Here is a 115,343-nt window from a genome sequence, read left to right on the forward strand (position 1 = left end):
CTGGCGATCTTCGCCGCAGCGTTATCTGTTGAATGGTTCGTGCGACGTCGTCGCCAGCTTTTGTAATCCTTCGATGACATCGAGCATCGTCATCCGCGCCGTGCCGGTCGAAGAAACACGGCCATTGCGACGCGCTGTCTTGCGGCCGCAGCAGCATGTCAGCGAGCTTGTGTACCCCGGCGATGACGATCCCCAGACACGCCACTTTGCGGCATTTGCCGGCGATGAGATGGTCGGGATCGCTTCGGTCTATCACCAACCACAGCCGGGAAACGATGATCAATCGGCATGGCGTTTACGCGCGATGGCGACAGTCGATCATGTGCGCGGCGAGGGCATCGGCGGGCGATTGCTCAATGCCTGCATCGAATACGCGATACGCAACGGGGCGAATCTGGTCTGGTGCAATGCGCGCACGTCGGCTATGTGGTTCTATGAGCACTATGGATTCGCCCAGAACGGTGACGAATTCGACATCCCGGGGATCGGGCCGCATTACGTGATGATCAAGTCCCTGTAATTCTCCATCCGAGCCGGACACTTGCAAAAGTCATTGACGCAAGACCACCCGGACCGCTACTTGGCTACCCACCTGCGTCAGACAGTTGGGGGGCGACCAGCAGTCTCACGTTGAAACGGAGCAATCCATTGCCGTCCATAGAGTTATGCCATGCCCGTGAGATCCTCGACTCACGCGGCAATCCCACAGTCGAAGTCGAGATCGGCTTGGATGATGGGTCGTTCGGCCGGGCCGCCGTGCCGTCGGGCGCATCGACCGGCGCCCACGAGGCGCTGGAATTGCGCGATGGCGACAAGAAACGCTACAACGGGCGCGGAGTGCTCAAAGCAGTGTCGGCAGTCAACGATACAATATCACCGGAGTTGCTCGATGGTGAGTTTGAGGCGACTAATCAGGCCGACATCGATTCGTTTCTGATCGAACTGGACGGGACTCCCGACAAATCCAAGCTCGGAGCCAATGCATTACTCGGTGTCTCCCTGGCCGTCGCCAAAGCGGCGGCCGCTGCATCCGGACTGCCGTTGTACGCCTATCTCGGCGGTCCCAACGCGAAAATTCTCCCCGTGCCGTTGATGAATGTGCTCAACGGCGGCAAACACGCCGATAACAATGTCGACTTCCAGGAGTTCATGGTCGTCCCGGTCGGTTTCAGCCGATTCAGCGACGCCTTGCGCGCCGGTGTCGAAGTATTCACGGCCCTCAAAAGCGTGCTCAACAAGCGCGGCCACTCCACTGCGGTCGGCGATGAAGGCGGCTTTGCGCCCGATCTGAAATCGAACGAAGAAGCACTGGCTGTCTTGACCGAAGCGGTCGAACAAACCGGTTACCGACTCGGTGATGAGATCGCATTCGGGCTCGATCCCGCAGCCACCGAGGTCTACGATGACGGTCCCGGCGAGTACAACCTTCAGAGTGAGAATCGCCGTTTGTCGACCGGGACGATGGTGTCGTTCTGGGATGATTGGACCAGGCGTTACCCGATCATTTCACTGGAAGACGGCATGGCCGAGGACGACTGGGATGGCTGGAGGCAATTGACCGACGCGATCGGCGACCGCGTGCAGCTTGTCGGCGATGATTTGTTCGTGACCAATCCGCGACGGCTGCGCCAGGGAGTCGAGTCCGGATGCGCCAACGCGATCCTTATCAAGCTCAACCAGATCGGCACACTCACCGAAACGCTCGACACCATCGACATGGCGCGTCGCGCCGGGTACCGCTGCATGATTTCGCACCGTTCCGGCGAAACCGAAGACACCACCATTGCCGATCTGGCCGTTGCCACCGGCGTGGGACAGATCAAGACCGGATCGCTGTGCCGTTCCGAGCGCGTGGCCAAGTACAACCAATTGCTGCGTATAGAAGAATCGCTGGGCAGCCGCGCATTGTACGCGGGCTGGGGCGCGTTCGCTCAGCGCAGGGGGCAGGAATAATGTGGGGCAAAAGGTCACGCAAGCCGTTGGGGGGTTGGGAGGCAATTCCGCATTTTCGATCCGGTTCGGCCGCCAAGCATAAGAGCGCATCGGATTGGGTACCGAAGATTCCCGCCATGCTCATGGCGATTGTAATAATCTACCTGATCGTATCCGGACAGCTCGGACTGTGGCGATTGGTGTCATTGTGGCACCTGCGCGGTGATTTGCAGGATGAACAGCTCGCGCTGTCATCGCAGGTGGTCGATCTGGACACACGGCGCCGCTTGTTGGAAACGGACACGCTCTATATCGAACAGATCGCCCGCACCGAGTATCATCTGTCCCATCCCGACGAGATCATTTATGATTTGCGTCCGTCCGAGCCGTACCGCTGAACTCCGATGCCCCCTGTCGTCACCGAGGCGATCTGCCTGACGGTGCAGAAGTATTCTGAGACCTCCAAGATCGCCGTCTTGTACACCCAGCGCTGGGGGCGGCTCTCTGTGATTGCCAAGGGCGTCAACCGTCCCAAGTCACAGTTCCTCGGCCATCTCGAAGCGCTGTCCATCGCCGAGTGCGTCATCTATCACAAACCGCGTGAACGGCTGCAACTGCTCGCATCATGCCGTGCCGTTGTCCCATGGCTCGGGCTGACCGCATCGCTGTCGCGCGCCGGACATGCATTCGCGGTCGGCGAGTTTCTCTATCGGCACACGCATGAAGAACCCGACAACCAGGTCTACGGACTCTCCCGCGAGGCACTGATCGCGATGGCATCGTTGCCTGAGTCGCAGTTGGCGCGGCAGTTTTGGGGATTTTTGATTGCCGTGCTCGATGCGATGGGATTTCGTCCCGAACTTGATGGGTGTGAGCGCTGCGGACGGCGCCCCTCGGCCGACCGGCGTGTCGTGTTCGATGCTGTCGCCGGGAAGATCATCTGCCGCGATTGCCGCAAAGAGCGCAACGAGCAGGGGCACGCGCATGTTCTTTCGGCGGCGGCCTGGGCCGAGTTGCGGCAACGCCAGGCACAGCCGATATTGACCGGCGATGAGCCGCCGCTGAGCAACGGCACACTCGATGAAGCGGCAACGGCATTGGAGGATTTTGCCCGTTATCATCTGGGCGGCGGACCATTGCGCTCGCTGGAATTGGCGCGGCGGGGGAGTTCGTAGGAGTGTGGACGATCACAAGGATCGCCCCTACACCAACAATCCGACACAGTCGTAGGGGCGAAGCTTGTCTTCGCCCGATCGGACGAGGTCCGAAAAGTATCCTGACACCTCACGGAGGCAGCGTGGCCAAGGCAGCAACCGATCAGACCATGGACAAGCTCGTGTCGCTCTGCAAACGGCGCGGGTTTGTGTTCCAATCATCCGAAATCTACGGCGGGCTCAACTCGTGCTGGGACTTCGGGCCGTTGGGTGTCGAGCTCAAACGCAACATCAAGGATCACTGGTGGCAGACCATGACACACCGTCGCGACGACATCGACGGCATCGATGCCGCCATTCTCATGCACCCGCGTGTCTGGGAGGCGTCGGGGCATGTCGCCGGATTCACCGATCCGTTGGTCGATTGCAAGGAGTGCAAAGCGCGCTTTCGCATGGACCAGCTCGAGGAGTCCGATTGCGGCAGCCCGGCATACAAGGGACGCAAAGCGGTCAAGTGCCACGCCGAGGGCAAGTTCACCGAGCCGAGGCAGTTCAATTTGATGTTCAAGACGTTCATGGGACCGGTCGAGGATGAAGCCGCGATTGTCTACATGCGTCCGGAGACCGCGCAGGGGATTTATGTCAACTATCTGAACGTCGCCGGGCCGATGCGTCGCAAGCTCCCGTTCGGCATCGCGCAGATCGGCAAGGCATTCCGCAACGAAATCTCACCGGGCAACTTCATCTTCCGTTCGCGGGAGTTCGAGCAGATGGAGATGCAATACTTTGTCGACCCCAAGGAAGATCAGAAGTGGTTCGAATACTGGAAAGAGCTGCGGCATGCATGGTACCTCGACCTGGGCATCCGCAAAGAGAAAATGCGGTTCCACCAGCATGGTCCCGGCGAATTGGCGCACTATGCCAAGGACGCCTACGACATCGAATATGAATTCCCCTTCGGCTGGAAGGAATTCGAGGGCATTCACAACCGCACCGACTTCGACCTGACCCGCCACAAGGAGTACTCCGGCGTCGATCTGTCGTTCTTCGATGAAGAGACCAAGGCGCGCTTTGTTCCCTACATCATCGAGACCTCGGCAGGCGCCGACCGTTCGACACTGGTCTGCTTGGTCGATGGCTATCGCGAGGAAGAAGTGAAGGGCGAGATGCGTACCGTCATCCGTCTTGATCCACGCATTGCGCCGTTCAAGGTGGCAATCTTCCCCTTGGTCAACCGCGAGGGAATGCCGGAAATCGCGCACAATATCGAAGCCGATCTGCGCAAGCACTTCAAAGTCTTCTATGACGACAAAGGCGCGGTCGGCCGCCGTTACCGCCGTCAGGATGAAATCGGCACGCCCTTCTGCGTCACGGTCGACTCGCAAACCCTCGCAGACCAGACCGTCACCATCCGCCACCGCGACTCGATGGAACAGGAGCGGATCGGAATGGGCCGGCTGGGGGAGTGGGTGGGGGAGCGGGTTGTGAAGATATGCTGGATGTCCTGAATCGATGCGCGAGGGGGTTGAGCATAACAATGGCGTTGCCGTTGCATGATCCCAATGGCTACTTGAAGTCATGATGCCGCCACACGAGCAATGGCTCGTCCAGGCCCGCTACGATCTCGAGACGGCGCACGCAATGCTGGATAGCGGCCGATATCTCTATGTGTTGTTCTGTTGCCAGCAGGCGGTCGAGAAATCGCTGAAGGCGGCCATTGCGAAACGTACGAGCGAATTTCCCCCGCGACTGCACAGCCTGCTCCGTCTTGCCGAGGTCAGCGGGCTGGTCATGGCAGAGGCGCAATTGGAGTTTCTCGGCATGCTCTCCAGCTACTATACCCAGACCCGTTACCCGGAAGAGGCGGAGACCGATCTCGTGACGCAGGAGTTGTCCCGCGAGGTGCTCCGCAAGACAAGGGAGACCGTCCTGTGGCTCGAATCAGTGATGTGACGCTCGATCGCGCGCGGCAGACCGTGTCACTGGTAGCTCGCCACACGCCCGTCCGGGCGGCCTACCTCTTCGGCTCGCACGCGGATGGCACAGCCAACGAGCACAGCGACATCGACATTGCCGCATTCGTTGATGGCTTGAATCGTTTGGACATGCGCAGCCGGGCTCGCATGACGGTCGATGCTCAAATGCAGGTCGGAAGCGATGTCGAGCTACACTTGTTCCCCGCCGACTCCCTGATCGATCCGCCACAGGCCAGCTTCGCCGCCTACATCAAAAAGCATGGAGTTCGCGTCGACGTGTAGACCGCCACCGCGACTCGATGGAACAGGAACGGATTGGAATGGATCGGTTGGGGGAGTGGGTGGACGTCGCTCTCACGGGCACGTGACATTTTGTCCAGTCGAGTCTGTCAGCCCTCGCGTATGGGCTCTTGCTCGACAGTCTTGCCTTTACCGCATCGCCCCAACGTGAGGCGTAATTGTTCACTCTCATGCAGCAGGTACATTCTCTTTATGTAGACGGGGTTATCCGGACGTTCATTCGTTACGGATACATGCTCGATTGCGTGGAGAACATCATATCCATCCTTGAGGTGCCCGAAAACCGTGTACCTGCCGTCCAATGCTGGCAAGCGACTCAGGCAAATGAAGAACTGGGAACCAGCTGAATTCGGGTCTTGCGCACGAGCCATTGATAGTGTGCCCTCGATGTGCGGTCGATTTGAGGTCTCGAGTGGAAGTGTGTAACTCGGACCTCCAGTTCCATTACCGTTGGGATCGCCGCCCTGAATCACAAATCCTGGTACGACGCGGTGAATCGTCAGCGAATCATAAAAACCAGATTCGGTGAGGTAGATGAAGCTCTGGCAGTGTATGTAGGCGACATCGGGCCATAGTTCAAACACCATAGTACCGAAGTCAGTTTCGATCGCCACATATGGAGTATCCGAAGCATCAATTGCGACGCATTCGTAGGGAGATTCTTCTGGTGCAGTGCATTTGGCGGTCGGAATGTCACGAGAGACCACGCACGATGCGAGGATGGGGCACGCGAGCATCAGGATTGTGGAGATCCGAAACAATACGCATCCGCCCCCGCGTGGCTTGTACCTTGGTCCGAGTTTCATAGGATCACTGTCACCTCCACAACCCTCGCCCTGCCCTCTCCCTTAGAACGAGAGAGCGTCACAGACTACTCACACTGCCTGCGGGATTGGTTTTCACTCCGCGTTCAACTGCCACGACACGCCGAATCGGTCTGCGAGCCAGCCGAACTTCTTGCTGAATGGGTATTTGTCCAGCGGCATGAACACCTGCCCGCCATCGGCGAGCGCATTGAAATAGCGATCAATCTTCTCCTCATCCGCGCACGACACGTAAAGGGAGATTGCCGGAGTAAATGTGAAGTCGTGCTTCGCTGGGCTGTCGATGCACATGAAGTCCCGGCCATTAAGCGAGAACACCGCCTGATAGACTGTGCCTTCTCTCCCCATCTCTCCGGGGCCGTAGCGCTTGATACTGACGATCTTCGAGTTCTCGAACAGGCCGACATAGAAGTCTATGGCTTCTTCAGCTTGTCCGCTGAACATGAGAAAGGTTGTGATCGTCGGTCCGCTGTCCACTGTCGGTTCTCCATTCGGGATCAGATCGCTGAATACTCGAATCTTCTTCCGAACACTTTTTGATAGATCTCCTGCATGCCACGGATCATCTCCGCCCGGACCACGGAGATGACTGCCATTCGCTGTTCGAACTCGCCCTCGTCTGTCGGGGGCATGTTGTCGCTGAATGAAACCTTGATAGCGTTCAGATTGAGCAGTGTCATGTCATACAAGCTCGGGAACGGCTGGAAACTGTCCACGCGCGCGGCCAAACCCGCGCTGGGCGCGAATTCCGGCAGGCCGTCGCCAGCCGCTTGCTCCATGTGATAGGCAGCAACTTCATCGACCATTGCGATCAGAATGGCGCAATACTCTGTCGTCAGAATCTCAATCTCCGCAACCTGTTCAGCGGGGTATCCTTTCAGGCGATCGGCCAGAAACGTGATCGCCTCGCGATTGAGCCGTTGCATGGCGGTATCGGGATCGACCGATGAGTTCATGACCGTGGCAATCAGCGTGACATCTTCGTCGAATCGTGCGTTCCAGTCATCCACGGCGGGGTCGGCGTGCCACCAGAACTCCAATGCCCTGTACCACGCGACCGGTGGAATGATCACCGCGTACATCCTGTCACCTTCGTTGTGAGCGCCGAACGAGTGAACGAGTCCCACGATCTCCAGATAGGCAAATAGCACAAGCCAGAGGATCCTGACGGGCCGTACCGGGTTTCCGAATTTCATATCGATTCCGCGCGCCGCTGCAATCACTATACCGTCGGCCCACGTGCAGCACAAGCACCGAGGCGAGCTTGGCAGAGGATCGATCGCCTCAAAACCGCTTGCGTCACTCTGTCTGTTCTCGCTCCGTTGAGGAAACAGGGAGACTCTGCGATGACGCTGCGATCTGTCTTTTCACCGGAGGGGCTCAAGCCGGTCGGACCGTATAGCCCGGTATTGGTCGATGACGAGCGCCGGCTCGCTTTTGCCTCAGGATTCGTCGGGATCGATCCCCAGACCGGCAAGATGGTCACCGGGGAGATTGCCGAGCAGACTGTGCAAACGCTCAAGAATATGAAGGCCACCCTCGATGAAGCGGGATCGGGCATGGACCGTGTGGTCAAGACGACAGTCTTCCTGATCGACTTGTCCGATTTTGCCGCCATGAACGAGGCCTACGCGAAGTTCTTTCCCGGCATCAAGCCCGCTCGCTCGACGATTCAGGTTTCGCGATTGCCGCTGGATGCCCTTGTCGAGATCGAGGCGATTGCCGTGTTATGACACCCGAACCACTGCTCTGACCGGGCACGGGTGTTCGGGCCACTCCGCCATTTGTCGTAGCGCATCTGGTGCACAGCCCTTGAGGCGTGTTGTAAAACCCATTGGAACCCGCTCAATCGAGTTTCATGGAAATAATCATTCGGGTCTTTCCGAGCCCTTCGGGCGAGGAATCTCCAACGCGTAGTCGGCGGCCACTCGCGCATCGAGACCCCTCGCCCGAAGGGCTCGGGGTGACATCAAATTGGGCTTTTTCAACACGCCCCTTGAGGGCTGCCCACGGGCCTGAGGGGCCGTGGCACCAAGCCACCGGACATTCGCCTTGAATGGGTCAATCGACCCCGGTTAATTCGCACCATCGCTCACCGGGAAGCCAGATGATCGACCTCTCACTCACTGAAAACCATAAGGCCGTTCAGTCGCTGGTACGCGAGTTCTGTGCGCGCGAAATCGCGCCGGTGATCGGTGATCACGACCGTACGGCAACTGCCATCCCCGATTTAATTCCGAAAATGGCGAAAGCCGACATTCTCGGAGCGTGTATCCCGACAGAATACGGTGGCTCCGGGATGGACTATGTCGCCTTCGGTTTGGCGTGCGAGGAGGCGGAGTATGTCGATACGTCGGCGCGGGTCATCTTATCGGTTCACATCGGGCTGGTGTCATTGCCGATTCTGACTTGGGGTACCAATGAACAAAAGAAGCGCCTTCTGCCCGAACTGGTCGCAGCCAGGCGCATCGGAGCGTTCGGGCTGACCGAGCCGAATGCCGGCTCGGACGTTGTCGGCATCCGAGCCACTGCCGATCGCGAGGGCGGCGGGTACCGTCTGAACGGCGAGAAGATGTGGATTTCGTTGGCCGACCTGGCCGATACGTTTCTCGTCTTTGCCTGGACCGACCGCATCAGAATGGAAAAGCGAGATCACTCCGGAATATCGGCGTTCATCGTCGAGCGGTCGATGCCCGGCGTCTCGACCGGGACGATCAAGGGAAAGCTCGGGATCCGCGCCGGCAACACCGGTTCGATTGTGCTGCAGAATGTCTTCGTTCCGAATGAAAATATTCTCGGTGACGTCGGTGAAGGATTCAAGATCGCGATGTTCTGCCTCGATCAGGGACGGTTCACCGTCGCCGCCGGATGCGCCGGGCTGACGCGCGCCTGTCTCGATGCCTGCCTGAAGTATTGCGGGTCGCGCAGGACGTTCGGACGCGCCATCGGCGAGCACCAGTTGGTCAAGGAGATGTTGGCGCGGATGGTCGCCGGTTGGGAAGTGTCGCGTCTGCTGTGGCTGCGCGCGGCATGGCTGAAGAACGCCGGCCAGCCGAACACGCGCGAGACTTCACTGGCGAAGTGGATCGCCGCCGAGATAGCCGAACGGGCGGCCGCCGATGCCGTGCAGGTGCACGGCGCCTATGGGTACTCCGATGAATACCCCGTCGAACGATTCTTCCGCAACGCCAGGGGATCGTCGATCTACGAAGGCACGCGCGAGATGCACATTCTGATCCAGGCCGACTATGTGCTCGGGCTGCGTCGCGACCACCCGTTGCGCGCCCGATTGCCGGAGGTGGCATCGTGAATCTCGGCGCCCTCCTTCGCGCGATGCGCGTCAGTCAGTGGGTGAAAAACGTTGTCGTGTTTGCCGGGCTGGTGTTTTCGCAGAGCTACGGCAACGCACATGAGATTATGATTTCGCTCGCCGCATTCGCCGTGTTTTGCGCGCTGTCATCGGCGGTCTATCTCTTCAATGACATACGCGACCGCGAAAGTGACCGACATCATCCCCATAAGAAGACGCGCCCCATCGCCTCCGGCACGCTCTCAGTCGGTGCGGCGCTGACGGCGGCGCTTGTCCTCGGAGCAGGTGGGCTGGTCGGAGCGTGGGCGATCCGTCCCCCGTTCTTCGTCGTGACGCTCTTCTATGTCGGGCTGAATGCGGCGTATTCGGTCGTGCTCAAGCGCGTCGCAATCATCGATGTGATGATCGTCGCGATGGGTTTCGTGCTGCGGGCCATCGGCGGCGCGGAGGCCATCGATGTCGCCATCTCGGCATGGCTGATCGTCTGCACGACCTTCCTGGCGCTTTTTCTGGGACTGGGCAAGCGACGCTGGGAGTTGGTGGCGTTGGGTGATCAAGCGGCGGGTCATCGTGCCGTATTGGCTCGTTATTCACCGCACCTGCTCGATCAGTTTATAGGTGTAACGACAGCGTCGACGATCGTCTCATACGCACTGTACACGCTGGCGCCGGAGACACAGGCGAAGTTCGGGACGATTGGCCTGATCTGGACTTTGCCGTTCGTGCTCTTCGGAGTGTTCCGTTACTTGTATCTGATCCACAGCGAGGAGGTCGGCGGCAATCCGACGGCGGCTCTGCTGAATGATCCGCCGCTACTGGTCAATTCGGTCCTGTGGCTGGCCGCGGTCGTGTGGATCATCAGTTGATCCGCGAGTCAGACGCCGATGTCGGACAGACTGAACAGAGATTCAAATCGCCAGCCGCGTGCTGCAAACAGTTCCGATGCTCCCGCATGGCGATCTAACACCGCGTAGACGCCGATCACGGTGCCACCGCATGCGATGATGGCATCGGCGGCCGTCTGTGCCGAGCCGCCGGTGGTGGCAACATCCTCGACCACTGCGACCCGCATCCCCGACACCATCGGTCCTTCGACCCGACGGCCGGTGCCATGTTCCTTGCTCGATTTGCGCACAATCAGCGCGGGACAATCGACACCCTGATCGGCGGCGGCAATGGTCACGGCCGCGACGATCGGGTCTGCTCCGAGCGTTAATCCCCCGACCGCCTGTGCACCCGCCGGACGAATCCGTTCCCACAGGAGTTCCCCGATCAAGCGCAGGTACGCGCCACGGAGTGAAATCGCGCGCACATCGACGTAGATGTTTGATTTCTGTCCGGAGGCGAGGACAAAATCGCCGTGTTTGACTGCAAACTGAATCAGCCCGGAGCGGAGTCGCTCACGGGCTGATGGCTGTGTCTCCGGTGTGTTCACTGAGATAGCGCGCTACGGCGCCGATTCGACCGTCAATTGTCCGGGCTCGAAGATCGGCTCGGCTTCCGTGCTGGCGCTGTCGATGTAGACCAGATAGTTCGCCGGCGGAATGAAGCCCTCCTCAATCGGTCCGGAGGCGGCATCCCCGCTCAGCGTGAAGTGGAATGTCGCCAACAACCCTTCCCCGGCGGGAATCAAGGGTTCGGTCATGGGGATGGCTGAGATTAGAGCCCGAAGCGAATCGTTGTCGATCCGTACCGGGCGCGTTGCGACATACTCGATCATCGAGCCGGCGAATGACACCGAATCGATCTTCATGCCATGCGGATAGCTGATCGGCACGACGATGGCCTTGAGCGGCTCGATCCCGTAATAGCGAACGTCGAACGACCCGGATTGTCCGCGTGCGGCGCTTGCCGACCCGATCATCACGCGGGCATCGGTCTGGCGAATCGGCGGGCGCGGCGGCGGCGCATCCGAACGTGTCGCGGCGGTCTGCTCATCCGCCCGCATCTGCTGTTGCCCCTCCTTTTGACACGATGCCAGGATTACCAGCGACAGAACAGCCACACTGATCGACTTTAGCATCTGAATCCTCCACCAGGGGTTTGGACCCCTGCCCGTAAGTAAGAAACTCAGGATCGGCCCCGAGTCAATGCCGAAGCCCGGCCGCTATTCCATCTCTCGAAAGGCGCGTATGAACGCGAATTCATCTTCGACCTCCAGCAATCGTTCACGGAAGTAGTCAAACTGCAGGACTTCGCCGAGTGCTTTGAAGACGCGCAGATAGAGCGTGTCGTCATACGACGGCGCCGCCATCGCAAAGAACAGCCGCACGGGACTGTCATCGGGCGCGTCGAATTCCAGGCCCTCCTCCGATCGCCCCACGGCTATGACTAATTCACGCGTCTGGTAGGTCCTCACATGAGGGATGGCAATTCCATCGCCGATGGCGGTCGTCGCCTTGCGCTCGCGATGGACAAACTCCGTCAGCAGCTTGCTGGGGTTGGCGATTTTCTCGGATGTGCTCAACAGGCCGACCAACTCCGCCAGCACCGATTCCTTCTCATCGCGTTTCTGCCGCTCGGATAGCTCACCGCCGTCCCTGTCGGAATTCCGACGGGTCTCCATCGACAGGCGGATCAATGAAGGTTCGAGGTGGCGGGAGATGTTCATTGTCCGATCCCAGAGCGTCCCTGGCGCAAAGGACGGATGATAGCGCCCACCGTCGACAACGCAATTGGTTTCAGGTCGCGACGCAGTTAAAATCCCCCCAGCGCAGGGTTGCGCGCCCGGGCCGTCAGGCCACCTCGAACCATGGCCACCGAATTCTCCCAGTGCTGCGTCGTCTGTCTCGGCAATCCGGGATCACGTTACGAAGCAACCCGTCACAACCTCGGGTGGTGGGTGGGAGACTGCCTCGCCCTTCAGATGCGGATGGGGTTTAGGCCGGGACGGGGAAACTTCACCGTAGCTTTAGGTCACATGCGCGGCAACAGCGTCTGTTTAGTCAAGCCAATGACTTACATGAATGCAAGCGGTGAGGTTTGGCCCGATCTTGTGCGGGGCTACGGTGCCGTGCCGGAAAAAACTCTGGTCGTCTGCGACGACATCGATCTGCCGCTCGGCCGCATCCGTGTGCGCGACACAGGATCATCAGGTGGTCACAATGGTTTGTCGTCGATCATCGAATGTATTGGCACAGAGCAGATTGCGCGGGTGCGATGCGGGGTTGGCCCGGTCCCGGCAGGGATCGACCCGGCGGCCTTTGTCCTTGACCCTTTTGCTCCGGCAGAGCTACCTTTGGCCCGCCAAATGGCCGAGCGGGCCGCTGCTGCCGTGGAGATGGCGGTCACCAGTGGCATGACGGCATCGGCCAATGAGTATAACCGCAGAGCTCCCGCGCCGGAGGATTCGGTCGAACCTCCAGCCGGCGCCGACAGACCAGGGGAGAACACATGAGAGATTACGAAACAACGCTCATCCTCGATCCGCAATTGGCGGAAGAGGGTTGGGAACAGGCGATCACGAAGTACTCGACGATCATCTCCGCAAAGGGAACGATCAAACGGACCGACCGTTGGGGACTGCGGCGGCTGGCGTATACGATCCGCAAACATGGACAAGGGTACTATGTCCACTTTATTCACTACTCCTCGACCGACGTTCCCCGCGAGATTGAGCGCCAGTGCGAGCTCGACGAGCAGTGCCTGCGGTATCTGACCGTCGCATCCGACAATCCGAAGTATGTTGAAGAAATGGACAAACGCGCCTCGGGCGAGGGAACTTCCGTATCCGAAGAGGGTGACCGCAGCGCCTCGCGTGAGACCACGGGCCGGCCCGTCCGATCCGGCGCAGACGATGCCGGCGACGAGGCGTGACACAGCGGGCCCGGAGACGACTTTAACGGGGAAATGAGGGATAGACGCAGATGAGATCCGAGGGCAGGTCCCACGATCGGCATTACGAGCGCGGACATGACCGTTCACACGATCGCGACCGGTCGCACGGGCGCGACGAAGAACGGGGCTATGGGCCGGCGTCGCGGGGACGCGGCGGACGCCGCCCCAAACGATTTGTCGAGTTGCGATACCACGAAATCGACTACCGCAACGAACGACTTTTGCGCAAGTTCATTACTGAGCGCGGCAAGATCGTGCCGCGCCGGACATCGGGGATTCCGGCCAGCTTCCAGCGACGCCTGACCCGCGAGATCAAGCGCGCGCGGCATCTGGCGATGCTGCCATTTGTCGGCGAGAGCTTCCGTTAAGCCTTGGGCCGGGGCACGTCTCAATTGGAGAGCAGGACATAATCATGAAGATCATTTTACGCGACGATGTCGAATCGCTGGGACAGTGCGGCCAGGTCGTCACCGTGCGCGACGGTTTTGCTCGAAACTACTTGATCCCCCGAAATCTGGCGATCCCCGCCAACAAGGGGACGCTGCGTTCGATCGATCAGATCGGCAAGCAGAGGGACCAGCGCGACCGCAAACGGTTGCGTGAGTCGGAACGGATCAAACTGGCGCTGGAGAAAGTCTCCTGCACGGCCGAAGTACAAGTCGGAGAGGAAGACCGCGTATTCGGATCGGTCACATCGGCTCACATCGCCGAACTGCTCTCCGTCCAGGGTTTTGAGATCGACCGCCGCGACATCCTGCTGGATGAACCTCTCAAGGCTCTGGGCGTATACACTGTGGATGTCAAGCTCGGCCATGATGTTGTCGCCAAGCTGAAAGTGTGGGTCGTCAAGAAGAAAGACTGACGCCGGAGCGGCACGACAGAATGCTGGTCAAGTCCAAAATCAACGGTTTGGCGCTGGATGTCACGTCCAATTCGCCCGTTGTCGTCCTGGCGCCGGAGGACGAGGACTTGGTATTACCGATCTGGATCGGTCACTTTGAAGCGTGGGCCATCGCCATGGAACTGTCGGGCATGAGTTCCAAGCGTCCGTTGACGCATGATCTGCTCAATGGGACGATCCAGGAGTTGGGCGCGCGCGTCAACAAAGTCGAAGTGACCGAATTGAGAGATCAGACGTTTTTCGCGCGGATTATCATTACCCGCAATGGCGATGAGCTGGCCATCGATGCGCGCCCGTCCGATTCGATTGCACTGGCACTGAAGGCCAAGGCGCCGATCTATGTCGAGCACGACTTGTTCCAGAAGAAGTCAGAAAGCAGCAGAGACGATGCCCCAAAGTATGATCCCGAGGCGCTCAAGGAACGGCTGCGCCAGATCAGCCCAGAGGATTTCGGCAAGTATCAGTTGTAAACCCTGCCTTCGAGTCGACGGTGGTTCGACCGCGACCTGACACCTCCCACGCATTCTCTGTCAGCACGGGTTCGACTACGTCCGTGCGCCGTAAGACATCCGCGTACGCTCTCCGGTTGTTGTTTCTGCTGAGCCTTGCAAGTACCGCCGCACCCGTCGCTGCCGCGCTGCCGATGGGAAGCGATCTGGCGACGCGTGACAAGTCCGTTCGCGGACAATTCGATCGTGCCGTCGGCTCGTTTGTCGATGCTGAGTTTGTCGCTGCCGAACGCGCCTTTCGCGAGATCGAATCGTCCGATCGGCTCGACCGACGCGACCGTCCGTTTGTGCACTATCTGATCGGACGCTGCCTCTATGGACAGGGCGAATACGGGTTTGCGATCACCGTGCTCCATGAGGCCATCGATTCGGATGAAGAAGGCGTCGTCCGGTGCGCAGCGTCACTCTACCTGGGGCACACCCACTTTCGTCTCAATGACCGTTTGGCTGCGGCGCGCGCCTACGTCAGCGCACTGCAGAACGACGACTCAGAATGCACCCGTGTCGCCGAGGCCAATCTGGAGCCGTTGCTCCGGAGTGGACTGACGCCGTTTGAACTGGATCGACTGATCGGCGACCTTGACGACGATCCGGACTTGTTGCGCGTTCGATTCACAGTTGCCCAGCGATGGGAATCGCTCGGACGGCGACTCGATGCCATCGAAGAATACGCCCTTGTCGGTGCATCGATGCCGGATGGTCCCATCGCGGACTCCGCGCGGGTGATGACCGAGCGACTGAGGCAATCACTCGAAGAAGAGATTGTCATCGGCCTTCTGGTTCCCGCATCAGGAGAGTACGCCAACTATGGCGGCAGCGTCGCCGACGGCGCCCGTATGGCTGCCGCTCAATCGCGCGCGTCGGTGCGGCTGATGATCAAAGACACGCGCGGCGATCCGGTCACGGCCGTCTGGGCCGCCGACTCATTGGTCAATGCCGGCTGTGATGCAGTGGTCGGCCCGCTATTGCCAGGCACCATCGCGGCAACCGTGCCGATCCTGCGCGCCCACGAGATTCCTCAGATACTTCCGATCCTCCGGCGCGCCACCGGCGACGTCAGCGCACTGTCGGCGGGAGTTGTGGTCCTGTCGGTTCCTCCCGACATCCAGGTCCGCCGATTGGTATCCCACGCCCTCGGGCGTGAGCAATTGCGACAGTTTGCCGGGCTATTTCCCGACACACCGGAAGGACGTCAGATCGGCTCGGCATACGCCGAAGCGATCTTGTCCTCGGGGGGCACTGTTTACCCGTTACAATACTTGCCGCCAAACGCCACAGACTACACGCCCTGGCTGCGGCGGATCAAATCGGTGGTACGCGACGACCGGGATGAGCTGCTCCCGCCCGCCGACTCCGATGAGGAAGAGGAGATAACGGTCTATGACCGCTGGCGGGTGCGCATCGACGGATTTCTCATTTGGGGGGACCCGGAGACCATCGGACGCGCCGTCGCGCAAGTTCGCGCCTTCGGAATCGAAGGGCGACTGCTCGGCAATGGCTCCTGGGCGGACTCGTCATTGCGAGAATCGCTGACCGGCGAGCTCGACTCAGCGCTGTTTGTCTCGGATGAATGGATCGATCCGACCGGGTCGGTCTGGCGTGAGTGGAGTTCCGATTTTCGCTTGCGGTATGGTCGCGTGCCCGACTGGCTGGCGGCCCGTTCCTATGACGCCGTCACCTGGCTTCTGCGGCACACCGGCTCACGCCGTGCCGGGTCGTTCGGTGGCAGCATAGCGGCAATCGTGTCCGACACATTGTCCGGGGTCAGCGGGACCTATCATTGGTCCGCCAGCCGAGAATCCGATGCCGCCGTTATTTATCGATTTCGGTTCGGCCGACCGGCGCCGGTTCGGGAGTAATCCTCATGTTGAGAATCCACGTCCGGGGCCGCCGTCAATCTCAAAAAGTCAGGAGTCATCATGAGCCATGAAGAAGACGCACGACGTTACGCTCTGCGGATGGTCATCGACGGAAAGGAGCGCCACATCACGTACGAGGAACTGGCGCTCTCCAACAACCTGGCGCAGGAGGCGCTCGTGCGGCTGCTTGTCAAAAAGAAGCTGATCGATGCCGGAGAATTGCTGGAAGAGATCAACACGGTTAAGACCGAACGATACCGCGCGGAGCCGTCGGACCAGGACAAATCTTGATGCAGGAATCGACCAGAGACACGTCGATTGGTGTAACGCCACTCGCCGGTCCGCGGGCAGCCGACGATCCCGCGACTGAACTGATGCGCTGGCGATCGCACCCGGTCCGTCAGAGCGGCAAACGCCTGGGGGCTGTCTTGCTCGTCCTGATCGGTCTTCCGGCGGGCCTTTGGGCACTTTATGGCCCGTTCTATGGGCTCCTGGGCGTTCTGATCCTGTCGGGAGCGCTCTCGCCGTACTTTCTTCCGACCGACTACGCACTGTACGCCGGCGGCGGCGAATCGCGATTCATCGGGGTCACCCGGCGGTTCACATGGTCGCAATACCGCACGTTCTATCCTGATTCCCATGGCGTGCTGTTGTCACCATTTGCGAAGCCGTCGCGGCTGGAGAACTTCCGCGGCATTTACCTGCGGTTTGATGGCCGGCGCGAACAGATACTCAACATTGTATCCGAGTGTCTGAGAGAGTCCGGGGGGCAAACCCTCACTTCCGGGACGGCAACGAGAGTATGAAGAACTTCCGAGAATGGTTTGAGTCGCGCAATCCGCGCCCGACCGAAACGCCGCTCTCCGCCGAGGAAGACCAACTGATGACGCGGCTGGCGGACAAGGTCGTGCAATGGAAGATGACCGTACCGGCGATCCTCTTTTTGGAATCGGTCAAGCCATTGAACTACGTCGGCGCCCAGGCATTGGTATTCTTCGAGCCGTTCGTGCAGACCATCTTCAATTTCAAAGAGTACGATACGTTTCGGATCATGATGGAGCGGCGGGAAAACATGGAACGGCTTTTGCAGCGCATCGAGCAGGTCGACGCGGAGGCGCTCGAACGTGAGCGCGCCGCGCGCCGCGTGCGCCGCCGGTCGGGTCGGTCATGGTGGAAGCCATTCGGAAAGGGCAGTCGCGACACCACAGGATCCGGCGAAGCGCCTTAGCCGGGGCTGATTGTGCCGGCCGCGCTGTTGATTTCGCGAGAACAGTCACTATATTGCCGCGTTTCGGGAACCAACCCAGACAAACAGACGGGAGATGGCAGACGATGATCATTGGCAGGGAGTTGTTTCTCACCAAGGGTGTCGGACGCCACCGCGAACGGCTCTCCAGCTTCGAACTGGCATTGCGCGATGCCGGCATTGCACACTACAACCTTGTGACGGTGTCGTCCATTTTCCCGCCGCACTGCCGGATCATCACGCGCGCCGCCGGACTGAAAAAGATGACCCCCGGACAGATCGCGTTCGTCGTGATGAGCCGCAATGACACCAATGAACCCTCGCGGCTGATCTCCTGCGCCGTCGGGCTGGCGCTGCCCAAAGACCCCGACCAGGTGGGCTACCTGACCGAACATCACGACTATGGCATGACCGAGCGTCGTGCAGGTGACTATTCCGAAGATCTGGCGGCCACGATGTTGGCCACATCGTTGGGTGTCGAGATCGACCTGGACAAAAGCTGGGACGAACGAAAAGAACAGTGGCGCATTTCCGGCCAGATTTACAAGACGCGCAACGTCACCCAGTCGGCCAACGGAGACAAGAACGGTCAGTGGACATCGGTCGTCAGCGCGGCCGTATTCATCACCGACTGATCAGCCGATAGAGCCATGAACAGCCGTCCCAATCGGGTGGGGCGGCTGTTATCATAAAGTGAGCGCAGCAGGGATCGCATGAGCGTTCCGACACCGATCGATCGCGACAGGCATCAACGCGGCTGCAATTTCCTCGGATTGACCGAGGACGAGGCCGACTACCAGTCGGCGCGCCTCGTGATCGTCCCGGTCGCCTACGATGCGACCACGTCCTACAAATCCGGCGCCAGGTACGGACCGGGCGCGATCATCGCCGCCTCGCGTGAAGTCGAGACGTTTAATCCCGAGTCGCAGCGCGAACTGGCAACGGCCGGCATCGCCACCTGGCCGGTGGTCGAAGCCGAGGCGGATGGGCCCGCGCAAATGGTCGCCACGGTTGAACACGTGATCGCCGAACAGATTGCCGCCGGGAAATACTGTGCCATGCTCGGCGGCGAACATTCGATCACCGAAGGGGCCGTCAGGGCGCATCAGCGCAAGTGGCGCGACCTGACGGTCTTGCAAATCGATGCCCACGCCGATATGCGTGATGCTTATCAGGGCTCGAAGCATTCCCATGCCAGCGTTATGCGCCGCGTGCGTGAGATTTGCCCCGCGGTCTCGGTGGGCGTCCGCAGCACCTCGGAAGAATGCCGTGACTGGACCGAACGTGGTTCGGCTTGGCTTACCACAAGCGGCTCGCTGCCCGTGTACTGGGCCATTGACATCGTCGGTCGCAACGATTGGCACGATGCCGCCATCGCCGATCTCTCGGAGCATGTATACATCACCTTCGATCTCGACGGCCTCGATCCCGCCATCATGCCCGCGGTCGGAACGCCGGAACCGGGCGGCCTGGGCTGGTATGAGACGATCGACTTTCTGCGAAAAGTCTTTGCGCAACGGCACGTTGTCGGCTTTGACGTGGTCGAGTTGTGCCCGATTCCCGGCTTGCACCATGCCGATTTCACCGCCGCGCGACTGACCGCGGCCATGGTGGGGATGGCGGTGCCGAAACTCTGAGAATTGCTCGGATTAATCAGAATCGGCGTCCCACGCTTGACCTGTGGCGCCCGGAGGACTATGCTGGCACTACTTTGGTCGTCTCACAAGGGAGAGGTTGGACAGATGAAAATCTACGTAGGCGGTCTGTCGCCGGAAGTCACAGACGAACAATTGCAGCAGGCGTTCGCCGCCTTCGGCAAAGTTGAGACAGCGAACGTCATCATGGACCGCTTCAGCGGTTCGCCCCGCGGGTTCGGATTTGTCGAGATGCCTGCCAAAAGCGAGGCGATCGCAGCCATCAGCGGGCTGAACGGCCAGGATTTGATGGGCAGCACGCTGGTTGTCAACGAAGCGCGTCCCCAGGAGTCGCGCCCGCGCGGCGGCGGAGGACGTGGCGGTCCGCAGGGGCGTCGCGGAGGTGATCGCGACCGCGACCGTCGTCCCCGGGGCGGATCGAGGTATTAGCCAAAGGAAATCCCCCGGCGGGATCGAATCTCACCGGGGGATGTCTTGCCTGAGTGGTCGAAGTTAGATCTTCTGCACGTTGGCGGCCTGTGGTCCTTTGGGACCTTGTGTGACATCATACTTCACACGGTCTGACTCCTGCAGGCTGCGGAATCCCTCCGCCTGAATCGCCTCGTGATGCACGAAGACATCCTTGCTGCCGTCCGCCGGAGTGATAAAACCGTACCCCTTGGCGTCGTTGAACCACTTCACTGTTCCTTCTGGCATCTTACACTTCCTTTGCGTCTTGGGAACGAAACGGCGTTCCCGTCCGTTGGCCAACGTGGCCGTTGAAACCTGTGAGTCTTTTCTGAGATTGCCGTGCGATACAGCACTGTGCGGTCACTCTAAGAGAAGTCAAAGGCTTCGCCTTACAACACGGCCAATATACGCTCGTCGACGCCGTTGCGGAAGAATAATTTATTTCGAAAAGGGGGGCAGCGGGTTGGGCAGGCGGGAGTGCTCCCACAGCAAGCCGGGACTCAGTCCTTTCCGATCTTGTGCACTCACCCGCGAACTCACCCCCCACCGCCTGGGCGGGCCACCAGCGCCCATAACAAGCGGCCGAATCCACAGATAGAACCCGCCTGCCATCCCGCCGATTGCCGAATCGGCGCTGCCTTGTATATTAGTCGGGTACCCACCCCCTGTTTTCAGGGGTGGGATTTTCGCGTTTGCGGCCATTTGCGGGCCGAGCAGTCCTATGCCCACACTCACCAAGGCCACGTCGCAGTCAGCGGCCAAGGCGCGTTTTAGCCGGGGGCGCGGGCCGTTCGATGACTTGATGGCGGCGGTGCGTCGATTGCCCGGATACACTCGTCTGGTCGAGTCACTCGGAGGCGATCAACCGGCCCCGGTCGACATCACCGGGACAGTCGGGTCGTTGGCGGCGACCCTGGCGGCACTGGCATATCAAGAGCAGACTCGCCCGACGCTGATCTTAGTCGATGACCCCGAACGCGCGGGGCAATGGCACGACGACCTGACATCGCTCTTAGGCGAGGAGCTTGTCGCCCGTTTCCCGTCGTGGGAGACGCTCCCTTACGAATTCCGTACACCCGGCCCCGAATCGACCGGACGCCGTTTGCAGACTCTTTGGCGCTGCCTCGAATCGCCGCCGCCGGTGGTGGTGGCGCATCTGCGCGCCGCGCTGGAACCGACCCTGTCGCCCGGTGATTTGAAGTCGCGCATTGTCCGCGTGCGCGTCGGCGAAGAGCCGGGGATGGAGTCGATTCTCTCGCGGCTGGTCGCGCTGGGGTATCGCCGCTGCGATGTCGTCGAGGAGGCCGGAGCATTCGCTGCGCGCGGCGGCATCATCGATTTCTTCACCTTCTCAGAATCCGAACCGGTGCGCATTGAGTTTTTCGGAGATGCCATCGAGTCGATCCGCACGTTTTCGGTCTCGACACAGCGCACGACCGAGCGTCGCAACGAATGCACGGTGCTGCCCGGACGCGAAGCGCTCGGCTCCGGCCCGATCTGGGATGAAGGACGCGAGTTGACCGATCTGGATGCGCGACTCTTGGAACGGTTGGAATCTGATCCTGAACGTCCCGGGCTCGAATGGCTTGCGGGCGCATTGGGGCAGGAGCGCGGACGGCTCTTTGATTACTTCGGCGATGGTGCTGTCCTATGGGCGGATGACCCGTCACGCCTACAGGATACTTATGACAAGCTCATCGAGGAAGCGGGGCGATTCCACGAACGACTGAGCGCGACATTCCCGGAGGTTCCGACCCCGACACAACTTTATGGCTCCGACGACATTCTGAAACCGGCGGGCCGATTCCGCTTCACGGTCACGATGCGCGATTTCCGACGCGGCCCCGACGGCGCCATCGAGTTCGATGCGGTCGGGCCGCCGTCGGTCAATGGCCGGATCGAATTGCTCAGCCGCGAACTCGATCAGTTCGCCGCGCAGGCAAGCGACGTCGTCATCGGCTGCGACAATCGTGGGCAGGCCGACCGCCTGACGGAACTGCTCGAAGATCGGCACACTCATGTGTCGTGCGTCTATCCCGCGCTGCACCGGGGATTCGTGTTGCCGTCGGCACCGTTTGCGTACCTGACCGAGCACGAAATCTTCAATCGTCACAAGAGCCGTTCGCGCCTTCGGCGCTTTCAGGAGGGGTTGGCGCTCTCCAGCTACACGCAGTTGAAGAAGGGCGACTATGTGGTCCACGTCGACCACGGCATCGGACGGTTTCGCGGTCTGGAGTCGATCACCGTCTCGGGGCAGCGCCACGACTGTCTGTTGCTTCACTACCAGGGTGCGGACAAGCTCTTCGTCCCGGTCGAAGAGTTTGACCGTGTCCAGAAGTATTCAGGCAAAGACAGCCGTCCGTCGGTCGCCCGTCTGGGTGGGACTGCCTGGGAACGGACCAAGAACCGTGCCAAGAAGGCGCTATTGGAGATGGCTGAAGAGCTGGTCGCGCTGTATGCCGCGCGCAAGGCACTTCCCGCAATCGCGTACTCGGCGCCCGGAGAGTGGATGCAGCAGTTGGAAGATTCTTTCCCTTACGATGAGACCCCGGACCAGGCGGCCGCCATTCGCGAAGTGGGCAAGGATATGGGGGATTCGGCGCCGATGGATCGTCTCGTCTGCGGCGATGTCGGTTACGGCAAGACCGAAGTCGCGATCCGCGCCGCCTTCCGTGCGATTTGCGATCACAAGCAGGTGTGCGTGCTGGTCCCGACGACGATTCTCGCGCAGCAGCACCTGACGACCTTTCGTGACCGATTGGCCGAATTCCCGGCACGGATCGAAACGCTCTCGCGGTTTCGTTCGCGCAGGGAGCAGCTCGAAGTCGTCGATTCACTGGCGCGCGGCAAAGTCGACATCGTCATCGGCACGCATCGCTTATTGCAAAAGGACATCCGCTTTGCCGATCTGGGGCTGCTCATCATCGATGAAGAGCATCGCTTCGGTGTTCGGCACAAGGAACGCATGCGCCAGATGAAGCAGACGGTCGACACGCTGGCGCTGTCGGCGACGCCGATTCCGCGCACGCTGCAGATGTCGCTTCTGGGCGCGCGAGACCTGTCGATGATCAACACCTCGCCGCGCGACCGCCTGCCGGTGCGGACCGAGGTCCGTCCGTTCGGACCCGATGTCGTGACCGAGGCGGTGCTGCGGGAATTGGACCGTGGCGGGCAGGTCTACTTCGTCCACAACCGCATCCAGTCCATCGCCGCGATGGCCGACTACTTGCAGCGGCTGATGCCGTCCGTACGCATCGGAGTCGCTCATGGGCAGATGCCGGAACGGCAGTTGGAATCGGTGATGGTCCGATTCTATCATCAGGAGTTCGACATGCTGCTGTCGACCGCGATCATCGAATCCGGCCTGGACCTGCCGTCGGTCAACACGATCGTCATCCATCGGGCCGATCACTTCGGCCTGGCGCAGTTGTACCAATTGCGCGGACGGGTCGGTCGGGCCGCCCGGCAGGCGTATGCCTATCTTCTTATTCCTCCAACCTCACCGCTCACTTCGACGGCAAAGTCTCGTCTGCAGGCGATCGAAGAGCACACGGCCCTGGGATCGGGATTCCATTTGGCGATGCGCGACCTGGAAATTCGCGGCGCGGGCAATCTCCTCGGCCCGCAACAGCACGGGTTCATCGAGGAAGTGGGGTTCGATCTGTACTGCCGACTGCTCGATGAAGCCGTCGCCGAAGTCCGGGGAAGCCCGTCGCCGGTTCTGTCCGGATCGCCGATCCAGATCGAGGTGGCGGGCGAGCGGTTTTTGCCGGACGATTATGTTCCCGACAACCAGCAGCGCTTTGAGATGTACAAACGAATGGCCGAGTTGGCCGATCCCGATGCCGTGGATGAGTTGTTGCTGGAGATGACCGATCGCTTCGGAGCCCCGCCGCCGCCGGCGCGCCGTCTGGCGGAGTTGGCGCGCGCACGGGTCTGGGCACGGCGAGCGGGGTTGGCCCGCGCATTGGCCTCCCGCAATGAATGGAAGCTGGTGTTTCCGCCGGAGCGTGTGGTCAAGCGGCGCGATGTCGAACGCTGGCGCGCGGCGATTCAAGGCCACGTCTCGTTTGATGCCGGCCCCCCATTCTGCCTCAGCGTCAGGGCCCCCTTGGGGGCGTCGGCCGATCTGGAGGGGCTGGTCGAACTGCTGCGGCGTTTGGATGGTATCGATTCGCCCTGAGCGCGCGTTGACGGCGGGCTTTGCGAGGGCATCATGATTGCATAAATTGGAAGTCTTGGCCCACTGGTGCACGGGACGTATGACAGCATGAACAATGGGGATTCGATGACCAACTGTACGCGATTTGTCCTCACCATCTTGTCAATGGCGGTTTCGTTGTCGGTCGGCGGATGCAGTCGGACCGAACGCACCGGCGACCTGATCGTCGCGCAAGTTGGCGAACACACAATCCCGCTGCGCGACATCACCGACTACATTGCCAGCATGCGTGTCGACTATCCCTCCGCAGAGGCAGAGTTGGCGGCGCGTGAGAAATACCTCGACCGGCTGATCGAAAAGCGCCTGCTGATCATCGGCGGCTACGGACGGGCGCTGGATGCCGACATCGGATTGCTGGAAAAGGTGGAGGCCGAGAAAGACAAGCTGTTGTTCGATGAACTGTACCGCACTCAAGTCCTTGATCAGTTGAGCGTGACCGAAGCAGAGGTGAAGGACGCCTACGAGCACTATTTCGACCGCGTTCAGTTTCGTCACATTCTGATCGAATCCGCAGCGCTGGGCGATTCGGTCATGGAGCAATTGCGAAACGGCGCCGATTTCGGGGACATGGCGGAGCGTTTCTCGTTCGATGAACAGACGCGATTTCGCGGCGGCGAGATGGGGCGCGACTTCGAGTGGGGTGAGTTTCCCGAACCCCTGAATGCCGCGTTATTCGAATCTTCCGTCGGAGAAAACGTCGGACCGATCGAAACCGATTTCGGATGGCACATCTTTCAGGTCACCGGCAAACGGGAGCTCGAAAGGCAGGAGTTCGCGACGCTGCGGCCGTTTCTGGAAACACGGCTCAAGCGTCGCAAGGAGAACGCCCGGCGCAAGGAGCACTTAGTCGAAATACAGCTTCGCAACAGTATCGAGTATGCCCCGTCCACGTTGGCCGATTGGCGTGGTCGGCTGCAGGCCATTGCCGACACGGCGGATTTGCTGCCGGGCACGCGGCCGACCGTCAATCCCAGTGCGCTCTCGCCCGATGATGCCGCGCGTGTCATGTACCGGTTCGGTGCCGGGTTGGAGGTCCACTTCGGAGAATTCTGCGCCGCCTTGTCGCAACGTTCCCCCTATGAGCAACCCGATCCCGCCGACACGCTCGAACTGCAACTCTTCGCGTTCAATCACTCGCTCTATGACATCCTGCGTGACGAGGCCATGCGGCTCAAACTCGACGAATCGGACATCTATAAGGAGCGGGTCCGCGAATATCACGAAACGCTGATGGCCGACATCATGCGCGGAGAAATCCTTCCACGGGGTATTGCCGTCACCGAAGAGGATTTGCGCCGGATATACGAGGCACAGCCCGATTCCTTCGTCCAGGGCCCGCAGTTTCATGTGCGCGAGCTGCTGGTCTTCGATTCGGTCGAAGCGCGACAATTGATGGAACAAGTGCGCACAGGGAGTTCGTTGGAGGAGTTGGCCCGACGATACACTCAGCGTACCGGCATGCAGTCAAAAGGCGGCGACTTGGGCTGGCTCAGCGAGGGCATGTACGACGACATCTATGCGAGCGCCGCCCAAATGGAAATCGGTGAAGTGCGACGGTCCGACGGGACCGGTCAGTATTCGATCATTCAACTACTCGCTCGGCGCCCGGGACGGCAACTGGCCTACGAAGAAATCGAGGCGGAACTCTTCAATGTCGTTCAGCGTCAGCGGACCGATTCGGTCATCTCAACATACCTTGATTCGATACGCACAATGAACACCGTGGTCATTCATGACGATGTGCTCCGAGTCGGTCTGGGAGAACGGCCACTCAGCACGGAGCAGCCCGGATCATAACCCCAAGCGCAGGCGAGTGAACTCACGCATGAGACGAAAACTCAGCCGTTTCCGGAATTGGTTGTGTCTGCTCGTGATCGCGCAGATTGCGATCGCCAATGGACAGGACGTTGTCGAAGAACCGATCGCGATCGTGGCCGATCGGGTGATCCTGCGCTCCGAATGGGAAACCCAGTTGTCGTTGCACAGCATGCAGGCGAACGTCGATGCCAACGACCCGCTCGTGCGCGACACCCTGGGACAGGTCATTCTGGATCAGATGATCAACGATCAGCTCATCTTGTTGGTGGCTGAACAGGACTCCACTCTGATGGTGTCGCCCAAGGAACTCGATGAGGCGGTCGAAGAGCACATTCTGTCGCTGCGCCGGCGCTATCCAACCGACGATCAGTTCCATCGTGACTTGGCTCAAGAGGGGCTGACCGAACGTGACCTGCGTGTGCGCTTTCGGCAGGATATCAATAACCAACTGCTCAAACAAAAACTGATGCAGCGCAAGCTTTCCGACGTGGCGGTCTCGCACGGTGAAGTCCGCGAGTTTTACAGCCACTACAGCGACTCGCTCCCGGTCCGCCCGGCCGGAATCAAGCTGGCACACATTCTCTTGCCGGTCGACGTGTCCGAATCGGTCGTCGACGCCACGCGCGAGCGGCTCACGCGCATTCTTGGGGAGATCCGCGATGGGTTGGACTTCGGCGAGGCCGCGCGCAAGTACTCCGCCGATGCCAGCGCGCCCAACGGCGGCGATCTCGGGTGGTTTGGCAAAGGGGAGATGGTCGCCGAGTTCGAACAGGCCGCGTTTGCCTTGACGCCCGGACAAACGTCCGGTGTGCTTCGCACTCCGTTCGGGTGGCACCTGATCCAATGCATTGAACGCACGGCCGAACGGGTCCATGCGCGGCACGTCATCCTGACCCTGGAGCCGACCGGCGCCGACTCGGCGGCTGTGAGGGCGCGCGCCGATTCCGCCGCCGCGCTCTCTCTCTCCGGCGAGGACTTCTGCCTGCTCGCACAGGAGTATTCCAAAGACGAGGAGACGCGAAAGAATTGCGGTGAGCTGGGCTGGTATCCGATCGAAGAGATGTTTGAGGAATTCAAGACCGTACTGGCGGATGCGGGCAACGGTGCGATCGCCGGGCCGGTGATGACCAAGTATGGATGGCATGTCCTGCGCGTGCTGGATCGACGCCCCGCGCACCGTCTGAATCTGACCGACGACTGGGACGCGATCAAACAGATCGCGCGCCAGGACAAGACCAATCGCGTCCTGACCGATTGGATTGCCGAAGTTCGCGAAGACACCTATGTCGACATCCGACCGCTGTCGGCACGACGTACGCTGACCCCATCATCACCCTGAATTGTGCGTCGCAATGAGCGCCTTGATGAACGGCCCCGAGCATTTCTCCACAGAATGTCCGATCGGCGTGCGAATCTGCGCCCGTTTGACGCGGCCATAATCTGACATGAGCGGATTCGATACATCGCGACCGATTGAGCGGGCGATCATCGTCGGGTTTGGCCGCAACGGTTCATCGCGACATGCGATGGAGCAGTCGATGGCCGAGTTGGAGCGCCTGGTGGAATCGGCCGGCGGACGGACCGTGGGGAGCGTAAGCCAAGTGGGACGGCCGCACCCGGCGCACCTGGTCGGCACGGGCAAGCTCGCGGAAATCGGGCAATTGGCCAATTCCGCCAATGCCGACCTCGTTGTATTCGATGAGGAGCTCTCGCCGTCGCAGGTTGTCAATGTCGAGCAGCGCCTCCGACGAAAGATCGTCGATCGCTCGATGCTGATTCTGGCGATCTTCGCGCGCCACGCCCACACGAAAGAAGCCAAGACGCAGGTCGAATTGGCACAGTACGAGTATCTTTATCCGCGCCTGGCCGGGCAGTGGACTCACATGACCCGACATTGGGGAGGCATCGGCACACGGGGACCGGGCGAGACTCAGTTGGAGACAGATCGCCGGCTGGTCGGGCGACGCATTCTGCGTCTCAAACGGGAACTGTCCGCGATCGACCGCGAACGGGCGGTTCAACGACGTGGGCGCAACGATTTGTTTCGTGCCGTCATGGTCGGATATACCAACGCCGGGAAGTCCACACTCTTCAATCGGCTGACACGATCTCAGGTCTGGGCGGCCGACCGGCTCTTTTGCACGCTGGACCCGACCTCCCGGACATTAGCTCATGCCGAGGGCCGCCGGATCGCACTGACCGACACGATCGGTTTTATCCGTAAGTTGCCGGCTTCGATCTTTGCCGCATTCCGAGCGACGCTCGGTGAAGTCGCATCGGCCGATCTCCTTTTGGTGATCATCGATGTCGCTGATCCGGAATGGGAAGTGACCTTGGCCTCCGTCGAGGACTCTCTCGCTGAGATAAAGGCAAGCGAGATTCCGCGACTGCTGGTACTTAACAAAATCGACCTGCTTAATGGGCAACATCTGGCCCCATTAGGGCTTACGCGAAACGACAGCCCGGCCGTGGCAGTCTCGGCGACGACGGGAATTGGATTTGAACCGTTGCTTGAGGCGATCCTGCGGGAGGCAATCAAGATCGGGCTGCCGACACGACGTCGACAGGCCCGAACAGCCAAGGCGAGTGTGCATTACGAGAGCAATTCCTCGCCGCAATAGCACAATGTCTCTGACTGCCCGTACCGACTTTCAATATCTGCACAATTCAGACTTTGGGACTCATCGTTTGGCGTTCAGACGCCGACAACTCGAATACGGGGCCCGTTTTGCGCCACTGGGCCGCGGTGTGCCCGACGGGTGGACATCGGGGACTAAATCATCATGCCCACGACAGGCCGCAAGATATTAGTCGTCGAAGACAATCCGAATATGTCCAGCCTGCTGGCGGACATGCTGGAGGTGTTTGCCATACAGAGTGTGCGCGCGGTTGACGGTCGGGACGCGCTCTCAAAAGTGGACCAGCACGATTTTGCGATGGTGATCACCGACATGCGCATGCCGAAGATGACGGGGACCGAGTTGCTGGTTCGCCTCAAGGAAAAGCGCCCGGACATGCCGGTGGTTTTGATCAGCGGGTTCTCCCTGGCCGACGCCGATGATCAGGCGGCGGTGCAACTGGCGGATGGGTTTCTTTCGAAGCCGTTTCGCATGAACGACATCCGTCGCATCCTCGAACAACACTTCACTGCATAGCCCTCACGATTGACGAGTTCGACGGAACTGTCGAAGCGTGCGATCGGCGGCGCTGCGCGCATGCCCTTTAGCAGCGCTACCGCAGAAACAGGAAACCGCCCAGCAGTAAGATGACAAACAGGAGCGACAGCCATCCCAGATGTCGGTCGATGAAACTCTGAATGGGAACACCGTAGGAGCGCAGCAGCAGTGCGATGAGAAAAAAACGCGCCGAGCGGCTCAATACCGAGGCCAGCACAAAGATTGGAAAGCTGATCCTGAATACACCGCCGGCAATGGTGAACAGCTTGTATGGTATGGGGGAGAAGCCGGCGGCAAACACCGCCCAGAAATCATAGGTCTGATACAAGCGGGCGACGCGGTCGAACCCCGACTGCGTCACGCCCGGCACATTGGCCATGAACCAGCCGCCCCACACGTCCCAAAAGAACATCCCGATACCATATCCGATCATTCCGCCGGCCACCGAGGCCACCGACAACACGGTCGCGAAGAAATAGCTTCTTTGCGGTTTCCCCAGACAGAGTGCCATCAACAGCGGATCGGGCGGCAGCGGGAAGACCGACGATTCAGCGACGCCGAGAGCAGCCAGGGCGGCAGTTCCGCCGGGACGCTGTGCCCAGGATAGGACCCAATGGTACAGGCGGCGCAGCGGGTTTCCTCCGTGGGACGATGGAGTTTCCATTGGCTGCCGGATACCGATCAACGGTTGTCCTTACGTATTTCGAGCGATTGTACAGTCCCTCCAATTCGGCGCTCAGAGAGTCTCCGAATGTATGGGCGCGGGGTTAGTCAGTCAAAGCGGATCGGAACAACATCTCATCCCGCTGGGGCGCCGAATTCTAACTTTGTGTGATACGACAGTTCTCCCTACCTTCGCGCCATGGCCAAAATCGATCGGAAGCGTCAAAGAGCCAAAGACTCCGGCGGCTCGTTTCAGGCGCGGCCACAGCGGCCACCGTCGCGCGGGTTCGGTGCCCAGGTCGCCGCGCACCCGGTACGTTGGGCGGTCATCGGCTATGCGCTCCTGACGGTCATCGTGTTCGCCGGCCCCATTTTCACGCCGGGGGAGATGGTCTACGGTACTGACACGATGTCGGCAGGGGTGTTCTTCCGTTCTTTTCATGCGGAGTTCTGGCGTGACCACATGCGGATGCCGATGTGGAACCCATACATCCACGCCGGGCTGCCGTTTGTCGATGCCATGCACGGCGACATCTTCTATCCTGCGGCGATCCTGCAGATACTTCTGCCCGTACCTTATGCGCTCGGCATCAAGCTGATCTTGCATGTCTTCCTGGCCGGTGTCTTTATGTTTCTGTTTCTCCGTGTCATCGGACGCAGCGATCCGGCCGCATTTGTCGGCGGCTTGTTGTACATGTTTGCTCCGTTCATCGTCTCTCTGTTTTTTCCCGGGCACGACGGCAAGATCTATGTCACGGCGCTGACGCCGCTGGCGTTTCTCGCGCTGTACCGGGCCGTCGTGACACGTCGGTTGCCCGTGTTCCTGGGTTTCGGGCTGGTCTATGCCCTGCTGATTCTTACGGCACATGTGCAGATGGCATACTACGCTGCCTGGGGATTGGGACTTTACTTTGTTTTCCTCCTCTGGGAGCGCTATCGCTTCGCTCCCAGGCAGGTCGTCTCGCTGTTGGCGCTCTTCGTGCTCGCCGTGGGATTGTCCCTGGGCGCGACCGCTGTGCAATGGGTGACGCCGTACAAGTACACCGCCAAATATTCGCAGCGGCTCTTGCAACAGGATGAAGAGCGCGGCTACGAGTGGTCCAGCTCGTGGTCGATGAATTCCGAAGAGGTGCTCTCGGAGATCAACCCCGAGTTCCCCGGCGCCGATCTGGCAACACGGCGCCAATCGACATACTGGGGGCAGAACCCCTTCAAGCTCAACTCTGAGGCGGTGGGTGTCATGGCGGTCATGCTCGCCCTGGTGGCGCTCATCACGCTGCGCATTCACTCCGTGATATTTTTCGCGGTCCTCTCGCTGCTGGCGCTGCTCTACGCGGTCGGCTCGTCGACGCCTGTGTTCCATCTGTTCTACAGTCTGGTGCCGATGGTTAAGAAGTTCCGTGCGCCGTCGATGATCGTGTTCCTGTTCGGATTCTGTTGGGTGGTGATGGCGGCGTTCGCGCTGGATGCGCTGCGGCGCGACCCTTCGGTGCCAAAACCACGGGGCTCATCGATCGATCCGTTTCGGGTATTGCGGATCATCGCCATCGCCTATTCGGCGATCGCCATCATCGCGCTGCTGATTGGCTCTTCGCTGCTGACCGGGTGGGCGTCGTTGATCGGGCGCGTATTGACGCAACGTCAGGCCGCGTCACTGCAGGACAATGTCTCCGCTGTCAGCAGCGGCTTTATCGTCGGTTCCGTTGTGTTGTGGGCGCTGGTGGGCTTGTTTCACATGCAGCGACGCAGCGCGCTGGGTCCGTCGGCGATGTTGGCGGGGCTGGCGATCCTGGCCGTCATACCGAACTGGATGTTCAATGCCCGTTTTGTCGAAACGATCAACCCCGACCCGATCTATGGCGAGGCGCCGATTCTCGACTTGATCCGGCAACATGCACCCAGCGAACCATTTCGAGTGCTGAATCTGCGCGGAATCGGTGCGGGCGGTGAGCTGGAAGACAACTATTTGGCGCTCCACGGAATCGAGGAGTTGTCTCCGACCGCCATGCACGGCAACCACTTGCTCACCAACGATGTTTTTACCGGCCGTCACGATCCACAGCCCGCATTGATCAACAACGATGCGACACGCAACCTGCTCAACAGCGTGATGATTGTCGCTCCGGGGCGGGTCGGCTATCAGGGCCTGGAACCTTTGGGACAGGCCGGGGGACTGTATCTGTATCGCAATACCGAGGCGATGCCGCGGGCGGCGGTCTTTTATCAGTACGAAGTCATTTCCGATACGAACGCCGCCCTGTCTCGAATTCGCAGCGATGGCTTCCCCTATCGCTCACGCCTCATCCTCGACCAGGAACTGCCCGGCATCCCGCCGGTATCCGAGAGCGACACGCTGGCGGGCGTCACGCCCGCGCGTGTTGTCGAATGGGACGTTGACCGCTTTATAGTCGTCTGCACGACGAGCCAAGCCGGAATTCTTTGGCTCTCGGAAAATCACTATCCGGCCTGGCGCGCCACGGACGAGGCAGGCCAATCGCTGCCGATCTACCGTGCGGATTACGCATTTCGTGCCGTTCCCCTGCGACCCGGCCCGCATCGCGTCACGTTCGAATTTTACTCGGAGTCATATGCCAAAGCGCGGTGGCTCTCGCTGGCTTGTTCTCTGCTTTTGGTGTGCGGCGGGATTGTTTCCCTGCGCAGCGGAAGAAAGCCGACGATGCCCGCGGCTGCCGGATAGGGCCCAAGGATACAATCTGGGATCATGCGCTGCGGGGACTCGAACCCATACGCCGATACAGGGAGTAGGCGTAGGTCCGATGACTCATCGCGTCTCCTGGCCAGTTCGATTCGGATCGCAAATCGGCCGGCCGGCGTCAAATAATGGCAGTGCGGAACCAGTATGATCTTGTAAGGGTTCAAATCTACAGCCCTATGACCGCCATTCGTACCCCCGCTTCAACCGCGATTCGGACCATGCTCCTCTTGGGGGCTCTGCTCGCGGTCATCGGCTGCGGCTCCGACCACGCGGCCGTGCCCGGTACAGGAGGCGATTCCCACGCGCTCACCGTCGAAGCCGTCATCGTGGCGCCGCAGCTCCTCTACGATCGTATCACCACGACCGGCACACTGATCGCCAATGAAGAGGTCCAACTGCGCCCCGAAGTCTCCGGGAGAATCACCGGAGTCCACTTCGATGAGGGTCGCCGTGTCCGCAAAGGCGACCTGCTCCTGCAAATCAACGACAGCGAACTGAAGGCGCAGTCGTCCCGAAAAGAATACGAGACCCGTCTGGCGGCCAACGATGAAAGCCGCAAGCGGTCGCTTTTGGACATTAACGCCATCAGTCGCGAAGAATACGACAAGAGTCTCAACACGTTGCGGATGCTGCAGGCGGAAATGGACGTCATCCGCTCGCAGCTGGCGCAGCGTGAGATTCGTGCGCCCTTCGATGGGGTCATCGGGCTGCGGTATGTCAGTGAGGGAGGGTTCGTCAATTCGAACATGTTGGCGGCCACGATGCAAGATTTGGACCCGATGAAAGTCGAGTTCACGGTGCCGGAGAAATACGCCCGACGGCTGAATGACGGGACGAACGTCATGGTGAGAGTCGGAGACTCCGAAGAAGAATATCGCGGCGTCATCTACGCGGTCGAGTCGAAAATTGACCCAGCCACGCGGACGATCAAGTCGCGCGCGACCATCCCCAACCCGGAATCGCGCCTGATCCCGGGTTCATTCGCCAAGATCGAGATCACACTGGCCGAGTTGTACGACGCGCTGGTCATTCCCGCCGAGGCAATCATCCCCGAGTTGTCCGGGCAGAAGGTGTTTGTCTGTACGGGCGGACAATCGAAGCCTGTTTCGGTGACAACCGGGATCCGCACCGAACGCGGCGTTCAGATTACCGAGGGCCTGGCCCCCGGCGATACCTTGATCACGACCGGCCTGTTGCAGCTCAGCGACGGTCGCGCCGTTCAGATTGCTTCATTCGCGGGACAATAACGCTCCATGAACCTCTCCTCGATCTGCATCCGACGGCCGGTCCTCTCGATCGTGCTGTCCATCGTCATCGTGTTGTTCGGTGCCATCAGCTTCGGTTTTCTGGGCGTCCGGGAGTATCCGAGCGTCGATCCGCCCGTCGTAACGGTTTCGACCAATTACATCGGCGCCAACGCCGATGTGATCGAATCGCAAATCACAGAGCCGCTGGAAGAATCCATCAACGGCATCGCCGGGATTCGGTCCCTGACTTCGACGAGTACCGACGGGCGCAGCACCATCACGGTCGAATTCGATCTGGGAATCGCGATGGACAATGCGGCCAACGATGTTCGCGACCGCGTGTCGCGCGCCGCCCGCAATCTGCCGCCCGACATGGATCCGCCCATCATTACGAAATCCAGCGCCGATGCACGGCCGATTCTCTCGATGACGATTCAGAGCGACAAACGGACGCTCCTGGAGCTCTCCGCGATCGCCAACGATATCTTCAAGGAACGCCTGCAAACGATCCCCGGTGTCAGCGAGATTCGCATCTGGGGTGAGAAGAAATACGCGATGAAGCTGAACGTCGACCCGCCACGACTGGCGGCGTATGGGCTGACGCCCCTGGATGTACGCAATGCGCTGGCGCGCGAAAACGTCGAGTTGCCGTCCGGACGAGTCGAAGGATACAGCACCGAGCTCTCGATCCGCACGTTTGGGCGGCTGTCGACGCCCGATCAGTTCAACGATCTGATCATCCGCGAGCAAGACGGCTCGGTCGTGCGCTTCCGCGACATCGGACGTGCGGTCCTGGCCCCGGAAAACGAGCGCACGCTCCTGCGCGGCAATGGCGGCGTGCCGATGGTCGCGGTCGCGATCACGCCGCAACCCGGCTCCAATCACATCGCCATCGCCGACGAGTTTTACCGACGGATCCGTCAAATCCAGCGCGATCTGCCCGAAGACTTGCGCTTTGAAATCGCCCTCGATACGACGGTCAATATCCGCCGGGCGATCATCGAGGTCGTTGAAACGATCCTGATGGCGTTCGTGCTGGTCTTGATCGTCATCTTCGTGTTCTTGCGGCACTGGCGGACCACGGTCATCCCCATGCTGGCCATCCCGATCTCACTGATCGGCGCATTCTTCATCATGTACGTCGCCGATTTCTCGATCAACATCCTCACGCTGTTGGGAATTGTGCTGGCCACAGGCATCGTCGTCGACGATGCCATCGTCGTCCTGGAAAACATCTACGGGAAGATCGAACGCGGGATGGATCCGATCGAAGCGGGGCACAAAGGGTCCAGGGAGATCTACTTCGCGATTATCTCGACGACGATCACATTGGCGGCTGTTTTCCTCCCGATCATCTTCCTGCAAGGTCTGACCGGACGTTTGTTCCGCGAATTCGGAATCGTCGTGGCGGGGGCCGTGTTGATCTCCGCGTTCGTGTCGCTGACGCTCACGTCGATGATGAGCGCCCGCACGTTGCACAAGACGGAACACGAATCGCGATTCTTCACCTGGAGCGAGCGTCAGTTCGTCCGACTGTCGGAAGGATACCGTCGCTCGCTTGCGGAATTCGTGGGTCGACGGTGGCTGGCGCCCTCCATCATGGCCGCATCCGTGACGATCATCATTGGGCTGGGCGCTGTCATCCCCTCTGAACTGGCGCCGATGGAGGACAAGAGCCGCTTGTCGATCAACTCGACCGCTCCCGAAGGAACCTCGTATGAGGCCATGGCAGAGTACATGGAGCGGATCATTGCCATTGTGGATACGCTGCCGGAACGCAGCGTCATCATATCGGTCACGGCCCCCGGATTCGGCTCAAACCCCGCCGTCAACAATGGATTCGTGCGCCTCAATCTGGTTCCGCCCGACCAGCGCGATCGGTCGCAGCAGGACATCGCGGCCGCGATTTCATCGGCGATCAAGACCGAGACGTTTGCGCGCACGTATGTCACGCAGGAGCAAACCATCGGCTCCGGACGCAGCCGCGACTTGCCGGTCCAGTTTGTCATCCAGGCGCCGGATTTCGAACGGCTGCGCGAGACCATACCGCCGTTTATGGAACGCGTCGAATCCGATCCCGCATTCGATATTTTCGATCTGGACTTGAAGTTCTCCAAGCCGGAGCTGACTATCGACATCGATCGCGATCGCGCCCGCGCACTGGGAATCACCGTCCGCGACATTGCCGAAACACTGCAGTTGTTCTTCAGTGGGCAGCGGTACGGGTTCTTCATCTTCAACGGCAAACAGTACCCGGTCATTGCCCAGGCCGACAGGCCCAACCGTGACGAACCGTTGGATGTCAGCGCAATCTATCTGCGCAACAACCGGGACGAATTGATCCAGCTCGACAATGTCGTCACACTGTCGTACCGCAGCACGCCGCCGCAATTGTACCGATACAACCGGTATGTCGCGGCCACCGTCGCGGCCTCCCCGGCCGAAGGGGTCACGCTCGGCGCCGCCATCGGCGCGATGGAGAAGATCGCCGCCGACGTTCTGGATGAGTCGTTCTCGACCAGTCTTGCCGGCGCATCCAAGGAGTTCGGCGAGAGTTCCAACACGTTGATGTTCGCGTTTCTGCTGGCGCTGACGCTGGTCTACCTGATTCTCTCGGCCCAGTTCGAGAGCTTCAAGGAGCCGCTCATCATCATGTTCACGGTACCGTTGGCGCTGGCCGGCGCCGTCATGTCGCTGTGGCTGTTCGGTCAGACGTTCAACATCTTCAGCCAGATTGGGATCATAGCGCTCGTCGGTATCGTGACAAAGAACGGTATTCTCATCGTCGAGTTCGCCAATCAGCGACGTGACGACGGCCTGTCGGTCACCGATGCAGTCATCGATGCCGCCGCACAGCGGTTCCGTCCCATTCTGATGACCAGTCTGGCCACGGTGTTCGGTGTTGTGCCGATCGCGCTGGCGCTGGGCGCTGCGGCGCAGAGCCGCCGTTCAATGGGCATCGTGATTATCGGCGGGCTGCTGTTTTCTCTTGGACTCACCCTCTATGTGATCCCTTCGTTGTACACTCTGATGTCCGGACGGAAACGGCTTCCATCGGGCCGGCAACTTGTGGCGGACTCTCGCGCGATCTCAACGTCGATCGGTTCGGCGACTCCAACATCCTGATTCCTCCGACCTGCACCTCCGGATGGCTCACCGCATCACGCCCCGACGCCATGACACGTATGGGCCCTCCCCCATAGTCCGACCGGGCACGATGCCGGACCGGGCGCCGCTCTAAAGTAGCTTACCACCATACCGAAATACTCAAAAGAGGGCACCGTGCCGCGGATTGCGCGATGCCGGCGACCGTACCGCAACGTTGACGACACGCCCTTCGGGCGGAATGACCCAGTTGCACGCACTGTCTGTTGTCGTCTGCGAGCGCTGGACCGAGCACGAAGCACACTGGCCCAAAGGTCCCGGACTGTCGACACGTGATGCTGACGCAGCCCAACAACGAAGACACGATTCGAGAGCCCTGGCTCCTCCGTTCGAAGCGGCGGTTGTTCGTAACGCTGTTACTAGCGATCGCGATACCGCCGGTCGTCCTCGGTGCCGTCGGCGTGGCAAGAATTTCAAACCAGATGCAGGACCTGACGGTCTACCGCAATGAGTTGGCTGCGCACCTGTTTGCCCATGGCATGGAGACGGAGTGTTTTGGATTGATGCGGTATGTGCAGAGCTATGCCAACCGTAGCCTGCTGGCCAAGGCCGTCATGCATCGGGGGGAAGCGCGCGCACACGCCGTACTCGAAGAATTGGTGACACAGCATCTGCGCATCTCGCGCGCCTTCATTGCGGACACTGCGGGCGTATTGCAATACGATTATCCCCAGGACTCAACAGTGCGGGGAGTCAGCTTTGCGCACCGGGATTGGTTTCTCGGTGTGCGTGGCAGCGGTCAGCCGTACATCTCAGAAGTCTATCGTCGCGCGGCGCTGGGCCAGCCGCTGGTACTCGGCATCGCTTGTCCGATCCGCGATGCCGCGGGGCTCCGAGTCGGCTACCTCATGGCACAGGTGTCTCTCAGCGACATAATCAAAGAATTTTCCGGCACACCGACTCCCGGTTCCCTGTACTACGCCGTGATCGATCACCGCGATCATTGGTTCGATTCGCGTTCGGTTGACGGCGGGCTCACCGATCTGCGTGGTATGCCATTTCTCGACACGATCAGGCAGCTCGCCGGTCGAACAATGCAGGCACAGAATCCGGTCAGCGGACGCCGGGAAGTGATCAGCGCCCGGGTGATTCCCTCGTTCGGTTGGACGGTATTGACCTGCCAGCTCGAGAGTGACGCGTTTGTTTCCGCAATGGGTTTTGCGGCCGGGGGCGCGGCGTTTCTGTTTGCGATGCTGCTGGCGATGTCCTTCCTCAGCTACAGCAGCTTCAGGGCGCTGCGACGCCACGATGCGGCGCGACATCTGGTTCTGGATCAACTCCAAAGTGCACGGGCGGATTTGGAGCGGCAGGTCAGACTGCGTACGCGCGAACTGAGCGCCAAGACAGAGGCGCTTGAGCGCAGCAATGTCGAATTGCAGCAGTTCGCGTCGGTCGCGTCTCACGACCTCCAGGAGCCATTGCGCAAGATACAGGCCTTCGGCGATCGGCTGGCGGCGCTCTGCGCAGGGGGCCTCCCCGATGGCGCCACGGACTATCTGACGCGGATGCAGAACGCAGCGGCGCGGATGCGCTCGCTCATCGATGAACTCCTGGCGTATTCCCGAGTGACTTCACACGGCCGGCACTTTGAACCCACCGACTTGTCCCGCGTGGCGTCCGAAGTCCTTTCGGATTTGGAGGCACGGCTTGAACAGACGGGAGGTGAGGTCGTCGTCGACCATCTGCCGACGATCGACGCCGACCCGCGGCAGATGCGTCAACTGTTCCAAAACCTCATCGGCAACGCACTGAAGTTCCATCGCCCGGACACGGTCCCGCGCGTGTGCGTTTCCGGCCGAATGATCGGCGGGGCGGCCTCCAGCGGCAACCCGCCGTCGATGAGTCCGAGTTTGTGCCGAATTACGGTTGCTGATGACGGAATTGGGTTCGACACCAAGTACCTCGATAAAGTCTTTGCGCCGTTCCAGCGATTGCATGGGCGGTCGCAATACGAAGGCAGCGGCATGGGTCTGGCGATTTGCCGCCGGATTGCCGAGCACCATGGCGGATCGATTACCGCCGAGAGCACTCCGGGCGCGGGCGCGCAGTTTATCGTCACGCTGCCTGTCACACACGAAAATGAAGGGAGCATGCCGTGGGAGCACGCGGAGAGCCGATCGCCATCGTCCTGGCCGACGATGATGCCGATGACCGTGAACTGACACGGGCGGCGCTGGCCGAAAGCCGCCTGGCCAATGAATTGTACACGGTGGAGGACGGTGAGCAGCTCCTCGACCTGCTGGCTCATCGTGGCTCGTATGCGGGGGAGGCGGCAGTACCGCGCCCGGGACTGATCTTGCTGGATTTGAATATGCCGAGGATGGATGGACAGGAGGCGCTGCGGATCATCAAGGCCGATCCGAAGCTGAAAAGTATTCCTGTCGTCATCCTGACGACATCGCGCGCGGAGGAGGAAATATACCGCGCTTACCAGCTCGGTGCGAATTCCTACGTCACCAAGCCGGTTACCTTCGATGGACTGGTCAGCGTGCTGAAGGCGTTGGGGCTGTACTGGTTTGAAATCGTTGAATTGCCATTCATGAAAGGATTGCCCCGCAATGAGCCGGTTGCCCATTCGAGTGCTGATGGTCGATGACGACGAGGATGATTTCATCGTCGCCCGCGATCTGATTGCCTCAGTACGTGACTGTGAGATTCAGTTGGAGTGGGTCTCGGCCTTTGAAGATGCCACGGCGGACATGGACCGTCTCGACCATGATGTCTATCTGATCGACTATCGCCTCGGGGCACACAGCGGCCTGGAACTGCTGCGTGATAACCCCAAAGCGACACAGAGCAAAGCCGTCATTCTGCTGACCGGAGCCGGACAGAGCGAATTGGACTCCGAAGCGCTCCGACATGGAGCCGCGGATTATCTTGAGAAGAGCCACCTGACCGCACCGCTTCTGGTCAAATCGATTCGTTACGTGGCCGAGCGCGTCCGCATCATGGAGTACCTGCGAGCCACCAACGAGACCTTGCGGTCACTGATCGACGTGTCGCCGCTGGGCGTCTGTGTGATCGACAATCGCCACACCGTCACCCTATGGAATCCCGCAGCGGAGAGAGTCTTCGGGTGGTCAGCGGCGGAGGTTCTGGGCAAACCGCTGCCCGGCGCGCACGACGGCGACGACGATGACTTCGCGCGGCTGGTGACCAGCGGGTTTCAGGGCCATGCGCTGGCGGGATTTGAGATTCGCGCCGCGCGCAAGGATGGCTCCGAGGTGGACGTGAATCTCTGGACCGCTCCTCTCAACGATCAGCGCGGCCGGACATCGTCGGTGATGGCCATGGCGGTCGATGTAACCGAGCAGCGCCAGGCGCAGCACGCCCTCCGCTCCAGCGAAGAGTTCCATCGCGCCTTGTCGGAACGTTCCGCTGACATCATTCTGGTCTCGAATGTCGAGGGCATCATTCGTTACGCCAGCCCCTCCTGCCAGCGGGTCCTGGGGTACACCCCGGACCAACTCGTTGACCGCGTCGCGTTCGATTTTGTCCATCCCGAAGATATTCCGGCTGTGCAGTCGGTTATGGAAAGCATTTGGGCGCATACCCGCGAACCGATGACGTTGCGTGTCAGGTTTCGCAACCGTATCGGCGACTACCGCGTGATTGAGGGCATCGGGGCGCGCATCTCGATCGAGTCGATCCCGGAGGGAATCGTCTTGAATGCGCGTGATGTCACCGACCGTGTGACGGCGGAAGAACTGGCGCACCGCCTCGCGGCGGCCGTAGAACAGGTCTCCGAATCCATCATGATCACCGACACCGAAGGGCGGATTCTGTACGCCAATCCCGCATTCGCACATCTGACAGGAATGGACTGTGCCGATATTGTCGGCCAGAGCACGGCGGTTCTCTGCAGTGTACTCACACCCGCCCCGGACACGCGCGGTCTCGTCGACGCCGTGGCGTCCGGTGTCGTCTGGTCGGGAACTTTCGGGGGACGTCATCGGCTCGGGCGCGCCTGCCATGTGGAATGTACCGTCGCACCGATCCGCGACAGCAACGGGCGCGTGATCAACTATGTGAGCGTCGCGCGCGATGTCACCGAAGAACGTGTTCGCGAGGCGCACCTGCGCCAGTCGCAGCGCCTCGAAGCCATCGGTTCGCTGGCGTCGGGGATCGCCCATGAAATCAACACGCCGATCCAATTCATCGGCGACAATGTCCATTTCCTGGCATCGACCCTCTCCGAGCTGCTGCCCGCGCTTCAGGAACTCTCGAAAGTGCGAGCCACGACCGGATCGGAGGGCAACATTGGTGGTTCGCGCCGATTACCACGCGACACGGACACGCTGGATCTGGATTATGTCATCGAAGAGATACCGCGCGCCCTCAACCAGACCCGCGAGGGCATCGACCGCGTGATCTCCATCGTCAAGGCGATGCGCGAATTCGCCCATCCCGGCGGCCACGGTGAGCACCGGACGGAGATCGACCTGAACCGGGCGCTGGAGGGTGCATTGACCGTCTGCCGCAACCAGATCAAGAATGTCGCCGACGTGCGCACCGATTTTGATGTGAAACTGCCGCCGATTCCCTGCTACGCAAACGAGCTGAATCAGGTGTTCCTCAACCTGCTGATCAATGCGGCACAGGCGATTCAGGAGGTCTACGATAAAACGGGCGACCGCGGCTGGATTGCGGTACGAACAGTCCATGAAAACGGTAGTGCGCTGGTGGCGATCGGCGATACCGGGAGCGGGATCTCTGAGTCGGCGCGTGAGCACATCTTCGAGCCGTTCTTCACGACCAAACCGGTCGGCCGCGGAACCGGACAGGGATTGGCCATCGCCCGATCCGTGATCGTCGACAAACACAAGGGCTCGATCACCTTCGACACCGTCGAAGGAAGCGGAACCACGTTTTACGTTCGCTTGCCGTTCATCCCGAAAGAGAAGGAGACCGAGCATGAGCCGGCTGTTATTCGTAGATGACGAACCCAATGTGTTGGAGGGTCTGATGCGCATGGCGCGCGCTACGCGTTTGCCATGCGAAGTGGAGGCGGTCGGGAGCGCTGCGGCGGCGCTGGCACGCATCCAATTGGGGGGAATCGATCTGGTCGTCACCGATGTCCACATGCCGGCGATGGACGGGTTCGAGCTTTTGTCCCGCATCCGTCAGGAGCCGGGTACCGAACATCTCCCGGTGATCATGCTCACCGGATCGCTGGATTCCGATGCGCGGCGGCGGTCACTGGAGTTGGGGGCAACGGATTTTGTGACCAAACCGGCGGTTCCCGCGGAGTTTTCGGCCCGTGTGCGCAACATCCTCAAACTCAAGCTGTATCGCGACCGACTCGCCGAACAGAATGAACTGCTGGAAACGCAAATCCTGAGTCTTCAGAAACTGGAAAATGTCGGGACGCTGGCGGCGGGCCTCGTGCATGATCTGAACAATGTACTGACCGCAGTCGGAGGGCACGTTCAGTTGGCGCTTAACAAGTGCGGCGATCCGGCAGCAGTCTCCCGCCATGCGAAATCCGCCCTCGACTCTGCCGCCCAGGCGGGACAGTTGGTGGAGCAATTGTTGCGGGTATCAAAACCCCACGTGGGCGATTGGGAGATGTGCGACATCGTGTCGGTCGTCGACAGCGGTTTGCACCTCCTGGAAGCGTCGAAATCCGAAAACGTCGCAATCTATTGGATCCCACCGCGTGAGGAGCTTTCATTGTCCGCCGATTCGGTTCAGATCGGGCAGGTCATCATGAATCTCTGCATCAATGCCATGCAGGCGATGAGCGACCACGGAGAAATTCGCATCAGCGTGCAACCGGTTCGGCTGAGTGAAGAGATGCACTGCACCTGCGGCGCCACGCTGCTTCCGAACGACTATATCTGTCTGCAGGTCAACGATACGGGCGGCGGCATCCCTCCGGAAGCCTTCCCGCACCTGTTCGATCCATTCTTCACTACGAAACCGGCCGGGCAGGGGACGGGTTTGGGGCTGTTCGTCGTCGGACGGGTTGCCCACAATCACAATGGCGGCGTCATGGTAGAGTCGGCGCCCGGCCGGGGGACAACCTTCTCCGTCTATTTCAAGTCCGGCGCGATCGACCGCGTCTCGGTCGGTGAGGAAGCGGGTGTCTCAGGCAGGGCCGAGTAAAAATCCGCATCCGGTCGGTTTCGCAGCTCACCTTTGCGCGACGGTGATTCCATGGGGCTTCGGTTCGGTCCCGCGTCAGACGCCACCCAAATCAATGCGAGATTCGCATACGGTTTGACGATCGGCGCCTTCCGGCCGCATCTATTCGCCGGTGGCGACGCGGGAACCTTCATCATCTGCCCGTGTCTTAACGGTGGCGGCAGTCGCCGAGACGTAGCGGAGCCCGAAACGATTCGGAGGTCGATGTCCGATGGAAGACATTTCCCGTAGTCCCTGGCGCGCCGGTATCTTACTTTTTCTGGCCGCAATCGGCACGCTCGCGTGGGCTCAGACCAGGATGAAATCGGAGGAGAGTGTTGTGACCGTCAAGGCGTTGACTCCCGAAGAAGAACGGGTGATCGTCCACAAAGGGACTGAGCCGCCCTTTACCGGAAAGTATTGGAACCACAAGGAAGAAGGCGCCTACGTGTGCCGGAATTGCGGCGCGGAGTTGTACCGTTCGGCCGACAAGTTCGAGTCGGGCTGTGGGTGGCCGAGTTTCGACGATGAGGTGCCTGGGGCAGTCAAACGGACCCCCGACGCCGACGGATTTCGGACGGAAATCACCTGTATGAGGTGCGGGGGCCATCTCGGGCATGTTTTCGAGGGAGAGAAGCTGACGCCGAAGGATGTTCGGCATTGCGTCAATTCCCTCTCCCTGGAATTCATCCCTGCCGGACGGCAGGCAGAGGTCGCAACTCAGACTGCCTACTTTGCCGGGGGGTGTTTTTGGGGAACTGAGCACTTGCTGAACAAGACCGAGGGCGTCATTTCAACCCGAGTGGGATACATGGGGGGCCATACATCCAAACCGACCTACAAGGATGTCTGCAACGGCAACACCGGACACGCCGAAGCAGTCGAAGTCGTATTCGATTCGGCCAGGATCGACTACGAAACGCTGGCGCGGCTGTTTTTTGAAATTCACGATCCGACTCAGGTCGATCGGCAAGGCCCGGACATCGGCGATCAGTATCGTTCGGAAATTTTCTATGTCGATGATGCCCAGAAGCGGGTGATCGAGAAGCTGATCGGGCTGCTGGAGGGTAAGGGGTACGAGGTTGCCACACGGCTTTCAAAAGCCGGTACCTTTTGGGAGGCCGAACAGTACCACCAGGACTACTACGAGTACACCGGTAAGCAGCCCTACTGCCACGCATACCAGAAACGATTCTGATCCCCTTTGCCGTTTGGCCCAACAGCCGTCCATGATGGTCACATGCCGACGGCGGGTCCCGATTTGTCTTGCAGACGATCGGCCACATCGGGACATTTCGTCTGCGCACTTGATTGCCGATCGGGCGATTCGATAGATTCCTCCCGGCCGGCGGTCATACGGTGTCAGCGTGATCAACACAGCCCTGCCAAGAGGCATCCGAAAACGCCCGTCGGGTTTGTGCCGACTCCGGGGGCGTCCCTTGTCGGTGGCGGCCATTGTCGCCGTCGGGACGGTCCTCCTCCTTTTTTTCGACGCTGGGTACATTCGTTCGGCGAGCGATCGCGGCAGTTCGCAAGGGAACGATCGCCCTCGGCCGCGCCGGGAGGTTCGGGGGGCAGGAGCGACAGGGCTCCAGACCATTGACATCTCAGGCGATCAGACGGTCGAAGACGTGGTCGACGCACTGCTCGGCAAGACGGCGCTCACTGTGAGTAATATCCGGTACAGCGGTGCCGCGATTGCGCTGGGGACTTTCACCGGCGGCGAGGGGATTGTCGGATTTGAGTCGGGGATTGTATTGTCGACCGGTGACATCTCGTTTGTTGTCGGTCCCAACAATAGCAGCGGGGCCGGGTGGCAGAACGATCAGCCCGGTGATCCGGAACTCGACGCGCTGATTCCCGGATTCGAAACCCTGGACGCTGCCGTCCTGGAGTTCGATTTTGTCTGCGAGAATGTCCAGCGAGTCGGTTTTGAGTATGTCTTCTCCTCCGAAGAGTACAATGAGTATGTGAATGCGAGCTACAACGATGTTTTTGGCTTCTTCGTAAATGGCAAGAACGTGGCGCTGCTGCCCGACGGCATCACGGTCGTCTCGATCAACAATGTCAATGGCGGCAATCCCCTCGGCGAGAACGCCTCCAACCCGCAATTCTATCGGAATAACGTCGACGACACGTGTCAGTTCAACGAGACCTGTCCGATCAATACGCAGATGGACGGAATGACGGTCGTCTTGATTGCCGAAACGGCGATCAATCCCGGACTCAACCACATCAAGATTGCGATTGCCGACGCCGGAGATGCTTCGCTGGATTCCGACGTCTTCATCAAGGGGCAGAGTTTCATCTGCGGCAGCGTGAACAATAGCCCTCCGGTCTGTGAACTCGATCCGGCGGGACCCTTTACCATTTCATCCGGCGCAAAGCTCAGCTTCCTTGTCCATGGTTCCGACCCCGATACGGGACAGACAATCACCATGACCGACGTCGGCAGCTTTCCGCCGACCGCGACTATGTCGCCGATTCTGCCGCTGGCCGGCCCGGCCACCGGGATTTCATCTCAATTTTCATGGCAGCCGGTTCAGACCGGGACATTCATCATTCGGTTTCAGCTCAGCGACAGTTTGGGCGGTTTTGATACCTGCACGGCATCGATCAATGTGGTCGAAAGCATATTGCCGTTTGTCGTCGCCACGACGCCCGTAGAGGGCGGGCTGGATCACTTGTGGGATGATAAAGTGACGGTCCGGTTTTCCGAGCCGGTAACAGGGAACCTGGATGCGTCGATTTCGGCCGCCAATCAGGACGGCGTCGCGATCACGGTCAGTGCTGTACTCAACGATGTCTTTCTCAGCGTATCGCCCAAGTTCGAATGGCCCGACGACGACGTCGTCACGCTGCGCATCAGCGCCTCGATGACCGACCTGACCGGGAATGCGCTCGACGGCAACTTGAATGGTATTCCCGAGGGTTCGCCGATCGATGACTTTCTGCTCACGTTCGGAACCGCGCCCGGCGTCTACCCCGGCGACGCCGACGATAATGGTCGAGTGGATGAACGCGACGTCCTGCCGCTGGGACGATTCTGGGAGCTCTCCGGCCCGGCCCGGCCGCGTCGAACGGACGGCTGGAATCGTGAATTATCGGAGGCCTGGGTGCCGCGAGGGGCCACTCACGCGGATTGCGACGGCAACGGCGTCATCGATTCTATCGACATCTGCACGATTGCCGAGCATTTCGGGCGGTCCATTCCGGCGATGCCATCGCTCGGGCGACCGACAGAATGGACCGAGCCGCTCCACGACGATATTCTCGGTGCGCTCGCGCGCGCCTTGCTGACCTGCGAGAATATCGGCGATGTCGCACGTCTGGCACTGACGTCGGTTCTTGAATCCGAGAATCGTCCTGTCGCCTCCGCTCCCAAGTCAGCCGCATTGCTTGAGAATTTCCCGAACCCGTTTAATGCGGGAACGGTCATTCGATGGGAACTGAGCACCGCCGCGCATGTGGACATCGCAATCTATGACGTCCTTGGTCGCCCCGTTGTCTCACTCTTTTCGGCCGATCTGCCGGCCGGGCAACACAGCGTCTCCTGGAGCGGCACCGGCGATCAGGGGCAGCGGCTGCCCTCCGGTGTCTATATTACCCGTCTGCGGACCGGGTCTTCCGTGCTGAGCCGCGCCATGGTCTTGCTGCGTTAAGCACATCTGCCTCCACAGGAATCCTCATTCCTTATTGGCTGATCCGATCTCCAGGCCACACGGCGACAACTCATACGGATTGATTTTGTCGGACTGATCGGTGATCTTCGCACTCCGATGCGGAGTGTCCGGCCCGGCCTGCCCTATCCCCTCGGCGTACATTGGGACGGTCACGGCGTCAACATGGCTGTCTTTTCCGAACACGCCACCGCAGTCCACCTGTGCCTCTTCGATTCAGTCGCGTCAGATCATGAATCACAGCGCATCCCGCTTCCTGAAAAGACGAATCACGTTTGGCATGGCTACATTCCCGGACTGGGCCCGGGACAGCTCTATGGTCTGCGTGTCCACGGACCCTACGAACTGTCGCAGGGACACCGATTCAATCCGCACAAGTTGCTGCTGGACCCGTACGCGCGCTGCGTCGCCCGTCCGCCGCAGTGGCGCCCTGAGTTGTACGGCGACGGACACGCCACTGACGACATGTCGCGCACGCTCGACAAGTCCGACAGCGCGGGATGCGCGCCATTGGCGATGGTCATCGATCCGTCATTCGACTGGGGCGGGGATCAGTTGCCATCCGTCCCGTGGCACGAGACCGTCATCTATGAGCTTCATGTCAAGGGATTCACGCGACGCCACCTTGATGTTCCGCAGAATCTCAGGGGCACTTATCTCGGACTGGCGACGGACCCTGTCATCCGTCACCTGAAGGATTTGGGCGTCACGGCGGTGGAGTTGTTGCCGGTGCATCAGCACATGAGCGAGCATGAGTTGATCGGACGCGGTCTCACCAACTACTGGGGATACAGCACGCTGTCATTCTTCGCTCCCGACGTCCGCTATGCCGTTTCACGGGCGCCCGGCGATGTCATTAACGAGTTCAGGCAGATGGTACGCGCATACCATGCAGCCGGATTGGAAGTCATTCTCGATGTCGTCTTTAATCACACGGCGGAGCGCGATCAGGATGGTCCAACCGTGATGTTTCGCGGCCTGGATAATCGCGCGTATTACCGTCTGGACCCGCACGATCCCGGCACCTATGTCGATGTCACCGGCACGGGCAATACCCTGAATGTGACCCACCCGCGCGTACTCCAATTGGTCATGGACAGTTTGCGATACTGGGTGAGCGAGATGCACGTCGATGGCTTTCGCTTTGACGAAGCGGTGGCATTGGGACGCGATCCTCAGGATTTCGACTCTGAGGCGGGTCTGTTTCGTGCCATCGCGCAGGATCCCATTCTGTCGCGCGTCAAGCTCATCGCCGAACCGTGGGATCTGGGTCCCGGTGGATTGCGGGCCGGTGGATTTCCACCGGGATGGTCGGAGTGGAACGGACGGTTTCGCGACACGGTCCGTTCCTTCTGGCGCGGCGAATCAGGATGCGCATCCGCACTGGCGACGCGACTGACCGGCTCAAGCGACCTGTTTGCGTCGTCGGGACGGGGCCCGTCGGCCGGCATCAACTTCGTGACGTGCCACGACGGATTCACGCTGCGCGATCTGGTCTGTTACGACAGAAAGCACAATGAATCCAACGGCGAGAACAATCGCGACGGTTCCGACGACAACCGCAGTTGGAACGGCGGCATTGAGGGACCGACCGACGATCGGGCGGTCGATGCCCTGCGATGGCAGCGGCAGCGAAATTTTCTGGCGACACTGATGCTCGCCCAGGGCGTGCCGATGCTCAGTCACGGAGACGAACTCGGCCGCTCCCAACAGGGAAACAACAACGCCTATTGCCACGACAGCGAATTAACGTGGGTCGATTGGAATCCCGGCCTGCAGGGAGAGTCCCTCCGCGCGTTTACCGGCCGCCTTGCCCGTATCCGCCGTGAACAACCGGTCCTCAGACGCCGAAGATTCTTATGTGGGGAGGTCGCACCCGGCTCCGAGTTCAAGGACGCTGCGTGGTATGGTCCCGACGGACGGGAACTGACGGCCGAGGCATGGCATGAGCCGAGTCTGGGATGCCTGGGCGTGCGGCTCGACGGCGATGCCATCACTGAGACTGATACGGAGGGCAATCGCATCGTCGGTACGACGCTGTTTCTGGTAATGAATCATTCGGCGGCGGACGTACAATTCGAAATGCCTCCTGAGTCGGGCATGTACGCCTGGGAACTGTTGCTGGACACATCAGAACCTGATGCTCAGGGCGTTCGATTCGCGCAGGGAGTCGCTTATGAGATCACTGCACGCAGTCTTGGTTTGTTTCGCCTGCTGAAGGATCGGTAAACGGCCGTGAATATACACTCAGCCGAATTCAGGTCTCCGCACAGCCAAGCGTCGTCGTCGCCGTCGCTCTTGAAAGCTGTACCCCCGCCGCCGCGTGTCGTCGTCGAGAGTGTCTCTCCGGAGATCGACGGCGGGAAATTTCCGATCAAGCGTACGGTCGGCGAATTCGTCGATGTCTGCGCGCACGTGTTCGCCGATGGTCACGACGAACTGGGCGTAGTGCTGCGATTCGTCGCCGGAGACGGCGACTGGCAGGAAGTCACGATGCTGTCAGCGCGCAACGATGAATGGCATGCGCGCTTCACCATCGAGCGTTTGGTTGCGTATCGATACACCGTGGTTGGCTGGGTTGACCATTTCGCCACCTGGCGGCGTGATCTCAAGCGGAAATCCGAAGCAGCCGTCGATGTCGCAGAGCATTTCGCCTCCGGCTGCGAACTCATCAAGTCGCGTCGGCAACACGCGTCTCCGGACGATCGGGACGCGATCAACACAGCACTCCGTCGTCTGCAGTCGGATGAGTCAATAGACCGACGTCTCTCCGCGGCGTTAGACGATGGTTTCTGTGCCCTGATGCAACGCTGCGATCCGCGCGACGGGATGGCAAGCTACACGCGCGAACTGGTTGTCCAGGTCGATCCCCGGCTGGCCGTGTGCGGCGCGTGGTATGAAATGTTCCCACGGTCGGCAGCAGGCAAACCCGGGCTGCACGGCACGTTCGACGACTGTATCCGGCGGCTGCCGTATGTGGCCGGAATGGAATTCGACATACTTTATCTCCCGCCGATCCATCCGATTGGCACGACCCACCGCAAAGGAAAGAACAACGCGGTCGAATGCGGTCCGGGCGAGCCGGGCAGCCCGTGGGCGATCGGGTCGGATGAGGGCGGGCACAAGGCGATCCATCCGGCGTTGGGGACGATCGCCGAGTTCCGCAAACTTGTGACGGCCGCTCAACAGCATGGTCTGGCCATCGCTCTGGACATTGCGTTCCAATGCAGCCCGGATCATCCGTACGTCAAAGAGCATCCCGACTGGTTCCAGCATCGCAGTGATGGATCGATCCGATATGCGGAGAATCCGCCGAAAGAGTACCAGGACATCTATCCCTTCGACTTTGAATCCAAAGACTGGCGGGCGTTGTGGGCAGAGCTCAAAAGCGTGTTTGAGTACTGGATCGGGCAGGGCGTCACGCTCTTTCGAGTAGATAATCCGCACACCAAGCCATTTGCGTTTTGGGAATGGTTGATGGCCGAACTGCATCGCGATTATCCCGAAGTCATTCTGTTGGCAGAGGCATTCACACGCCCAAAGATCATGGATCATCTGGCCAGGATCGGATTCAGCCAGTCGTACACGTACTTCACCTGGCGCAACAGCAAGCGTGAACTGACCGAGTACATGACGGAACTGACTAAAACCGAAGTGGCCGAATACTTCCGCCCCAACCTCTGGCCGAACACGCCCGATATCCTGCATGCGTATCTGCAACAGGGCGGACGCCCGGCATTCGCGGCCCGGTTGGTCCTGGCGGCGACGCTGGCGGCCAACTACGGCATCTACGGCCCCGCGTACGAGTTGGCGGACAACAAACCGTTGACCCCCGGCTCGGAGGAGTACCTCAATTCGGAAAAGTATGAGATTCGACAGTGGGATATCGAGCGATCCGACAGTCTGCGCGAGCTGATCAAGCGGGTCAACATGTCCCGGCGTGCGAATCCGGCTCTGCAATCCAACCGCGGGCTGGTCTTCCATGACATCGAGAACGATCGATTGTTGTGCTACAGCAAGGCGACCGACGACAAGGACAATGTCGTGCTGATCATCGTCAATCTCGATCCGTTCAACGCGCAATCGGGATGGACGGCGCTGAACCTGAATGCATTGGGACTGTCGCCCGGCCAAACCTACGTTGCCCATGATCTCCTGACCGGCACGCAACACGTGTGGAAGGACGAACGCAACTTCGTCGAGATCAGTCCGCGACGTCAGCCCGCACATCTGTTTGTCATCGACTGCAAGGGCGCGTCCTGAGCACCAATCCATGACGCACTGTCACGCAAAAGACATTCCACCGGGCGATGACCGGCTCTGGTACAAGGACGCGGTCATCTATGAGCTGCATGTGCGCGCGTTTGCCGATAGCACCGACGACGGCATCGGCGATTTCCGAGGCCTGACCGGCAAGCTCGACTATCTGCGCGACTTGGGAGTCACAGCGCTTTGGCTCTTGCCTTTCTATCCGTCGCCGTTGCGGGATGACGGATACGACATCTCCGACTACGGCGACATTCATCCCGACTACGGCACGGTGCGCGATTTCAAAGTCTTCCTCAACGAGGCGCACAATCGCGATCTGCGCGTCATCACCGAGTTGGTCATCAATCACACCTCCGACCGGCACCCGTGGTTTCAACGCGCGCGCCGCGCGGAGCCCGGATCGCCATTGCGAGATTTCTACGTCTGGAGCGAGACGCCGGATCGCTACAAGGATGCGCGCGTCATTTTCAAGGATTTTGAATCAGCCAACTGGACATGGGACGCGGTCGCCAAGGCATACTACTGGCACCGCTTCTATTCACACCAACCCGACTTAAACTTCGAGAATCCGAGGGTCGTGCGCGCTGTGCGTCAGGTGTTGGACTACTGGCTCGACATGGGCGTCGACGGCTTGCGGCTGGACGCGGTTCCCTATCTCTTCGAGGAGGAGAACACCAATTGCGAGAATCTCCCGCGCACCCATGACCTGCTCAAAGACTTGCGTCGACATGTCGATGAGCACTATCCCGGCCGCATGCTGCTGTCGGAAGCCAACCAATGGCCGGAGGACGCCATCGCCTATTTCGGAAGCGGCGATGAATCGCACATGGCGTTCCACTTTCCGGTCATGCCTCGGCTCTTCATGGCCGTGCGGATGGAAAGCGCCTTTCCGATCATCGATATTCTCGAACAAACACCGACGATTCCGGAGTCATGCCAGTGGGCGATCTTTCTGCGTAATCACGACGAGTTGACGTTGGAAATGGTCACCGACGAGGAACGCGACTACATGTACCGTTCCTATGCCTACGAGCCACAGATGCGGATCAATCTGGGCATCCGCCGCCGCCTCGCCCCGCTGATGGAAGGGGATCGGCGACGAATCGAACTGCTCAACGGGCTGCTGTTTTCTCTGCCGGGAACACCGGTGCTGTACTACGGCGACGAAATCGGAATGGGCGACAACATCTACCTGGGTGACCGCAACGGAGTCCGGACGCCGATGCAATGGAACGCCGACCGTAACGGCGGCTTCTCTCGCGCGAACCCGCAGAAGCTCTATCTGCCGGTCATCATCGACCCGGAGTATCACTACGAGGCCGTCAACGTCGAATCGCAGTCCGGCAACCCCCATTCGCTCTTATGGTGGATGCGTCGGCTGATCAACGTGCGCCGCAGTGTCCCGGCGTTCGGGCGGGGCGATCTGAAGTTTGTAGCGTCAGACAATCCCAAGGTATTGGCCTTCTTGCGCCGCCACGACGACCAGCACGTTCTGGTCGTGTGCAACCTTTCGCGTTTTCCTCAGAGCGTCACGCTGCTGTTGGGGGATTACTCCGGACAGCATCCCGTCGAAGTGTTCGGCGGTGTGCGTTTTCCGGCCGTCGACCGCTCGCCGTATATTCTGACATTGGGACCGCACACCTTCTACTGGCTGCTGCTTCAAGGAGAGCGCCCGTCGCTCCCCGCTCCCGTGTCGGGATCAGTCGCCGGTCGGCCGTTGCGTGTGGGGCGTCGTTGGGAATCGGTGTTGAGCGGTCGTGCGCGGACCGCGCTGACACATGATCTGGCATCGTATGTCTCGCGCCAACGGTGGTTCGGCGGCAAGGGCAAATCGCTGCACGGCGCAGAGTTGACGCAGACGCTGCTGATTGCGCCGTCCTACGCCATTGCACTGGTACAGATTCGCTATACGGAGGGCGAACCGGAAGTCTATCAGGTTCCGCTGGGATTCGCGTCCGGCCCCGATGCCGAGCGCGTTTTGTCGGAATCTCCGAATGCCGTTATTGCGATGTTGGCGACTCCGAGCGGCGATGGCATCATCTACGATGCCGTTGTCGATGGTGGTTTCCGCACGCTGATCCGCGAATCAATTTTCCGACGCCGACGCTTTCGCAGCGGCGAGGCGTCGATACTCTGCCGCGCCGATTCGGGCGGCCGTACGCCGGCGGGCGCCGAATGGCAGCCGGTCGAATCGCGTATCCTGTCCTCAGAACAGAGCAATACATCGTTCATATACGGGCAGCGGCATGTCTTCAAGCTTTTTCGCAAGGTCGACCCGGGCGATAATCCCGAGCTCGAGATCATGCGATTCCTGACGCAGCGGGGTCGCTTCGGGCACATCGCTCCCCTCCTCGGTGACATCGGGCTGCAGTCCGCTGAACGGGCGCCGATCCAAACGCTCGGCATACTTCAGCAGTTTGTCCCGAACCAGGGCGATGCCTGGACACATACTTTAGAAATTCTCGCCCGATTCTATGAGCAGGCGATGACTCACGCCGATCCGCCGGTCGGCGACGAGGCCGGGCGGACTCTCGTGGCCCTCGTCGGGACGGAGATACCCGACGCTGCAATCGAGTCCGTCGGCGGCTACCTTGAAACGGCGCGTGCGTTGGGTCTGCGGACGGCCGAGATGCATCTGGCCCTTTGCTCCGATCCATCCGATCCGAACTTTGCCACGGAACCGTTCTCCGTTCTGTATCAGCGGAGTTTGTATCAGGCCTTCCGCGCACAAGCGCACCAGGCGCTGGCATTGCTGCGCCGTAATCTCGCCGGTCTCCCCGATGGAGATCGGGCCGCCGCCGCAGCGGTCCTGAGCGCGGAGGATCAGATCGTCACGTGTTACTCCCGACTCCTCGATCACAAAATTGCGGCTGCGCGCGCGCGCTGCCATGGCGATTTTCATTTGGGGCAGGTGCTGTTCACCGGCAAGGACTACGTAATCATCGATTTCGAAGGAGAACCGGCACGACCGCTGTCGGAGCGCCGCCTGAAGCGGTCGCCGTTGCGGGACGTGGCGGGGATGTTGCGATCGTTCGACTACGCCGGAGTGGTCGCGCTGCGCGATCGTCTCGATTCGGCGACGTCATCTTTTCACCTCGAACGATGGCGGCAACACTGGACCACATGGGTCAGTGTCGCCTACCTCAACACCTACCTGACCACTGTCCAATCAGGACCGATTGCGCCGTCGAATAACGCCGATCTGAATGTACTGCTGAATGTGTTCCTGCTGCAGAAGGCGATCTACGAACTCGAATACGAATTGAACAGCCGGCCCGCATGGGTCACGGTCCCGCTGCAAGGCATCCTCAGTCTGCTCAATCACCGGGAGCCGTGACCGGGATGTCCAACGGCACACCGACAGCGCTCGAACGTCTCGCCGCACTGTACAGCATCGAGACTCAGTACACAGACGTCGACGGGCGCCGCCATCGCGCCGCGCGTGACCCTTTAACCGCCACACTATTGGCCATGGGCTGCGACCTCACATCGTTTCGCACCGTCAACGAGGCGATCGCGAAGCGTCGGAAGCAACTCAATGCTCGGATCGTCGAGCCGGTTCTCGTTGCCTGGGATGGACGTCTGCGGGGCGTTCGACTCACCTTGCCCCGACACAATATGCCGGATGTGGCAACTGGCCGGATTCAGCACGAAGATGGAACTGTACACGAGTACCGGGCGCGCGTCGTTCGTTCGCGCTCAGGCACAGATGGCGAAGCATCCATCGCCGAATACTTCCGATGTCGTCTGACGCTGAATCTCCGATTGCCCTTCGGATACCATGCGCTCTTCATCACGGTCGGCGCACACGCTTGCGAAACGCGGATCGTCAGCGCACCGCGACAAGCCGCGCCCAAAGGCAACGCCCGCGCATGGGGCGTTTTCCTGCCGCTCTACGCGGTCCGTTCCGATACAAACTGGGGATGCGGCGAATTCGGAGAGCTGGCCTCGCTGGGAGAGACAATGAACTCAGTGGGAGCCGGCGTCGTCGCCTCGTTGCCTCTCCTGCCCGTCAAGCTGCGAGGACGCATCGATCCGAGCCCGTACGCCCCGGTCTCGCGGCTATTCTGGAATGAGTTTCACCTCGACATCGAGTCGATTCCCGAGCTCACAAGATGCCGCAAGGCGCAGGACACTCTATCGTCCGCTGCCGCTCAAACGATAATCATGCGCGCCCGCCGATCGGATTTTGTCGCGTATGAAAGTCTGGCTAAACTGAAGCGGTCGCTCCTGGGACAACTGGCTGAATGGTTCCATCGGCATGGTCCCTCCCGACGACGGGCCGCGTACGAGTCGTACAAACGGGCACACCCGCTGTCGGCGCGCTACGCCGCATTCATGGCCACGGCCGCGCGACGTCGATCGCCGTGGAGTCGTTGGCCTGCCCGTCTTCGAGACGGCGATTTGCGTGCCTCGGACTACGATCCCGCGATGGCGCAGTCGTATCTGTACGCGCAGTGGCTCGCCCGTGAGCAGTTGTCGCAGTGCGCGAAACGTCTCGACCGCGCAGGAGTGCGGCTGTACCTCGATTTGCCGATCGGTGTCCGGCGCGATGGATTCGATCCCTGGCACGAGCGCGATCTCTTCGTACACGATGCGTCATCGGGCGCGCCGCCGGATGCTGTCTTCACCAGCGGCCAGAATTGGGGCATGCCGCCTCTGCATCCCGACACGCTGCGCCAACAGGGATATCGCTATCTGCGCGCCTGCGTGCGCCATCAACTGCAGTATGCCCGCATGCTTCGTATCGATCATGTCATGCAGTGCCGACGGCTCTATTGGATTGCCGATGGATTGAACGCGCGCGATGGAATCTATGTGCGCTACGATGCCGAGGAGCAATTCGCCGTTTTGTGCCTCGAGTCGCATCGCTCCGGCGCTGCAATTGTCGGCGAGAATCTGGGGATCGTGCCCCCTGAGATCAACCGCGCCCTCCAACGGCATGGTATCCGTCGCATGCACATCCTTCAATACGAACTGCAGTCTCACGGCGCCCAGGGATTCGATCGCGCGCCCCGCCGGTCGGTCGCCGCATTGAATACGCACGACATGCCCCCCCTCGCATCCTTTCTCAATGGCGATGATATCCCGGACCGCGTTGCGCGGAATCTGCTTTCCCGACAACGCGCCAGACGCGAGGTTCAGCGCAGAGCCGAATGCCGTTTGGCGATGAGCACCCTGTTGCGGCCGTTGCCGGGAACAACAACTCACGATCTCAACCTGCGGGGGATTCTCAGGGCCGTTCTGGATCGTCTCGCCGCATCCCCGGCCGAAACCGCCCTGATCAATCTTGAGGACCTGTGGCTGGAGACCCAGCCCCAAAATATTCCCGGGACAAGCGGACGGCACAATTGGCGGCGCAAGGCGCGATTCTCGCTTGGCGATATTCTGAGCGATGCCGAGGTGGTCTGTCTCCTGCGGCGGTTTGATGCCATTCGAAGACGACTCAAGGAAGGACATACGCAGTGATGCCCACCGATGTGCCCAACAGCCGCAACGTCCTCTCGGACCGACCGTCGTCGCCTGCGATTGATTCCGTTGGGCTGACGCCCGATGATCTGCATCTGTTCAACGAAGGGACACATGCGCGGCTCTATCTCAAACTCGGCGCGCATGCGACGGCGATCAACCACCAATCCGGCGTCCACTTCTGTGTGTGGGCTCCGAACGCGGCCTATGTGTCGGTGATCGGCGATTTTAACGGCTGGACCCGGAACGCGCACCCCTTGTCCCAACAGGGAGTGTCGGGACTGTGGGAAGGATTCGTTCCGGCTGCCAGGACCGGCCAGTGCTACAAGTATCACATTCGCTCTCACGTCAACGACTACACCGTCGAGAAGGCCGATCCATTCGCTGTTCGGGCGGAAGTCTCACCGAAGACCGCTTCGGTCGTCTGGAATCTCGGGTACGATTGGCATGACGGCGATTGGATGTCGTCACGGGCGCAGCGCAATGCGCTGAATGCGCCGATTTCGGTCTACGAGGTTCATCTCGGGTCATGGAGGCGTGTACCCGAGGAAGGATTTCGCCCGCTGTCCTATCGTGAGCTCGCGGATCAACTGACGGAGTACGTGCTGCGCATGAGATTCACGCACGTAGAATTGCTCCCGATTATGGAGCACCCCTTTACCGGATCGTGGGGCTATCAAACCACCGGATATTTCGCGCCCACCAGCCGCCAGGGATCGCCGCAGGATTTCATGCATCTGATCGATGCGTTGCACCAGCAGGGCATCGGCGTCATTCTCGATTGGGTGCCGTCGCACTTCCCCAACGACGAGCACGGCCTCTCGTTCTTTGACGGCACGCACCTATATGAGCATGCCGATCCGCGACTCGGTTTCCACCCCGACTGGAAAAGTTGCATTTTCAATTACGGACGCCACGAAGTGCGCAGCTTCCTGATTTCCTCGGCCATGTTTTGGCTGGACCGCTATCATGCCGACGGGATACGTGTCGATGCCGTCGCCTCGATGCTCTATCGCGACTACTCGCGAAAGGACGGGGAATGGCTGCCGAACGAACACGGCGGCCGTGAAAACACCGATGCCATCGCGTTCCTGCGGCGTCTGAACGAAGCTGTCTACTTGAGTTATCCGGATGTCCAGACCATCGCCGAAGAATCGACCGCGTGGCCGATGGTGTCCCGTCCCACCCATGCAGGGGGGCTTGGATTCGGACTGAAGTGGGACATGGGATGGATGCACGACACGCTCCGGTACTTTGAGCGCGACCCCATTCATCGCCGGCATCATCAGAACGACCTGACATTTCGCATGGTGTATGCCTTCAACGAAAACTTCATGCTGCCGCTCTCCCATGATGAAGTCGTCCACGGCAAGAGCTCGCTGCTCTCGAAGATGCCGGGGGACGACTGGCAGAAGTTCGCGAACCTGCGTCTCTTGTACAGCTACATGTTCGCACTGCCCGGCAAGAAGCTGCTCTTCATGGGGAACGAGATCGCCTCCTGGGACGAGTGGAATCATGATGGCAGCGTGGACTGGCATTTGGAGCAGTATGATCGCCACGCCGGCATCCAGCGGCTCATCACGGATTTGAACCGATTGTATCGACTCCTCCCCGCCCTGCACCGCGCAGACTGCGAGCCGTCGGGGTTCGAGTGGATCGACATTCAGGATTCGACGAACACCGTCATCAGCTTCTTGCGGCTATCCGCCACTCAGGGAAAACCTGATCTCGCCATCGTGTTTAACCTGACCCCGATTCCCCGCAAGAATTACCGCATCGGTGTTCCCGCAGCAGGCCGCTGGGTTGAAGTCTTCAATAGCGATGCTGAGTGCTACGGCGGCACCGGGATGGGCAACATGGGAACGGTTCACACAGCGCCGATCGCCCTGCACGGCCACCCGCAATCCCTCGAGCCGATTCTCCCGCCGCTTGGGGCTATTTACCTGCAATCCGCTCAAACAGCAGCGCGCTGATCCTGCGGCGTCGTCTGATTTCAGCGATCGAGCGTGTGCCGGCGATATCGGTGGAGCAACGCAGGAGTTGCGTACTGAGAAGCTTCGTTCTGGCGGCAAAGAGGCGGTGATCAGACCTGAATGAATACAATGCCGAAGGCGGGATTCGAACCCGCACAGGCGAAGCCCACCACCCCCTCAAGATGGCGTGTCTACCAATTCCACCACTTCGGCAGTCATTGCGGGTGCATGCACAGTTTCACTACGGCTGCGTCTCGTCGTCTCCGGACTGCTGCTCGGGCTGCTGCGCTGGTTGCTCTTCGGGCTGCGGGGGCGGGGTCTGACCCTCGGTCTGAGCGGGCTGGCCCTCGGCCGGCTCTCCGGATTCGAAGAGCTGCTCGATCGGCACATTCTGTTGTCCATCGGCGCCCGGTTGCTGCCCGGCCGGCGGCTGCGCCTGCTGCACCGGCGGCGCTAGGGGCACTTCGCCCTTCTGTACGGCTTCCTCGACGGCGCTGGAGCCCGCCTGCGAACTCGTCCCAGTGGCCGGATGCAGAAACGCCAGCGCGATTGCCAGCACCATGAATGAGGCGCCCAGGATCGAAGTCGCCTTTGACAGGAACGTAGCTGCGCCGCGTCCGCCGAAGACCGTGCCGGTCATCGACGATCCGCCGAATGCCCCTGCCAGTCCGTCTCCCTTCGACGACTGCAACAGGATGGAGATGACCATCGCAATGCACACGATCAGATACAGGACAATCACTAACGAATACACACGACCTCCTCAGATCAGCAATCGATCCAATACCTTGTCTCTTACGGCTTCGCCGCACGTATGATGGCGTTGAATTGATCGGCATCCAGCGATGCTCCGCCGACCAACGCGCCATCGATGTCCGAATCGGACAACAGACCGGCGGCATTGTCCGGCTTCACCGAGCCGCCGTAGAGTATGCGTACCCGGGACGCCAAGTCTTTCGAGTGCTTCTGCCCGATCCAGCCGCGGATAAAGCCATGTATCTCGGCGGCCTGCCGGACCGTTGCGACTTTTCCGGTACCGATCGCCCAGACCGGCTCGTATGCGATCGTTACGTTCTCCAGTGTCTGTGGTGTCATATCGGCTAAACTCTCTGCCAATTGTCGTTCAATCACCTCGTGCGTTTGTCCGGACTCACGCTCCGCCGATCGCTCGCCGACGCACACGATCGGTTTGAGTCCCGCCGACAGGGCCTTGTGCGTCTTGCGGTTGATGCCTTCGTCGGTCTCCCCAAAGAGCTGGCGCCGTTCGGAGTGACCCAAAATAACCATCCGGCACCCGGCGGTCAACAGCATGCGGGCCGACACCTCGCCGGTAAACGCCCCGGAATCGGCTTCGTGCATATTCTGGCCGCCCAGCAGGATGGCACTGCCCTTCAGCGCCTTGGCAGCAGCGCTCAGTGAGACGAATGGCGGAAAGACGGCAACGTCTATGTGCGGCCAGTCTGTTGACCGTGCCACCAATGCCGAACACAGCTCCCGCGTCCACGGGATATCACCATTCATCTTCCAATTGCCGGCAATGAGGGGGGTGCGCGTCATGTGTCAGTCGGCATCATCCAGTGCGGCCACACCGGGCAGGATCTTGCCCTCGATGAACTCTAATGAGGCCCCGCCGCCGGTGGAAACATGCGTAAAGGTGGGGGCGATTCCAAGCTGATGAATCGCGGCAACAGAGTCACCGCCGCCGACAACCGTCGTCGCCCCGGCGCGCGATGCTCGGGCGATGGCCTCGCCGACGACTTTCGTCCCTGTTGCAAAGGCGACGGTCTCGAAGACCCCCATTGGTCCGTTCCAAAAAACGGTGCCACGTTCGTTCCCGAGCTTCTCAATGGATGCTTCAAACTGGTTCGCGGTTTTGGGACCGATGTCGAAACAGGCGAGGTCTCGCGGTATAGTGCGCACATCCACCGTAGTGATGGGCGGCGTCCCAGCCCTGTCGGCTCCGGCCATGCCGTCCACCGGCAATTGAAAATCGCATCCGAGCTCACGAGCGCGTCGCAGAATACCGGCTGCCTGTTCGATCAAGTCCGATTCAACCAGCGACTGACCGACCTCGTGTCCTTCTGCCCTCAAGAACGTAAACGCCATCCCGCCGCCGATCAGTAGTCCATCGGCCTTGTCGAGCAGATGACTGATGACTTCGAGTTTGCCGGATACTTTGGCGCCGCCCAGGACGGAGTAAAACGGCCGACGAGGATTCGACAGCAGACCTCCCAGATACTCCAGCTCCTTTTGCATCAGCAGCCCTGCGACACACGGTTTGAGATGGCGCGTCACTCCGACCGTCGATGCATGGGCGCGATGAGCCGCACCGAAGGCATCGTTGACGTATATGTCACCCAAACGCGCCAAATCGCGCGAAAAAGCATCGTCGTTCTGTTCCTCTTCAGGGTGAAATCGCAGATTCTCCAGAAGGAGAATGTCCCCGTCGCTTAAGGACGCGGCGGCACGCTCGGCCTGACCGCCTGCACAATCCCGCGCGAATGACACCTTTGTTCCGAGCAGTTCTCCCAGTTTGGCTGCGACGGGCCACAGAGACATCTCCGCGAGGCGTTTCCCTTTCGGACGGCCGAGATGTGACATCAGAACCAGGTGCGCCCCCGCTTTGCTCAGTGCGCGAATGGTGGGAATCGCGGAGCGCACTCGCGCATCATCGGTGACGCGCCCGTCATCGATGGGGACATTGAAATCCACTCGCGCAAGAACGCGACGGCCCTTCACAGACGGCAGATCGGCAATCGTCTTTTTGGGCATGAACGAATCGGATCTTCGGCGCGTCAATCCGCGCCGTGAGACTGACCGGATGAAAAGTCTGACTCAACTTTTCATGCGCGGCAGAAATTGGACGACGCGGTTGGAGAATCCCCACTCGTTGTCGTACCACGACAGCACTTTGACGAGGTTTCCCTGCACGCGAGTCTCCGCCGCATCCAGGATGGACGAGTGCGGGTCGCCGACGACATCAATCGAGACAATCGGGTCTTCGCAGTAGGCGAGAATACCCTTCATCGGTCCGTCTGCGGCCCTCTTCATGGCGGCGTTGACCGAATTCTTCGATGCACTTTTGCCGACAATGCAGGTCAGATCGACCAGCGAGCCATCGGGAACCGGTGCCCGTACGGCCAGACCGTCCATCTTGCCAACCAGTTGCGGAATCACCAATCCAATGGCGCGCGCAGCGCCCGTCGACGTCGGAATGAGCGACATCGCTGCTGCGCGCGCGCGCCGCAGGTCCTTGTGCGGCAGATCGAGAATCTGCTGGTCGTTGGTGTACGCGTGCACGGTCGTCATAAACCCCGACTCGATGCCAAACTCGTCGTCGATCACTTTGGCGATCGGCGCCAGGCAATTCGTCGTGCACGATCCGATCGAGATGACTTTCTGGTTGGCGGGATTGTAGGTGTGATCGTTGACACCGATCACAAACGTTCCATCGGCATCTCCGGACGGAGCCGAAATCAGCACGCTCGCGGCACCGGCGGTCAGGTGTGCGGCGGCTTTCTCCCGCTGAGTGAACAGCCCCGTCGATTCGACCACGACGTCGACCTTTTTTTCTCGCCACGGCAATTTCGATGGGTCACGCTCGGCGGTGACAGTGAATCGCTTGTCTCCAACGGCAATACCATCGCTCTCAACATGCACGTCGACCGAAAGCCGTCCGTGGACCGAGTCATACTTGAGCAGGTGTGCCAACGTCCGTGCATCGGTGATATCGTTGACCGCGACGACATCGATGCCCGGATGTGATATTGCCGCCCGGTAGACCAGTCGCCCGATCCGTCCAAACCCGTTGATGCCGACCCTGATGCTCATGAATACCCTCCGATGCTCGATCAGCGGTAGATATAGGCGGCGCCGAAGAGAACCTGTACGCCGGAATAGTCGCGCGCACCCAGCACGTCCTTGTCGAACCGGGCGTGCTGGTATTTGACCGTGCCCAGCAGCATCACGCTGGGCCCGAGCACGATATCGACTCCGCCGCCCGCGTAGTAACCGAATTCGAAGTGCGTTTTCGAGGCGTCCACTCCGACAACGAAGTCATTGACGCGCGTAAATTCAAGCCGCTCCGTCAAGATCAGGCCGGATCCGCCGGCGCGCAGGGTCGGCTGGACTCGTAGTGTCTTCTTCGATGCCAATGGTGTCGCGACGATCCCCAGCCCAAGCGGGTAGAGCGTGGCGTTGCCGAAGTCGGAAAGTTGTGTCTCCGGATCGGTAATTTGAAACTCGCCACGGCTGATTGCCCCGGCGTTGATATCGAGATTGAACGCTCCGAACAAATGGGGGAGATAGAAGAGTTCCAGATGAAAGCCGGTTTTGTTGCCTCGCAACCGGGCATTGCCCGTCGTGATATCGGTGCCCAGTTCATTGGCAAACCACGGCCCGAGTTGGCCGCCCGCCGCGCTCTTGTGCCATAGGCCGGGCTCCGGCGGTGCGTGCGCGGCCTCCGGAGGGTGTCGCAGGGGCTGAGCGTCAGCCGTCGTGCACAATCTGGGCATCCCCGGCACGATGCCGGCCGTAACAAGCAACAGTCCTATGGCCGCTCGCATGCTCATCCGGCAGTGTCCGTCATCGGGAGTTCCAGAGCAGACCGACCGAAACCCAGACCGCACTCAAATCGACCTCGGCGTCCTGGGCGTAGTTGAACTTGCTGTACCGTGCCGATGCATCGACGGTCACGGCGTATTTGGGCCTGAAGTAAAACTCGCCGCCGACGGCAAGAAGTGCTCCGGGTGCTCCCTTAGAGCCCGGGCCATAAAACCCCGAGACATCAGGGTGAATATCCTCGCTGACTGATTCGTTGGCGAAGATCAGGGACAAGGCTGCTCGGGCGTAGATATTGTGGGGCTTTTGCCGTGGGCCGATGTCTTTCACCGCTCGTACGCCGATGGAGATCGGAATGAATACGACCTGTCCTTGTCCCAACAATGGTCTGAGCGTGTCGCTCTCTGTCTTGCCGTACACCTGGACATCCTGACGATTCGCCCATCCGAGAGCCGCTTCCGCCCACCACATTCCGCCCAAATGCATGTACCCGTAGAGCTCGACGAACGGTCGAATCTCTGCGGGCTCGGAGAACTCGGCATCAACTTCGACCTCCAGCGTGTCGCGGAATGGGTCTCCGGGCTCTCCGCTGACGACGCGCACATCCAGCCCTCGTCCCAGTACGCCGTCGACGCTCGGCTGCGGCCAGATTCCGCCGCGCAAACCGAAACGGTCTCCGCGTCGCGGCTGACCTTGCGCCCCGGCTTGTGTCGGACCCATTGCCATCAAGACGGCCAGCGCGCTCAGCCCCATACGGACAAACTGCCATCGACGCATGCGCGCTGGTCGCGTCAGTGAGGAGATGTCAACCAAAGAAGACCGCCGCTTCGTCGAAGAGCTCGCGTGGAACCGTCTTCGTTCCTTTCGCGACCTCGGCGAGTGAGACTTCGGTAATTCGATTGCCCTGGTAGCTGACCATGTACCCGAATCGTCCTTCTTCGATCAATCGAACGGCGTGAAGCCCGAAACGCGTGCACAGGTACCGGTCGAAGGCCGTCGGCGAGCCGCCGCGCTGGACATGGCCCAGCATCACCTCGCGCGACTCGATTCCGGTCCGCTCTTCGATTTCCTGTGCCAATGCCCGCCCGATTCCGCCCAACTTGACGTGTCCGAACGCGTCCTTGCCCTCATCCCGCGTGACGACATCTTCGTTGGCACGCGGCTCCTTCGATGTGATCTGCGCGCCTTCGGCGACAACGACGATCGAGAAGTCCTTGCCGCCGGCGTGGCGCTTCTTCAACAGCGAACAGATGTCGTCCATGTCAAAGGGGACCTCCGGCAACAGAATGATATCGGCGCCCCCGGCAATGCCGCCCTCCAGGGCAATCCACCCGGAGTGTCGTCCCATCACTTCGACGACCATCACGCGTTTGTGCGACTCGCCGGTAGTGCGGACACGGTCGATGGCCTCGACAACTGTGTTCAATGCCGTATCAAACCCAAAGCAATAGTCGGTGCCCAACAGATCGTTATCGATAGTCTTGGGAACGCCGACCAGGTTGATCCCCCGTCCAGCGAAATTGTAAGCGACCCCCATGGTATCCTCGCCGCCGATGGCGACGATTGCATCCAGTCCCAAACTCTTGATCCGCTGCATGGCGGCATTCATCTGTTGATCGTCGTTGGTCGGATTCGTGCGGGATGTCTTGAGAATCGTCCCGCCCAAGCCGATAATGCCGGACACCTCCGGGAGATTGACCGGTCGCGTCGAACCCTCCGGCAGTAAACCCTTCCATCCTTCGAGGATTCCGGTCACACGCCACCCGTTGTGCTTGATCGCCTTGACCACGACCGCGCGGATGACCGCATTGAGTCCCGGGCAGTCACCCCCGCCGGTCAGAATCCCGATGTGATGAGCCAATTTCGTCGCCCTCCGTTGATTAAAGCCCGTCCATCAGGGCTGTGAAGTATAGCCGATCCCTCGACTAAGTCAAGTCGGCCCATCGTTGCAACGACTTTGGGCCGTTACGGTTCCGCCTCCGCAGGCATACGCGTGGCATTCCCGCCGACAGCCGTTCCTTCGGCCAAAAACCCCTTTATTGGTCGATCAGCAATCGGTAATATGCTCGACCCACGCTATGGATGGGCAGGCAGCCCGTCGGGCGGACTGCATTACGGTACACGATTAACCATGATCAGCGTCATTATTCCCGCCGCAGGCGTCGGCACTCGGCTGCGGCCACACACTCATGCGATGCCGAAGGCGTTGCTGCCGGTCGCGGGGCAGCCCATTCTGGGCCATATCCTCGATCGTCTCGCTGATTTGCCCGAACTCGGCGCTGTGCGTGTGGTGATTGGGTTCAGGGGCGACCAGGTCGAACAATACTGCCGAACAAACTTTGACTATGAATTTCGGTTTGTCTGGCAGCAGCAACAACGAGGGCTGGGCCATGCGATCCACCTGGCGTTGGCCGATATTCCCGACCGCGACCAGGTCATCGTGATTCTGGGAGATACAATACTTGAAGTCGATCTGGCGGCATTTCTGAAATCCGGCGCGAACGTACTCGGTGTCAAGGCAGTCGATGATCCGCGACGATTTGGCGTGGTTGAGCTCAACAGCGATGGCACATCAGTCAAGCGCGTCGTCGAAAAGCCGACTGTCCCGCCCTCCCGCCTTGCCGTCGTTGGACTCTATGCCATTGCCGACACGGCCCGTTTGCGTTCGGCCCTCGACCGAGTCGTCGCCGAGAATGAGACGACCGCGGGCGAAATTCAAATGACCGATGCCCTGCAATACCTGATCGAGAGCGGCGGTAGTCTGCGCGCCGCAACGGTTGACGGCTGGTTTGATTGCGGCAAATTCGAGACTCTGCTTCAGACCAACAGGTACCTGCTGGACAAACTGGCGACGCGATACGATATCAACGGGTCCGTGGTCGTATCGCCCTGCTATATTGCGCCGACGGCCGTCATCGAGCGCTGCGTGATCGGCCCGCATGTCGCCATTGGGCGGGGAGCTACGATCACAGACAGCGTGATCGCAGACTCGATCGTCGACGAGAATGCCCAAGTCTTCCGATCGGTATTGCGCGAGTCGATCATCGGCGCCGGGGCGGTCGTCAACGGCCGAGCGCAGCGCTTGAACATCGGCGGAGAATCGGGAGTCGCGCTCACGTAACGGGCATTCTTGACTGCGTTAGAAAAACTGAGGAGTCCATGGTCAAAGACTTTGTGTTTACATCGGAATCGGTCACCGAGGGACATCCCGACAAGGTGTGCGACCAGATTTCGGATGCTGTCCTTGATGAAGTTCTGCGTCAGGATCCCAATGGACGCGTCGCCTGCGAGACGTTCGTGACTGTGGGAATGTTGATCGTCGGCGGGGAAATTACCACCAACGCGTCGATCGATGTTCACAAGCTGGCACGAGACGTTGTCCGCAGCGTCGGCTATGTCGACGGCGGCTTCAATTACAAAAGCTGCGCCGTGCTCAATGCCATCGGCCCGCAGTCGCCCGATATCAGCCAGGGTGTGGATACCGGCGGCGCGGGCGACCAGGGGCTCATGGTCGGTTATGCGTGCCGCGAGACCCCCGAACTGATGCCGCTGCCGATCATGCTGGCGCATCATCTGACTCGGCGATTGGCCACCGCCCGTAAGGAAAAGTTGCTGCCCTACCTGGGACCCGACGGCAAGTCACAGGTCACCGTCGAGTATCGCGACAGCAAACCGGCGCGCGTCGATACGGTCGTGGTCTCCACGCAACACAACGAATCGATCCTCGATTCCACGGGACAGAAAATCACCGATCGGGCGCGCAACGAAATCATTGAGACAATCATCAAACCGGTGATCGACCCCTTCCTTCTCGATGAGAAGACGACCTACTTCGTTAATCCGACCGGCAAGTTTGTCGTCGGCGGCCCGCAATCGGACACCGGTATGACCGGCCGCAAGATCATCGTCGACACCTACGGGGGCATGGCCCCGCACGGCGGCGGCGCATTCTCCGGCAAGGACCCGACCAAGGTCGACCGCTCGGCTTCGTACATGGCACGCTACATTGCCAAAAACATCGTCGCCGCCGGCTTGGCCGACTACTGCACCGTGCAACTGGCATACGCGATCGGTATCGCGCAGCCGGTGTCGGTTATGGTCTATGGTCACGGCACCGAAAAGTACCCGGGGAGGCGACTCTCCGATCTGGTCCGCAAACATTTTGACTTGACACCGCGCGCCATCATGGATCATCTGAAATTGCGACGGCCGATCTATCGACCGACCGCTGCTTACGGCCATTTCGGACGCACGGAAGAGACATTCACCTGGGAGCGCACCGACAAAGCGGACGTGTTGGCCCAGGACGCATAAGAGCGAGGACGAACAATGGACCACGATATCAAAGACATCACGTTGGCGGATGCGGGCCGGTTGCGCATCGAATGGGCCGAAAAGAACATGCCGGTGCTGCGCCTCATCCGCGAGCGCTTCGCCAGAGAGAAGCCGTTGCGCGGCGTCAAAGTCGCCTGCTGCCTGCACGTGACGACCGAAACCGCCAATCTGATGGAAACCCTCAAGGCCGGGGGCGCGGAACTGCGTCTGTGTGGCTCCAATCCGCTTTCGACGCAGGACGATGTCGCCGCGTCGCTGGTCAAACACACCAGGATCGGTGTCTTTGCCGTGCGCGGTGAGGACAACAAGAGGTATTACGCGCACATCGCCGCGGTCCTCGCGAACAAACCCAATGTGACCATCGACGACGGCGCCGACCTGGTCAGTGAGCTGCATCGCAGCAAGAACGGCACCGGTGACATCTGGGCCGGATTGGAGGAGACGACCACCGGCGTCGTGCGCCTTCGCGCGATGGAACATGAAGGGGTCCTCAAATACCCGGTTCTGGCAGTCAACGATTCGGAGACGAAGCACTTCTTTGACAACCGCTATGGCACCGGCCAGTCGACCATCGACGGGATCATCCGCGCCACCAATCATCTCATGGCGGGATCGCGTTTCGTCGTCGTCGGTTACGGCTGGTGTGGCCGCGGCGTTACCACTCGGGCACGCGGAATGGGCGCCGAGGTCATCGTCTGCGAGGTGGAACCGGTCAAGGCGCTCGAAGCGGTGATGGACGGACTCCGCGTCATGCCATTGGCACAGGCGGCCAAAGTCGGTGATGTCTTTGTGACATTGACCGGCAATTGCGCGGTGATCCGCAAAGAGCATTTCGTCAAGATGAAAGACGGCGCCGTGGTCGCCAATTCCGGCCATTTCAACGTCGAGATCGACATCGAGGCGCTGGAAAAGCTCTCGGTGAAGAAACGCCACATCCGCCATGAGGTTGTCGAGTATCAACTGAAGGACGGACGGCGCATTCATCTGCTCGGTGAGGGACGGCTGATCAATCTCGCGGCCGCGGAAGGACACCCGGCGATGGTGATGGACATGTCCTTCGCCAACCAGGCCCTGGGTGCCGAATACATCGTGAAGAATCGACGCAAACTGCCGCAGGGCGTGTTCTCCATTCCCAAACGGATCGACAAGGACATCGCGCGCCTTAAACTCAAGTCGATGGGCGTCAAGATCGACCTGCTGACTCCTGCGCAGCGCAAATATCTCTCCGAGTGGCGCGTGGGGACTTAATCCTCACCCGACATGAACTGTTCCCGCTTCAAAGCGCTCATGTTCGACTGCTATGGCACCCTGATCGACTGGGAGACGGGTATTCTCAATGCCTTGCGGCCATGGGTGCGCTGCTTGGGCCGTGATGTTACCGACAGGGAGTTGCTCGACACGTTTGCGCAGGTCGAACCCGAATGTGAACAGGCGACTCCTTTCGCGCTCTATTCCAATGTACTCCGTTCGGTTCACAGACAGATCGCCGATCGTCACGGTGTCCCGCAAGACGATTCGGCGGCGGACGCATTCGCCCGGTCGGTTGGCGACTGGCCGCCCTTTCCCGACACGACCGAGGCGCTGCGACGTCTCCGATCACGGTTCAAGTTGGTCATTGTCTCCAATGTCGACCGCGCCTCCTTCCAGCGAACGCAGGCGCGGCTGGGGGTGGCATTCGACGCCGTAGTGACGGCCGAGGACGTCGGCGCATACAAGCCCGATCACCGCATGTTCGAGCGCGCGTTCGAAGTCCTCGGCACGCTGGGGGTCGCGCGCTCAGAGATTCTGCATGTCGCGCAGAGTCTTTTCCACGACCACATTCCGGCCAAGGCGCTGGGAATGACAACCTGCTGGGTGAAGCGAGAAAAGCCGGGAGCGCAAGGCAGCGCGGTTCAGGTCCCGCCGGAGAATGTCCGTCCGGACTACACGGTCGAAGACATGGCATCTGCCGCCGACCTGCTGTTGTCGGCGTAGTCACCCAGGCATTCGGAACGCAACTTCTTCTTGTCGAAAGCGTCTCTTTAGACGACAATTGCCGCGATGGAATTGAACATCCGCCCCGTACCAACGGGCAGGGGAAGGTTGGCAATATGCTGGGACTGTTGATTATCGTCGGGTTGATCGTCGCGCTCATCCTCTGGGTCGTGTCGATCTACAATGGTCTCGTCAAGCTGCGTGTCGGGTCGGAAAACGCCTGGTCGGACATCGACGTCCAGCTCAAGCGCCGCTACGAACTGATTCCCAACCTTGTCGAGACCGTCAAGGGGTATGCCACGCACGAGCGTAAGACGTTCGAGGATGTCACTGCCGCGCGCACACGGGCGATGGCGGCCCAGGGTCCCGCCGAAAAGGCCCAGGCCGAGGGAATGCTGACCAGCGCGCTGAAGTCTCTGTTTGCCGTTGCGGAGGCGTACCCCGAACTGCGCGCGACCGAAAACTTCCAGCAACTGCAGAAGTCACTCAACGAACTGGAAGATTACATTCAGAGCGCGCGCCGTTACTACAACGCAGTCGTGCGCGACCTCAACACGCGTATCCAGCAGTTCCCGTCGAATCTCGTCGCGCGCCAGTTCGGTTTTACCGAGCGCGAATTCTTCGAACTGGGAGCCGAGGCCGAACGCACGGTGCCCAAGGTCGACTTCGGTGTCGGCGCGGCCTGACCGCGAAACGGGGGGGAATGCGCATCGTGGGTTCGTCGCGGTCTGTGTTGCTGACAGCGATCGTGTTATTGCTGGCAGTGCCGACTGCTGCGCCGGCGCGGTCGCTGGTCATCGAGTCGTTTCATTCCGACATCCGCATCAGCGAAAGCGGCCAGATTCTGGTCACCGAGACGCTGCGGCCGCGATTCGAGGGCTCCTACAACGGCATCTACCGCACCATCCCGGTCGTCTACCGCACGCCGCAGGGATTCAATTATTCGCTGAAGCTCTATGACATCCAGGCGCAGGACGCCGACGGCGACGATTTGCGCATCGAAACCGAGCGCGACGGGCACTACCTGAAGATCAAAATCTGGGTGCCGGGCGCGCGCGACGCGACACGCACGGTCAAGCTCAGCTATATCGCCCGCAACGCCCTGCAGTTCTTCGACGATCACGACGAGTTGTACTGGAACATCACCGGCGACGAGTGGGATGTGCCGATTCTGGGTGCTTCGGCAAAAATCACCCTGCCGCTCGGCGTGACCGGCCTGAAGGCGCTCGCTTACACCGGCGCGTATGGCTCGCGCGCATCGGATGCCGCAGTCGACGTCTCCGGATACTCGGTGCAGATGGCAACGACAAAGAGCTTGTCGTTCCGCGAAGGGCTGACCGCCGTCGTCGGCTGGGACAAGGGCTTGGTGAGCGAACCGACGATCCTCGACAAGACTCAAGACCTTTTGGCCGCGAATTGGCCCCTGTTCATCCAACTTTTGGTTTTCCCTTTCATGTACTGGGTCTGGTCGGTGCGCGGACGCGACCCTTCGCTGTTGCCGATCACGACCCAATACGAGCCCCCCGACGGTCTCACAGTCGCCGAAGTCGGCACGCTCATCGACAATTCCCCCGACATGCGCGACATCACTGCGACGCTCATCGACCTGGCGGTCAAGGGTTACATCGTGATCGGCGAGACCAAAGAATCGAAGCTGCTGGGGCTGGTCTCCGACGACAGTTACAAGTTTCGCATGGGAGAGAAGAAAACCGACGAGTGGGTCAAGCTCGAAGGACACGAGTGGTCGCTGATGACCGCACTATTTTCGCAGGGCGGACGCGACGGTGTCGATCTCTTCGAGCTCAAGAACGAGTTCTACCGCAACATTCCCGAAATCAAAGAGCGCGTCTTCGGCGGGCTGATGCGACGCGGCTACTACACCGGCCGTCCCGATCGTGTGCGCACCAAGTGGCTGGGTACCGCCGGTGTCACCGGTTTCATCCTGGCGTTCGGGGGAGTCGCGCTGGAGCACAGTCTGGGTGTCGCCCCGGCGGCGGCGATGGCGGCGGGAATCCTGACCGGACTGATCATCGCCGGATTCGGCTGGTTCATGCCCGCACGGACCATCCGCGGCACGCGCGCGCTGGAAAAGATCATGGGCTTTCAGGAGTTCCTGGAACGCGTCGAGAAGGACCGTCTCGAACGCATGGGCCGCACGCCCGATCTGTTCGAACGCTACCTGCCGTATGCCGTCGCGCTCGGTGTCGAAAACAAATGGACCGATGCTTTCGGCGATGTCTACACGCAGCCGCCCAAGTGGTATCAGGGCACCTGGACCCCCGGCGCAGGCCGCTTCGCCTTCCATCCCGCGCTGCTGACCGCCAATCTCGGTCGCATGTGCGACCGCGCCGGAAGCGTCATGTCATCGGCCCCGCGTGGCCGCGGCGGCTCGGGCTTCAGCGGCGGCGGCGGTTTCTCCGGAGGTGGCGGAGGCGGCGGCGGCGGCGGAGGGTTTTGAGATTTTGCCTTTGGGAGGGCGAGGCTTCCGCCGAGCCTGCTCTCCAGCGCCGTTCAGGCTCAGCAAAGCTTCGCCTTCCCAAAGCTACTTCCTCACCAACGCCAGAATCACAACGCCGAAGACCAGCGCTATCACGTTCGGCCCCCACGCGGCGAGCCACGGTTCGAGTTCGCCATTGTGGCCAAGTGAGCGGAAGACTTCGTAGAGCACGCGCACCACAAACGTAATCATCATGGCGATGCCGAAGTTCAGCGCCATGCCGGTCTGCCTGGTGCGTGAGGCGATGGGAAACCCGATCAGGATGACGATGAGGTTGATGAAGGGAAATGCCAATCGCAACGCCAGCTCGGTTTCTTCGGTGGAGGTTTCATTTCCTGCGCGCCGCAAGCTGACGATGGCGGCCTGCAACTGCCCGTAACGCAGTTGATTCGCCACGACGCGTTTGCGCACCATATCCTCGGGCGTCTCGGTCCATTCCGGAAACGGCATCACCTCGACCATCGCATATTGCACCGCCGAATCGGCGCGCTCCGAAAAGATGCGATGTTCGACCGCGGTGCCGACCCAGCCGTCGCCGGTGTACTTGACTTCCTTCGCTTCGATCGATTCGACGAGGCGCCCATCACGCATGGTCTGCACGGAGACATGAACGCCGGTATTGGATCGAGTGTTGAATGTCTTGAAGAAGTACACCCGTCCGCCGCCGCCGCTGACGAAGAGATCTTTGAGAAGCATCTCCGGCTGTTGGGAGCGGCCCCGGATGTACAGCCCGCGCATCTCGCCGCGCCGGGTCTCGAATTCCGGATACACGGTCTCACCGACAACAAACACTCCGGCCACGACGAGCAATCCCATCGACAGAAACGGAATCGCCAGCCGCCACAGTGACAACCCGGCGGCGCGCATCGCGAGCAGCTCATTGCGCTTGGCGAGAAACCCGACGGCAAACAACGTGGCCAGCAGCACTCCGATGGGCATGATCAGGATGACGATGTACGGCGAGTAGAAGTAGTAGTACAGCGCAATCGATGCGGCCGGAACATCCTTATCGATAAACTTGTCGAGGTTCTCCACCAGATCGACGATCAGGAAAACGGCCCAGAACGCGGTGATCGCCCACGCGAGATTGAAGAAGAACTTTCCGATCAGGTAGCGATCGATGCGTTTCATGGAGAACTCACACGCTCCGACAAGGGCATCATGCCGTTGACCGGGCCCGCACCCGATCTGCTGTCCGTGGCTGTGCGGCGCCGCGGCCAGGACGGCAGCAGATTCGCTTCATTGGTGACCGACCACAACAGCCAGACGCCGACCAGCGCGATGAAGATATCGGCGGTCCACATCGCCACGAATGGCGTTATGATACCGCGGTCGGCCAGGTCCTCGCCGCCGATGAGAAACGCCCAGTACAACAGAAACAGCCCCAGCGAGATCCCCAGCCCGCTGCCGATGCCGCCCCGACGGGTCCGCACACCGAGCGGCACGCCGATCAGCGCGAAGGCAACGCACGCGGCCGGGATTGAGTACTTCTTGTAGATTTCGATGCAATACTGATCGATCAGCCGCTGCTGGTTGCGGATCGCCGACGCCTCACGTTCGATGATGCCGCGGATGCGCTTGACGCGATCCGAAGCACGGACGAGGGCCTCCTGCTGGGTCTCCGCGCGATCGAAATCGGCACGGTCCTCCGGCAGCGTATAATCGGTGACCGGTTCCTGCGGCGGACCGATCATGATCCCGCTGACCATGGTGGAGCAGGCGTTGTTGATGATCGCATACCGAGCGCCGATCGCCTCGCGCCACACGGCGATGTCCTGCTGCATTTGCTGAGCCGACTTCTCGCGGTCGGTCCGGTAGCGCGATTCGGTGCGCGACCATTCATCACTCGCGCCCGAAAGGTAAAAAGTCTGCGATTGAAACACGGTCCGCCGATACTTGCGAATATCGCCGGGGTCGCGTTCGTGGATTTCACCGTCGCGCAGACTGAGAATCAACGTGTTGCCGTCGGCGGAAAACTCCATCGACCCGTCCCTGGCGACCACCGTGCGTGGGTCATTGCGATTCTTCAAGTCGAAGATCGTCACCCCGGCGATATCCGACGAGCGTTGGTCGATGGTTTCGATCAGCAGGTGGTATCCGGGAATCCGATCTTCGATCACACCCGCCTTCAGGTCAAGGGTCGGGCGTTTGCGGCGAATGTCCGACATCAGCATGCGCGCCTGGTGATTGGCATCGGGAAGAACCTCGTTGTTGAAAACAATCAGGCCCCCGGCCAGCACGGCGGCGACGATCAGAACCGGTGCGATCAAGCGGTAGACCGAGAGGCCCGCCGCCTTCAACGCCAGCGCCTCCGAATCGGCCGCCAATCGCCCAAAACCCATCAGCGCGCACGACAAAACCGCCATCGGAATCGCCAACGCCGCCATCCACGCGAGATTCAGGACAAACACCTGAGCGATGATCGAAATCGGCAGTCCCTTGGACACGACCATCTTGACCACGTCCGGCACAAAGTCGGTCACCAACACCAGCATGATGACCACCAGCGCCAGCCAGAAGGGTCCATGCAACTCGCGCAAAACGTATCGGTCGATGCGTTGCATGCTCGGCGCAGAATATAGAGACGACCCCAGATGCCCAACAGGTGATATGCCGCAGCGAGTGGCAGGTTTATGCACTTCCCGTTCTGGGTTTTGGGTTGCAATGACGATTCGATTGGGTTTTCTCTTGACATTGCGGATGGTGCGGGGGAACGTTCAGAGGGTGCCGAACCCGTTGGGACAAACAGAGTTTGGCGGTTTGACTTTACTCACGACCAGCGGTTCGGCAGCGCACAATTCGAGCCGATATCATGACGGCGATACGCGACCTTGTCTCTGGCGACTCCGTCGATGGTTTTTTTGCATTGCGCAAGCTCGAGCGACGTGAGCACTCAGGCGGCGAACGTCTCACGCTTGAGCTGGGCGATGCGACCGGCCGCATCGACGCAGTGATGTGGGATGGCTACGAAACCGTCGTCGACGGTCTGACCGTGGGGGGAGTGGTCAAGATCCGTGGAACGGTCGGGACATTCCGCGAACGTCCGCAGATTCGAGTCGACCGTATGCGGCTCGCCAGGGACGGTGAAGTCAATCCCGCGGAGTTCCTGCCCGTCTCATCGATCAATGCCGAGGATCTTGCACGCGGTCTCGACACGGCCATCGCGGGGCTGACCGACACGCACTTGCGCGCGCTGATGACCGCAATCTTCGGCGATGATTCCGTGAGACGCGCGTATCTTGCCGCCCCGGCGGGCAAGCTCTGGCACCACAACACCGTCGGCGGCTTGGCGGAACATTCGCTCAATCTCGTGCGTCTGTGCCACTACGCCTGCGAGATGTATCCGGAATTGAATCGCGATCTCTTGACATGCGGAGCGTTGTTGCACGATATCGGCAAGATTGAACAGTACGCCGTCAGTTCGTACATCGACTACAGTGACGAGGGACGGTTGGTCGGCCACATCAATTCCGGCGATTTCCGCGTCGCGCAGGCGATCCGTTCCATCGATGGATTTTCGGCGGACACCGAACGGCTCCTCCGGCATTTGATCGTCTCGCACCAGGGTCTGTTGGAGCAGGGATCGCCGGTGGTGCCGCAGACGATGGAGGCCTTTGTCCTGTATTCCGCCGACGAACTCGACTCGAAGATGGGGGCGCTGCGCCGTGTGCGGGAGAAGACACCCGAGGGCGGCTGGAGTGAGTATATCAATTTGATCGGCCGTTATGTTTATTTCGGCCCGCCCCGACAGGGAAGCGGCGGCGACAAGGATTAGGGACGCGCGTGGGACTCTTCGACCTGTTATCAAGCGACATCGGCATCGATTTGGGGACCGCGAACACGCTGGTGTTTGTGCGCGGGATCGGTATTGTCCTCAACGAGCCCTCGGTTGTCGCAACCGAAGTGTCCTCCGGACGCATCCTCGCGGTCGGCGCGAAAGCCAAGGAGATGATCGGACGCACGCCGGATCAAATACGTGCCGTGCGTCCTCTGAAAGACGGTGTGATCGCCGACTTTGAAATCACCGAGAAACTGCTCTCCGATTTCATCCGACGCGTCATCCGACACCGTTACCTGATGAAGCCGCGCGTGGTCGTGTCGGTGCCGTCGGGGATCACCGAAGTCGAAAAGCGCGCGGTGCGCGATTCGGCCGAAAACGCCGGAGCCCGGGAGGTCTACCTGCTGCAGGAGCCGATGGCGGCCGCGATCGGCGTCGGGTTGCCCGTGGACAGGCCGTCGGGGATCATGATCATCGATGTCGGCGGCGGCACCTCCGAGATCGCAGTCATCGCGTTGTCGGGAATTGTCAACAACATGTCGATCCGCATCGCCGGCGATGAGATGAACGAGGCCATCCTCCTGTTCCTGAAAAAGAACTACAATCTCCTGATCGGCGAATTGACGGCCGAGCAGATCAAGATCGCGATCGGCTCGGCCTACACCATGGACCGCGAGGAGTCGCTGGAGATCAAAGGGCGCGACCTCATCGCCGGAGTTCCCAAGACGATGAAAATCTCTTCGGTGCAGGTCCGCGAGGCCCTCTCCGAGCCGGTCGACGCCATCGTCGAAGCGGTCCGTCAGTCGCTGGAGCGCACGCCGCCCGAGCTCTCATCCGACATTCTCGATCGCGGGATTGTGTTGACCGGCGGCGGCGCGTTGCTGCGCGGGTTGGACAAACGGCTCCGCCAGGAAACGAATCTCCCGGTCAATGTCGCCGATGACCCCTTGACCTGTGTCGTGCGCGGCACCGGACGCGTCCTCGAAAATCTCGCGATGTACAACAAGGTGCTCATCAAGAGCCGTCGCGATTGAGCCGCCGCGGCCCGTCACGGCACACGCACCGCGCGCCGCTTCGACTCTCTCATGCCGTCATTCACTCCTGAGCAGATCGTCCGATTCCTGGTCGACGGTGTCGGCCGCCCGTCCCGTCCGCGCGAATTGGCGCGCGCGATGGCGATCCCCGAACGTGAGTACCGCGCCTTTCGCACAGTTTTGAAGTCATTGCTCGCCGACGGGCGGTTGGTCCGTCTGAAGCGCGGCCGCATCGCGCCGCCTGATCCGCTCAATCTTGCTGTCGGAACGATTGTCGTGCGGCGCGGCGGGCACATGTTTAGCCGCGTCGACCGCGATGACAAATCGGCCGTCACCGCCGCACAGGAGGAAATCTTTATTCGGCCGCGCGATCGTCGCACCGCGCTCGACGGCGACCGCGTGTTGGTGCGCCGTCATGCGTATCGCGACGGCCCTTCCGCAGAGGGCGCAATTGTCCGCATCCTCGAACGCGCCAACAAACCGATACTGGGCATCTATCAACGGTCCCGCCATTTTTCATACGTCGTTCCCGAGCCGTCGCACCCGTTGCGCGAAATCCTCGTCCCGCAGAATGCCACCGGCGGAGCCGAAGTCGGACAACAAGTGATGGTCAGCATCACCGAATGGGGCACCTCCGATGTCACGCCGTGCGGCAAGATCACCGAAGTCCTCGGATTCCCCGATGATCCCGGCGTCGACATCCAGCGCATCATCGCCGGTTACCAACTGCCCCGTGCGTTTTCGCGCGCGGTCACCGCCGAGGCAGCGGCCTTTCCGGCGCGGCTGTCGCCGTCGGCGCTGGAAGGACGCGAGGACTATCGCGACATTCTCACATTCACCATCGATCCCGTTGATGCCAGGGATCACGACGACGCCGTCTCGCTGCAGAGCGTCGATTCGACCTGGCGGCTCGGGGTCCACATTGCCGACGTCAGCCACTATGTCACCGACGGCAGCGAACTGGATCGCGAAGCGTACGAGCGCGGAACGAGTGTCTACCTCGTCGACCGTGTCATTCCGATGCTGCCGGTCCGGCTTTCCAACGATTTGTGCAGCCTGCGCCCCCAGCGGGATCGTCTGACGATGAGCTGCATCATGGACGTGTCCGACGACGGCCGCATCCTAAAGTTCCGTTTTTGCAATTCGGTGATTCGCTCGAGTGCAAAGCTGGCCTACGAGCAAGTCGGCGAGTATTTCTCCTCCGGCAAGCCCGATCGCGCCGTCACGCCGATGGCCGACACGCTCGATCAAATGCGCTCTGTCTCCCGGACTCTGCGTCAAAGGCGCATGAAGGAAGGGAGTCTCGATCTGGAAGTTCCCGAGGCGAAAGTCATACTCGATGAAGAGGGTCACCCGACACAGATCATCTACCGGCGCAGCGATGAATCACATCAGTTGATCGAAGAGTTCATGCTGGCAGCGAATCAATGCGCGGCTGCGGAATTCCTGCGCAAGACGCTGCCGTGCCTCTATCGCGTCCACGCCCCGCCCTCACAGGAGAAGATGGAAGAATTCGCCGGCTTCGTGGAAACCCTGGGGCTGCGCTTCTCCCCCAAGGGCGGTGGTATCTCCAAAAAGCTTTCACGGCTGCTGGAACAGACCAAAGACGACCCGCGCCGCGACATGATTCACAACATTCTCCTGCGCTCCCTGATGAAGGCGGTTTACCAGCCGGACAACATCGGACACTTCGGCCTGGCGTTTCCGCACTACGCACACTTCACCTCGCCGATCCGTCGCTATCCCGACTTGTGGGTGCACCGTCACCTCAAGAAGATCATCGCCCACTCGTGGAAGGTGTCCGAACGGCATGCCGCCGCCGGGGCACTCCCTGTCATCGGCAAGCAGTGCTCCGAACGTGAACGCACGGCCGAGGAGGCCGAACGCGAATCGGTGCGCATTAAGCAACTGGAGTATCTCGAGTCGCGCATCGGCGATGAATTCACAGGACGCATCTCCGGGTTTCTCGAGTTTGGATTTTTCGTAACGATCACGGAGGCGGGCATCGACGGCCTGGTGCGGTTCTCCGGCATCGACGACGATTACTATGTCTGGGACCGCGACCGCTGGTGCGTGCGCGGACGCCGTCGCGGACGGACCTTCACGCTCGGTGATGCGGTGAGCGTGCAACTGATTCGCACCGATCCGGTCAAACGCGAAATCGACCTGGTCCTGGCCGACTCCCAGGGCGCCGCGCCGTCCCGTCCCGGACGCGGGCGATTTCGTCCGCGTCAGAAACACGGACCCGCCTGGTTGACCGGCCGGAAGACATCCGGGTAATGCCGCTTGTTTGGCGCCATATCGTTTGTCCATAATTGCTCCGTTCACAATGCATGGTCCGCTGCGTCGGACCTGATCGATTCATGGCCCGCACCGAACCGCAACTCTTCACCGTCACGCCCGATGACACGCTCGCTGCACAGTGGCGTTCGTCGCTGGAACCGCTGGGCGGGACACACACCGCCGTCGACAGCGCGCTGAGCGCATTGCGTCGCCTGACGCAGGATGCCTTCGATGCCGTGCTGCTGGATGCGGTCGGTGAAAACCTGGCATTGGATCAGCTGCTCGCCAAGGTTCGTCTGCGCGCGCCGCAGGCCGACATCCTCGTGGCGCTGGGTGATCCGCCCTCACGCGACCAGACGCCGCTGGACCGTTGGGGTGTGACCGCGACCATCATGCGTGAATCCGATCCGGCCGAACTGCGCTCCCGCATTCAATCGATATTGACTGAACGCGACCGCGTGCGCCGTTGCAACTGGATCGGCGTCACACCATCGATCCGGGCGGCGTCCGACCTGATTTTGGCCGCTGCCGGATCGGATGCAACTGTCCTGATCGAAGGCGAATCGGGTACCGGAAAAGAGTTGGCGGCGCGCGCGGTCCACCACAACAGCCCGCGCAGCAAAAAGCCGTTCCTGGCGCTCAACTGCTCCGCATTTCCCGAGACACTGCTCGAAAGCGAATTGTTCGGCCATGAGCGAGGCGCGTTCACCGATGCCTTTGCCCGCAAGCAGGGCATCTTCGAGGCGGTCGACGGCGGCACGATCTTTCTTGATGAAATCGGTGAGACTTCGCCGGCGGTGCAGGCGCGGCTGTTGCGCGTGCTCGAAGAACGGCAGGTGCGTCCCATCGGCGCGACCAAGTCGATCGCGGTCGAATTCCGCATCGTCGCCGCGACCAATCGCGATCTGATGTCCGAGAGCGGACGCGGCGCGTTCCGCCGCGATTTGTACTACCGTCTCGCGGTGGTACGGCTGCCGCTATTGCCTTTGCGGCAACGTCGCGGCGATGTCCCCGCGCTGTTGGCGCATCATTTATCCGTTGCCAAAACCGGCGGGGGTCCGCTCATCGGACGGCTCGGTGAATCATCACTCGCGCGGCTGGTCGATTACGACTGGCCGGGAAATGTCCGTGAACTCCGCAACTTCGTCGAACGCGCCGGGGTGCGATTCCCCTCCGGCGTGATCGATCCCGGCGTCATCGGCGAGCTGTTGGAGACCGTGCGCGCCCCGCTGCATCTGCCCGTAGTGACCGAGCGCCGGTCCGACACGGTCGAGCGCGAGATGATCTTCGCCGCGCTCTCCGAACTCAAACACGACCTCGACGACATCCGCCGCCGTCTGGAGCGCATCAGCGCCGGACGACAGGCCGACGGCCGTCCGCTGAGCGCTTCTGAATTCCAAACGATGCGTCAGGCCGAACGCGAACGCATCATGGCGGCGCTGCGCGAATCCCACGGCAACCGCAAGCGCGCCGCCCGTATGCTGGGCATCGGCGAACGCACATTGTATCGAAAGATCAAGCAGTTTGGATTGTGAGTATCACTAAGGTAAATCCGAGCGTAGCGGGAAATCTCCATTGCGACCCATTGTGTGCCGGTCAGCCCTTGGGCTGATGTCATCGCACAGCGATGTTTGCCCGCCCATGACACGAAAAGTGTTGCACTTTGTGCGTAGGAGATTCCTCACTTCGTTCGGAATGACAGCGATGCTGTTATTCGCCGCAAATGTGTTAGCCCAGCAGCCCGATGTCCGCCCCTATCAAACCGAAGAAGACCTCTGGGAAGCGCTCAACGAAGACGAAATCAGTTTCGAGGAGTTTCTCGACCTGCTTGAGCTGCACCGTCTCGGCGCCGACGGAACGCTGGTCCCCTCCGAAGATTGGGAGCAACTGCCCGGATCGGACGCGGGATACCTGACCTCGCCCGATTCTGCTGAATTGATCACTGAAACGGTCCCGCCGCAAACTGTGCACGTAGCCGAAGGAATCCCAATCCGATACTCGCTACGGAGCGGCTACGATGCTGACCTTTCAGGCGATGCCGACGGCGAGGGATACTCGATCGCGCGTCTCGAGTATGGACAATGGCGCGGGCTGTTCGACTGGGAGCATGACGGCGCTGACGGTCGGTGGCGACGACGCACATTGGCGTGGAGCGATCACGGGCTGTCGGCACAAGTCGGCTCGATCGAACCGCGCTGGGGACGTGGCCTGGTCGTCGGGCGTCGCTCACGATTCCTTGGCTCGACCAGTTCACGCGCGCTTGATGGCTCGGTTCTGTGGCCGACACGCAGCCGCTTCAACGGCGTCTGGCTTGCATCCGAGGAGACTCGAATCGTCTCCGGCTCGCTTCTCTACTCCGACATCCGCAACGGCGACTGGGTCGACCGTGTCGTTGCGGCGCAAGTGGCCGGTCGGCACGATATGTGGCGAATCGGATTCAATGCCCTGTCTGGTGTCATCGATGATCGCGCCGGCACGAATGAATTTTCGCGCCAAGTGGCCGGGGGGCATGTTCAATTCGGCGACAACGCGCGCGCGATCTTAGCCGAACTCGCAATGACCAACGACGGCCGATCCGCCAGGGCCGCGGAAATGCTCTGGCCGCTGAGACAGGGAAGAGTCCACGCCCAAGCGTGGGCGTACAATGCCGGCTTCGTCAACCCCTGGGGCGGCGGCCCCGCGCACAGCGACGGGGAAAGCATCATCCTCGATGGCATCAATGAGAGCTACACATCGCGCACGTCAGGCGAGCGCGGATTTTCCATCGACACGCGTGTTCGCCCGGCGATGCGCTGGCTGGTCCGCTGGGAATGGATGACGCACAAAGAATCCCGCGACGGGCCATTGATCCACCACTGGACGGTCCGCGTGCAGCATCGGATCAGCGATGTTTCACTCACGCCGTACGCTCGTGGCAAAAGCATCGATCGCGAGCCGGATTTGTACGCGGTCGGCGCATACTCAACCATCGGCAAGTCCGACAGACGCGGCGACATTCGATTCGAATATGGACGCCACCACGTCGATGCCGATCCCTTCATCCGCGCCGGCGCCGGCATACGCTGGCGGCTTCATCGGCAGATTGTCATGTCCCCGTCGGTGCGCTGGGTCGATCCCGACCTAGACACCCCCGGCGACGCGTATTGGTATCTCTACTTCACCGAGACTGTGTTGCCGGTCGGCTTGGGGCGCATCGAAGCCGCACTCGTCTGGCAGCGTTTCGAGAGCCACCTGCGAGAGGATCGGGTGGAGCTGCGGATGCGGCTGGTCACCGGAGCATAGCGATCACTTTGCCCGATTTGGCTCTTCGCCGTACATTCTGATGACGCAGAGACGAAAACATGCCGCACTCACATCGACGAATGTCATTGAGGCCAATCTCTTGCACGGCGGTTTATCTGGCGCTCATACTGCCGGGCTCCACCAGTTCGGCCGAACTCATCCTCAATGAAGCGCTCGCCAACGAACCGGGGAGCGTGACTTCGTCTGAGTGGATCGAGGTCCTCAATTGGCCCGATTCCGGCGATGGGGCGACCAATTTGCAGGGCTACCGCTACATCGACAGTGGCGACAGCACCGACATCGACACGTCGCTGCTGATCGAGCCCGGCGGTTTCGTGATACTCGCGCGACAGATTCTCGGCGCCAACAGCTTTGAATCCAACTGGGGCGACAACTCCGGTGTCTGGGGCGATCATCCCTCCGAATCATATCCCGTAATCAACGTCTCGATGGCGTTACGCAATTCCAGCGACACGGCCATGCTCATGTTGCCGACAGGACATGTCTCGACGATCTCTTGGACATCGAATCAGGCCGATGGCGTGTCATGGGAACGGAAACGTCCCGACCGTCACGACGAACCGGACAACTTCGCTCAATGCAACGATCCGACCGGATCGACTCCCGGACGACACAACTCCGCGTTGCCGGCACGGGGTGATATGCAGGTCGATTCTGTCTGGATTGCCACGTCCGCGCCACGATGGCATGAGGACATTTTCATCAGCGCAACGGTCACGAATGTGGGATTCGGTCCCGTGTCCGGCCGCCTCACTTTCGAACGGGCGTTAAACCCGGAAACCGTGCCGAGTGAGACCGAGATTCTGACCGAAGTCGATGTACCCACCCTGGCCGAAGGAGAGGCCATGCGTTTCAACTACAACTGGCTGACGGCCCTACCCGGCATCAATCGCATCGTTGCCCGGCTGCATGACGATGCCCTCGATGCGAACAATGAACAGTCAGCGGTAGCCATCGTCGCGCACACTGTCCCTCTGCTGATCGTCTCGGAGTATCTGGCCAATCCGGAATCGGCTGCCGGCCCGGGCGAGTGGGTCGAGATTTCCAACCAGGCGGGATTCCCGATCAACATGTCCGGCGTCAGAATCGGCGACGACAAAGGCCAGACCTCAACGTTGGGGCCGTTCGCAGGATTCATGCCGCCAGCCGCATTCTGGGTACTGGCACGAGACGAGACCGCATTCCGCGCACACTATCCGCCGTTTGATGGTTTGATCATCGAAGTCGGCAACTGGCAGGCCCTCAATGATGATTATGACATGATTCGTGTAATAGGAGCCGCAGGTGAAGTTGTCGACTCGGTACCCTACACAACCCTCTATCCTGACAATCGATCGGTCGAACGTGTCGATCTGGGAACACATATAGCCGGACTCGATGACTGGACCGGCTCAGTCGATGCATCCGGCGCGACACCCGGAAGGACGAATTCAGTGTCCCGCGAGCGGGCCGGTCGGCTGGCCATGATGGCGTCTCCCAATCCGCTCTCGCTGCAATCGGGAGCGCGCATGGTGATCGATTACCGCCTTGATGTCGGAGAATCGCTCACCATGAAGATCTTCGACCGCGACGGCGTGCCCGTGCGGACTCTGATCGACAACCATCCGGCCGCAACGGGACTTTTCGAGTGGGACGGTTCCGATCAATCAGGGCGTCGCGTCAAACCCGGCCCGTATGTTCTCTGGGCGCGTTCGGAACCTTCCGGGCGTGAGCAGAAGATGCTCATCGTCATCGCACCGTGACCGGCGACCTCATGCGTGCAGGGTCCCATGCCTCTTGGCTACTCGGCGTCGCTCTCGTGATTCTCGGAGTCGTTGCCGGCGCGTCTTCCGTCGGCGCGCAGGAAGAATTCGGTTCCGCTACGCTGCAGGCGTTGGGCGGTGTGTACACCATTGTTCCCGGAGAACCGTCGGTCGTCTGGCTCAATTCTGCCACAATGGCGAATGGCGCCGGCGGCGTCGAAGTGTCGTATCGTCGCCTGTTTGATCTGGAACAGATGGACGAAGTTGTTGCCAGCGCCTTTTGGCGGGTCAATCCCTGGCTGGGTCTGGGCGGAGGCGGCGCTCATTTTGGCGAGTCAGGGCTGTATGAGGAGTTTCGCGCCATAGGCGCGGCTTCCGTACGCGCACTCCGCTCGTTGAGATTCGGAGTGGCGCTGGAATACCAGCGCGAAGAGTATGGCTCCGGTAACGCCGTTTTCTCGGGCTTGGGCGCCGATCTCTCGGCGTCCTGGCGTCTCCACGAGAGTTGGATCGCAGCCATCGGGGTCCGCCGACTGGCGCTGGATGAAATCTACGACGGCATATATAATGATGCGAACCCCGGGGTCATATTCGATGCCTCGGTCGCATGGAGTCTGCCGCCGGAATTGACGATCGGCGGTCGGTGGTTTCGCGAAGATGGCGGAGCCGATCGTTTCAGTCTCGGGCAACGATTGCGGCTGGTCGACGGAATCGACCTTTTGACGGGGTTGCGATTCGATCCGATACGATATTCGCTGGGAGGACGAATTTCGCTCCGCGGTGTTCGTATTGACTACGCATACATAAGCCACTCGGAGCTGGGTGGAACGCACGGCATCGGCATTGCATGGTGCCCGTGATCGCCCTGAGTGCCGCGCAGACATGATGCCTGACAGCGACTAATGCCGACCGCGACAACCGATCATCTGCACGAGCGTGAGCAGCGCGCATGGGCGCCGTATGCGGCGACCAGCGCGCAATCGCTGGGGCGTGTCCATCCCGACCCTCCGCATCCGTACCGTACCGCATTCCAGCGCGACCGTGAACGGATTATCCACTCGGCGGCATTTCGTCGGCTCGAATACAAAACGCAGGTCTTCGTCAACCACGAAGGCGACAACTACCGCACGCGCCTGACGCACACGATTGAAGTGGCGCAGATCGCACGCTCGATTGCGCGCGCGCTGGCCTTAAACGAGGACCTGGCGGAGTCGGTCGCGCTCGCGCACGATCTCGGTCACACGCCGTTCGGCCATGCGGGCGAAGAGGCGCTTGATGCCCGCATGAAGCAGGATGGCGGCTTCTCCCACAACCGGCAGTCCCTGCGCGTCGTGGATGTCCTCGAACGGCGCTATCCGCACTTCCGCGGTCTCAATCTGAGTTTTGAAGTTCGCGAAGGGATCGTCAAACACGAGACGATCTATGACCGCCCCGACGCGGCCGGTTTTCACCCCGAATGGAAGCCGACGCTGGAGGCGCAATTGGTCAACTATGCCGACGAAATCGCCTACAACTCACACGACTTGGACGACGGCCTGCGAGGACGCGTCTTCGACCCCGTTGATCTCGAGGGAATCGCGCTTTGGGACGAGCTCCTGGCCGAGGCAACCCGGGCCGAGCCCGATCTGGATGTAAAACTGAGGCGGCATCAGATCATCCGCCTTCTGATCAATCGGCAGGTCACCGACTTAGTCGACTTTACCACCTCGCGGATCAAAGCACTTGAGATCAAATCGCTCGATGACGTGCGCGCCGCCAACGAGATGCCCGCGCGGTTTTCACCGGAATTTGCCAAAAAACTCTCGGGCTTGAAGCAATTCCTTTTCGAAAAGATGTATCGTCACTATCGAATTGTGCGCATGGCCAGGAAAGCCGACCGCATCATCGGCGGGCTCTTCGACGCCTATACGCAGGAGCCGACGCAGCTTCCGCCAAACTACCGGGTACGACTGCAGGAGGCATCGTCGGACCCCGTTGATCCGCGTGTCATTCGACAGGTTGTTTGCGATTACATCGCCGGTATGACCGACCGCTACGCGATGCTTGAATACCGTAAGCTCTTCGATCCGTTTGAACGGGTCTGACCGCCCACGGGCCCCGCACCAGACCAATCCTCTGCCGTAACTGCGCAACTTTTGTGCATACCCCTGCATCGCGGAAAGATGCCATTCCCGACACGGGTTCGGCCGGCCTCGCGTACACACATCACACCGCCTTTAACCGACTTATCGGACAGCCGATGCGAGAGAGCGGCTTGGGCTCGTCGGGAGCGGGTCTGCCCCGGTAGGGTCCCCTGAGGCGGGGTGCGGCGGCACCCCCTTTGCACTGGGCTGGAGATGGAGGGACTGCGATGCGATGTTATTTCTCGACATCTCGAAACGGCACTGTCCACGAACCACACGATGCCACCGTGTCGTTTGTTATCCCGGAATTGAGCATCACATTTCGGGCACGGTTCCATGGCACACAGGCCGCCTGTGAGTACGCCAGTCTGCTGGCGCTGCTGGAGTTCGTTCAGATCAACCCGACACTCTTCGACGATAGAACCCTCGAAATCCTCGGCGATTCTTTCACCGTCGTCAACCAACTCAACAACCGGATGCTGTGCCGTCGGGAACTGGAGCCGATGCGCAACACGGCTCAGATTCTGCGCCAGAAGGTCCCCTACACCATCGGGTGGATTGCTCGATCGGCCAATCCCGCCTCACGTCACCCGGCGTAATCTCCATCTCGAAGTGCCCCATCGTTTCGGTTGTTGGAACCGACCGGCTGATCGTCTATGTTCGATGAAGTCACAGCCCGACCGGGTTGTGCATCACCGACGATGAGCTTCTCCGAAGAACGCGCCGCCGGACGCTTTGGCCCCGTCCATCTACTTGTTGCCGAGAACCCCTATGTGTTGTGGGATGCGGCCGAGCACTGGAAGGCCACGTGGCGTGCCGGTGGTGATTGTTCCCTGTCGATTCAATACGGACGTCAACTCGACCCCGACCGCCTCGCGCAGCTCATCGACAGTCTGCCGATGTTCGCCACGTTGCAGTTGGTGATCATCCATGATGTCGACAAGATTCCTCTCTTGCGGCAGCAGGCGGTACTGGATGCGCTTCGGCGCCAAAGTGACGGAGTCAAGGCGCTGCTGACTGGCGCGAAGCTCGACCGTCGGTTGACATTCACCAAGGAACTGGTCCGACTCGTGCCGACAGAGGAGTTTCCTTCTATTTACGACAATCATCTCCCCGGCTGGGCCAAACGCATCGCGTCTGACCTGGGAACCTCGCTGTCCCCTGCGGCCGCCGAACACCTGGCGCTGCTTCACGGGACGGATCTGTTCGAAATGCGCCAGACCATCGAACGGGCGTTGCTCTATTCAGGAGCTGGACAGCGACGATTGTCCGAACAGGAGATCACTGCCGTCGTCGCCGGCGACGGTGAGCACACGGTCTTCGAATTGGCCGACGCGGTCGGCTCTGACGATTTGACCAGGGCACTCCAAACACTACAGTCGCTCTACACCCAGGGAGATGTCTCAGTCTATGTGACCGCTGCACTGTTTGGGCATTACCAGCGTGTGCTGTTGCTCACGCCGTTCGGTGCCGGCGTAGCCGATGCGCAGATTGCTCAATCGACGGGTCTGCGCCCATTCATTATCAGGAAATTACGTCCGCAGGCGGTGCGCATCGACGCGGAGCGCGCAGCCGATGCCCTGGAGGCAATTTGCGAGACGGATTGGAGTATCAAGACCTCAACCATTCCCGGCCGAACCGCCGTCGAGCTCCTCATGTATCGGTTGTGCCGTGGCACCCGTACGGCATCGCCATTGTGGTTTGACGTCCCTGCGACAACCCGGCGCGGTTGAGACCGGCCACGCCCCCGGCCATGACCGAAGCAAACCAGCGCAACGATGCCCCCGAACCGTCCGAGCCGGATCTCATCCGCGCGGCACAACAGGGTGACCGTCACGCCTTCGACGCATTGGTGAAACGCTACCAGCGCCAGGTCTACCGGTGGGCATACCATCTGGTGCGCACGCACGATCTGGCCGATGAAATTGCGCAGGATGTCTTTGTTCGGACGTATGGCGCTCTGGCGAGGATCGATCCGGAACGGCCCCTGGGTGCCTGGCTGTGTAAGAGCACGACAAATCTCGCGCTCAATCTCATCCGTAAGCGCCAGTACCGCGCTCAACTCACCGACGAAGTGGCCTCACGCATCGCGGCCGAAAACTCCGGAGCGGATCGGCCCGATTCGGAACTCCACCGTCGGCAATTGATGGCGAAAGTGACGCGGGCCATCAATGAGCTGCCAGCCGTATACCGTACGATTATCGGGCTTCGCGTGAAAGAAGGCATGAGTTACGAGGAGATTGCCGAGACCCTCAACATATCATTGGGTACTGTCATGTCGCGTCTGGCAAGAGCGCGTGGACGGTTGCGCAAGGCACTGGGTGATGTCCTTGCTCAATGGGATGGATAGGGACGCGCTAAACTACTGCGTCGCAATATCTTATGAATTCGAGAATATTATCTAATTGTGGGAATAATTGCCCGTGTCATTGGTATGTCTGATGAGGGAAGGACTGCAACGATGAACTCGCGCAAACTCCGTCAGTGGCTTGATCGTCACGGTGCCGATCCGTTACCGGATGATGTGCGCCAACTGGCGTCAGAATCGACGGAAATGCAGCGACAAGTCGATGACGCGCTGAAGCTTGACCGCGTATTGGCCACCGAGCAGACCCCGGATCCTGGCGACGCGTACTGGGCAAACTTTGCTCCACGAGTCGCACGTCGCATCGTGGAGGACCCGTACCCAACGCCAGTCAGGATTCCGGCTCCCGCATTTTTCCCGCGGCCTGTGTGGCGGTGGGTGCCACTGGCCGGGGTGGCTGTCCTTGCGGCGCTGATTGGGCGTGACGTGCTTCTTAAGAGCAACGCTCCAATTAGGATGGAATCGGAAGTTCCGGTCACAGTCGGGGAGAGCAGGGAGCAGTCACACCCTCTGGCCAATGCACCCGAGGGATTGTCCGAGCCCGAAAGTGAGACGTCCCCGGCGCCTGCTACTGAGAATCGCGGTCCCGCCACGTCGCCGATGCTCGAACAAAAACTTGCGGGTACTTCTGCGGCATCGGCATCGCGTTCGGACGGCGTGCGGCAACCTGTAATTCCCTCGCTGTCGCCCGAGGAAAAGGCATCACAGACTGCCCTCTGGGGACAATTCCCGACGACCATGCCGCCTGCCTCCGATTCCGATGACGCGGAGGTCTGGCCGGAACGTCAAGTGACGCGGCTCGGCGAGATCATTCAGGATACCCCCCCGCGCACCGTTTCCGACGACCGCGCGATGCGGCTTCAGGATTCGTACGCGGGGCTGGACAGGGAATTGCTCGACGATCGGCGACTGGCCGAAAGCGCCGATGCCGCTGTTCCTGGCCGCCTCTTGGATGCCCCGCGATTGCGGCCGCAAACCGGATTTTCGGATTCCAAGTCCCCGTCGGATGCCATGCGCCGGCTTGATGAGATCGCGGAGTTACGGCACCTAATCGGTGAGGCCCAATTAATCGGCGAAACCGATCGCTCCGAAGACCAATGGCAGGAGTTATGTGCTTTGTGGTATCGCATTGGTCAGATCACCGATGACCGTCTGCTGGTCGATTCGGCTCTGGCGCAGTTTAACAACTGCCGCAGCCGCCTGACTGACGACGACGCGATCGCCGAATGGAACAGAAAACACGCGGAACTGGTGCGACGCATCAACGCAATTCATGAGGGCACCGAGCAGCGTTGAGCCGATTCCCCAATCTCGCCGTGAGCCCGCCCTCGTGGCGGGCTTTCTTTTGCTCCGTGCAAACACATCCCCAATCGATGCGTTCCTTGTTCGGACCGGTCGTTATGCGTAGAATCGCAATGGCAGCCATTATTCTGGCCACGGGAATGAGTCAGCACGCATCAGCAGGTGAGTCGGCCGCCGACTCAGCGGCGTATGCCGAAAAGCGGAGACGGATGGTCGAAACCCAGATCGTCGCGCGCGGTATTGTCGACCTGACAGTTCTCGATGCGATGCGCACGGTGCCGCGGCACCGCTTCATCCCCGCCGATCAAGTCTCTCGTGCCTATGGCGACCACCCGCTCCCGATCGGATGTGAACAGACGATCTCACAGCCGTTCATTGTGGCGGCGATGACAGAAGCGTTGGAGCCCAAACCCGGCCATCGCGTCCTGGAGATCGGAACCGGTTCGGGGTATCAGGCCGCCGTGCTCGCCGAGATTGTCCGGGACGTCTACACGATTGAAATCGTCGAACCTCTCGGACTACGGGCCGAGTCGACGCTGGCGGTTCTCGCCTACCGCAACGTCCGTGTGCGCATCGGCGATGGGTACCGTGGGTGGCCGGAGCGTGCCCCCTTCGACGGCATCATCGTGACCGCGGCACCCGATCATATTCCGCAGCCGCTGGTCGATCAACTGGCTGTGGGTGGACGAATGGTCCTGCCGGTCGGGTCTGATACGCAGAATCTGATGGTCCTCACGAAGACGCCCGATAGTCTGATCACCGAGGAGCGATTCGGAGTTCGGTTTGTGCCGATGACCGGAGACGCCCAACACGGTCCGGCGTCGTCGGCACAGCCGGGCGATAGTGCCGGGCGGCGCGATGAGCCATGACACCGGACGCTGAAAGGCGCAACCTCGACGACAGGCTTTCGTAGACTCATCTGGTTTGGGGACGGCATCGCCGTCCGCTTCGAGCCGAGGTGGAGGTGCTGGTATGAGCAAGCGTGTCTTCCGATCGCATGAATCCAAAGTCATCGCCGGTGTCTGTGGCGGGCTGGGCGAATACTTTGATATCGACCCGGCATGGGTACGGATCCTGTTCGTTTTGACCATTTTCGCCAACGGCCTGGGTCTGTTGGCATACGCCATTTGCTGGATCGTGATCCCGGCGCGGCCCCTGCCGATTCCCGGAGCTGCGGGCACGACTGCCGACGCTGCCCCGGCGAACAGCGCCGTCGGGGTGGGAGCGCCCCCCAACAATGGGCGGCGCCATGGAGTGGGCTTTTGGCCCGGCCTGATTCTCATCGCGTTGGGAATGGTGTTTCTGGCACGCCACGTGTTCTTCTGGTTTGACTTCGATCTCATTTGGCCGCTGTTGCTGATCGGGCTGGGTGTGGCCCTGATCGTGCGCGGTCTGGATCCGAACAAGCGACAAGAATCGGACACCGTGTACGATCATACGAATAAGGAGGTCGCCAATGAGAGTCGGTAGACTCCGAAGCGGCATCATCCTGATCGTGCTCGGCGTGCTGCTGCTTCTGTCGACGTTGGACTACATCAATTGGGACTTCTGGTGGAGTCTGAGCCACTTCTGGCCGGTGTTGCTCATCGCCATCGGCATTGAGAAAATCTTCACGGCGACCGATCGATACAAGCCGTTGGCGTTTCTGTCGCCGGTGTTAATCCTCGGCACGGTCGCTTATGTCGCCTTTGCCGGCGGCAACGATTGGGACTGGCGGCGCAACATTGAGTCGGATACTTCCGACATGTTCGACAGCGAGACATATTCATGGACCACGGTCGGCACTCCCGACAACGAGCGGATTCGGATCGTGCTCGAGAAGGCCGGGGGACGCGTCGTTGTCCGCAACGGCACCGGAGACGAGAATCTTGTGGAAGGGCGACTCCGGTACTGGGGCCGTCAGCCCGAGGTCGATTGGCGGAACGATGGTGCCGAGGTTCTCGTGCACGTCAAGGATCACGAGCACGACGTCAACAAGCGCGACCTGTGGCTGCTCAAGATAGCCGATCGGCTGCCGGCTGATGTCAAAGTTTCCGGCGGCGCCACACGGATGCGTCTGGACTTCACCGGGATACGGTTGGAGAAACTCGATCTGGAAGCCGGCGCTTCGGAAATCGACATCGTGTTCGGCACGCTCTCCGGGATGGTCGACTGCGCATTGAGTTGCGGAGCGGCCGCGGTCGATTTGACCATCCCTGCGGTCGCCGGCATTTCCATCCGGAAGGATGAAGTACTGACACGCTTTTCGGCGGTGGGGCTCGAACTGATCGACAAGGGCGGCATTCTGGAATCGCCCGATTTCGAATTACAGCCGGTCCGTCTGCGCATCGACCTGGAGTCGGGCGTCTCCACGCTGAATATCCACCGGACCAATTCCGGCGACGCCGAATCCTCGATATAGCGCCGATCGTACCGCCGCACGGAAACGACGCCGCCCGTCAGCGGCGTTTTTTCTTGAATCGGGGAGTCGATTCGACGCATGATAGCGCCGATGAATCCACACGCACACCATCGACTGTCCAGTTCCCCCGTCGGATTCGGAACGATCGCGCTGTTTGTGATCCTGTCATTTGCCTGCTGTCAATGCGGCGGGTCTAACGAGAGTGGCTGGGAGCGCGTGCAACGCACCGGCGTGCTTCGGGTCGGGACGGACGCAACCTATCCGCCGTTTGAGTCCATCGATACCGCGACCGGCCAGGTCATTGGATTCGATGCCGATTTGGTGGCCGAAGTCTGCCGCGATTTGGGCTGCGCGCCGGAGTTTGTGGTGGTGCCGTTTGATGGAATCATCGCCGGGCTGGTGAGCGGAAAGTACGACATGATCGCCTCGACATTCACGATCACGCCCGAACGGGCAAGGCAGGTCGCGTTCAGCGATTCCTACTATGACGGCGGTCAGGCCATCGCCGTGCCGATCTATGACTCCTCCGTGCAGAGCGTCGATGATCTGACGGGATTGCGCATCGGTGTCCAGTTGGGCACAACCGGTGAACGTCGGGCGCGCGAGATTCCCCGCGCGGAACTCGTCCTGTTCGAGAATATCGGCGCGGCGTTCATCGACATGGAGAACGGGCGTCTCGACGCGGTCATCACCGATCTTCCGACCGCGGAGCTGATCGTCAGGCAACGGGCATACTCACGCGTCGCCGGCCCCCCCTTGACGTCAGAGCAGTACGGCCTTGCGGTACGACTGGAGGATGCCGACTTGCTCTTGCAAATCAACCGCGCCCTCTCCGCGATTGTCAGTGACGGACGCTACGAAAAGATACACGATCGCTGGTTTGGGGCCGGCGGCTGAACGCTGTCGTCCTGCGCCGTTGTTCCCAGTTTCTCTTGCTCCAGGCGTGGCATCGCGGTCTCTGTGATCGGGCGGCTCAAAACGAGTTGCAACCCGATCGGTTGCCGCATAACTTGCTGGACCGAAATGGCTTGGGGAACGCCCCGGTTCAAAGCGAGTGACCCATCGACTTTATCATTGAACAAGGCACGCTGGCGCTGAACATCCTTAAGTTCCTGCTGCCGGCCCTGCCGATGACGATTGTCGTCACCCTGCTGTCGTTCGTGTTGTCGCTGGTCGTCGGGATCGTTGTCGGGTTGCTCCCCTTAACCGGGATTCGTCCGATCATTTGGGGGTGCCGCATCTATGTCGATGTTCTGCGCGGCGTGCCGCTGTTGGTGCAGATTTTCTTCATCTATTTCGGACTGGGTACGGTGCTCAATCTCGACCGCTTCACGGCCGGAGTGTTAGCTATCGGCATCTGTTATTCCGCATACCAGGCGGAGATTATTCGGGGCGGGGTCATGGCGATTGCCCGCGGTCAGCACGAAGCGGCGGCCGCGCTGGGGATGTCCCCGCTGCAGGCGCTCCGTCATGTCATCCTGCCGCAGACCATTCGCATCACCATTCCACCGACGGTCAACGAGTTTATCGCCTGCCTGAAGGATTCGTCGCTTGTTTCGATCATCGGGCTGCGCGAATTGACGCGGGCGGGCCGCGAGTACTATTCCCAGTTTTTTGTCGACTTTCAGACCTGGCTGATGGTCGGGCTGATCTATCTGGTCATGACACTGCTGCTGACGCGTCTGACCCACTCATTGGAGCAACGGTTCCAGATCAAAGGCTTCGGTACGGCCGCGACGCCCCGATAGTCCTTCCTGCCATGAGCACACAGCGGCCCCATCAGTCGGCGATCGTCATCGCGCGAGGTTTGCGCAAACGCTTCGGTCAACTGATTGCCCTTGACGGTGTCGATCTGACCGTGGGCCATTGCGAAGTCGTTGTCTTAGTCGGCCCCTCAGGCGGCGGCAAGTCCACGCTGTTGCGGTGCCTCAATGGACTGGAACGCCCCGACTCCGGCACCATTGAAATCTCCGGCAACTCGGTCAATGCACGCAGCGCCGACATCAACGCCCTGCGCGCCAAGACGGGGATGGTTTTCCAGCAGTTCAACCTGTTTCCGCACTTGACCGCATTGGAGAATGTCGCGTTGGCGCCGCGTGTCGTTCTGAAGCTATCGAAGACGGATGCGCAGGTGCGGGCACGCGAGAACCTGGATCATGTGGGGTTGGGCGAGAAACTCCATTCGCATCCCGCCGAGTTGTCCGGAGGCCAGCAACAACGAGTCGCGATTGCGCGCGCATTGGCGATGGGACCGAGCGTCATGCTCTTCGATGAGCCGACATCGGCGCTCGACTCCGAAATGATCGGCGAAGTGTTAAGCGTCATGCGGCGATTGGCCGAAGATGGCATGACGATGGTCATCGTGTCCCACGAACTGGGTTTTGTCCGTGAAATCGCGCACCGTGTCGCATTCCTCGAGGGCGGACGGATCATCGCGTCGGGCTCGCCGCAGGAGATGCTGGTTGCGCCGACGCATGAGCGCATCCGCAAGTTCATTGAAAACGTCGTCCGCTAATCGCGGTCGTGGCCGACGCTGCCTGACGGCCGTGTCACTCCTCATGGCGTGCGCTGGCGCCGCGGTGCTCAGCGCCGGACCGACCGAAAGCACGTTGAGATCGGGCGTGATCGCCGCCGCACACGATGCGCGGCCCATCTGGGTGTTTCTCAGAGATAAGGGACACGCTCGCTCCGAAATTCATCCGTGGGTCTCGCCGGCGGCGATGGCGCGGATTACGCTCCGTGGCGGAGCGTACAATGCCGCGCTCGACATCCCCGTCAACAGGGTGTACCGAGACGCAGTTGAAGACATGGGGGCGGATGTGCGCGCCGAAAGCCGCTGGTTCAATGCCCTGGCGTGCCGCATCCCGATTGACCGGCTCGACGATGTCGCCTCGTTGCCGTTTGTCGACTCGCTGCAGCCGGTCACGATCTATCGACGGCCGCGAGAAGTCGTTGAGGACGGGTCGCCGCGCGACCATGTCGCGCCCTCCCCCGGCGCAATGGTTGCCTTCGACTATGGTCTCTCGCTCTCCCAGCACACCGCAATCGGTGTCGATTCCCTGCACCGGGCCGGACTCGATGGACAAGGCGTCAAGATCGGTTTCCTGGACACTGGGTTTTCCCTGGGAATTGAGGTTTTCGACTCACTGCGGCTGATGGCCGCGCGCGACTTCATCGATGGTGACGACGATGTCGAGGATGAGGACTTTGCCCAGATGCGGCACGGCACGCAGACGCTCTCATTGTGCGCGGGCTTTGCCCCGGGCGAATTGATCGGAGTTGCGCCGCGCGCCCAGTATGCGGTAGCCAAGACCGAGTACGTCGATCTGGAAATCGAAATCGAGGAATCCAACTGGGTCGCCGGGCTTGAGTGGCTCGACTCGATCGGCTGCGACCTGGTATCCAGTTCGCTGGGATATGCCGAGTGGATTGCCCCGGAAGACTTCGACGGCAACACCGCGCTGTCGACCATCGCAGCCGACATGGCGGCGGCGCGCGGCATGCTGGTCGTCAATGCCGCCGGAAACGGCGGCTGCGGCGGTGGGCCGCACCTGCTCGTGCCCGCCGATGGTGACTCGGTCCTGGCGGTGGGGGCGGCGACGCTGTCCGGTGAAAAGGCCTCGTTTTCGTCGTGCGGCCCGACCGCCGACGGGCGGATCAAGCCCGATGTCATCGCTCCGGGTGTCGGCGTGCGCGTTGCATTCCCCCTGACGGGTTACGGCGCTGCCAACGGGACTTCGATGGCCACGCCCATCGTCACCGGCGTGTGTGCCCTCGTGCTGCAGAATGATCCCGACCTGACTCCCTTTGAACTGATCGAGCGATTGCGCGCATCCGGCGATGCCATCATTCCCGGAAACGATATCGGCTGGGGCTTTATCCGCGCGGTGATGGCGGCCGGGATCATCGTCGATCGACCGTGGCTGCGCGACCTGAAAGCCATCCGCGCTTGGCCGAATCCCGCGACCGACAGGATGACCGTATCGATCCCGCGTGAAGATCTCATGGCTGGCAACGGCACAACACAGCTCCAGGTCTATGCCATCAACGGACGGATCGTATTCGATACGCTCTTTGAAGGGCAAGAGGTCGAATGGAATGGCCGCACCGCCGATGGGAATCGTATCGCGACGGGGATATACCTCTGTCGTGTGAAGACTCCGCTCCAGGAGGATCTCATCAAGATCGCCTGGAAGTCCGCACCATGAACGCTCCGCCTCTCCTCGCAAGAAGCCGGTTGCAACGTGCGGAATCGCCGGATTATCATACACGAACGATGCGGGAGTAACTCAGTTGGCAGAGTCACAGCCTTCCAAGCTGTTGGTCGCGGGTTCGAATCCCGTCTCCCGCTTGTGATACTCAGGGCACTTTTTTCCATGGGAGTCGTAATGCTCAGGTTCTGTCGGCACATGAAGCTCGCTGCTCCGGGTCTTTGTGCGTTGCTGCTGTCGATCGGGTGTGGAGATTCGAATTTCGAGAAGGTCGACAAATCGCAAGTTTCCGATGCGTCGCACCCCCCCACGACGGAGGAAACAAAGCTGGGTATCCCCCAGCCACCGCCGATGCGGGGCGACCCCGACAAGCAATCGACCGCTGGCGTCGAGTGGCAGGTACCTGCCGAATGGGGACGTGACCGGGCGCGTCCGATGCGCGCAGCGACCTATCTGCTTGGCGTGGAGGGTCATGCCGCCGAGTGCGGTGTATTCTTTTTTGGGGAGGGTCAGGGCGGCGAGGTTCAGGACAACATCGATCGTTGGATCGGGCAGTTCAGCCGGCCCGATGGTTCCGATCCAAAGGATGCGGCCATTATTCAGACTCGAACGGTCAATGATCTATCGGTGACATCGATCGAACTGACGGGCACATACAACTTGTCCATGGGTGGCCCGGCCAATTCGCGGCAGGTGCCGATGGCCGGATACAAACTCATTGGGGCGATTGTCGAAGCGCCGCAAGGGCCGCTGTTCTTCAAACTGGTGGGCCCGGCGGATGTCGTCGACGAAGGAGCCGCCGCATTCTGGACGATGATCGAGTCGGTCCGCAGGTATTGAGCACCATTACAGGTGCAGAAGCGTCCTCAGCAGGATGACGACGTCGCGCCCGAGTCCCATTGTGCGCACGTAACGTTTCGCCAGTTCGATCTTCTGCGGCAGGACATCCCGCACATACAGCGCCTGTGGATCGGTCGCCGCGCCGAGGATGCGTTCTTCGTGGCGGAATTCGATGCTGGCGTCGTCGGTGATGCCCGGCCGTACGCTTAAGATCTCCTCGTAGTCATTGCGGAACAGTTCCACATACCGTCGCACTTCCGGGCGCGGCCCGACCATGCTCATCTCGCCTTTGAGCACGTTCAACAATTGAGGCAGTTCGTCGATTTTGAACCGTCGCAACCGGCGTCCCAGGGGCGTGATGCGCGGATCGTTGTGTGATGTCACCGATGGCCCGAGATCAGCACCGGCCCTCATCGTGCGGAATTTGTAGATCGAAAAGGGGCGAAAGCCGCGCCCGATGCGTTCCTGTCGAAAGAAAACCGGTCCCTTTGAGGTCAGCCGTACCAGCAGCGCCGTGACGATCAAGACAGGCGATGTCAGCACCAATCCCAACGCCGCCACGATGAGATCGAAGCCGCGTTTGGCGTGTTCAGCGGCGGTGGCGTCGGCAGACATCGGTAACGGCTTCAATGACATCGCCGATGTCCCCGTCGCTCATGCCCGGATAGATCGGCAGACTGATGATGCGCTCGGAAACCTCCGTGCTCTGCGGAAAGTCTTCCGGCGTCAGTCCAAATGTGTCGCGGTAGTACGGCTGCAAATGCAAGGGGATGAAATGCACTGAGGTGCCGATGTTGGCGGCCCGCAATTCTTCGATGAAACGGTCGCGGTCGATCGTCAGCGCCTGCAGTCGCAGCTTGATCACATACAAGTGCCACGAGTGCTCGTCGTTTGTTTGCGCATTGGGCGGTGTCTCCAGACATTCGGCGGTGTCGCGGAACGCCTGCGTGTATCGGCCGGCGGTGGCGCGCCGCCGTCGCGCGAGTTCGCCGGCGCGCGACAACTGCACCAGCCCCAACGCCGCGGCCAATTCGGGCATGTTACATTTGTATCCGGGCGCCGTGATGTCATATCGCCAGGTGCCGCTCTCGGCGTAACGCATCCACGCGTTGCGGCTCATGCCGTGCAGACGTTGCGTGCACATCCGGTCGGCCAGCGCGGGGTCGTCTGTCGTCGCCATGCCGCCCTCGCCGGTCGTGATGGTCTTCGTAGCATAAAATGAGAAACACGTCACATCACCGATTGATCCGATCAACCGGTCTTTGTATGTGGTCGGAAAGCAGTGCGCCGCATCCTCGATCACAGACAACTCGCGCCGTTGGGCGATGCCGGTAATCGCGTCCATCTCGCAGGCCAGTCCGGCGAAGTGCACGGGCACGATGGCCCGGGCGCGATGGCACCGGCCGAGCGCCCACTCGATCTGCGGCGGATCGATGTTCATCGTCAACGGGTCGATGTCGGCAAAGACCGGCTTGGCCCCCAGGTGCACGATGACATTGGCACTGGCAGCAAACGTCATCGGTGTCGTGATGACCTCATCGCCGGGCCCGACCCCGACGGCGTCAAGCGCCAGATGCAATGCCGCGGTGCAGGAGTTTACCGCGACCGCATGCCGGACGCCGACTGCAGAGGCAAACGCTTCTTCGAACTCGCGTACTCTGGGGCCGGATGTCAGCCACCCGCCGCGCAGCGTCTCGACGACCGCGTCGATCTCGGCCTCGCCGATAGACGGAGCCGCAAAGGGGAGAAACGTGCTCCGTCTGAATGCGGGCTGACTCTGTGCCGTGGCCCCGTTGCGCATCACACCGGGGACTTAATCATGGCGTCGCGCGGAAGGCAAGGCAATTGACCAGGCGGCCCCGGACTCATCAAGGACCCGCCGATGATCGATTCCCCGGAGCGTGCCCACGCGCGCAAGCTCTGACATTAGAACGGAATATCCTCATCCCCGCCGGATGGGGCGCCGCCCGACATCGCCGCACCGCTCGGTGCTCCACTAAACTCCTCGGATGGTGCGCCGTCGTCGCGCTTGCTGCCGAGCATCAAAAACTGGAAGGCGACTACTTCGGTGAAATACTTGCGGTTTCCGTCCTTGTCATCGTAGGTACGAGTTTCCAGACGTCCTTCGACATAGATTTGACGTCCCTTCTTAAGGTATTGCTGCGCGACTTCGGCCGAGCGTCCCCAAACCTTGATGTTGTGCCACTGCGTGTCCTCTTTGTCGGCACCGTCCTTATCCTTCCATCGTCTGGAGGTCGCCAGTGAAAACGTGGTAACCGCTTGGCCGCCGGGGGTGTACTTCATTTCCGGGTCTTTGCCGAGATTGCCGATGAGCATGACTTTGTTTAGAGACGCCATGGTATTCCTCCTGGAGAACGGCTGTATCTACCTCCACACGGTCCGACACCACTTGACCCGGCCCTGAGAGTCCGAGCCCGATCCCGTTGTCCGCCGTCGATCCGCCCCGCCCCTGCCTCGGATGCCGTATCAAAAGACGCGACGGCAATGGGGTCAATCGTTTTGTGTACAAGATGACTGACCGTTTTTGTCAGTACGAAATCGTCGTGAGGCGCTTGACGGCGAGGCGGTTTTGGGTCAGATTCCCGGCACCCTGACGGCGGAATACACACGATGAAACGACTTCGCGTTGCAATCGATCAGATGGCCCCGGTCCTGGGCGACATCGACGCCAATATCAAGTCACACCAGGATGCGGTCCGCTGGGCGAAAAGCAAGAAAGCGGAATTGCTGATTTTCCCGGAATTGTCACTTTCCGGGTACCACGTGCGCGGCATGGTCCCGCATGTGGCGCTGGCCGCCCAGGGGCGTCACTTAAAGAAGCTGGCGGAGTCGGCCGGATCGCTCGGGGTCATTGCCGGATTCGTCGAGAAGTCGACGGACGGGCAGTTCTATAATTCTGCCGCTTACATCCGTGACGGACGAGTCCAGGGCGTGCAGCGCAAGCTGTTCCTGCCCAACTATGGAATGTTCGATGAGAAGCGCTTCTTTGCATCCGGGCATCGTGTGTCGCCGTTTGAGATGCCGTGGGGACGGGTCGGTGTTCTGATCTGCTTTGACGCGCTGCATCCGGCGGCGGCGTATCTCTTCGAACAGGCAGGCGCCCGTGTGTTGGTGACCATCTCCGCATCGCCGATGCGGGGGATTCGTTCCGATGGCTCCATGTCGGCCGAGGAGTCATTCCGATTGGCGCAGAGAGCGCACGCGCGACTGTTGGGGTTGGTCACCATCCTCGTCAATCGCGTGGGGACAGAGGAGGGGCTGACATTCTGGGGCGGGTCGCACGTGTACGATCCCTTTGGCGACGAGCTGCTGTCGATGCCGACGTACGAGCCGCAGCGCGCCATCTGCGATATCGATTTGGAGACTGTCTCCCGGGCGCGCACACTGTTCCCGCATCTGAAAGAGGGGCGGCCTGGATTCGTGCTGCAGGAGATGTGGCGGCTGCGCATGGGAAGCGACGGCGACGTGGCCCAGCGTCCGCCCAATCCGATCGTGGCCGGCGGCACCGACTGATGATCCGCACCATCGACGATATCGATCTGTCGCTGGATGACGCGCAGGCCGTCGGCGTCATCTGCAATTTCATCGTCGATCAATTCCATAAGAAGGGTTTCTACGCCGCCGTCATCGGACTATCGGGAGGGCTGGATTCGGCTCTGGGAGTCGCTGTGGCCGCGGAGGCGCTGGGGCCGCGCCATGTGACCGCGCTGGCGATGCCGAGCGCGGAATCGAGCAAAGCCAGTCTGGAGGATGCCCGTCTGGTCGCGAAACAGTGCGGCGTTCGCCTGCTGGTCGAGCCGATCGACGCCATGGAGCATGCTCTCTTCGATGGCACAACAGGTGTCGATCGCGTGCGAATCGGCAATGCCGCGGCGCGATTCCGTATGATTCGCCTGTTTGATCACTCACACCGACACCACGCGTTGGTCATCGGCACATCGAACAAAACGGAGTTGCTGTTGGGTTACGGCACGTGGTATGGCGATCTCGCCTCTGCGGTCAATCCCATCGGCGATCTGTTCAAAACCCAGGTCCGCGAGATGGCATCGTTTCTCGCGCTGCCGCAGCGCATCATCGACAAGCCGCCGTCCGCCGATCTCTGGCCTGGGCAAACCGACGAAGGGGAGATCGGCTACGACTATGAAACGATCGACAAGCTGCTCTATCTGTTGGTCGACCGGGAATTCTCACTGGAAGCAACGTTGGGAGTCGGATTCAAGGAAACGATGGTGCGCGACATCATCCGGCGTGTGACCGCCAGTCAGTTCAAACGCTCACTACCTGCCATTCCCAAGATTTCGCTCAAGACGGTCGGCATCGATTTCCATCTCGCCCGCGACTGGGGACATTAAACCCGCGTCGGCCCGCGATCTATGTCCACTCGCACTCCGTCAGCCGATGCCGGCCAATCCGGCATTCTCTACGTCGTCGCGACACCCATCGGCAACCTCGATGACTTCTCCCTTCGGGCGGCCGAGATTCTGCGTTCGGTCGAGCTGATCCTGTGTGAGGACACGCGACGGGCGCGGATCCTCCTGTCGCGCCATGACATTCAGTCGCGCTTGCAGTCTCTCCATGAGCACAATGAACGCCGGCAAGTCCCCGCCCTTTTGTTCCGCCTGGCGGCTGGTGAGACGATCGCGCTGATTTCCGACGCCGGGACGCCGACCATCTCCGATCCCGGTTACAATCTCATCACCGCCGCCGTCGATGCCGGAGCGCGCGTTGTGCCGATCCCCGGACCGTCAGCGGTGACCGCGATTCTGTCGGTTGCCGGGCTGCCGACCGACCGGTTTGTGTTCGAAGGATTCCTGCCGATGCGCTCTGGGAAGCGACAGCGTCGGATCGCTGAGTTGGCCATAGAGCCGCGTACGATCGTGTTGTTTGAATCCCCGCACCGCATTGTTCGTCTCTTGGCCGAATTATATGGCGCGTGGGGTGAGCGGCGCGCCTGCCTCGGCCGCGAGCTGACTAAACGATTCGAAGAAATCCGTCACGGCACGCTCGCCGAACTGAGCCAATGGGCCGAATCGCATACCCTGCGTGGAGAAATTGTTCTCGCGGTAGCGGGGGCATCGGACTGATTCTCCCACCGTAACTGTTCGAGCCGACGCTCGCCGGTTGATACCCGCGCGCAGTCAGCGTACCTTCGCACGCCATGCAACACAGCCGATCGCACAACCTGTGGCGACGCTACATTGAGCGCGCGTCCATTCTGGACCGCTTGATGGCGGCGTACATATTCGCGTTTACGCTCGGTCTGGCGGTCTTCGATTTCGGGAATGCGTCGTTCTGGCCGAGGGTCCTGATTCATTGTGCGCTCCTCTTCCTCATATTTCTCACCATCATAAACTGGGGCGGCCGCACTGCGGGCGTCCGCGGATTCATCCGTCAGCTCTATCCCGTCTTGCTGTACCCTTTTCTCTATTTGCAAACGCAAGTGGCGGTCCACTGGGTGTTTCCCGGGTTCCTCGATCGGCAGATTGTCGCGCTCGAAAACGCTCTTTTCGGCGTCGATCCGAACATCTGGCTGACACAGTTTGAGTCGCCGTGGATCAACGAGTGGATGATGATGGGATACTTCAGCTATTACCCGCTGTTGTTCGTCACCGTGCTGCCGCTGCACTTAACCGGACGGATTCGCGAGGTGCGGCGTATCCTTTTGGGCTGTTCGATCGCCTTTGTCATCTCCTATATCGGGTTTGTCCTTTATCCGTTGGAAGGACCACGCTACTTTCTGGCCGACCGGCTGTCACCGGGGCTGGAGGGATGGCTGTTCGTGCCGCTGGTGAACATGGTGATCGACACGGGTGCCATCCACGGCGGCTGCATGCCGTCCTCGCACACAGCGGTGGCGTTGGTCGTGATGTTTTGGATGTGGCGTATCCGTCGGCGCCTGGCATGGGTGCTCTTACCGTTCGTGGCGACATTGGTGATTGCGACAATGTGGGGGCGCTTCCATTACCTCAGCGATGTCGTGATCGGGGCATTGATCGGAGTCGCCGCGTATCTTGTGTCGGCCCGTATCGATGACCGCTCCGCTCACGAGAGAACAGCAGGCACGAGCAGCGGGGAGCAATCGAGGCAAACGCGCGTGTCAACGGTAACCGCTTCTCCGGGTTAGAATCAGACAATGTGCCCTGAGTTTTTCCATGTCGGTCCCATGGCGATTCGCGCCTACGGCGTCACACTCGCGCTGTCCTTTCTGATCGGGTTGTGGATTGTCCGTCGTCAGGCCCGTGTGATCGGACTCGATCCGGAACGCATCGCGAATCTCGCGTTTGTGCTCATCTTGTTCGGAGTGATCGGCGGACGGCTCGGTTACGTTCTCTATCACCTCGATTACTTCACCGACCACCCGCTGTCGATCATCAACCCATTCGGCAACGATGGCAACTTCGGCATTGCCGGCCTGAACCTGCAGGGAGGGTTGGTGCTCGGATTGATCGCCGGCGCCCTGTATCTGCGTCGCCGGCGAATCTCGATTGCCGCCGGGCTGGACGCGGTGGTACCGGCAGTGGGTTTCGGCATTTTTCTGACACGAATCGGCTGTTTCCTCAATGGCTGCTGCTTCGGCGTCCCGACCGATTCGTTCCTGGGTGTTCGTTTCCCGGCCGACTCACCGGTGCATGCCGTCTTTGGTGCCGAAGCGGTCCACCCGACCCAATTGTATTCCTCGGCGTACGGTCTGGCTTTATTCGTGCTGCTGTCGTTCGTAAACCGAAAGTGGTACCGCGCAGGACGTACGATTGGACTGTTTTTTGTCCTGGAGTCGATCATGCGCATCGCCATCGAACCATTGCGCTATTACGAAGGGGAGATGCTGCTGGAATCGGGCGCTTCACGTGTGACTTACAACCAGATTGTCGGACTGGGGCTATTGGTCGTCGGGCTGATGTTCCTGTTCCACCGCCGCACGGCCCAGCGGGCTCCAAGCGATACGGCGCAAGCCAGTTAGGAACCAAGGGGGAAACGTCTTGACCCCCGGAATCGCCCTCGGATATATTCGGAAGTCCCGCGCCGTGTTCACCCAACACGCTGTCGCCCAACGACAAAGATGAGGGCGGACCCGACGGCGGGGATATTCATCATGCATCACGAGCGACGGCCATCGTATGAGGCGTTCTCCATCCCATACGGTCGTGTTTGCCTGAAACTGGGGCTGACTCCCAACATCCTGACCGTGCTCGGCCTTCTGACTGGAGCGGTCGCGGCGGTTGCATTCTGGCACGAGTGGTTTATTCCCGGCGTTGTGCTGATGCTGTTGGCCGCGCTCTGGGATATGCTCGACGGCGCCACGGCCCGAGCCGGCAATCTCGGCACGACATTCGGCGGCGTGCTCGACCACACCGTCGATCGCGCCGGTGAGTTCCTCGTCATTGCCGGAATCGTCATGTCCGGTCACGTCGCGGCCGGCTGGGGGCTGTTGGCGTTGTTTGCCATGTGGTCGTCATCGTACGTCCGCGCGGTCGCCGAATCCAAAGGCGGGCTCCCGACGTGCGCCGTCGGAATCGCCGGTCGATTGGAAAAGTTTGCCATTATCATCGCCGGAGCGGTCTGCGAGATTTTTTGGCCATACCAGGCCCTGACGGTGGCGATGATCGTGGTCACGGTAATCTCGCTGGTGACCACTATTCAGCGCCTCGTGTTTACATACCAGGAACTCCAGAAGAGGGCCTGAGCCGATATGTTGGCCGCCTACGGAAATCCCGTTTACGATGTGATCCGCACCCCCTGGGTCGAAACGCGCGGCCGCGTGCTCTCCGGGTGCGCGACCAATGCCGCGCTCGTTTACGCACGACTCGGCGGCACCGTGCATGTCACCGGACGGAGTGGCCGTGATCACCTCGCTGACTACTCCGCTGTCATGGCGCTGGATGGCATTGTGACGCAGACGGAACCGTGTGCGCAGACCGGGGGGTTCCGACTGACGTACGACGCACAAGGTCGCCGCGATCTGCAAGTCCTGGGCGTGGCGGAGCCGATCGGCGCGGCCAACGACGCCATCGATGATGCCGATTTCGTCTTCATCGGCCCGGTCATGCAGGAGACGCCGTTTGATTTAATCCGTGACATCCGCCATCGTACCGATGCCACGATGCTCTTGGATCCGCAGGGTCTTCTGCGCCGGATCGGCAAGGACGGATTCATCGAGCATTTCAAACCTGAAGGGATTGAAGCGATTTGCGCTTTGTTCGATATTGTCAAACCGAACGAACTGGAAACCGAGACTCTGACCGGAATCGATCCGCGCCGTGATCTCGACGGCGCCGCGTCGATGCTAAAGAGTTGGGGCATACCGACGGTGGTGATCACGCTGGCCGAATTGGGCTCATACATCGTCAACGACGAGGGCAGTTGGCGCATCCAGGCAATCCCAACGTGTGCCATCGACTCGACCGGCGCCGGCGATTCGTATGCCGGCGGGCTGATGTATGCGCGTTCGGTCGGAATCAACTGGGCCGACGCCGGTCGATTGGCCACCGCGGTGTCCTCGACGATGATTCGGTCTTGCGGCCCGGAGTTCTCGATGACGCGCTCGGCCATGGACACGCTGTCGCGGTCGGTCGTACTGGAAGCATCAGCACCCGCTCTCTCGGGTGTTTGACCACGGAATCTGATTGATCTCGCACAGGCCGGCCGGTGTGCCGCCTGTGCCGTTGAGAGGAGTAACGATGTCATCGTCATCGAAAGTGCGTGTCGCAATTATCGGTGTGGGAAACTGCGCTTCGTCATTCGTGCAGGGGGTCCACTTTTACCGGAATGCCAAAAGCGACGAGTTCGTGCCGGGACTGATGCATGTCAACCTTGGCGGCTACCACATCTCCGACATCGAGTTTGTGGCCGCCATCGATATCGACCGCAACAAAGTCGGCAAGGACTTAAGCGAGGCCATCTACACCAAGCCCAACAACACATTCCGGTTCTGCGAAGTCCCGAAGGCCGGTCTCACCGTTCAACGCGGCATGACACACGATGGCCTTGGCCTGTACCTGTCCCGCATCATCGAGAAGGCGCCCGGCGACACGGTCGACATCGTCAAGCTCCTGCGCGAGACCGGCACCGATGTTGTTGTCAACTACCTGCCCGTCGGTTCCGAGGAAGCGACGAAATGGTATGTCGAGCAGGTATTGGAGGCCGGCTGCGGCTTCGTCAACTGCATCCCGGTTTTTATTGCGCGGGAAAAGTACTGGCAGAGCCGCTTTGAAAAGAAGGGTTTGCCGGTCATTGGCGATGACATCAAGTCACAGGTCGGCGCCACCATCGCCCATCGCGTCATGACCCGCCTGTTTCGTGAACGAGGCGTCAAATTGCTGCGCACGTCCCAGCTCAATGTCGGCGGCAACACCGACTTCTACAACATGCTGGAACGCTCGCGCCTCGAATCGAAGAAAATCTCCAAAACCAACGCGGTGACCTCGCAGCTCGACTACGATCTTGGCGAGGATAACATCCACATCGGCCCGTCTGACTATGTGGCCTGGCTGACCGACCGCAAGTGGGCGTACATCCGCATGGAAGGGGAGACCTTCGGCGGGGTCCCGCTCAATATCGAAATGAAAATGGAAGTCTGGGATTCGCCGAATTCGGCCGGCGTCGTCATCGACGCGGTTCGTTGCTGCAAGCTGGCACTCGATCACAAGATCAAAGGAGCGCTGACCGGACCATCGGCCTACTTTAAGAAATCGCCCCCGATCCAGTACACCGACGAGGAGGCGCGGCGCATGACCGAAGAGTTCATCGAAACGTATAGGCGCACGGATATTCCGAAGCCGCAACGCGCCAAACAGCCGGAATTGGAACCGGTCGGGCCGCGCGCCGCGGTCGGCGTCAAGTCGTAATCATCCGCATCGTGGACACTGTGCCGGTGAGCCCATCACAGTTCATCTTAAGGGAAAGGGCCGATCACGGCCCTTTTTCGTTTATGCACGACCAATGACGATACCGTCGCATTCTCGCCGACGCGGACTCTTCATCGTCGTCGAAGGTCCCGATGCATCCGGGAAGACGACGCTGGCGCGGCGGCTGATGGCCCACTACCGACACATCGGCTGCGCTGTCTGCGCCGTGCGCGAACCCGGCGGGACGCGTGTCTCCGAACGCATTCGCCGGATTCTTCTCGACCCCAAAGCCGCGATCAATGCCCGTTCTGAGCTCTTTTTGTATCTCGCCGCACGAGCGCAATTAGTCGACGAAGTGATCCGTCCGGCGAAGAATCTGGGCGCCATCGTGATCGCCGACCGTTTTTCCCTTTCGACGTTGGCGTATCAATCAGGCGGACGTCGCCTCCCGCTTAAGACCGTCCGTGCGGCTGATGATCTGGCGCGTGACGGGTTGCGACCCGATCTGACGATCGTCCTGGGTGTCACCGCCGCGCAGCAACGTGCGCGACGTCATCCATCGCGCCGGCGCGACCGAATCGAACGAGAAACGGCGCCGTTTTTTGCCCGTGTTCGCCGCGCATACGCACGATTCGGAAAAGGCGGGACACGACAGCTCGTCATCGATTCGGGCATCGGCGCCAATGCCGTGTACAACGAGGCGCTGGCCGCAATTGATCGGCTCAACAAGCGAGCCCGCAGACGGTGAGTTGTCGGCATGGAGAGCATTGAACCTCAATCCTCGCAGATTTCGCCATTTCGTCCGCCGACGGTCGCCGGTCTTGTCATTGCCGTCCTCACAGTTGCCCTGATCGTCGCCGGCGCCTTCTGGATTCGCGGTGACCGGCGTTATCAGTCCAGCGTGATCCTGACCGCGGCGGCGAATCTGATATTATCTCGAGCCGCGGTCTTGCCCGAACCACACGCGCTCTTCGAGGCCGCCGCCGAGGGGATGATCTCGACGCTCGATCCCTTCTCGGCTTTCATGCCGCCGGATGAATACGAGTATTTCGCTGAGGAAACCGGCGGCAGTTATGTCGGCATCGGTGTCGAGTTTCGCGTGGCTCGTCCCAATGTGGTCATCGTCCACGTCTATCCGCAGAGCCCTGCGTCGGATGCGATGATCCGTGCCGGAGATCGAATCCTGCGGATCGACAGCATTCCCATGAGTGGTAAGACCGTCTCCGAAGTCGTGGAGGCGATGCGCGGAGATGTCGACGAACCGGTCACCCTGTTTCTCGAATCGACCACGGACCAGACACGACACGTCACGCTGTACCGACGACGCATTACGGTCACGCCATTCCCGGTCGCGGGAGTCAATTTGTCGGGGATCGCCTATATCCGTTGGGCGCAGTTTTCTGAAGGCTCAGGCGATCGACTGGCGGCGCTCATGGCCGATCTGGCCATGGCCGAACCGATCGGCTTGGTGCTCGATTTGCGGGGCAACCCCGGCGGGTTGCTGGAAGAAGCAGTCGCCGGGGCGGAGAGTTTCCTGCCGCCCGCATCGGTTGTTTGCCGACTGCGGGCGAGGAGCTCCCGGGCCGTTTTGGAGTTTGTCACCGATTCGACGCCAGGGCAATACACAGGGCCCCTGATCTGCCTGATCGACGAAGCATCGGCATCGGCGGCCGAAGTCCTCGTCTCCGCATTGCATGATCACGGCCGAGCCATCAGCATCGGACGCGCCAGCTTCGGCAAGAGTTGGGCGCAATCGATGTTTCCCATCGCCGACGCCGGCATGCTGCGCCTCTCCACCGCGATACTCGAATCACCATCGGGCGCGCCGGTCGCGCGGGAGATGTGGGCTGCCGCGTTGACTGACGAATCGGATCCCGAAGGCCGTTGGGCGCCCGGGCGGGGGATCAATCCCGATACGGCGGTCCTCGTCGCCGAACCGGGGCCCTGGGAGCTGGCGCTGGCGGAGAGCGGCGGGTTTTCAGAATTCGAGACGATGGTATTGTCCGATCAATTCGGGGACGTGATTTATGACTCGGAGGACGTCCTGGAGTCGCTTTGGGACTGGTGTCTTCAGACGGGCCGTATTCCAGTCGCGACCGGTGGGGACCTGATTGCGGAGATCAAGCGCGTTTCCGAGTCCGGCACGATTCATGACGACTCTGGATTCGCGACGCTGCGTGACGCCCTTGGGGATGCCTGGGACTCAGACAGTCGCCTGCTGTTCGCGCGGGAGTCGGATCGACTGCTGCAACGCATCTGGGAGCAGCATCTGCTCAACAACGAACGCCCCGACCCGGCGGAGTTGTCATCCTACTTCGATCTGGATCCCGATTGCATGATTGCGCGCGACCTTCTGGAAGTCATCGACGCGTACGAACGACTGCTGGGTCGTTCGAAGAGTGCCGCCGCTGTTTCTGCGCGCGCGGCCGAATAGCCGGCCGAATCGACCATGCCTGACTTCATCTTATTGCTCGCACTGGGCATCGTCGTGGGGATCTCCGGGGCGACATTGGGAGTGGGGGGCGGCTTCATCACAGTCCCTGTCTTGTTCGGAGTTCTCGGTTGGCCCATGACGGCGGCGGTCGCGGCCAGCCATTTTTGCACGGTGGCCGTTTCCATTCCGGCAACGGCGCGATATGAATCGGAGGGACTGGTCGACTGGGACACCGGCGTCATGATGGGTGGCGCGACCCTGGTGGGAAGCGGAATCGGGGCCTATTCCATGCGCAGTACGCCGACCATTCTGGTTGCCATTCTCTTTGGCGTCGTCTGCGTCATTGCCGGGATTCGCATGTGGCGTCCAGAGCGGGACAGCGCGGATTCTCTTTCTGACCGGTTACTGTCTCGCAGGCGTCGGATGTGGCAGTCCATTCCGGCCTTCGTATTGGTCGGGGCCGTGTCTGGTATTGCCGGCCTGGGAGGCGGCGTGATGATAGTCCCGCTGTTGTCGAGTGTCCTGTTGCTGCCGACCCGTCGGGCGTTGGCGACGTCTGCATTCATGATCGGTATAACCAGTTGCATGGCGGGATCGATCTACTTTGCTCAGGGTCAGCTTGTCCCCGAGGCGACAACGCTCTTGGTGGCCGGTGTGTTGCCGGGCGCAATCATCGGCGCGGCGATGCAGCGTCGCTGGTCGGCTTTGGCGCTGCGGCGTGTCTTTGCCCTGCTGTTGCTCGCCTTTGCATTGCGGGTCATCTGGCGTGCCCTCAACGGCAACGGTGCATGATCGATCAATCGGAGGCCGGTCATCAACCCACGTGCGCCATCGAATCACGTCTACCGGTTGGGGACCGCGCTGGTCGCGGTCCTCCTGGCGATCGCGATCATACAGCCGATCATCCGCTCTACGCCGATTGAAACGGCAAATCCGCAATCCGTGTCGTTCACATTGTCGAACATCGCGCTGCTCGGTCTGTGGGCCGTCCCGGTCATCGGGCTCTTGGTAACCGGCATCTTCCGAGTTGGTACTCGATCGCGGGTCGGCGGCGGGTGGCTGGCCATCGGGATTGCCATCGTCCTGTCGGTAATCTGGTTCCTGGTGCGCCCTTGAGGCCGGATGCCGCCACGCATCCCCTCTCGCCGTATCCGATGAAAGCGGTACTTGATCCCGCACGCTCTTATTCAGTAAATGGGACGGCAATGAGACACCACAAATCCCGATGCAAGTTAGGCAGGCAGAGGACCCGCGTCGTTGCAGTTATCATGCTCTCGCTCTTTTGCACGACCACCCTCTCTCCGCCGGCCCTGGCGCAGATTCCAATGCCATCCGATGCCACGAAGCCCGATTCTGAAAACGAGACGGTACCACGTCGTGAAACCGCGCCCGAAATGCGCGCCTACCTCGATCAAGTCGTCGATCCGGTCGAATACCGTGTCGGCCCCGGAGATGTGCTTGCCATCAATATCTGGACCGAGCGCCCGCAGCAATACTCGGTGATGATCACGCCGGAGGCGACCGTGATCGTCCCGACGATCGGCGAGATTTCCGTATCCGAGATGACCTTGGCGCAACTGAAGAGCGCGGTCATCGAACGGTTGCGCTCGTACTATTCAAAGGCAAATGCGACTGTGACCCTGACCGAAATCCGTCGCTTTCGTGTTGCGGTATCCGGCGCCGTCAACATCCCCGGACTCTATGTTGTCTCTGCGAACACGCGCGCGTCCGAAGCGCTGACCACGGCGGGGTTGTCCGCCACGGCGCGCCGACGCGGCATTGAACTGCGGCGGCGGGGCGGCCAACGCCTCGTGGACCTCGACGCATTCGAACGTCGCGGATTCTTGCAGGCCAATCCGTACCTGACCGAGGGGGATGTCCTGTTCGTGCCCTCGCGCGATATTCAGTTCAGCACGATCAGCGTCTCCGGGGCCGTCTTTGAACAGGCCACATTCGATTTCCTGCCCGGGGATTCCGTAGGCGACCTGTTGGATCTTGCCTACGGACTGACGTCGGATGCCGACACCAACAACGTGGAATTGTGGCGGTTTCTCCCCGACGTAGACAGCGCGCGTCACTATACCTGGCCCCCAGGGTCATCGTATTCCGACTGGCGAAAGACGCCCCTGAGAGCCGACGACCGGCTGATCGTGCGCGCGCGTGTGGACTACCGTCCCAAGGAGGCGGTCGAGGTCATCGGTGAAGTGTATCGTCCGGGACAATACGTTTTCACCGGCGATAGCGTCATGCTGAAAGCCGTGATCGACTCGGCGGGGGGCATCACACAGTATGCGGACCTCGAGCATGCGTTCGTGACGCGCACGCAAATCCCGAACTGGTCGCAGGACACGCGTGGCCGCCTGTCGGTCATTCCCGCCGACCTGCGCTCGCGCACCGAGAATGATTGGATGCTGGCGGACGCATTGGCGATTCCGGGGCGCGTGGTGACGGACTTCAAGCGGCTGATCGTAGACCGCGACGAGGCGTTCAACATTGCCCTCTTCGACGGTGATCGCATCTGGATCCCCAGGAGATCGCCGACGGTTAATGTTCTCGGACGCGTCGCTCAACCCGGATTGGTCCCACATGAAGACGGTGCCGATCTGCAATACTATCTCAATCGCGCAGGCGGGTTTTCGTGGCAGGCGGATCGCGGACGCACCTTTCTCCTGAAGGGCGCCACCGGAGCTGCTATCAGGCGCAGCAAGATCGCCTCCATCGAACCCGGCGACACCATTGTGATACCGACCAGGCGCCCGCGAAATCTGTGGGCATCGGTTCGTGAGACGTTGGTCGTGTTCTCCAGTCTCGCGACCATTTATCTCGTCATCGATCAGGCGACCAACTGATGAGTGTTCCGCAGGAATCACCGGCGACCCGGATGTCCGGCGACATGCGAACCGGCAACGGGGAGAGCGGACCCTGGTCGTTCGTCGGATTACTGGTCGCCCATCGCAAGCGGTTGATACAGTATCCGTTGCTGATGTCTCTCGCCGTCGTTCTCCTCTCATTTCTCTTCCCGAATACGTATCGTTCGCAGGTCACAATCCTCCCGCCGGAACGGAACTTTCAAAGCATGACGGAAGTGATGTCCGGGCTGCCGCCAGGGATGTTCGGCAGTGAGATGGCGCTGCCCTTTATGGCCACTCCGTCCGACATCCTGGCCGCCGTTCTGACCTCACAAACGGTTCGAGATGCGGTGACTTCGCGCGAGCGCCTCGCGGCCCGCTGGAATGTACCCGCCGGACTGGCCTCCTCACAGCTGCTGACGCGGACGATCGTCCGGGTGCGACCGACCGGCATCATCGACGTCATGTACGACGACCACGATCGCCACTTCGCCGATACACTGGTCAACAGTCTGGTTGCCTCCGCTGATCTCATCAATCAGGAAATCGCCAACACCAAGGCGCGCCGCACGCGCGAATTCGTCGAGGGCCGCCTTGCGGAAACAACGGTCCAGCTCGATTCGGCCGCCGCTGCACTCGAGCGCTTCCAAAATACCCACCGCACGATCGCGCTGGATGCGGAAGTCACCGCGTTAGTCGAGAACGCCGCCCGGCTGCGGGCGCAGATCACGTCGGATCAAATCGAACTGTCGGTGCTGGAGGAGACGCTCGCGCCCGAACATCCGCGCGTGCGCGCGCTGCGCACGCGCATCAACGAAACGACGCGCAGTCTGCGCGACTGGGAGGCGTCACAATCGCACGATTCCACGCGATCGTTTCTCGGCATGGGGCTTTCGGAGGTGCCGCAGTTGGCACAGGAACTGGCCACACTGATCCGCGATGTCCGTGTCGCGGAAACGCTGTATGAACTGCTCGCACAGCAGTATGAACACGCGCGCATCCAGGAGCGACGTGACACGCCGACGTTCTCTGTACTCGATTGGGCCGTGCACGGCGGACGCAAAGTCGCGCCGCGACGGTCGTTGGTCGGTCTGATGACCTTCGCCGCGATGTTTGCGTTGGTACTGGCATTCTTCCTGGGGCAAATGTACGTTCATCGTCTGGCGGCAAACCGGCCCGAGCGATATCGGATCGTGGTCGGGTTGTGGGAGGAGATTCGTCCACGCCGCAAGCGGGACACATCGTGACATGAAGCCGCCGTCCGAATCATCGCCGCCCGTGCGGATCGGAGTCGTGGGCCTGGGCAACTGGGGCAAGAATCTGCTGCGGGAGTTTGCGCGGGGTGCGGGTTCGGTCGTTCCCATCGCGTGCGATGCGCATGCCCCCGCCCGCGACCGCGCCGCGGCGCAATACCCCGGCATGGTGATGACCGCCGATGTCGATGATATTCTCTCCAGTGATGTGGAAGCGGTCGTCGTGGCGACATTGCCGGAATCACATTACGATATCGCTGCTGCGGCAATAGCCCATGGGAAAGATGTCTTCGTCGAAAAACCGCTCGTGCTGGATGTGGCCGACGGCGAACGGCTGGTGGCGCAGGCCGAGAACGCCGGGCGCATCCTGATGGTCGGGCATATCATGGAGTATCACCCGGCGATACTGTGGCTGAAAAACTGCATCAACGAGGGCGGGCTCGGCGACATCTATTACCTGTATGCCCGCCGCGTCAATCTGGGACAGTTGCGAGACAACGAGAATGCGATGTGGTCGCTGGCGCCGCACGACATCTCCATGATTGCGTACCTGCTCGATGACGAGCCCCGCAGCGCTACGGCGGTCGGGCATAGTTATCTGCGGCCCGGCATCGAGGATGTCGTCTTCATGACATTCGAATTCGGCAAAAACCGACTCGCCCATGTCCATGCCAGTTGGCTGGATCCGCACAAGCGCCGTTCGCTCACCATCGTCGGACAGCGCCGAATGGCGGTCTTTTCCGACACCGAACCGTATGAGAAAGTTCGGATCTACGACAAGGGCGTCGATCTCAACTCCAACTTCGAGAGCTACGCCGAGTACCTGACATTGCGTCAGGGCAACATCCAGATTCCCGCCATCGACAACACACAGCCGCTGACGCTCGAATGCCGGCACTTCATCGAATGTGTCCGCAGCCGGACGACCCCGCGTTCCGACGGGCGCGATGGACTGCGCGTGCTGCGTGCGCTGGCGGCGGCGCAACAGTCGCTGGAAAACGGAGGCGCGCCGGTCACGATCCATAGCGTCACGGCCGGAGCGGTGCGATGAGCATCATTATCGATCCCACCGCTCGCGTCGGCGAAGGAACACGCTGGGGCGAGTTCTGCGTTGTCGGCGCCAACGTCCGGATCGGCCAGGGATGTGAAATCGGGCATCACGTTGTGCTCGCCGCCGACACGATCATCGGCAGCGGTGTTCGCATTGACGACGGCGCGGTGATTGGCAAGACACCGATGCGCGCCGCGAACACGGCGGTGACGAAGGACCGTGAGTTGGCCCCGGCACAGATCGGCGACGGGTGCATCATCGGCACTCATGCCATCGTTTATCGCGGGGCGACCATCGGGACACGGGTCTTGATCGCCGATCTCGCCACGGTCCGTGAAGATGTGACCATCGGCGATTTCACCATCGTCGGCCGCGGTGCGGCGGTCGAAAACCGCTGCACGATCGGCCGGTATTGTAAACTGGAGACCAACGTCTACATTACGGCATACTCGACGTTGGCCGACCGAGTCTTCGTCGCGCCCGGCGCATTGACCTCCAACGACAATTTTGTCGGACGGACCGAGGAACGGTTCAAGCACTTCAAGGGTGTCACCATAGCGCGCGGCGGCCGCCTCGGCGTCGGCGCGGTCGTATTGCCCGGTAAGAGCGTCGGGGCGGATGCATTGGTCGCGGCGGGAGCGCTGGTGACATCCGATGCACCGGCCGGG

The 115,343-nt window shown here is 60.7% G+C and carries 103 protein-coding genes, 2 tRNA genes and 1 pseudogene (2 of these 106 cut by a window edge); 85 read left to right on the plus strand and 21 right to left on the minus strand.

Going from position 1 to position 115,343, the window contains the following annotated elements:
* The 8 genes from VGB22_02985 to VGB22_03020 all read left to right on the plus strand — a co-directional run.
* Nucleotides 1-66 carry the 3' end of a hypothetical protein gene (locus VGB22_02985; GenBank protein HEX9750244.1) on the plus strand. 2,091 nt of this gene lie to the left of the window's left edge, so the window shows 66 of its 2,157 coding nt (coding positions 2,092-2,157); its start codon lies beyond the left edge, outside the window; its stop codon occupies nucleotides 64-66.
* Nucleotides 67-73: 7 nt separating this feature from the next.
* On the plus strand, nucleotides 74-520 hold the full coding sequence (locus VGB22_02990) for a GNAT family N-acetyltransferase (GenBank protein HEX9750245.1): 447 nt from the start codon (nucleotides 74-76) through the stop codon (nucleotides 518-520).
* A gap of 128 nt (nucleotides 521-648) precedes the next feature.
* On the plus strand, nucleotides 649-1,953 hold the full coding sequence (eno, locus tag VGB22_02995; protein ID HEX9750246.1) for a phosphopyruvate hydratase: 1,305 nt from the start codon (nucleotides 649-651) through the stop codon (nucleotides 1,951-1,953).
* Entirely contained in the window at nucleotides 1,953-2,330 is a 378-nt protein-coding gene (locus tag VGB22_03000) for a septum formation initiator family protein (protein ID HEX9750247.1), read from the plus strand. The genes eno and VGB22_03000 overlap by 1 nt, the downstream gene beginning before the upstream one ends.
* A 6-nt stretch (nucleotides 2,331-2,336) precedes the next feature.
* Nucleotides 2,337-3,107, plus strand: a complete 771-nt coding sequence (gene recO, locus VGB22_03005; GenBank protein HEX9750248.1) for a DNA repair protein RecO — start codon at nucleotides 2,337-2,339, stop codon at nucleotides 3,105-3,107.
* 149 nt (nucleotides 3,108-3,256) lie between these two features.
* The gene (locus VGB22_03010; GenBank protein ID HEX9750249.1) at nucleotides 3,257-4,594 is read left to right on the plus strand and encodes a glycine--tRNA ligase; all 1,338 of its coding nucleotides are present in this window, start codon (nucleotides 3,257-3,259) and stop codon (nucleotides 4,592-4,594) included.
* A gap of 70 nt (nucleotides 4,595-4,664) precedes the next feature.
* The gene (locus VGB22_03015) at nucleotides 4,665-5,039 is read left to right on the plus strand and encodes a HEPN domain-containing protein (protein HEX9750250.1); all 375 of its coding nucleotides are present in this window, start codon (nucleotides 4,665-4,667) and stop codon (nucleotides 5,037-5,039) included.
* Complete coding sequence (locus tag VGB22_03020; protein ID HEX9750251.1) at nucleotides 5,018-5,344, plus strand: nucleotidyltransferase domain-containing protein; 327 nt, start codon at nucleotides 5,018-5,020, stop codon at nucleotides 5,342-5,344. The genes VGB22_03015 and VGB22_03020 overlap by 22 nt, the downstream gene beginning before the upstream one ends.
* Nucleotides 5,345-5,451: 107 nt before the next feature.
* Here VGB22_03020 and VGB22_03025 read toward each other — a convergent pair whose 3' ends face one another.
* The 3 genes from VGB22_03025 to VGB22_03035 all read right to left on the minus strand — a co-directional run bounded on the left by VGB22_03025 (nucleotide 5,452) and on the right by VGB22_03035 (nucleotide 7,382).
* The gene (locus VGB22_03025) at nucleotides 5,452-5,976 is read right to left on the minus strand and encodes a peptidylprolyl isomerase (GenBank protein ID HEX9750252.1); all 525 of its coding nucleotides are present in this window, start codon (nucleotides 5,974-5,976) and stop codon (nucleotides 5,452-5,454) included.
* A 285-nt stretch (nucleotides 5,977-6,261) separates the two neighbouring features.
* Nucleotides 6,262-6,663 carry a VOC family protein gene (locus tag VGB22_03030; GenBank protein ID HEX9750253.1) on the minus strand — a complete coding sequence of 134 codons (402 nt, stop codon included), beginning with the start codon at nucleotides 6,661-6,663 and terminating at the stop codon, nucleotides 6,262-6,264.
* A gap of 20 nt (nucleotides 6,664-6,683) precedes the next feature.
* Entirely contained in the window at nucleotides 6,684-7,382 is a 699-nt protein-coding gene (locus VGB22_03035; GenBank protein ID HEX9750254.1) for a hypothetical protein, read from the minus strand.
* A gap of 150 nt (nucleotides 7,383-7,532) precedes the next feature.
* On the opposite strand from VGB22_03035, the gene VGB22_03040 reads away from it, so the two are divergent.
* From VGB22_03040 to VGB22_03050, 3 genes are all read left to right on the plus strand, one after another.
* Nucleotides 7,533-7,919, plus strand: a complete 387-nt coding sequence (locus VGB22_03040) for a Rid family detoxifying hydrolase (GenBank protein HEX9750255.1) — start codon at nucleotides 7,533-7,535, stop codon at nucleotides 7,917-7,919.
* Between the two features lie 377 nt (nucleotides 7,920-8,296).
* The gene (locus VGB22_03045; protein ID HEX9750256.1) at nucleotides 8,297-9,496 is read left to right on the plus strand and encodes an acyl-CoA dehydrogenase family protein; all 1,200 of its coding nucleotides are present in this window, start codon (nucleotides 8,297-8,299) and stop codon (nucleotides 9,494-9,496) included.
* Complete coding sequence (locus VGB22_03050; GenBank protein HEX9750257.1) at nucleotides 9,493-10,362, plus strand: decaprenyl-phosphate phosphoribosyltransferase; 870 nt, start codon at nucleotides 9,493-9,495, stop codon at nucleotides 10,360-10,362. Before VGB22_03045 ends, VGB22_03050 begins: the two co-directional genes overlap by 4 nt.
* A gap of 8 nt (nucleotides 10,363-10,370) precedes the next feature.
* On the opposite strand, the gene pyrE is transcribed toward VGB22_03050, so the two are convergent.
* The 3 genes from pyrE to VGB22_03065 form a co-directional block, all read right to left on the minus strand.
* Nucleotides 10,371-10,931, minus strand: coding sequence for an orotate phosphoribosyltransferase (pyrE, locus tag VGB22_03055; GenBank protein HEX9750258.1), 561 nt, complete (start codon nucleotides 10,929-10,931; stop codon nucleotides 10,371-10,373).
* A gap of 12 nt (nucleotides 10,932-10,943) precedes the next feature.
* A complete protein-coding gene (locus VGB22_03060) occupies nucleotides 10,944-11,519 on the minus strand; it encodes a hypothetical protein (protein HEX9750259.1) in 576 nt (191 codons plus the stop codon).
* An 84-nt stretch (nucleotides 11,520-11,603) separates the two neighbouring features.
* Nucleotides 11,604-12,107, minus strand: coding sequence for a PTS sugar transporter subunit IIA (locus VGB22_03065; GenBank protein ID HEX9750260.1), 504 nt, complete (start codon nucleotides 12,105-12,107; stop codon nucleotides 11,604-11,606).
* Nucleotides 12,108-12,248: 141 nt separating this feature from the next.
* On the opposite strand from VGB22_03065, the gene pth reads away from it, so the two are divergent.
* The 12 genes and pseudogenes from pth (at nucleotide 12,249) to VGB22_03125 (ending at nucleotide 19,932) form a co-directional block, all read left to right on the plus strand.
* Nucleotides 12,249-12,893: an aminoacyl-tRNA hydrolase gene (pth, locus tag VGB22_03070; GenBank protein HEX9750261.1), complete on the plus strand. Its 645-nt coding sequence runs from the start codon at nucleotides 12,249-12,251 to the stop codon at nucleotides 12,891-12,893.
* Nucleotides 12,890-13,312, plus strand: coding sequence for a 30S ribosomal protein S6 (gene rpsF / locus VGB22_03075; protein ID HEX9750262.1), 423 nt, complete (start codon nucleotides 12,890-12,892; stop codon nucleotides 13,310-13,312). Before pth ends, rpsF begins: the two co-directional genes overlap by 4 nt.
* A gap of 137 nt (nucleotides 13,313-13,449) precedes the next feature.
* Nucleotides 13,450-13,701, plus strand: a pseudogene (gene rpsR, locus VGB22_03080) (30S ribosomal protein S18).
* Nucleotides 13,702-13,745: 44 nt separating this feature from the next.
* Nucleotides 13,746-14,195 (plus strand): 50S ribosomal protein L9, encoded by a 450-nt coding sequence (rplI, locus tag VGB22_03085; GenBank protein HEX9750263.1) that lies wholly within the window; start codon nucleotides 13,746-13,748, stop codon nucleotides 14,193-14,195.
* 20 nt (nucleotides 14,196-14,215) lie between these two features.
* On the plus strand, nucleotides 14,216-14,704 hold the full coding sequence (locus tag VGB22_03090; GenBank protein ID HEX9750264.1) for a bifunctional nuclease family protein: 489 nt from the start codon (nucleotides 14,216-14,218) through the stop codon (nucleotides 14,702-14,704).
* An 83-nt stretch (nucleotides 14,705-14,787) separates the two neighbouring features.
* Nucleotides 14,788-16,602: a penicillin-binding protein activator gene (locus VGB22_03095; protein ID HEX9750265.1), complete on the plus strand. Its 1,815-nt coding sequence runs from the start codon at nucleotides 14,788-14,790 to the stop codon at nucleotides 16,600-16,602.
* A gap of 60 nt (nucleotides 16,603-16,662) precedes the next feature.
* Entirely contained in the window at nucleotides 16,663-16,893 is a 231-nt protein-coding gene (locus VGB22_03100; protein ID HEX9750266.1) for a hypothetical protein, read from the plus strand.
* Nucleotides 16,894-16,976: 83 nt separating this feature from the next.
* Nucleotides 16,977-17,408, plus strand: coding sequence for a hypothetical protein (locus VGB22_03105; GenBank protein ID HEX9750267.1), 432 nt, complete (start codon nucleotides 16,977-16,979; stop codon nucleotides 17,406-17,408).
* The gene (locus VGB22_03110) at nucleotides 17,405-17,830 is read left to right on the plus strand and encodes a hypothetical protein (protein ID HEX9750268.1); all 426 of its coding nucleotides are present in this window, start codon (nucleotides 17,405-17,407) and stop codon (nucleotides 17,828-17,830) included. The genes VGB22_03105 and VGB22_03110 overlap by 4 nt, the downstream gene beginning before the upstream one ends.
* A gap of 104 nt (nucleotides 17,831-17,934) precedes the next feature.
* Entirely contained in the window at nucleotides 17,935-18,483 is a 549-nt protein-coding gene (locus VGB22_03115) for an arginine decarboxylase, pyruvoyl-dependent (protein ID HEX9750269.1), read from the plus strand.
* 78 nt (nucleotides 18,484-18,561) lie between these two features.
* Nucleotides 18,562-19,485, plus strand: a complete 924-nt coding sequence (gene speB, locus VGB22_03120; GenBank protein HEX9750270.1) for an agmatinase — start codon at nucleotides 18,562-18,564, stop codon at nucleotides 19,483-19,485.
* 105 nt (nucleotides 19,486-19,590) lie between these two features.
* On the plus strand, nucleotides 19,591-19,932 hold the full coding sequence (locus VGB22_03125) for an RNA-binding protein (GenBank protein HEX9750271.1): 342 nt from the start codon (nucleotides 19,591-19,593) through the stop codon (nucleotides 19,930-19,932).
* 63 nt (nucleotides 19,933-19,995) lie between these two features.
* On the opposite strand, the gene VGB22_03130 is transcribed toward VGB22_03125, so the two are convergent.
* Entirely contained in the window at nucleotides 19,996-20,199 is a 204-nt protein-coding gene (locus VGB22_03130) for a cold shock domain-containing protein (protein ID HEX9750272.1), read from the minus strand.
* Between the two features lie 475 nt (nucleotides 20,200-20,674).
* Between VGB22_03130 and mfd the strand changes: the two genes are divergently transcribed.
* The 5 genes from mfd to VGB22_03155 all read left to right on the plus strand — a co-directional run bounded on the left by mfd (nucleotide 20,675) and on the right by VGB22_03155 (nucleotide 29,148).
* Nucleotides 20,675-24,136 (plus strand): transcription-repair coupling factor, encoded by a 3,462-nt coding sequence (mfd, locus tag VGB22_03135; GenBank protein HEX9750273.1) that lies wholly within the window; start codon nucleotides 20,675-20,677, stop codon nucleotides 24,134-24,136.
* Between the two features lie 105 nt (nucleotides 24,137-24,241).
* Nucleotides 24,242-25,972 (plus strand): peptidylprolyl isomerase, encoded by a 1,731-nt coding sequence (locus tag VGB22_03140; protein ID HEX9750274.1) that lies wholly within the window; start codon nucleotides 24,242-24,244, stop codon nucleotides 25,970-25,972.
* A gap of 28 nt (nucleotides 25,973-26,000) precedes the next feature.
* Nucleotides 26,001-27,332: a peptidylprolyl isomerase gene (locus VGB22_03145; protein ID HEX9750275.1), complete on the plus strand. Its 1,332-nt coding sequence runs from the start codon at nucleotides 26,001-26,003 to the stop codon at nucleotides 27,330-27,332.
* 106 nt (nucleotides 27,333-27,438) lie between these two features.
* Nucleotides 27,439-28,614: a GTPase HflX gene (hflX, locus tag VGB22_03150; GenBank protein HEX9750276.1), complete on the plus strand. Its 1,176-nt coding sequence runs from the start codon at nucleotides 27,439-27,441 to the stop codon at nucleotides 28,612-28,614.
* 162 nt (nucleotides 28,615-28,776) lie between these two features.
* Nucleotides 28,777-29,148: a response regulator gene (locus VGB22_03155; protein HEX9750277.1), complete on the plus strand. Its 372-nt coding sequence runs from the start codon at nucleotides 28,777-28,779 to the stop codon at nucleotides 29,146-29,148.
* A 76-nt stretch (nucleotides 29,149-29,224) separates the two neighbouring features.
* Here the strand turns inward: VGB22_03155 and VGB22_03160 are convergent, their stop codons facing one another.
* Nucleotides 29,225-29,833, minus strand: coding sequence for a VTT domain-containing protein (locus VGB22_03160; protein ID HEX9750278.1), 609 nt, complete (start codon nucleotides 29,831-29,833; stop codon nucleotides 29,225-29,227).
* Nucleotides 29,834-30,031: 198 nt separating this feature from the next.
* On the opposite strand from VGB22_03160, the gene VGB22_03165 reads away from it, so the two are divergent.
* From VGB22_03165 to glgB, 14 genes are all read left to right on the plus strand, one after another.
* Nucleotides 30,032-32,530, plus strand: coding sequence for a hypothetical protein (locus tag VGB22_03165; protein ID HEX9750279.1), 2,499 nt, complete (start codon nucleotides 30,032-30,034; stop codon nucleotides 32,528-32,530).
* Nucleotides 32,531-32,766: 236 nt separating this feature from the next.
* Entirely contained in the window at nucleotides 32,767-33,795 is a 1,029-nt protein-coding gene (locus VGB22_03170) for an efflux RND transporter periplasmic adaptor subunit (protein ID HEX9750280.1), read from the plus strand.
* 6 nt (nucleotides 33,796-33,801) lie between these two features.
* The gene (locus VGB22_03175; GenBank protein HEX9750281.1) at nucleotides 33,802-36,921 is read left to right on the plus strand and encodes an efflux RND transporter permease subunit; all 3,120 of its coding nucleotides are present in this window, start codon (nucleotides 33,802-33,804) and stop codon (nucleotides 36,919-36,921) included.
* Nucleotides 36,922-37,235: 314 nt separating this feature from the next.
* Nucleotides 37,236-39,122 (plus strand): ATP-binding protein, encoded by a 1,887-nt coding sequence (locus VGB22_03180; GenBank protein ID HEX9750282.1) that lies wholly within the window; start codon nucleotides 37,236-37,238, stop codon nucleotides 39,120-39,122.
* Nucleotides 39,056-39,556, plus strand: coding sequence for a response regulator (locus tag VGB22_03185; GenBank protein ID HEX9750283.1), 501 nt, complete (start codon nucleotides 39,056-39,058; stop codon nucleotides 39,554-39,556). The genes VGB22_03180 and VGB22_03185 overlap by 67 nt, the downstream gene beginning before the upstream one ends.
* The gene (locus tag VGB22_03190; GenBank protein ID HEX9750284.1) at nucleotides 39,519-41,900 is read left to right on the plus strand and encodes a PAS domain S-box protein; all 2,382 of its coding nucleotides are present in this window, start codon (nucleotides 39,519-39,521) and stop codon (nucleotides 41,898-41,900) included. The genes VGB22_03185 and VGB22_03190 overlap by 38 nt, the downstream gene beginning before the upstream one ends.
* Nucleotides 41,875-43,068, plus strand: a complete 1,194-nt coding sequence (locus tag VGB22_03195; GenBank protein HEX9750285.1) for a response regulator — start codon at nucleotides 41,875-41,877, stop codon at nucleotides 43,066-43,068. The genes VGB22_03190 and VGB22_03195 overlap by 26 nt, the downstream gene beginning before the upstream one ends.
* Before the next feature lie 337 nt (nucleotides 43,069-43,405).
* Nucleotides 43,406-44,284 carry a bifunctional methionine sulfoxide reductase B/A protein gene (locus tag VGB22_03200; protein HEX9750286.1) on the plus strand — a complete coding sequence of 293 codons (879 nt, stop codon included), beginning with the start codon at nucleotides 43,406-43,408 and terminating at the stop codon, nucleotides 44,282-44,284.
* Between the two features lie 433 nt (nucleotides 44,285-44,717).
* On the plus strand, nucleotides 44,718-46,748 hold the full coding sequence (locus VGB22_03205; protein ID HEX9750287.1) for a choice-of-anchor L domain-containing protein: 2,031 nt from the start codon (nucleotides 44,718-44,720) through the stop codon (nucleotides 46,746-46,748).
* A 117-nt stretch (nucleotides 46,749-46,865) separates the two neighbouring features.
* Nucleotides 46,866-48,995: a glycogen debranching protein GlgX gene (gene glgX, locus VGB22_03210; protein HEX9750288.1), complete on the plus strand. Its 2,130-nt coding sequence runs from the start codon at nucleotides 46,866-46,868 to the stop codon at nucleotides 48,993-48,995.
* 69 nt (nucleotides 48,996-49,064) lie between these two features.
* A complete protein-coding gene (locus VGB22_03215) occupies nucleotides 49,065-51,029 on the plus strand; it encodes an alpha-1,4-glucan--maltose-1-phosphate maltosyltransferase (GenBank protein ID HEX9750289.1) in 1,965 nt (654 codons plus the stop codon).
* A 10-nt stretch (nucleotides 51,030-51,039) separates the two neighbouring features.
* Nucleotides 51,040-54,372 (plus strand): maltose alpha-D-glucosyltransferase, encoded by a 3,333-nt coding sequence (gene treS / locus VGB22_03220; GenBank protein ID HEX9750290.1) that lies wholly within the window; start codon nucleotides 51,040-51,042, stop codon nucleotides 54,370-54,372.
* Between the two features lie 5 nt (nucleotides 54,373-54,377).
* On the plus strand, nucleotides 54,378-56,504 hold the full coding sequence (gene malQ / locus VGB22_03225; GenBank protein ID HEX9750291.1) for a 4-alpha-glucanotransferase: 2,127 nt from the start codon (nucleotides 54,378-54,380) through the stop codon (nucleotides 56,502-56,504).
* Nucleotides 56,504-58,477, plus strand: coding sequence for a 1,4-alpha-glucan branching protein GlgB (gene glgB / locus VGB22_03230; GenBank protein ID HEX9750292.1), 1,974 nt, complete (start codon nucleotides 56,504-56,506; stop codon nucleotides 58,475-58,477). Before malQ ends, glgB begins: the two co-directional genes overlap by 1 nt.
* Nucleotides 58,478-58,607: 130 nt before the next feature.
* Here the strand turns inward: glgB and VGB22_03235 are convergent.
* The 8 genes from VGB22_03235 to VGB22_03270 all read right to left on the minus strand — a co-directional run bounded on the left by VGB22_03235 (nucleotide 58,608) and on the right by VGB22_03270 (nucleotide 64,898).
* Nucleotides 58,608-58,690: transfer RNA gene (locus tag VGB22_03235), tRNA-Leu, on the minus strand.
* 28 nt (nucleotides 58,691-58,718) lie between these two features.
* Nucleotides 58,719-59,231, minus strand: a complete 513-nt coding sequence (secG, locus tag VGB22_03240) for a preprotein translocase subunit SecG (protein HEX9750293.1) — start codon at nucleotides 59,229-59,231, stop codon at nucleotides 58,719-58,721.
* 41 nt (nucleotides 59,232-59,272) lie between these two features.
* Nucleotides 59,273-60,034 carry a triose-phosphate isomerase gene (gene tpiA / locus VGB22_03245; protein HEX9750294.1) on the minus strand — a complete coding sequence of 254 codons (762 nt, stop codon included), beginning with the start codon at nucleotides 60,032-60,034 and terminating at the stop codon, nucleotides 59,273-59,275.
* A gap of 3 nt (nucleotides 60,035-60,037) precedes the next feature.
* Nucleotides 60,038-61,249, minus strand: a complete 1,212-nt coding sequence (locus VGB22_03250; GenBank protein ID HEX9750295.1) for a phosphoglycerate kinase — start codon at nucleotides 61,247-61,249, stop codon at nucleotides 60,038-60,040.
* 63 nt (nucleotides 61,250-61,312) lie between these two features.
* Complete coding sequence (gene gap / locus VGB22_03255) at nucleotides 61,313-62,308, minus strand: type I glyceraldehyde-3-phosphate dehydrogenase (GenBank protein ID HEX9750296.1); 996 nt, start codon at nucleotides 62,306-62,308, stop codon at nucleotides 61,313-61,315.
* A gap of 20 nt (nucleotides 62,309-62,328) precedes the next feature.
* The gene (locus VGB22_03260) at nucleotides 62,329-63,042 is read right to left on the minus strand and encodes a hypothetical protein (GenBank protein HEX9750297.1); all 714 of its coding nucleotides are present in this window, start codon (nucleotides 63,040-63,042) and stop codon (nucleotides 62,329-62,331) included.
* A 19-nt stretch (nucleotides 63,043-63,061) separates the two neighbouring features.
* Entirely contained in the window at nucleotides 63,062-63,814 is a 753-nt protein-coding gene (locus VGB22_03265; GenBank protein HEX9750298.1) for a hypothetical protein, read from the minus strand.
* Nucleotides 63,815-63,842: 28 nt separating this feature from the next.
* On the minus strand, nucleotides 63,843-64,898 hold the full coding sequence (locus tag VGB22_03270) for an ATP-dependent 6-phosphofructokinase (protein HEX9750299.1): 1,056 nt from the start codon (nucleotides 64,896-64,898) through the stop codon (nucleotides 63,843-63,845).
* A 270-nt stretch (nucleotides 64,899-65,168) separates the two neighbouring features.
* Between VGB22_03270 and VGB22_03275 the strand changes: the two genes are divergently transcribed.
* The 6 genes from VGB22_03275 to VGB22_03300 all read left to right on the plus strand — a co-directional run bounded on the left by VGB22_03275 (nucleotide 65,169) and on the right by VGB22_03300 (nucleotide 71,804).
* Nucleotides 65,169-66,158 carry a sugar phosphate nucleotidyltransferase gene (locus VGB22_03275; protein HEX9750300.1) on the plus strand — a complete coding sequence of 330 codons (990 nt, stop codon included), beginning with the start codon at nucleotides 65,169-65,171 and terminating at the stop codon, nucleotides 66,156-66,158.
* Nucleotides 66,159-66,196: 38 nt separating this feature from the next.
* Nucleotides 66,197-67,351: a methionine adenosyltransferase gene (metK, locus tag VGB22_03280; protein HEX9750301.1), complete on the plus strand. Its 1,155-nt coding sequence runs from the start codon at nucleotides 66,197-66,199 to the stop codon at nucleotides 67,349-67,351.
* A gap of 15 nt (nucleotides 67,352-67,366) precedes the next feature.
* Nucleotides 67,367-68,620 carry an adenosylhomocysteinase gene (gene ahcY, locus VGB22_03285; GenBank protein ID HEX9750302.1) on the plus strand — a complete coding sequence of 418 codons (1,254 nt, stop codon included), beginning with the start codon at nucleotides 67,367-67,369 and terminating at the stop codon, nucleotides 68,618-68,620.
* A 12-nt stretch (nucleotides 68,621-68,632) separates the two neighbouring features.
* Nucleotides 68,633-69,346, plus strand: a complete 714-nt coding sequence (locus VGB22_03290; protein HEX9750303.1) for a haloacid dehalogenase type II — start codon at nucleotides 68,633-68,635, stop codon at nucleotides 69,344-69,346.
* Nucleotides 69,347-69,462: 116 nt separating this feature from the next.
* Nucleotides 69,463-70,032, plus strand: a complete 570-nt coding sequence (locus VGB22_03295) for a LemA family protein (protein ID HEX9750304.1) — start codon at nucleotides 69,463-69,465, stop codon at nucleotides 70,030-70,032.
* Nucleotides 70,033-70,049: 17 nt separating this feature from the next.
* Nucleotides 70,050-71,804 (plus strand): DUF2207 domain-containing protein, encoded by a 1,755-nt coding sequence (locus VGB22_03300; protein HEX9750305.1) that lies wholly within the window; start codon nucleotides 70,050-70,052, stop codon nucleotides 71,802-71,804.
* A gap of 84 nt (nucleotides 71,805-71,888) precedes the next feature.
* Here VGB22_03300 and VGB22_03305 read toward each other — a convergent pair whose 3' ends face one another.
* A complete protein-coding gene (locus VGB22_03305) occupies nucleotides 71,889-72,974 on the minus strand; it encodes an LptF/LptG family permease (protein ID HEX9750306.1) in 1,086 nt (361 codons plus the stop codon).
* The gene (locus VGB22_03310; GenBank protein ID HEX9750307.1) at nucleotides 72,971-74,407 is read right to left on the minus strand and encodes an LptF/LptG family permease; all 1,437 of its coding nucleotides are present in this window, start codon (nucleotides 74,405-74,407) and stop codon (nucleotides 72,971-72,973) included. Before VGB22_03310 ends, VGB22_03305 begins: the two co-directional genes overlap by 4 nt.
* Before the next feature lie 248 nt (nucleotides 74,408-74,655).
* On the opposite strand from VGB22_03310, the gene VGB22_03315 reads away from it, so the two are divergent.
* From VGB22_03315 to VGB22_03415, 21 genes are all read left to right on the plus strand, one after another.
* Nucleotides 74,656-75,618: an HD domain-containing protein gene (locus VGB22_03315; protein ID HEX9750308.1), complete on the plus strand. Its 963-nt coding sequence runs from the start codon at nucleotides 74,656-74,658 to the stop codon at nucleotides 75,616-75,618.
* Between the two features lie 8 nt (nucleotides 75,619-75,626).
* Entirely contained in the window at nucleotides 75,627-76,655 is a 1,029-nt protein-coding gene (locus tag VGB22_03320) for a rod shape-determining protein (GenBank protein HEX9750309.1), read from the plus strand.
* A gap of 51 nt (nucleotides 76,656-76,706) precedes the next feature.
* Complete coding sequence (gene rnr, locus VGB22_03325) at nucleotides 76,707-78,935, plus strand: ribonuclease R (protein ID HEX9750310.1); 2,229 nt, start codon at nucleotides 76,707-76,709, stop codon at nucleotides 78,933-78,935.
* An 83-nt stretch (nucleotides 78,936-79,018) separates the two neighbouring features.
* Nucleotides 79,019-80,473, plus strand: a complete 1,455-nt coding sequence (locus tag VGB22_03330) for a sigma-54 dependent transcriptional regulator (GenBank protein HEX9750311.1) — start codon at nucleotides 79,019-79,021, stop codon at nucleotides 80,471-80,473.
* A gap of 106 nt (nucleotides 80,474-80,579) precedes the next feature.
* On the plus strand, nucleotides 80,580-82,220 hold the full coding sequence (locus tag VGB22_03335; GenBank protein HEX9750312.1) for a hypothetical protein: 1,641 nt from the start codon (nucleotides 80,580-80,582) through the stop codon (nucleotides 82,218-82,220).
* 86 nt (nucleotides 82,221-82,306) lie between these two features.
* Nucleotides 82,307-83,983 (plus strand): hypothetical protein, encoded by a 1,677-nt coding sequence (locus VGB22_03340; protein ID HEX9750313.1) that lies wholly within the window; start codon nucleotides 82,307-82,309, stop codon nucleotides 83,981-83,983.
* A gap of 11 nt (nucleotides 83,984-83,994) precedes the next feature.
* Nucleotides 83,995-84,843: a hypothetical protein gene (locus tag VGB22_03345; protein ID HEX9750314.1), complete on the plus strand. Its 849-nt coding sequence runs from the start codon at nucleotides 83,995-83,997 to the stop codon at nucleotides 84,841-84,843.
* Nucleotides 84,844-84,885: 42 nt separating this feature from the next.
* A complete protein-coding gene (locus VGB22_03350) occupies nucleotides 84,886-86,067 on the plus strand; it encodes a deoxyguanosinetriphosphate triphosphohydrolase (protein ID HEX9750315.1) in 1,182 nt (393 codons plus the stop codon).
* A 326-nt stretch (nucleotides 86,068-86,393) separates the two neighbouring features.
* Nucleotides 86,394-86,705 carry a hypothetical protein gene (locus VGB22_03355; GenBank protein HEX9750316.1) on the plus strand — a complete coding sequence of 104 codons (312 nt, stop codon included), beginning with the start codon at nucleotides 86,394-86,396 and terminating at the stop codon, nucleotides 86,703-86,705.
* Between the two features lie 102 nt (nucleotides 86,706-86,807).
* The gene (holA, locus tag VGB22_03360) at nucleotides 86,808-87,839 is read left to right on the plus strand and encodes a DNA polymerase III subunit delta (protein ID HEX9750317.1); all 1,032 of its coding nucleotides are present in this window, start codon (nucleotides 86,808-86,810) and stop codon (nucleotides 87,837-87,839) included.
* Between the two features lie 20 nt (nucleotides 87,840-87,859).
* Entirely contained in the window at nucleotides 87,860-88,456 is a 597-nt protein-coding gene (locus VGB22_03365; protein ID HEX9750318.1) for a sigma-70 family RNA polymerase sigma factor, read from the plus strand.
* 672 nt (nucleotides 88,457-89,128) lie between these two features.
* A complete protein-coding gene (locus tag VGB22_03370; GenBank protein HEX9750319.1) occupies nucleotides 89,129-89,767 on the plus strand; it encodes a hypothetical protein in 639 nt (212 codons plus the stop codon).
* Nucleotides 89,768-89,886: 119 nt separating this feature from the next.
* Nucleotides 89,887-90,642, plus strand: coding sequence for a protein-L-isoaspartate(D-aspartate) O-methyltransferase (locus VGB22_03375; GenBank protein ID HEX9750320.1), 756 nt, complete (start codon nucleotides 89,887-89,889; stop codon nucleotides 90,640-90,642).
* 103 nt (nucleotides 90,643-90,745) lie between these two features.
* Nucleotides 90,746-91,243, plus strand: coding sequence for a PspC domain-containing protein (locus tag VGB22_03380; protein ID HEX9750321.1), 498 nt, complete (start codon nucleotides 90,746-90,748; stop codon nucleotides 91,241-91,243).
* Complete coding sequence (locus VGB22_03385; protein ID HEX9750322.1) at nucleotides 91,230-92,174, plus strand: DUF5668 domain-containing protein; 945 nt, start codon at nucleotides 91,230-91,232, stop codon at nucleotides 92,172-92,174. The genes VGB22_03380 and VGB22_03385 overlap by 14 nt, the downstream gene beginning before the upstream one ends.
* A gap of 90 nt (nucleotides 92,175-92,264) precedes the next feature.
* Nucleotides 92,265-93,071 carry a basic amino acid ABC transporter substrate-binding protein gene (locus VGB22_03390; protein HEX9750323.1) on the plus strand — a complete coding sequence of 269 codons (807 nt, stop codon included), beginning with the start codon at nucleotides 92,265-92,267 and terminating at the stop codon, nucleotides 93,069-93,071.
* 218 nt (nucleotides 93,072-93,289) lie between these two features.
* Nucleotides 93,290-93,922, plus strand: coding sequence for an amino acid ABC transporter permease (locus VGB22_03395; GenBank protein ID HEX9750324.1), 633 nt, complete (start codon nucleotides 93,290-93,292; stop codon nucleotides 93,920-93,922).
* An 11-nt stretch (nucleotides 93,923-93,933) separates the two neighbouring features.
* Nucleotides 93,934-94,689 (plus strand): amino acid ABC transporter ATP-binding protein, encoded by a 756-nt coding sequence (locus VGB22_03400; GenBank protein HEX9750325.1) that lies wholly within the window; start codon nucleotides 93,934-93,936, stop codon nucleotides 94,687-94,689.
* A gap of 106 nt (nucleotides 94,690-94,795) precedes the next feature.
* Entirely contained in the window at nucleotides 94,796-96,382 is a 1,587-nt protein-coding gene (locus tag VGB22_03405; GenBank protein HEX9750326.1) for a S8 family serine peptidase, read from the plus strand.
* A 70-nt stretch (nucleotides 96,383-96,452) separates the two neighbouring features.
* Nucleotides 96,453-96,525, plus strand: a tRNA-Gly gene (locus tag VGB22_03410).
* Nucleotides 96,526-96,562: 37 nt separating this feature from the next.
* Nucleotides 96,563-97,225: a hypothetical protein gene (locus VGB22_03415; GenBank protein HEX9750327.1), complete on the plus strand. Its 663-nt coding sequence runs from the start codon at nucleotides 96,563-96,565 to the stop codon at nucleotides 97,223-97,225.
* A gap of 6 nt (nucleotides 97,226-97,231) precedes the next feature.
* Here the strand turns inward: VGB22_03415 and VGB22_03420 are convergent, their stop codons facing one another.
* The 3 genes from VGB22_03420 to VGB22_03430 all read right to left on the minus strand — a co-directional run bounded on the left by VGB22_03420 (nucleotide 97,232) and on the right by VGB22_03430 (nucleotide 99,583).
* Nucleotides 97,232-97,840 carry a sugar transferase gene (locus VGB22_03420; GenBank protein HEX9750328.1) on the minus strand — a complete coding sequence of 203 codons (609 nt, stop codon included), beginning with the start codon at nucleotides 97,838-97,840 and terminating at the stop codon, nucleotides 97,232-97,234.
* Nucleotides 97,815-99,026 (minus strand): DegT/DnrJ/EryC1/StrS family aminotransferase, encoded by a 1,212-nt coding sequence (locus VGB22_03425; protein ID HEX9750329.1) that lies wholly within the window; start codon nucleotides 99,024-99,026, stop codon nucleotides 97,815-97,817. The genes VGB22_03420 and VGB22_03425 overlap by 26 nt, the downstream gene beginning before the upstream one ends.
* A gap of 125 nt (nucleotides 99,027-99,151) precedes the next feature.
* Complete coding sequence (locus VGB22_03430; GenBank protein ID HEX9750330.1) at nucleotides 99,152-99,583, minus strand: single-stranded DNA-binding protein; 432 nt, start codon at nucleotides 99,581-99,583, stop codon at nucleotides 99,152-99,154.
* 273 nt (nucleotides 99,584-99,856) lie between these two features.
* Here VGB22_03430 and VGB22_03435 point away from each other — a divergent pair, with 273 nt between their 5' ends.
* The 16 genes from VGB22_03435 to VGB22_03510 form a co-directional block, all read left to right on the plus strand.
* Complete coding sequence (locus VGB22_03435; protein ID HEX9750331.1) at nucleotides 99,857-100,759, plus strand: nitrilase-related carbon-nitrogen hydrolase; 903 nt, start codon at nucleotides 99,857-99,859, stop codon at nucleotides 100,757-100,759.
* Nucleotides 100,759-101,598, plus strand: a complete 840-nt coding sequence (locus VGB22_03440) for an NAD+ synthase (protein HEX9750332.1) — start codon at nucleotides 100,759-100,761, stop codon at nucleotides 101,596-101,598. The genes VGB22_03435 and VGB22_03440 overlap by 1 nt, the downstream gene beginning before the upstream one ends.
* 21 nt (nucleotides 101,599-101,619) lie before the next feature.
* Nucleotides 101,620-102,330 (plus strand): 16S rRNA (cytidine(1402)-2'-O)-methyltransferase, encoded by a 711-nt coding sequence (rsmI, locus tag VGB22_03445; protein HEX9750333.1) that lies wholly within the window; start codon nucleotides 101,620-101,622, stop codon nucleotides 102,328-102,330.
* A gap of 74 nt (nucleotides 102,331-102,404) precedes the next feature.
* A complete protein-coding gene (locus tag VGB22_03450) occupies nucleotides 102,405-103,370 on the plus strand; it encodes a phosphatase PAP2 family protein (GenBank protein HEX9750334.1) in 966 nt (321 codons plus the stop codon).
* 9 nt (nucleotides 103,371-103,379) lie between these two features.
* Entirely contained in the window at nucleotides 103,380-104,204 is an 825-nt protein-coding gene (gene lgt, locus VGB22_03455; GenBank protein HEX9750335.1) for a prolipoprotein diacylglyceryl transferase, read from the plus strand.
* A 132-nt stretch (nucleotides 104,205-104,336) separates the two neighbouring features.
* Entirely contained in the window at nucleotides 104,337-104,927 is a 591-nt protein-coding gene (locus VGB22_03460) for a CDP-alcohol phosphatidyltransferase family protein (GenBank protein ID HEX9750336.1), read from the plus strand.
* 6 nt (nucleotides 104,928-104,933) lie between these two features.
* The gene (locus VGB22_03465; protein ID HEX9750337.1) at nucleotides 104,934-105,854 is read left to right on the plus strand and encodes a PfkB family carbohydrate kinase; all 921 of its coding nucleotides are present in this window, start codon (nucleotides 104,934-104,936) and stop codon (nucleotides 105,852-105,854) included.
* A 67-nt stretch (nucleotides 105,855-105,921) separates the two neighbouring features.
* Nucleotides 105,922-107,088, plus strand: a complete 1,167-nt coding sequence (locus VGB22_03470) for an inositol-3-phosphate synthase (GenBank protein HEX9750338.1) — start codon at nucleotides 105,922-105,924, stop codon at nucleotides 107,086-107,088.
* Nucleotides 107,089-107,182: 94 nt separating this feature from the next.
* Nucleotides 107,183-107,836 carry a dTMP kinase gene (gene tmk, locus VGB22_03475; GenBank protein ID HEX9750339.1) on the plus strand — a complete coding sequence of 218 codons (654 nt, stop codon included), beginning with the start codon at nucleotides 107,183-107,185 and terminating at the stop codon, nucleotides 107,834-107,836.
* 9 nt (nucleotides 107,837-107,845) lie between these two features.
* Entirely contained in the window at nucleotides 107,846-109,522 is a 1,677-nt protein-coding gene (locus VGB22_03480) for a S41 family peptidase (GenBank protein HEX9750340.1), read from the plus strand.
* A 15-nt stretch (nucleotides 109,523-109,537) separates the two neighbouring features.
* Nucleotides 109,538-110,314, plus strand: a complete 777-nt coding sequence (locus tag VGB22_03485; protein ID HEX9750341.1) for a sulfite exporter TauE/SafE family protein — start codon at nucleotides 109,538-109,540, stop codon at nucleotides 110,312-110,314.
* A 57-nt stretch (nucleotides 110,315-110,371) separates the two neighbouring features.
* Entirely contained in the window at nucleotides 110,372-110,638 is a 267-nt protein-coding gene (locus VGB22_03490; protein HEX9750342.1) for a hypothetical protein, read from the plus strand.
* Between the two features lie 152 nt (nucleotides 110,639-110,790).
* Complete coding sequence (locus tag VGB22_03495; protein ID HEX9750343.1) at nucleotides 110,791-112,371, plus strand: SLBB domain-containing protein; 1,581 nt, start codon at nucleotides 110,791-110,793, stop codon at nucleotides 112,369-112,371.
* A complete protein-coding gene (locus VGB22_03500; GenBank protein HEX9750344.1) occupies nucleotides 112,371-113,618 on the plus strand; it encodes a hypothetical protein in 1,248 nt (415 codons plus the stop codon). The genes VGB22_03495 and VGB22_03500 overlap by 1 nt, the downstream gene beginning before the upstream one ends.
* A gap of 1 nt (nucleotide 113,619) precedes the next feature.
* Nucleotides 113,620-114,675 (plus strand): Gfo/Idh/MocA family oxidoreductase, encoded by a 1,056-nt coding sequence (locus VGB22_03505; protein ID HEX9750345.1) that lies wholly within the window; start codon nucleotides 113,620-113,622, stop codon nucleotides 114,673-114,675.
* Nucleotides 114,672-115,343 carry the 5' portion of an acyltransferase gene (locus VGB22_03510; protein HEX9750346.1) on the plus strand. 99 nt of this gene lie beyond the right edge of the window, so 672 of the gene's 771 nt are visible here — the first part of the coding sequence; it begins with the start codon at nucleotides 114,672-114,674; the stop codon falls past the right edge of the window. Before VGB22_03505 ends, VGB22_03510 begins: the two co-directional genes overlap by 4 nt.

The sequence above is a fragment of the Candidatus Zixiibacteriota bacterium genome (genome assembly GCA_036397555.1).
In the GTDB taxonomy this organism is placed as follows: domain Bacteria; phylum Zixibacteria; class MSB-5A5; order WJJR01; family WJJR01; genus DATKYL01.

What these genes read in the sequence shown, in the direction of transcription:
- VGB22_02990 (HEX9750245.1), top strand. Translation starts at nt 74, where the DNA reads ATGACATCGAGCATCGTCATCCGCGCCGTGCCGGTCGAAGAAACACGG.
- VGB22_03000 (HEX9750247.1), top strand. Translation starts at nt 1,953, where the DNA reads ATGTGGGGCAAAAGGTCACGCAAGCCGTTGGGGGGTTGGGAGGCAATT.
- recO (HEX9750248.1), top strand. Translation starts at nt 2,337, where the DNA reads ATGCCCCCTGTCGTCACCGAGGCGATCTGCCTGACGGTGCAGAAGTAT.
- VGB22_03010 (HEX9750249.1), top strand. Translation starts at nt 3,257, where the DNA reads ATGGACAAGCTCGTGTCGCTCTGCAAACGGCGCGGGTTTGTGTTCCAA.
- VGB22_03015 (HEX9750250.1), top strand. Translation starts at nt 4,665, where the DNA reads ATGATGCCGCCACACGAGCAATGGCTCGTCCAGGCCCGCTACGATCTC.
- VGB22_03035 (HEX9750254.1), bottom strand. Translation starts at nt 7,382, where the DNA reads ATGAAATTCGGAAACCCGGTACGGCCCGTCAGGATCCTCTGGCTTGTG.
- VGB22_03040 (HEX9750255.1), top strand. Translation starts at nt 7,533, where the DNA reads ATGACGCTGCGATCTGTCTTTTCACCGGAGGGGCTCAAGCCGGTCGGA.
- VGB22_03060 (HEX9750259.1), bottom strand. Translation starts at nt 11,519, where the DNA reads ATGCTAAAGTCGATCAGTGTGGCTGTTCTGTCGCTGGTAATCCTGGCA.
- VGB22_03065 (HEX9750260.1), bottom strand. Translation starts at nt 12,107, where the DNA reads ATGAACATCTCCCGCCACCTCGAACCTTCATTGATCCGCCTGTCGATG.
- pth (HEX9750261.1), top strand. Translation starts at nt 12,249, where the DNA reads ATGGCCACCGAATTCTCCCAGTGCTGCGTCGTCTGTCTCGGCAATCCG.
- rpsF (HEX9750262.1), top strand. Translation starts at nt 12,890, where the DNA reads ATGAGAGATTACGAAACAACGCTCATCCTCGATCCGCAATTGGCGGAA.
- rplI (HEX9750263.1), top strand. Translation starts at nt 13,746, where the DNA reads ATGAAGATCATTTTACGCGACGATGTCGAATCGCTGGGACAGTGCGGC.
- VGB22_03090 (HEX9750264.1), top strand. Translation starts at nt 14,216, where the DNA reads ATGCTGGTCAAGTCCAAAATCAACGGTTTGGCGCTGGATGTCACGTCC.
- VGB22_03100 (HEX9750266.1), top strand. Translation starts at nt 16,663, where the DNA reads ATGAGCCATGAAGAAGACGCACGACGTTACGCTCTGCGGATGGTCATC.
- VGB22_03105 (HEX9750267.1), top strand. Translation starts at nt 16,977, where the DNA reads ATGCGCTGGCGATCGCACCCGGTCCGTCAGAGCGGCAAACGCCTGGGG.
- VGB22_03110 (HEX9750268.1), top strand. Translation starts at nt 17,405, where the DNA reads ATGAAGAACTTCCGAGAATGGTTTGAGTCGCGCAATCCGCGCCCGACC.
- VGB22_03115 (HEX9750269.1), top strand. Translation starts at nt 17,935, where the DNA reads ATGATCATTGGCAGGGAGTTGTTTCTCACCAAGGGTGTCGGACGCCAC.
- speB (HEX9750270.1), top strand. Translation starts at nt 18,562, where the DNA reads ATGAGCGTTCCGACACCGATCGATCGCGACAGGCATCAACGCGGCTGC.
- VGB22_03125 (HEX9750271.1), top strand. Translation starts at nt 19,591, where the DNA reads ATGAAAATCTACGTAGGCGGTCTGTCGCCGGAAGTCACAGACGAACAA.
- VGB22_03130 (HEX9750272.1), bottom strand. Translation starts at nt 20,199, where the DNA reads ATGCCAGAAGGAACAGTGAAGTGGTTCAACGACGCCAAGGGGTACGGT.
- mfd (HEX9750273.1), top strand. Translation starts at nt 20,675, where the DNA reads ATGCCCACACTCACCAAGGCCACGTCGCAGTCAGCGGCCAAGGCGCGT.
- VGB22_03140 (HEX9750274.1), top strand. Translation starts at nt 24,242, where the DNA reads ATGACCAACTGTACGCGATTTGTCCTCACCATCTTGTCAATGGCGGTT.
- VGB22_03145 (HEX9750275.1), top strand. Translation starts at nt 26,001, where the DNA reads ATGAGACGAAAACTCAGCCGTTTCCGGAATTGGTTGTGTCTGCTCGTG.
- hflX (HEX9750276.1), top strand. Translation starts at nt 27,439, where the DNA reads ATGAGCGGATTCGATACATCGCGACCGATTGAGCGGGCGATCATCGTC.
- VGB22_03155 (HEX9750277.1), top strand. Translation starts at nt 28,777, where the DNA reads ATGCCCACGACAGGCCGCAAGATATTAGTCGTCGAAGACAATCCGAAT.
- VGB22_03160 (HEX9750278.1), bottom strand. Translation starts at nt 29,833, where the DNA reads ATGGAAACTCCATCGTCCCACGGAGGAAACCCGCTGCGCCGCCTGTAC.
- VGB22_03165 (HEX9750279.1), top strand. Translation starts at nt 30,032, where the DNA reads ATGGCCAAAATCGATCGGAAGCGTCAAAGAGCCAAAGACTCCGGCGGC.
- VGB22_03170 (HEX9750280.1), top strand. Translation starts at nt 32,767, where the DNA reads ATGCTCCTCTTGGGGGCTCTGCTCGCGGTCATCGGCTGCGGCTCCGAC.
- VGB22_03175 (HEX9750281.1), top strand. Translation starts at nt 33,802, where the DNA reads ATGAACCTCTCCTCGATCTGCATCCGACGGCCGGTCCTCTCGATCGTG.
- VGB22_03180 (HEX9750282.1), top strand. Translation starts at nt 37,236, where the DNA reads ATGCTGACGCAGCCCAACAACGAAGACACGATTCGAGAGCCCTGGCTC.
- VGB22_03190 (HEX9750284.1), top strand. Translation starts at nt 39,519, where the DNA reads ATGAGCCGGTTGCCCATTCGAGTGCTGATGGTCGATGACGACGAGGAT.
- VGB22_03195 (HEX9750285.1), top strand. Translation starts at nt 41,875, where the DNA reads ATGAGCCGGCTGTTATTCGTAGATGACGAACCCAATGTGTTGGAGGGT.
- VGB22_03200 (HEX9750286.1), top strand. Translation starts at nt 43,406, where the DNA reads ATGAAATCGGAGGAGAGTGTTGTGACCGTCAAGGCGTTGACTCCCGAA.
- glgX (HEX9750288.1), top strand. Translation starts at nt 46,866, where the DNA reads ATGCGGAGTGTCCGGCCCGGCCTGCCCTATCCCCTCGGCGTACATTGG.
- treS (HEX9750290.1), top strand. Translation starts at nt 51,040, where the DNA reads ATGACGCACTGTCACGCAAAAGACATTCCACCGGGCGATGACCGGCTC.
- malQ (HEX9750291.1), top strand. Translation starts at nt 54,378, where the DNA reads ATGTCCAACGGCACACCGACAGCGCTCGAACGTCTCGCCGCACTGTAC.
- glgB (HEX9750292.1), top strand. Translation starts at nt 56,504, where the DNA reads ATGCCCACCGATGTGCCCAACAGCCGCAACGTCCTCTCGGACCGACCG.
- tpiA (HEX9750294.1), bottom strand. Translation starts at nt 60,034, where the DNA reads ATGACGCGCACCCCCCTCATTGCCGGCAATTGGAAGATGAATGGTGAT.
- VGB22_03250 (HEX9750295.1), bottom strand. Translation starts at nt 61,249, where the DNA reads ATGCCCAAAAAGACGATTGCCGATCTGCCGTCTGTGAAGGGCCGTCGC.
- gap (HEX9750296.1), bottom strand. Translation starts at nt 62,308, where the DNA reads ATGAGCATCAGGGTCGGCATCAACGGGTTTGGACGGATCGGGCGACTG.
- VGB22_03260 (HEX9750297.1), bottom strand. Translation starts at nt 63,042, where the DNA reads ATGCGAGCGGCCATAGGACTGTTGCTTGTTACGGCCGGCATCGTGCCG.
- VGB22_03265 (HEX9750298.1), bottom strand. Translation starts at nt 63,814, where the DNA reads ATGCGTCGATGGCAGTTTGTCCGTATGGGGCTGAGCGCGCTGGCCGTC.
- VGB22_03275 (HEX9750300.1), top strand. Translation starts at nt 65,169, where the DNA reads ATGATCAGCGTCATTATTCCCGCCGCAGGCGTCGGCACTCGGCTGCGG.
- metK (HEX9750301.1), top strand. Translation starts at nt 66,197, where the DNA reads ATGGTCAAAGACTTTGTGTTTACATCGGAATCGGTCACCGAGGGACAT.
- ahcY (HEX9750302.1), top strand. Translation starts at nt 67,367, where the DNA reads ATGGACCACGATATCAAAGACATCACGTTGGCGGATGCGGGCCGGTTG.
- VGB22_03290 (HEX9750303.1), top strand. Translation starts at nt 68,633, where the DNA reads ATGAACTGTTCCCGCTTCAAAGCGCTCATGTTCGACTGCTATGGCACC.
- VGB22_03295 (HEX9750304.1), top strand. Translation starts at nt 69,463, where the DNA reads ATGCTGGGACTGTTGATTATCGTCGGGTTGATCGTCGCGCTCATCCTC.
- VGB22_03300 (HEX9750305.1), top strand. Translation starts at nt 70,050, where the DNA reads ATGCGCATCGTGGGTTCGTCGCGGTCTGTGTTGCTGACAGCGATCGTG.
- VGB22_03305 (HEX9750306.1), bottom strand. Translation starts at nt 72,974, where the DNA reads ATGAAACGCATCGATCGCTACCTGATCGGAAAGTTCTTCTTCAATCTC.
- VGB22_03310 (HEX9750307.1), bottom strand. Translation starts at nt 74,407, where the DNA reads ATGCAACGCATCGACCGATACGTTTTGCGCGAGTTGCATGGACCCTTC.
- VGB22_03315 (HEX9750308.1), top strand. Translation starts at nt 74,656, where the DNA reads ATGACGGCGATACGCGACCTTGTCTCTGGCGACTCCGTCGATGGTTTT.
- rnr (HEX9750310.1), top strand. Translation starts at nt 76,707, where the DNA reads ATGCCGTCATTCACTCCTGAGCAGATCGTCCGATTCCTGGTCGACGGT.
- VGB22_03330 (HEX9750311.1), top strand. Translation starts at nt 79,019, where the DNA reads ATGGCCCGCACCGAACCGCAACTCTTCACCGTCACGCCCGATGACACG.
- VGB22_03335 (HEX9750312.1), top strand. Translation starts at nt 80,580, where the DNA reads ATGACACGAAAAGTGTTGCACTTTGTGCGTAGGAGATTCCTCACTTCG.
- VGB22_03345 (HEX9750314.1), top strand. Translation starts at nt 83,995, where the DNA reads ATGCGTGCAGGGTCCCATGCCTCTTGGCTACTCGGCGTCGCTCTCGTG.
- VGB22_03350 (HEX9750315.1), top strand. Translation starts at nt 84,886, where the DNA reads ATGCCGACCGCGACAACCGATCATCTGCACGAGCGTGAGCAGCGCGCA.
- holA (HEX9750317.1), top strand. Translation starts at nt 86,808, where the DNA reads ATGAGCTTCTCCGAAGAACGCGCCGCCGGACGCTTTGGCCCCGTCCAT.
- VGB22_03365 (HEX9750318.1), top strand. Translation starts at nt 87,860, where the DNA reads ATGACCGAAGCAAACCAGCGCAACGATGCCCCCGAACCGTCCGAGCCG.
- VGB22_03375 (HEX9750320.1), top strand. Translation starts at nt 89,887, where the DNA reads ATGGCAGCCATTATTCTGGCCACGGGAATGAGTCAGCACGCATCAGCA.
- VGB22_03380 (HEX9750321.1), top strand. Translation starts at nt 90,746, where the DNA reads ATGAGCAAGCGTGTCTTCCGATCGCATGAATCCAAAGTCATCGCCGGT.
- VGB22_03385 (HEX9750322.1), top strand. Translation starts at nt 91,230, where the DNA reads ATGAGAGTCGGTAGACTCCGAAGCGGCATCATCCTGATCGTGCTCGGC.
- VGB22_03390 (HEX9750323.1), top strand. Translation starts at nt 92,265, where the DNA reads ATGAATCCACACGCACACCATCGACTGTCCAGTTCCCCCGTCGGATTC.
- VGB22_03400 (HEX9750325.1), top strand. Translation starts at nt 93,934, where the DNA reads ATGAGCACACAGCGGCCCCATCAGTCGGCGATCGTCATCGCGCGAGGT.
- VGB22_03415 (HEX9750327.1), top strand. Translation starts at nt 96,563, where the DNA reads ATGCTCAGGTTCTGTCGGCACATGAAGCTCGCTGCTCCGGGTCTTTGT.
- VGB22_03420 (HEX9750328.1), bottom strand. Translation starts at nt 97,840, where the DNA reads ATGTCTGCCGACGCCACCGCCGCTGAACACGCCAAACGCGGCTTCGAT.
- VGB22_03425 (HEX9750329.1), bottom strand. Translation starts at nt 99,026, where the DNA reads ATGCGCAACGGGGCCACGGCACAGAGTCAGCCCGCATTCAGACGGAGC.
- VGB22_03430 (HEX9750330.1), bottom strand. Translation starts at nt 99,583, where the DNA reads ATGGCGTCTCTAAACAAAGTCATGCTCATCGGCAATCTCGGCAAAGAC.
- VGB22_03435 (HEX9750331.1), top strand. Translation starts at nt 99,857, where the DNA reads ATGAAACGACTTCGCGTTGCAATCGATCAGATGGCCCCGGTCCTGGGC.
- VGB22_03440 (HEX9750332.1), top strand. Translation starts at nt 100,759, where the DNA reads ATGATCCGCACCATCGACGATATCGATCTGTCGCTGGATGACGCGCAG.
- rsmI (HEX9750333.1), top strand. Translation starts at nt 101,620, where the DNA reads ATGTCCACTCGCACTCCGTCAGCCGATGCCGGCCAATCCGGCATTCTC.
- VGB22_03450 (HEX9750334.1), top strand. Translation starts at nt 102,405, where the DNA reads ATGCAACACAGCCGATCGCACAACCTGTGGCGACGCTACATTGAGCGC.
- lgt (HEX9750335.1), top strand. Translation starts at nt 103,380, where the DNA reads ATGTGCCCTGAGTTTTTCCATGTCGGTCCCATGGCGATTCGCGCCTAC.
- VGB22_03460 (HEX9750336.1), top strand. Translation starts at nt 104,337, where the DNA reads ATGCATCACGAGCGACGGCCATCGTATGAGGCGTTCTCCATCCCATAC.
- VGB22_03465 (HEX9750337.1), top strand. Translation starts at nt 104,934, where the DNA reads ATGTTGGCCGCCTACGGAAATCCCGTTTACGATGTGATCCGCACCCCC.
- VGB22_03470 (HEX9750338.1), top strand. Translation starts at nt 105,922, where the DNA reads ATGTCATCGTCATCGAAAGTGCGTGTCGCAATTATCGGTGTGGGAAAC.
- tmk (HEX9750339.1), top strand. Translation starts at nt 107,183, where the DNA reads ATGACGATACCGTCGCATTCTCGCCGACGCGGACTCTTCATCGTCGTC.
- VGB22_03480 (HEX9750340.1), top strand. Translation starts at nt 107,846, where the DNA reads ATGGAGAGCATTGAACCTCAATCCTCGCAGATTTCGCCATTTCGTCCG.
- VGB22_03485 (HEX9750341.1), top strand. Translation starts at nt 109,538, where the DNA reads ATGCCTGACTTCATCTTATTGCTCGCACTGGGCATCGTCGTGGGGATC.
- VGB22_03495 (HEX9750343.1), top strand. Translation starts at nt 110,791, where the DNA reads ATGCTCTCGCTCTTTTGCACGACCACCCTCTCTCCGCCGGCCCTGGCG.
- VGB22_03500 (HEX9750344.1), top strand. Translation starts at nt 112,371, where the DNA reads ATGAGTGTTCCGCAGGAATCACCGGCGACCCGGATGTCCGGCGACATG.
- VGB22_03505 (HEX9750345.1), top strand. Translation starts at nt 113,620, where the DNA reads ATGAAGCCGCCGTCCGAATCATCGCCGCCCGTGCGGATCGGAGTCGTG.